Below are 90,771 nucleotides of genomic sequence, written 5' to 3'. Positions count from 1 at the left end.
TGCCGGGGGGGCGGGTCTTTGTTAAACCCCCACCCCCACCCACCCCGGCCAAAAATGGCGCCCCCACCTGCAGTGGTCTGACGACGCAGCCCACAAAAAAAAGCCAGGCTCTCACCCGGCTCTTTTCATTGAATCCGTATTGTAAAAATCGATACTGCCCCACGCTTACTTCTCCACTCCTCTTAACTCCACCGTCATCGCGAAGCAACCCGCCTCTCCTTACTCCTGGCTCCTTACTTCTATTTCTTCCTCACGTAAATATCACCATTGTAATTCTTCAACGTGAACTCTGGGCCGCCGCCATTCACGTCACCTTTTTTCCAGTCATCGATCACGATCTTGAAGGTGCCGGATTTGGTGTCTTTCTTCTGCACGGGGCCAGTGCTGGTGATGTTCATATCGAAGCCTGTGTAGATGTCGCCCTGCTCTGTCTTCATCTTAAAGCTGGCCTTGAGCGAAGCAGGGAAAGTGAGGTCGAGATTGCCGTTATACGTGCTGAACGACATCGGCATGTTCTCTGTCACTTTATCAAAGGTTACTTTGATATCGTCGTTGTAGCTTGTGGCCAGCACCGCTCCGGAGATATTGAGCGCCGTGATCTTTCCGTTATGATTTTTGAGCTCGAGCTCGCCCTGAATGTTGGTGATCATCAGGTCGCCGTCATTATGGGTGCTTACATCGAGGTCGAATCCCGAAGGTACCTCTATCTCAAGGTGTATGTTATTATTGCTTCCACCACCTGAGCCAACCCGTACACTGTTGTTGATCTCGGAAGCTTCGAGGTCCATACCACCGCCGCTGACGCGCTTCAGGCCATCGGAAGCCCTCTTATCATCACGATCGTCGTCATCTTCCTCATCTTCCGAACGATATTTTACCAGTACATCCTTGCGTGTTGTGCCTTTTATTGTGATCGAGCCTGTATGGAGCGAAGCTTTTAATTTCCCTCTTTTGGCTGGATCTGTCAACGGTATTGTAAATTCATTGCTCTGCGCATGGGTGACAGATGCGGTGATCAATATCATTCCAATCGTTATCAGCACTAATCCAACTATCAATATTTGCTTTTTCATTATTTTAAATTTTAAAGATCGAGTAATCATTTTGTGTTTATGCGCGCTGCTTATTTTCAAATCAATTTGTTTTCTCTTTCAGGTAAACATTGCCATTGAAGGTCTCGAAGTCGAGGAAAGCTCCTCCTCCATTCCCTACCTGGTACCGGTTGCCATGCACCTTGTAGCGGATGCCATCGCCTTTTTCTGACTTCTCAACTTTTGCTGGCAGCAGTGTCATCTTGTCGATGTTGGTGTAAAAGCTGCCGTTGAAACTTTCGAAGCTAAGGCTTGCCACCAGTCCCTTCTGGAACAAAGCGTTGATATCGCCATTGAGTGTATAGAAACGGCAGTCCTGTACCGGGTTGATGGTGTATTCGATGTCCACATCACCGTTGATGGTACTGGCTTCCGCTTCGCGCACGAGGTTGGCAAGCCTGATACTTCCGTTAATGTTGTTGGCGTCCACGGATCCTTTCATGTTCTCTACGCTGATATCGCCGTCGTTGATGGTGCTCACGATCACGTGAACATTGGCCGGCACTTTCAGCACGAAGTCCATTTTATGATCGTACTCCGGTCTGCAGTTCCTGTTGTTATTGTTGCAATCCCAGTTGTATCCCCAGCCGCCATTGTTCCATTTGTCTTTTTTGTTGTAGTCGAACTTTCTGCCGAAGGTGTTGCAACCAAATTCCGTATAGAAGATCAGGGTATCGGCGCGGTCGATCAGCCCCAGCTGAACTTCCTGCTTGCCTTTTTCCAGGCGTGCCTCGGTCTTTGCAAAGATCGTCCTGGTCACTTCCAGCATGATCTTGTCACCTTCATATCCGGCTACCTTCACGTTGCCGTTCATATTAGCTACCATTACGGTATTGTCTGCGGTCTTCTTTTCGAAGGTGTATTCCTTCGTGATCTTTTCGCTGAACTGCTGGGCACAGGCAAGGGATGTCATCAGAACTCCCAGCACAAATGCTGTACACTTTTTCATACGTTTCAGATTAAAATGTCAATACTTTGTTTGATCCGGGTCTTCACATCCGCCGGAGTCTGGTCTGACTGCACGATCTTCTCCAGCTCTTTCACTGACGATTTCACATGCAGCGCCGCCATCATTTCTGCGAGCGCAACCTGCACCAGGGGTGAATCCTGCCTGGCAATAGACCGGACAAGCTCTTCACGCACATGGTTATCGCGTACGTAAGGTTTCAGCGCTTCGATGGCTGCCAGCCGCACGTTCACGTTCTCGTCGTGGTTCAGGGTTTCGAGCAGGGCTCCGGTAACCTTGGTGCTTGCAGCGCTCATCTGTTCGGTAAGGCTCACGGCTTTTAATCTTTCGGCAGCCGATTCTTTTTCCAGTAACGACAGCATCACCATCTCTTTGAGCTCTGCGATCTGCTGATTCACACCCGGATCTGCGTTGGCCGGTGCCGAAGGTTTCATCAGGTAGCCGATGCCCACGCCGATGAGCAGTGTAACCGAGGCCAGCGCTAGCTTGGGGGCTAGTTCAGGCCATGAAAAGAATCCCCGCCAGGAAAATGAGCTTTTAACTTTCCGTTCAAGGGCCAGCATCTGGTAAAACCGGTCGTCGAGGTTACCGGTAGGAGAAGGAAACTCCATGCTGGCCACCTGGCCTTCCAGCGCGTGGATGTCTTTCAATTCGTCCAGGTCTATACTTCCGGCTTCGAGCAACGTTTCGATCTGTTTGATCTCCGCGGTAGTAGCCAGCTGTGAATTATACCTGTTGATCAGTTCCCGAATCTTTTCCTTTTCCATACTATAAATGCTTTTCAAGTTCTCTATATACTTCTTTAAGCTCCTGCAAGGCTCTGAACACTTTTACTTTTACAGCGCCTTCGGAGCACCCGATGATCTCTCCTATTTCCTTGTATTTTTTGTCCTGGAATTTGCTGAGCATCAGGATCTCTCTTTTGTCTTCCGGCAGTCTTTCCATGGCCATGGAAAGCAATTGCATCTCTTCGTCCTGCTGGAATTCGGTAGCCCTGTTCTCATCGGTGCCCAGGCGCTCTTCCCAGTTCTCCAATGATTCTTTGAGCTTCCATTTATTTTTCCGGAAGTGGTCGTGGTTCACATTACGCGCGATATGGAACATCCACGTTTTGAAATCGCCCTCTCCGCGAAAGAGGTAGCGGTATTTCAGGATCCGGAAGAAAACGTTCTGCACGAGGTCTTCACAGAGCTCGGCATCTTTGGTCATGCCATAAAAAAAGCCAAACAAGGGCCTTTTATAGCGCTCGAAGAGCAAGCCGAGCTTGTCGAGGTCACCCTCCTTCACCCTGAGCATCAAGGTATTATCCGCTAATGATTCCAACTCCTATGCATTAGTTTTCAAGATGGGAAACCTCCGGTTGCTGCGAAGGTTACAGACGAAATTAGAAAAAGTTGCCAGTTGCCGGTTGCCGGATAGCCGGTTTAGACCATCATTTATTTTGCTATTGTGCTTTGCATCGCTTTTGGATCGGAGCCCGAACAGGAAAAATTTCACCTCCCTCAACTGGCAACTGGTAACCGGCAACTGGCAACCAATTACCTTTCGTATCTTGGATACACTATGAATCTACTATCAACATTTTTTCTAGCAGTCATCCTGACGTTAACCGCCTGCCAGGACAACAAAAATCCCAAGCTTGTGTGGTCTGATGAGTTTGACAAGCCCGGTGCACCTGACCCGGCAAAGTGGAGCTATGACCTGGGCGACGGATGCCCCAATTCATGCGGATGGGGTAACAATGAGCTGGAATACTATACAAAAGATCAGAAGAATGTGCGGGTAGAAGAAGGTAAGCTCATCATCGAAGCACACCGCGATTCTTTGGGTGGGAAAGCCTATACTTCTACCCGGATCGTTTCGCGTAAGCAAGGCGATTGGACCTATGGACGTATTGAAGCAAAAGCGAAGCTGCCGCGGGGCAAAGGAACATGGCCTGCCATCTGGATGCTGTCTACCGACTGGAAGTATGGCGGATGGCCTGAAAGTGGCGAGATCGATATCATGGAGCATGTGGGCTATGACCCCGGCGTGATCCACGGCACCATCCACACCGAAGCATACAATCACCTGAAAGGAACCCAGAAGGAAGGCAAGATCACTATTGCCGATGCGCAGGATACCTTCCACGTTTATGCGATAGACTGGACGGAGAACAAGATCGACTTTTTTGTAGACGACCAGCTATACCACACCGTCACGCGCGACCCCAAAGATGATTTTAAAGGCTGGCCCTTCGATCAGCGCTTCCACCTCATCATGAACATTGCAGTAGGCGGCAACTGGGGCGGAGCCAAGGGGGTTGATGAAACCATTTGGCCACAGCGGATGGAGGTGGAGTATGTTAGGGTGTATCAATAAGGTTGGTTAATTGTTGCCGGTTTGCCAGTTGCCGGTTCAGCGTGTAAATGACACATTTGTGCGCTGGAATGGAAAACAGATTTGATGGATATTGTTCTCTCCAAATGGCAACTGGTCAACCGGCAACAATTCCAACTCCGGATCGAAGCCGGTTTTCAATATAAAACCCTAATTGAGAATCAAAGACTTCCCAACTCCTGCAGTTTATTGCGTTCGTTCTGGAGCTCGCGGGAGAGCTTGGTTTGCTTATCCATGGCCTTGCGCTTGTAGTCTTCATATTCGGCGCTGATGGTGTTGGCAAGGTCTTCTTTTTCGGTCAGGTTGCGGCGCAGCACCTTCATGCTGTAGATGACACCGGCAATGGCCAGACCAGCCAGCAGCAGGATCACGCCTACCATGCCGGCAAAGAAACCTTTATCGAAGGAGATCCCCAGAACAGTGATATGCGTGCTGGCATGCACAATATCTTTCATGGAGTCTTCCTTTGCTTTGAGGGCATCGATGTTCTTGGTGAGCTCGGCCTGAAGCTTAACGATCTCAGCCTTGGAGGCATTGATGGCGGCTTGCTTGGCAGCGGCTGAATCCAGCACGATCTTCCACATGCCATCGAGAACGTTCTCTTTGATCACCTTGTATTCCTGGTAATTCTGGGATTTGGTCTTCATGAGCAGGTAGCGCTCACGGAGTGTTTGATTATCACTTTTCAGTGCATCCGCAGCGGTTTGTGCAAAAACTCCCACTCCAGACAGCACACAGATCAACAACAAGGCAGCACGCTTCATACGGTTATTCAGATTTTTAATTGAACCCGCAAATAGCAATCGATTTTCCAGGTCTCCAATGGAAAATGTGCTAACGCGCGTATTCGTCGGTTAATGAGAGAAAATGGACTGCGAACCAACCTCATCCCTGGCCCTTCTCCTTCAAGGAGAAGGGAGTCCCTCTCCTCTTAGGAGAGGGTTAGGGAGAGGTTCTTCGAAAGATCAGATCCCCGTTCTCCACCTGGATGATGCGTGCGAACAGCTCTTTCAAGTAATGATATTCCGTTGACGAGAATAACGCCTTGCTGATGGTAAGCGCATTGTTCAGCGAGAGTTTATTTCCAGTGGTTTGCAGGTCGTAAATGTACCGGCCGCCGGAGTTTGGAAGCGACAGCCCGGTTTTTTCCGGCCGGTTCACGATCTCAAACTGTGACGGGTATTCGAGGTTGAACATGGTGATATACTCCATGGGCGTGGCGAAATCAACAGGGTATAACCGCTCGTTCGATTTAAAGGGATTCTCTTCCCACTTGCCCAGGATAAAAGGATTGAACATAAAGTTATCCGTGCCGGGATTCTCATACGCCCTGATCTCAATGTCGAGCTTCTGTACCAGCGGCTTGTCAAACTCGTCGGTATTGATCAGCTCCAGGTTCAGGATGTTGAGCTGGTTGTATTGATTGGAAAGGCTGGCCGCGTATTCTTTATGATTGCTGAACGAATGCACCTTTTTTCGCTGCCGCACCGCCTCGTAACCCATGTACGTGGTCTGCAATGTGCCGCGCATCATGCCATCTTCGCCGAGCTTAAGGCTTAGCATGGATACCTGCTTGGCCCGGTCGGCGGGCTTAAGCTCTATCCAGTATGACTGATCCTCGCCCAGTACCCTGCCCTTACCGTTGAGACAGCGCTCGGGCAACAGACCGAACGGATGAAAGTCATCGGTAGCATCGGCGAGAAATACTTTATCGCCAATGTTCACTTTCGCCACCACATAGTTAAAGTCACTGAGCACGGGATGGAGCTCCACCGGCACACCGTTCTCGCGCGTGGAGAGTATAACCGGTTCTACGTTTAAACCGGCATAACGTAGCGCCGCGATCAGCGACAGGTTAATATCTGCAACATTGCCGGTTTTTTGGTCGAATGCTTTTTTGATGCCCAGCTCGCTGAACATACTTTTGGTCTCATCCCAGCGATACCAGTCTTTGATGAAATCATAGATCTTTCGGGCTTTCATCAGTGGATCCCGTTCGCCAATGATCAGCTGCTTGATCTGCGCGTCAACAATATCCTCTCCGCGTCTCAGCTGCACACCAAACTCACGGTGGTTACGCAATTCAAGCTCCGCATCTTTCCACTCCTTGGTGATCTTATCAACACGGCCGCCGAAGTAACGGATCTCGGAAAGCTCGAAATTGATGGCCGACAAAAAATTGGAGCTCGCCGTCATGAAGTCCTCCTCCACAAATGCAGGAATGTCTTTCATGGCAAACTTGTACAGGGCGCAGTCAGCCTTTTGGCCACCGCCGGGCTGAAAGCAGTCCTCCACCAGCTCGCTCTCGTTCTTGATCAGCTTTTGCACGCCCCGAAGCGTCATGTTGTAGATGTAATTGCCGGGGATCCTGGCCCAGTACTCGCTGTACATTTTGGGGATGTCACTTTGAAAGGCCCACGTTCTGAAATTGAAGATGAACGGCGACTCGAGCTTATATTCAAATTCAATAACACTTCCCTCCCGCACGTTGGGGATCGCGAATTTTTTAATGTCGATATTTTTGCTCTTGTTCACGGTAAACACCGCCTTGTGGTCCAGGTCGGTCTGCTGCAGCACGCCATTCTCCATCGTATAAGAAACCGCTTTCACTGCGATGAGTGTTTCCATGCGCTGATCCTGTTTTCTGAGGGGGATCTCGATGTCGGCATATTTCAATCCCTCCTTCTTCAGGATCTTGATCCTGGTATGGTATCTGAAAACAAGGTTGTAGTCGCCTACTTCGCTCATATACGCCTCCCCAAACTCATTGAGGATCACGGCCGCGGCAGAGCTATCTTTATCATAGGTGGTCATGTTCAGATCCATGTATGAGAATTTTCCGAACGGGAACCCATTGCCCTGATCCTGCGCACCAACACCTGCACAAAAAAGAAACGATACAAAAAGAAGAAAATACCTGGCCATCCTTGAAGGAATTCAACTTCCAAGATAACCAAAAATCAGTTACCGGCATCCTGAGCAAGGGCGTGTGTGCAAGGACTGCGCGGAGCGAAGGACCCCCTTATAGTTTCTGGTTCACGCTTAGCACAGATGCACGACTAAGTGCGCAGTTACGATTAGGAGATCCTTCGTTCCCACAAAACCTGCAGCGCCAGCCGCCACTCAGGATACCGGTTTTGTAGCTATTTTTACCCCATGAAAATCGGTTTGCTTTCAGACACGCACAGCTATCTCGACACCAAGGTCTTCGATTACTTCAGCCAGTGCGATGAAGTATGGCATGCCGGCGATATCGGCGAGGCTGCTGTGGCGGATGCGTTGGAGAAATTCAAACCCCTGCGTGCTGTATTCGGCAACATCGATGGCAAAGATCTTCAGTTGAGGTTCCCGGAAGACCTGCGCTTCCAGTGCGAAGACCTGTCTGTATGGATCACCCACATCGGCGGCGTGCCTCCGAATTATAATCCACGGGTAAAAAAACTATTAAAAACACAGGCGCCTGATATCTTTATCTGTGGCCACTCCCACATCCTCCGTATCAAAAAAGATCCTGCCTTCAACAACATGCTTTACCTCAACCCTGGCGCTGCCGGCAATCACGGCTTTCACACCGTCAAAACACTCGTGCGTTTTGAGATCGTGGGCCGGGATGTTAAGAATATGGAGGTGATCGAGATTGGGAAGCGGGGAGCTTTGTAATGAGAAGTCCATAGACCATGGTCGATGGTCCATGGCCGTAACCGTGGACTTCATACTGCACTACCATGGACTATGGACTATGGACCATGGACCAGTCTCTCAGAACGAATAGCGCAGCGATAACCCACGCGCTCCCGCGTTCAGCGAAACACGCTGCTGCTCGAGATAACGGTTGTATTTCTTTTGACCTTTAGACCAGAAGATAATGCCAGGTACCATCGCGCCCACACCGGTTATGGTCATCAGCACGCCTAAGGCACCTTTGGGGTCGCCCTCTTCCACTGTGCCCTGCTGGGTCGACGTGGTGCTGTAATAGAGCTCGTCTGCATTGTTCATCAGAATGATACCGCCGAGGGCCAACGCACCACCGCCAATGGTAAGCGCACGGCCTGTGTTTCGCATGCGCAATCCACGGGGCGCAGCCACCATGCCCTGGACAGGTTGTGACTGCTTCAGAAACAACGGGCTGACATGTTCAGAAGTAACGCCTGTTAAAGTGAGCTCCTGCGCCAGGCAGGTGCCGGAAATAAGCACCATTGCTAACAGTATTATGAAACGCTGCATCATCAATGGTTAGGTCTGTGAGTGGTAATCGGTAGTCAGTAATCGGTGATCGGTAACCAGGAGCAGTGACACACCGTAAAACGTAAACGCTCAAAACTGATTACTGAATACGGCTTACTGAATACATTTTAAACATACTGGTTCAGCATCACCGGCATCACCAGCATGAGGATATCTTCGGCCGCATCCTTTTCTGCAGGATAGATCACGCCTGCCTTGTTGGGAGCAGACATGGTGAGCCTGATCTGGTCAGAATCCATGTTGGTAAGCATCTCCACCAGGAACTTCGCATTGAAGCCGATCTCGATGTCTTCGCCTTCGTGCTCGCACGATAAGCGCTCATTGGCTTCGTTGGAGAAATCGAGGTCTTCGGCGGAGATCTGCAGCTCGCTGCCGGTGATCTTCAGACGTACCTGGTGTGTGGTTTTATTGGCGTAAATGGAAATACGTTTCAGTGCGCCGAGGATGTCGGTTCTGCTGATCGTCATTTTAATGTTGTTCCCGGAAGGGATCACATTTTCATAATCAGGGAAACGTTCATCGATAAGGCGGCAGATCATACGGATGTTGCCGAATTTGAAGAACGCGTTAGACATGTTGAAGTTCAGGCTTACCTCTGTATTTTCAGTAGGCAAGGTAGCCTTCAGCAGGTTCAGCGCTTTGCGGGGGATGATGATGGCGTTACCGTTGTCTGATTTCACATCCGTTCTCCTGTAGCGCACCAGGCGGTGGCCATCGGTAGCAACGAAAGTGGTATTCTTTTCACCGAGGTTCACGTAAACACCGGTCATGGCAGGACGAAGCTCATCGTTGCTGGTGGCAAAGATGGTATTGTTCACAGCCCTTGACAGGACCTCGGATGCTATTTCCGCTGAGAAGTCGTTCGATACGGTAGGAACTTTCGGGAAGTCCGTAGCATTTTCACCCGAAAGCTTATAACGTCCGTTGTCGGAGATGATCTCTATGCTGTACGTTGACTCGTCGATGGAGAATGTTACAGGCTGCTCCGGAAGGTTCTTCAGGGTATCCAGCAGGATACGGGCCGGAACAGCGATGCTACCTTTTTCCTTGCTCTCAACCTGAAGCTCAGTGATCATGGACGTCTGCAGGTCTGAAGCTGTTACCGTAAGGCCACCTTTTTCGAGTTCAAACAGGAAGTTCTCGAGAATAGGAACCACAGGGTTTGTTGTGATCACACCGTTAATATTGGAGAGTTGCTTAAGCAAGTAAGCGGAGTTAACGATAAACTTCATTAGGAAAAAGTGATTTTGGTTATAGCGGGGTAAAGTTATAAAGAAAACCGAATTTTAAAACCCGGACTTCAGCTCAAAAAAAAATTAAAAATCAGCGCTCCCGGGCCTGAAAAAACGATTTAGGTCGCAGAATAGGCTGGATCTTGAGCCGATTGAAAACAGCACCCTGTTTTTTCTGCAGCAGCCCCGGCACCACGCCGGTCCCGTCCCTGAAAATCGACAGCGAATATTCCCTTTTTGCAATATCCTGAACGGTGATGGTCATCAGAGGCTTCACCTGGGTAAGGCTATCGGTATACTTTCCCGGTTCAAGATACTCATTCACAGTGAGTAAGGACACCTGATCCAGAAACGTGTTCAGCTTTGCGGTATCGGTACGGGCCAATCCTTCAATACCAAAGAGCTTTCCCTGCATCGCAACCTTGAAATTTTCAGCGGGTTTGTCCGGGAATTCGGCTTGCAGGCTTACAAAGTTGCGCCAGTTGAAGGCAAACGCATACTTATCGCGCCACTGGTTCTCCGTCAGCTCCAGGATGCCTGCAACATATACTCTATATCCCGGAATGGTCATCACATAAACCTGACCGGTTTGCTCATTTTTGAAATAGGCCTGTGTCTTCAGCTCGTTTCCGCCCGCCGTAAAACGTTTCAACGTTTGCCCTCCTGACCAAACTGAAACCTTTACGCCATTCTTGTCAAGCTGCGCGCTCAGCGAGTCCTGCACCGAGGCCGCAACGGGACGTTTGGGCTCCGCTTCGCGCAGGGTGGCCATCAGCACATCGATCATATCGCGGTCAGCATCATATCGGTCATTCACTTTCCAGCGCGTGCCATTAAAGGTGAGCGCCACTTTCCCGTTTGGCGACTCCAGCACAACCCGGTCTGCCGTTGTCAGGTCAGCCACCCGGAAAAGATCCTTGTCTATGTTTTCGGTTCTTTCAGCCGTGCTCAGCCAGTATACCGCCACCGTGATGCCGATCAGCACCAGCAAAGAGATCGCAAGCCTTTTGTTCTTCTGTTCCTGCATACTAAAAACTGGCATAACGTTTCTTTCTCACAAACGCGCGCGCAGTACCGAAGGCAACCAGCACCACCAGCGGAAGGGCGAGGTTGATCAGCTGCCACTTGAGCTTCTCTGATGCCACTTTCTGGCGGTCGAGCGGACGTATCTTGATCTCTTTATTGCGCGCCTTGATCAGGCCGTTCTCATCGGTGAGATACGCCAGCATGTTCATCAGCAGATCCTGATTGGCGTACGTGTAGTTGGTAAACACATCGAAGCCCAGGGGCTGCGGTTGCCGTGTTCTGGGATGTACCGCGTTGGCCGCAAGATCGCCATCCGCTACCACAATAATTTTCGCGGGTCCGCCCGCTGCCGTGAAGCTCGCCTTGTCCGCTCCTTCCGGCAGGAAGCGATTCCTGAAAAGTGATGTGAACTGTCCTTCCAGCAGATACCCTACCGGGATAAATTGTTTCGAATAATTTTCGGGTTTTATGTCACGCCGCAGCGCCGGAATGCTCACATTAACGGGCGCGGTAAGGGTACGGGAGTATTGTGATGTAAAGAGCAGCGGCGTCTTGCGGATCCCGTCAGCCTTCACCGTGTCGATGCTGCTGGCGAAGCGCATGACTACCGCGTCTAGATTGTGTGTAATGGAATGATCGGCATACCGGTTGATCAACGGAAAGAACGGCCACTCCATCAGCTGGATTTCAGGTTTGCTGCCAGACTGTCCCGTCACCACGGGAGTCAATCCGGAAGACCGGTCCTGCACGAGGTCCATATTGATCCTGACACCATACTTGAACAGCTGGTCGTCAAGGTTCAGGTTGTAAGGAAAAGCAAAGTAATCTTCACGTGAGGCGCTGTCCATCGAAGCCTCGAGCTTATCCAGCAGCAACAGCACATTGCCACGACGCATGATATACTGATCGAGCCTGTATTTTTCAATTTCTGAAAAAGTTGTCGTGGGTTTGGCAACAACGAGCGCATCGAAATCATCGAGGTTGCCGGCGCTTAACGATACGTCTACGACATCGTAGACTTCCTGCAGGGCACTTCTGAACGCCATGGCCTGCGCGCCGTCAAGCTCACCATGCCCCCGCACCAGGCCGATGCGCTTCGGTGTTTCAACCGTAAGTTTGTAAATGGCATGGGCCAACTCGAACTCGATACCTTCGATAGACCGGTTGAGCTTTTCTTCTGACGATGTACCTAGGTTAGAGGTCAGCAGGTTCACGCCGGTTTCAGCGCCGCCATAACTGATGAGCGCGCCGGGGAACACCAGCTTTTCAGTTCTTTGTCCGTCGCGGTTATCGAACACACGGGTGGGCTGAATGCCTTTGGACGCGAGCTCGGCCATAAACTCATTCCGGGCTTTCTGACCGGTAGCGATGGCCGGATCGATGAACGCGTATCTTATTTTGTTGCCGGAGTATACCCTGAACTCTTCCAGGGTCTCGCGGATGGCCGTCTGAAATCTTCGGAAGCCGGCATTGATATCACCCTCGAGGTATACTTCGATGTACACGTCGTCGTCGAGGTCTCGGAGCAGCGCCTTGGTTGGTTCCTTGATAGAGTAACGTTTTTCTTCCGTCAGGTCGGCCCTGAAAAAAAGTATGGATGAAACGATATTGATCAGCACCAGCAGCACCAGCCCGTTGGCCAGCATCAGCATATCGCTCAGCTTTTTGCTTTTCCAGTTTACCATGACCTTGCCCCCAGTGTAACGCGTGTGATGAGTAACATGAATGCAATAACGCTGAAGAAATAAACCAGGTCCCTTGAATCGATCAGCCCCTTGCCCAGCGCATCGTAGTGATACAACAGTCCCAGCTGTTTGATGAACAGAACATTGACCGACCAGACATTAACCAATGCAATGGATTCAAATCCTGAAAAGAAAAGGTAACAGAGAAACGCCGCCAGAATAAAGGAGACGATCTGATTGGGTGTGACCGATGAAGCAAAGATGCCTACCGCACAGAAGACCCCGCCCAGCAAAGCGAGCCCGATGTACGAACCGGTAACACCTGGCGTATCAATATTGCCCGCGGGATTGCCCAATGCAGCGATGGAAAAATAATAAATGATGGTAGGCACCAGCGCCAGCAGCACTAGCAGAAAACAAGCGAAGTATTTTCCAAGGATGATATCCCAGTCAGACAATGGTTTGGTCAGCAGCAGCTCCATGGTTCCGGCTTTTTTCTCTTCCGCAAAGCTGCGCATGGTAATGGCCGGGATGAGGAAAATAAAAATGTACGGCCCGAGCGAGAAGAGGGTGAACATATCGGCATAACCATACTCCAGCACCGAGGTTTCAGGGAACATCCACATGAGCAGGCCCATGCCTGTCAGGAACACACCGATCACGATGTAGGCGATCAGCGAATTGAGATAGCTGCTGAACTCTTTAGCTAAGACCTGGAGCATGGGTGGTAAGTTCACGGAAAATATTCTCTAACGATCCTTCCTCCTGCCGGAGACCGATGAGCGACAATTTTTGATCGGCGGCAAAACGGAAGATCTCCGCCCGCACATCCGCCCCGGCTACGGGTTGTACTTTATACTGGTGCACGCCCGCTGTGGTGGCGAGCCTGGTCACACTGACAACACCGGGCAATGCGCTCAGCGAATCAGTTGACACTTCATTTTCAAATTCAACGATGATACCCGGAGCGTCTGCTCTTCTGGCCATCAGGTTTTCAAGCCTGTCGTCTGCCACGATCTCGCCTTTGTTGATCACCACCACCCTATCGCACAGCGCCTGTACTTCCTGCATGATGTGTGTGGAGAAGATCACGGTCTTATTGGCACTGATGTCGCGGATAAGCTTTCTGATCTCCAGCAGCTGGTTGGGGTCGAGGCCTGACGTCGGCTCGTCGAGGATCAATACCTGCGGATCGTGGATGAGTGCCTGCGCCAGTCCCACCCGCTGCCGATAACCTTTCGAAAGCGCTTCGATCTTTTTGTTCTGCTCGCGGGTAAGGCCACAAAGCTCTACCATCTCCGCCACCCGCTGCTTCAGCAATTTCCCCTTGAACCCATACAGTTTTCCTGCAAAGCTCAGGTATTCATGCACGTACAGGTCGAGGTACAGGGGGTTATGCTCCGGCAGGTAGCCCGTGATGCGTTTCACTTCTATAGGCCTGGCAGTAACGGCCAGTCCGCCGACAAAGATCTCGCCCTCCGTAGGTGGTAGGTAGCCGGTAGCGATCTTCATGGTGGTTGACTTGCCCGCACCATTGGGTCCCAAAAAACCCACGATCTCCCCCTTGTTAACAGAAAAGGAGATGTTGTTCACAGCCTTCTGTGAGCCGTAGATCTTGGTAAGGTGCTGAACGGTCAGTGACATTTGAAGATGGCAAAAGTAATGAAAAATATTCCACGATTAGCCACGCGCTTTAGCTCGTGGAAATTGTTAATTTTTGTTAAAGACCAGCTCACAAAAACGCAATCACAGCTTATTCATTACAGCTGATTGTTTGGATCGGCTGAAAATCAGAAATTTGTATATCTAATCAGATAAAACGTTATGCGTATTTCCCTCTTTAGCCTGCTTTGTCTCTTAACTTCTGCCGTTTGTTTTGCCCAACCCGGCTACAAGCTTCAGTTCAAGGTCAACGGACTGAAAGACACCACCATCTACCTGGGATACTATTATGGTGAAAGTACCTTCGTTAAGGATACCGCCAAAGTGAACAGCAAGGGTGAGTTTTTCTTCGACGGCAAACAGGCGCTGCCGCAGGGGGTCTATTTCCTGGTGCTGAACAAGACGCGCATCTTCGAAATGGTGATGGGAAGCAACCAGCATTTTTCCATGGCTACCAGCACCGATGATTATGTAAAGAACATGGTGGTTACGGGCGACCTCGACAACAAGCTGTTCTTTGAGAACATGGTCTTTAACATGGAGCGGCACAAAGAAGCCGAACCTTTCATTAAAGTGCTGAAAGACAGCAGTTTAAGTGAAAACCAGAAAAAAGACGCGAAAGCCGGTTTTAACAAGATCAACGACAAGGTAACGGCTTACCAGGACGGCATCATCAATAAATATCCAGCCACGGTTACGGCCAGGATCTTCAAATCAAGCAAGCCGGTAAAGATCCCCGATGCCCCCAAGAAACCAAACGGATCGATCGACTCCACTTTCCAGCTGCGCTGGTACCGCGAGCATTTCTTCGATCACTTTGACCTGGCCGATGACGCGCTCATCCGTATGCCACGGTCTGTCTACCAGGAGAAGATCAATGAGTACCTCGACAAGCTGTTTGTGCCCCAGGCCGATTCAGTTACAAAGGCAATCGAGAAGCTGGTGGCCAAAGCCAAGAAGAATCAGGAGACCTACAAGTATGCCGTATGGGTATGTATTCTCAAATACCAGCAGCCCGAGATCATGGGACTTGACGAAGTGTTTGTAAACCTCTACGACAGGTATTTTGCAAAGGGCGATATGGACTTCTGGGCCAATGACAAGCTGAAGCAGACCCTGAAAGAAACAGCAGACCGTTTACGCAAGAGCCTGGTGGGAAGAACAGGGCCTAACCTGATCATGCAGGACAGCAACTTCAAACCGCGGTCGATGTACGATATCAAGAACAAGTACACCGTGCTGTTCATCTTTGATCCCGACTGTGGTCATTGCAAAGAGGAGACGCCCAAGCTGGTGAACTTTTACAACACCAAAAAATTCGATGTGGAAGTATATGCTGTGAGCGCAGACACGTCTATGGCGAAGATGCGCGATTACATCAAAGAGATGAAGATGAAGTGGATCACGGTGAACGGGCCACGGACGTATGTGGGTCATTACCAGGACCTGTACGATGCCATCACCACACCGTCACTTTATATTCTGGATCAGCGGAAGAAGATCATCGGCAAAAAGATCCCTGCCGATAAGGTTGAGGATTTCCTGATCCAGCATGAGCGGATGGAGAAGGCTAAGGGTACGCCGAAACTGTAGTACAAAACCGTACAGCTGTCCGTCCAGAAGTGTACACAACGGGGCTTTTAGAGGCTTTCGTTGGACCAGGAAACGGATCTGTATAACCCTAAATTTCAGCCGTTTGTAACATTTTGAACCTTTTTTTAGTCTTATATGCAACTATTCACCCTTTGTGGAGTATCATATAGGGAGTGAAGATGAACCTAAAACCCGATTTCGCATTATGGCCTTTTTAGAAAAACTACTAGGAAAGAAGAAACCAGCTTTGAAAGCTCGCTGCCCCATCACGAAGGAGCAGATCGAGAATGGCTTCGGATATTTGCTCACAACGGCCCAGGTAATTGCCTCGAAGAAGTATTGGGATATGATCATGACAGAGCCTGAAACGCTTTCTTATTCCGTATCGCACTTTAAGAATCAGGAAAGCGGCACGCGGATGCGCAGCCTGATCTTCGAAAAATACAGCAGTGTAGACAAGCCCTGGATGATCTCTGACTCTTGCATCAACCTTTTTGAGAACATCGATAAAAAATCGGCAAAAGACAACGCCAAGAAGTGGTGGCAAACGGAAGGTGCTTATGTACCTGACAACACCGGCCCGGCACTCACAGCGCTCGAACCGTCGCTTTACCAGACCTGGAAAGATTACGCGGTGCTAGAAGCCGGTAGAACCAGAATAGAATTACACTAGGTTTCTCATAGATTTAGGTTTAGGTTAAAACCGCTCTCTCACAGGGGCGGTTTTTTTTGTTGTCGGACACTTGCGCGCAGGTCAGTCGTCGGACCACTGCCTGAGCGCGGCCGGCGCGCAGTGGTCTGACGACTAATTCGTTCGATCAATCGTAAACTGCACAAGCTGCACAAGCGAGTTCTTGTACGCGGAATCAGGAAAGTCTTTGATAATGGTGAGCGCTTCCTGGTGATATTTGTTCATGGTCTGAACGGCGTATTCGATGCCTCCCGATTGTTTGACATACGCGATCACCTCTTTAACCTTCTTCGGTTTATCGCTTTCGTTTTTCACGATGCTGATGATCTTTCTTTTCTCCAGCCATCCCGACCTGGAGAGCGCATAGATCAGCGGCAGGGTCATTTTCTTTTCGCGGATGTCGATGCCCACGGGTTTGCCGATCTCCATCTCTCCGTAGTCGAAGAGGTCGTCCTTGATCTGGAAGGCCATGCCGATCTTTTCTCCGAACACACGCATCTTTTTCACAACATCTTCCGGCGCACCGGATGAGCTTGCACCGATGCCGCAGCACGAGGAGATCAATGACGCGGTCTTCTGGCGGATGATCTCATAGTATATATCTTCGGTGATATCGAGCCGGCGCGATTTTTCGATCTGCAGCAGCTCGCCCTCGCTCATCTCGCGCACAGCGTCGTTCACAATACTGAGCAGATCGTAGTCTTTATTTTCGAGCGCCAGCATCATTCCGCGGGAGAGTAAAAAATCGCCTACAAGAACGGCTACCTTGTTTTTCCACAGTGCATTGACTGAAAAAAATCCACGTCTGTAATTGGCTTCGTCCACCACGTCGTCATGCACCAGGGTGGCGGTGTGCAGGAGCTCGATCAACGAAGCGCCCCTGAAGGTAGACTCGGTGATCTTGCCACAGGTGCCGGCGCTGAGGAACACGAACATGGGCCGCATCTGCTTGCCTTTGCGCTTCACGATGTAGCTCATGATCTTATCCAGCAGCAGGACACGCGTTTTCATGGAAGCGCGGAACTTCTGCTCGAAATCTTCCATCTCCCGGGCGATAGGCGCCTTTATATCTTCTAAGCGTAGGGGCATTACCCGCAATAATACGCAAGGTTTTTTAAGTCATGAAGGATTTGGAACATATTAATATCTTTCGTTCGATACCCCGATTTTTCTCCTTCCCGGCCCGGTTGGGCAGTGTGTTATTTTGTTATTTTAGATGCATGAAGCTTATTGGGAATTCCTGGGATTACGTCCTGTTCTCCGTCATTGTGATGGTCGTGGCCATTGTTGTGGGCCGCGTGTTGCGCTTCGTGATGGGACGTTTCGTGAAGGGGGCTTCCCGCAAGCTGAAGGTGGACCCCACCAAGTATAATTTCCTGAAGAACGCGGTGGAGTTCATCATCTATATCATTGCCACCATCGTGATCTTCAATGCCATTCCACCTTTGCGGGATTACGGTACAGCCATTTTTGCGGGCGCCGGTGTACTGGCGGCTATTGTAGGTTTCGCATCGCAGTCTGCTTTTTCCAATATCGTGAGCGGCATCTTCATCGTTATCTTCAAACCGTTCAGTGTGGGCGACCGGGTGCGCGTGGGCCAGCAGTACCAGGGCGATGTGGAAGATATCACCCTGCGCCATACCATCATCAAAGATTTCGAAAACAGGCGCATCGTGATCCCGAACAGCGTGATGAACAATGAAACGATCATTAACTCAACGTTAACGGAGGAGAAAGTTTGCATGTTCATCGAGTTGGGAATTTCATTCAGCAGCGATGCAGACCGGGCTATGAACCTGATGCGTGATGAAGCGCTGCGCCATCCGTCCTGCGAAGATAACCGCACCGCCGAGGAGAAGAGCATCGACCATCCCCAGGTGGAAGTGCGCCTGATCGGCTTTACCGAGTCGGCACAACAGCTCAGGGCTTATGTCTGGGCAAAAGATCCGTCTACCGGCTTCAACATGAAATGCGATCTTAACAAATCCATCAAACAACGTTTTGACAGCGAAGGTATAGAAATAGCCTATCCGCAACGTGTCGTATATCTTAGAGAGAATTTTTCGCCCCAACTGCTAAACGCTCATGGAACATCATCACCTTCCTGAAAAACCTAACGAACAGGTCATCCTGGAACTGATCACGTACAACCGTGAGAAATACGACATGTTCACGTCCAGCGATGTTGATGTTCTGCTGAAGAACCTTTCGGAAGAACGCATCAACTGGATCAACCTGGACGGTCTCAACGTATCACCCATCATAGAAAAGATCCAGGCGCATTTTTGCCTTCACTCACTGATGGTGGAAGACATCCTGAACGATCAGCGCCCGAAGACCGAAGAGTTCGAAGACTATCTCTTCGTTACACTGAAAATGCTCTACCGCATTGAAGGCGCCGAGATCGACTACGAACAGATCAGCTTTGTGCTCGGCAGCAATTTCCTGCTGTCATTCCAGGAAAAGGAAGGCGACCTCTTCAACGCTTTCCGCGAACGCATCCGCCTCGACCAGGGCAGGGTAAGAAAAAAGAAGGCCGACTATCTCCTGTACCGGCTCATCGACATCATCGTGGACAACTACTATAACGTGCTCGACAACATCGGCGAGCAGATCGAAGAAACCGAAGAATGCATCCGCACCGATACATCGATGGAGACCTTCAAAAAGATCCAGCAAATGAAAAAAGAGCTGATCTACCTGCACAAGGCCCTGTATCCGCTGCGCGACGCTATTGGCAAGCTGGTGAAAGATGAAAGCAGCTTTATCCAGGAAGAGAACGTGCGGTATTTCTCAGACGTCTACGATCACACCATCCACCTCATCGACTCGCTGGAAACCTACCGCGACCTTACCTCGAGCCTGATGGATATCTACATCAACACACAGAACACCCGGCTGAACGAAGTGATCCGGCTGCTCACCATCATCTCCACCATCTTCATTCCCCTCACATTCATTGTAGGTGTGTATGGTATGAACTTCAAACACAATTTCCCGGAGATTGAATCAGAATATGGATATCCCATTGTCTGGATGGTGATGATCGCCATCGCCGGTTCGATGATCGCGTTCTTCAGGCACAAGAAGTGGATCTGAAAATGGCAGCCGGATAGTTTGCCCGGTATATTCTGACAATTGCGCGATTTGAACTGAAACGTGCTCGGGGAAGGTGATCAAAACACTTCCGCATTCCTTAAGGCATCTTCTTTCGCCCGAAATGATAACCGATCAACAGCTGATAACGGTACCCGAAGGACCATGAATCAGACGTGCCGTCATGCTCAACGGATTTATCCTGGATCAGATCGCTCAATAACGGGAAGCGGTCAATGAGGCGCTTGAGAATGCGGTTATTGTACTCCCATTCTTCACTGGCAGTGACACCTTCCAGGTTAAGGCTTACGTCGTAATGCGTAACCGACGGGCCAACAAAGACCAGGTCAATGGTCCAGCGGTTGTTGATCACAAATTGATATCCAAGCTGAAACCCGATGTTCACCACTGATATAACTGACGATTGGAGGGCATTGCGCGTCTGGCTTCCATCTGCCGAAGTGATCTCCACGTTGCGATCATTGCTGAAATAAAGATAGCTGGCAAAAGGCCCCAGATAAACGCCATGTGGCGCAGGATGCTTGTTCTCCGTGGCCAAATAAAAACGGTACTCTGCTCCGGCTTTAAAACCTGTTTGTTTGACATCCCCTACCGTTCTGATTCCCTGGCCCAGTGAAGTAATTTTCGGGAACTGCTGGTACCCGGCCGTGAAACAAAAGCTCTGCTGTGGTTTTGTGACCCGTTCGTACGAAAGAACAAAAGCTTTCCGGTAAAGAAGATGCGAGGTGATGTCCACTTTCATGGTGTTCGCCCGTGCGGGTGGCTGTGATTCCTGAGCCATGAGGAAGTTGACGACCGTGGTGAAGGCCAGCGTTAGCACCGCCAATCTGTACCAACGCGCTGTTGCCGCTCTCAACGCTCGTGGATACAAGTTCACTTCATAGTTTTTTACAGTAGTCTCTCCGGCCTTCATGGTAAACTCCCAAAAGCCCGTACACCCTTACGAACTTATCGGTGCTTCAAAAATACCTGTCTGCACACTCAGCCATAAGTACTTTACTGTAATTAACGACAAAACCACCGGCCATAAAACGAAAGGAAACTTCGGCAACAATGAGGGGCGCGGCGTATTCACAGACCGCCATTGAATGTACCGTCAATAACTGTTACAGGAGCGGAAGCTATCACTCTTCCTCAACAGGCTTTGCCTTATCCACGATGTCAACAAGGATAACCTGGTTCTTGATGCGTTTCAGCACGGTGAACACGTAGTCATCATAAGGAATGCTCTCCCCTACGTTGGGGATGCGGCCTACGATATCGATGAGCATCCCGGCAAGGGTAACATAGATGTCGTTCTCGGGCAGCGGCCTGGGAAGTCTCTCGTTCAGTGCTACCAGCGTAACGGAGCCCTGCACGCGGAATTTTTTATCGTCGAGCTTTTCGATCTGCGGTGTTTCTGAATCGTACTCATCCTGGATCTCGCCCACCAGCTCTTCGAGGATGTCTTCCATGGTGATCACACCTTCTGTGCCTCCGAACTCATCCACCACAATGGCAAACTGGATGTGCTGCTTCTGGAAGTCGCGCATGATATCGATCAGCTTCTTGTTGGAGGCGATGTAGTGCGCGGGGCGAATGATCTCGTCGATGGGAAATTCCTTTCCTGTTCTTAACCGCTGCAGTAGATCTTTTGTAAAAATGATACCTACAATATGATCGATGGTTCCTTCATACACAGGTACCCGTGAATAGCCGTTCTCCAGGATCTTGTCGATGATCTGCGCCACAGGGGCCGACTTGCTTACGCCGAACACATGCGTGCGGGGCACCATGGCCTGGCGGGCGGAGCGCTCCGCGAAGTCGAACGCATTGCGGATGATCTCATACTTGCGCGCTTCGATCACACCACTTTTCTTGCCCTGCTCCACCATCATCTTGAGCTCTTCAGGCGAGTGCACCTCCGCTTCCTTCAACGGTGTGATGCCGATGAGCTTCAATATAAAATTTGAAAAACCGTTCAGGATCCAGATGAAAGGTTTGAACACCCAGTAGAAAACATTTAACGGGGCCGCCAGCCATAAGGTAGTGCTGTCAGGGGGCTGAATGGCATACGACTTGGGCGCAAGCTCGCCGAAAACGATGTGAAGTACGGTGATCACGCTGAAGGCTACGGGCAGGGCTACGCGGTGCGCGGCTTCCGGGCCAAGATTCATGCCGGTGAACTCAAAGAATCTGAGCACCAGTTGGGCTACCACGTCTTCGCCGATCCAACCCAACCCGAGACTGGCGATGGTGATACCGAGCTGCGTAGCCGAGAGATAAGCATCGAGGTTGGCAATGATGTGCCGCGACAATGACGCCATGCGGTGTCCCTCCTTTGCCTTCAGGTCGATCTGTGAAGACCTTACCTTGACGATTGCAAATTCGGCAGCAACAAAAAAACCATTGAGGGCTACTAAAAAAAAGGTCAGAAAAATATCAAGGATCATATCTAAAAAGCAAAGGGCTGCCCAAAAGCAGCCCAAAAGTAATCAAAACTCTAAATATGCTCAGAGTCTCTTTTCAATCTCTGTAATCTTGGCCTCAGCCTCGTTTTTACCCAGCGACAGGGCCTTTCTGTACAGCTCTACCGCTTCTTTCAGGGTTTCTTTCTTTTTACGGGGTGCCAGGCGGGTGCGGTTGGCGGTTTCCTCTACGGCAACGGCCCTGGTATAATAAGCGTCAGCTTCACTCACCTTAGACTGGATCATCAGCTCCTGGATGCGGGCTTCAATGAAGGCCAGCTCCTGGTTCTTGGATTCGATCAGCACTTCCTTGTCGGCAAGCTCGGCGTCCTGCAGCTCGACAGTAGTTACCAGGTTCTGGTTCTCGTTGCGATATTTTTCAACCTGCTCCTGAAGCAGCGTTATCTCCTGTGTTTTTGATTCGAGGTCGGCCTTCAGCTTCTTGATGGTGCGTGAGAAGGCATTGGCATTGGCCTTGGAGTTCCTCACTGACTTTTCAAGGTCATCGATCTTCTTCTGGGTGTCTTTGATGTAGGCATTGAGGTCTTTCATGCGTGCGGCATAATCCGAATAGGTGGTTCCTTCCACCATGTTTACCCGCAGCAGCTGGCGGCTGGCGTCGATGGAATCCATGAGGGTTCCTACTTCCGTCAGGGCCTGAGACATCTGATGGCTGCGTTCGAGCTCGAGGCTCAATGAGTCAACCTGCTTTTGAAGGGTTTCTTTTTCTGCCTGGTTGCCACAGCCGGTCAATAATGCAGCAACAGGCAGTGCAAACAATACTTTACGGATCATAAGGTGCTTGAATTTAGGGGTTAGAATCACAAAAATAGACCGATTTAGTTACAGATGCCCCTGCGATTGGAGGAAATATTTATTTAACCGGGTTTAATGGTCAAAATCGGCGGCAACCAACATTCTCCGGTTTTCTTTCCGGGTTTGCGGAAACACATTAAATTTGGCACAATTTTAAAAAAAGGTTATCTCTAAAAAGCTCAATGCCCAAATTAATAACCACGCAAACGCGTATAGCAGACCTGGGCAAACCCCGCGTTATCATTATCGGTGGTGGTTTCGGAGGGTTGGAAGTAGCAAAGGGACTTGTGGGTACACAAACCCAGACGGTGCTTTTTGACAAGTATAACCATCATTGCTTTCAGCCCCTGCTTTATCAGGTTGCTACATCAGCATTGGAAACGAGTTCCATCGTATTCCCTTTTAGAAAACACTTCAGAAATACCCACGATTTTTATTTCCGTCTCGGCGAGGTCACGGCCATCAAACCCGAAACCAGGTGTATAGAAACTTCTATCGGCAGTGTGAAGTATGATTACCTGGTGATTGCCAGCGGCGCTGAGACCAACTTTTACGGACTCAAGGATGTGGAGCAGAATTCCCATCCGATGAAAACCATCATCGACGCCATCAAGCTTCGGAATATCATCATCAGAAATTTTGAAACGGCCTTGCTTACCGATGACAAGGAGCTCATGAACAGCCTCATGGATTTTGTCATCGTAGGCGGCGGACCTACCGGCGTTGAGCTGGCCGGTGCTATCTCCGAGCTCAAGCACGACATCTTTCCCAAAGACTATCCTGAGCTGGAAGTGAGCCAGATGGATATTCACATCGTGGAAGCAACGCCACGCCTGCTCAACGGCATGTCAGAAGAAGCCGGCACAAAGGCGCTTGAATATTTGAAAAAGATGGGCGTGCATGTACACCTGAACACCGCCGTAAAATCGTACGACGGCCATGAAGTACTGATGAGCACAGGTGAAAAACTGATCAGTCGCACACTGATCTGGGCCGCCGGCGTGAAGGGAAATCCTGTGGCAGGTTTAAAGGCCGAGGCGTTCGGGCGGTCTTCGCGTCTTCTTGTGGATGAGTTCAACCGGGTGAAAGGTTATGACAATATTTTTGCGATCGGCGATGTAGCCCTGATGGAAGGTGTCGATCCCAAATTCCCGAAAGGTCACCCCATGATGGCCCCTCCGGCACAGCAGCAGGGGGAGCTCGTGGCCAAAAACATCTGTCGCCTGATCAATAAAAAAGAGATGAAACCCTTCCGGTATTTCGACAAGGGCTCCATGGCAACAATAGGCCGTAACCGTGCCGTTGTAGACCTGAAGGCCTTCAAGTTCCAGGGCTTCTTTGCGTGGTTCGTGTGGATGTTCGTACACCTGATGTCGCTCATCGGCTTCAGGAATAAATTCTTTGTTCTTCTCAGTTGGTTGTGGAGTTATTTCTCATTCGATAAAAGCAACAGACTTATTATTGCCCGTCCAAAAGACGGGGTACAATAAAAATGGCTTATACACACGACAAACATCTTACCCCGCTATCAACCGCTGGTGTTCTTATTTCGCTTGGTATCATTTACGGAGATATCGGCACATCGCCCATCTATACCTTCCGGTTCATTGTAGATGAGCATCCCATTACAGAAGACATCATCTTCGGCGGTTTGTCATGCGTCTTCTGGACCCTAACGCTGATCACCACCATCAAATATGTGTACCTGGCGTTGAGCGCAGACAACAAAGGTGAAGGTGGGATCTTCGCGCTTTATGCACTGGTACGCCGGTACAAGGCGGGCTGGGTGATCTTCCCCGCGATCATCGGTTGTGCCACGCTGATCTCCGACGGTTTCATCACACCGGCCATCAGTGTGACCTCGGCCATCGAAGGTTTACGCACGCTCGATCCCAACATATCGTCGAGAACCATCATCACCATTGTGGTAGTGATCCTGGTAGGTCTTTTCATTTTCCAACAGTTCGGCAGTGGTGTTGTGGGCAGAACTTTCGGACCCATCATGCTGGTGTGGTTCTCATTTATCGCGGTGATCGGTTTCTCGCACCTCATGCACAAGCCGGAGATACTGCAGGCTATCAACCCTGTGTATGCATTCAACCTGCTGGTGAAATATCCCGGCGGTTTCTGGATCCTCGGCGCTGTCTTTCTCTGCACCACCGGAGCGGAGGCCATGTACTCTGATCTGGGGCACGTGGGCAAAGGCAACATCAGGGTGGGCTGGGGCTTTGTCAAGGTAGCTTTGTTATTAAGCTATTTCGGGCAGGGTGCCTACCTGCTGGAGCACAAAAACGAGTTCCTCGGAGACCGGATCCCGTTCTTCGAGATCATGCCCGACTACCTGAAGATCTTCGGCATCATACTCGCCACCATGGCCACCATCATTGCGAGCCAGGCGTTGATCTCGGGCACCTTCACGCTGGTGAACGAAGCAATGAAGCTCAAGCTGTGGCCCTCCACACGGGTAAGGTATCCCAGCACGGTAAAGGGACAGATCTATGTGCCGGCCATCAACTGGATCCTGATGCTGGGATGTATTCTGGTGGTGCTCATCTTTAAGGAATCGCAGCGTATGGAAGGCGCTTACGGCCTGGCCATCACGTTCGATATGCTCATGACCACTTCATTGCTGGTCTACTATTTTTCCGTCACACGTAAATCCACGTGGCGGTCACTCGCACTCGGAGTATTGTTCTTCTCCATCGAAGGCGCGTTCCTCATTTCGAACCTGAACAAGTTCGCTCACGGCGGATGGTTCAGCTTTACCATCGCCTCGTTGTTCTTCATCATGATGTACATTCTTCTGCGCGCGCGGAGACTTCGTGAGCGGCATACTGAGTTTGTCGATCTGAAACATTATGTGGGCATGATCCAGGACCTGCAGGCTGATACCACCGTACCCAAGGAGGCCACCAACCTGGTGTATCTCGCCATGGCCGACAGCAAGCGCTACATCGACTCGAACATCATCTACTCCATTTTCAAGAAGCGCCCCAAACGCGCCGATGTATATTGGTTTGTGCATGTGGATACGGTAGACAATCCTTTCACCAGCAAATATGTGGTGGATACCATCATTCCGAAGAAGTGTTTCTTCGTACGCATCAAGCTCGGGTTCAAGACTGACCATCGTGTGAACCTCATCTTCAACAAGATCATTCACGAAATGGCTGATGCCGGGGAGATCGATCTCACCAGCCCCTACCCTGCGCTGCACAAATACAGCATGATGGCTGATTTCAAATTTATCATCCTGCATTCATGGGCATCGTCTGACAGTGAGATCTCGAACTTCGAACGGCTTATCATCCAGGGCTACCGTCTTCTGAAGGCCAACAGCCTTTCCACCGAAGAACTCTACGGCATCGAAGCCGCCAACTTGGAGATTGAAAAAGTACCGATCCAGGTAGGGCCGCAGGCGAAGGTTAAAATTAAGCGGGAGAAGGAATGAGGTTGAGGTTTCAAGTTTGAAGTTTCAGGTTTGAAGTTTTCAAATTGAAGCTGCGTCCGTCTGGTGGAGGACTTCGTCACAATTTTGCTTCAGTGCCCGTTTCTGATAGTTGCCCCGTCTTCAACTTTAAACTTCAAATTTTAAACTTGAAACTAATCCCAGTTCACATCCGGACACCCATGTTCAATTCTGAAGATCACTGCCGGTCAAAAGCCCGTTTTTGAGCTGGATTTGAGGTTTTTCTGCGTGGCACCAATGTTGGAACGGGCATCCACAGATAAACGAACTGTGGCCATGATCAGAAATTACCTCACGATAGCCCTGCGGAGCATGATGCGAAACAAGGCTTACACCATCATCAACATCTTCGGGCTTTCTGCAGGTGTTGTCTGCTGCCTCCTGCTGATGGACTATATCGACGACGAAGCCAATTTTACTAAACGCCAAAGCAACATAAACAATACTCCCTACGCACCCGCTATCATGGCCGATGAGCATGAGCACTCACTTACCGCTCCTGCGCCCATTGCTCGGCGAATCAAGGATGAGGTGCCTGAGGCAGTACACACACCGCGTAACACAAGCGCTGCTGATGATCAGTTAGTGCGCTACGATGACAAGCCGCTCGTTGAAAGTGAAAGCCCCGTAGCCGACACTACACTCTTCGATATCATCACGTATCATTCACGCTCGCGCAATCCCAAAAAAGCGCTGGTGTAAATCGCTTCCGGTTATTCAACAACTTAAGGTGAAACGGCAACCCACGACGGTTTTCCTGCCTGGGCCAATTGCTTCTTCAACGCGATCACGTTGGACCAGTCTTGCGAACGAATTACCACCACACGGTAATAAGTGTTTTCATCAGATGTGTAAGGAATGATCTCGGGATGGAGCTCCGGTATATTTTCATTCAGCGCGAGCTGATAACTTCTGGCGTATACTTCTGAGCGGAAGCTTCCTGCGATCAATGCATATTTACCATTGCTCAGGAGTTCGGGTTGATGCTCATCTGTCACTGCCGTCAATGTATCGTGATGAGTCTGCAACGGCGCTGCTGCATCGGCCACGTGCTCCGTTGTATCATGATGTACCGCTTCGCTGTGCCGTTCGTAAAGGTGGGGAAAATACCGTTCCTTATTCAGGGTGAGTATTGTAACAGATGCACCGACGAAAACGGTGAGCACCACGAGGCCGTTCCAAAGAAAAGGGTTATCTGAAGATGTCATTCGTAGCGATATTGTCAGTGGGTAGAGAACAGAGAGAACAAAACTTCAAAAAATTCAAACGATGCAAAAAACAAACCAGTACCGAACGTAGCATTACGGGCGCTGATGTTATTCAGTGCATGGGGAAAGGCAGTGATCAGCACAACGCTGTAAGCCGCAGCGAGAAGCAGTGACGCCCCAATGCTCACCGCATAAATACCCGACACCAGGATGAGCAGCATCGCTACAAAGGTTGTGAGCAACGATACTACCAACGCCTTGTAGATACCGGTCTTCTGCACAATGCCGCTCAGCGGAAATGCTGCCACCGCTGCAATACCCAATACTAGCGAGATGTAGAGGTGGTCGTGAAAGATCGTTTCCTGCGCCCCGAATTTGCTTTGCAAGATACCTGGAAAGAAATGCAGGATGAGACTATTACACAACCCGGCGAGCAAACCATAAAGTGCAACGATGTGAAACCGGTCTGCTTCATGTGTTCCTTCACCGTGATCGAGCGAAAGCTTCCGGGTGCTTCTCGTAAACCAGATCCCGGTTACGATGAGGATCACGCCACCCGCCACAAAAGTAAAAGCGCCTCCCGCCTTCTCCAATGTTGAAAGCAATACAGGTTTCATTCCGTGAATGAGCACCGTCGAAATGGTGAGCACTGCCATCATCAGCGGCAACTGCGGACTTTTGGTAAAAGCTTCGAGAATAGCGTTGGCAGGACTGTGAAAAACATTCATGGAGATGAGCCAGAAAATGATCAACGCCGGCAACAGCCAGATAAGATTCACAAATGCCTGATCTGATATGGTGAAGGCCACCGCCATAAAGATCATCGAAGCCACACTGATACCCACGGCAAATACCGAAAAACCGCTGCCCTGCTTTCTGCGATAATAGTCTGTAAGCCATCCTGCGAGCAAGGGCACTGACAACATCACGATGCTTTGCGCGACGAGCACAAATTTTTCAAGGTGCTGAAAATGAAAGTGGACCAGCAGCTTCGGTTGAAAGTTATGATAGGCCGTCCAACTGATGATGATCCCGGCATCCAGCGCTGCCAGGGCGAAGATCATCTCCCAGTCGATCCTTCGGGTTGCGGTTGATTCCATGCAGGTAAATTGATTTGTTGTTACCGAACGTACGACAAAATGCAATTTACCGGATCTCGCGATCGAAGAGAAAGAAATAATCGGGGCCAACTGCCCGCCTGCGAACATATTTGGGCAAAAACGGTCAGTTTGAAAATATTCTATTCAACTTTTTGCCTCGTGCTCACATCATTAGTTAGTGGCATCACAATTGACGCCAGACAACCAATCACCACCAGAGCCATGTTCAAAAATTATTTCACCATCGGGCTTCGCAACCTGCTGAAGCATAAAGGGTATTCGTTCATCAAGATCGCCGGGTTGGCCTTAGGGCTGGCCGCCAGCATGATCATTTACCTGTATGTAAGAGAAGATCTCTCGTACGATACTTTTCATAAGCAGTACAGGAATATTGTCAGGGTGCTCACCATCGACAGTGCTGAAGGCGTGAGCAGCAAGCTGGTAGGCGTTACCCAGCCACAGCTTGGGCCCGTGGCCACAGAAGAGCTGCCCGAAGTTTTGAAAAGTGTTCGCTTCACGGGCGGTGGCCGTTACGACCTCAGCTACGGAGACAATGCGCTGAAGTGTGAGGCTGCTTTCAGGGTCGATCCCAGTGTGTTTGAAGTGTTCGACTTTAAAGTAGTGGATGGCGCCACCACGGAGATCCTCGATCAACCCGGTTCCATAGCCATTACACAATCGCTCGCCAAAAAGATCTTCGGAGATGAGAACGCTATCGGCAAAACAGTCAAGCTGAACCAGACCACTGACCTGCATGTCACTGCTGTGCTGGCAGACCCGCCGAAAAATTCGCACCTCCAGTTCGATCTGCTGCGCACCCTGGTGCCGGGACAAGGTGAAGACGGGCTGCGGCAATCGCTTGAAACGTGGCAGGGCATTTTCTGCTTCACTTACCTCCTGCTCGACAAGCCTGCAGACATCACTGACCTGAACAGAAAACTTCAGTCCATCAGTAAAAAGAACAACGCCTACGAGTTTTTCACACCCGTGGTACAAAAGCTCGAAGACGTTCACCTGGGCTCGAAAGAGATCCTGTTCGAGACCAACGCCAATAAATCAGACAGGCTTAATGTTTATGTACTTTCCATTATTGCAACCCTGATCCTTGTGCTGGCCGCGGTCAACTTCATGAACCTGGTCACCGCCCGGTCTGCAGGCCGCGCCAAGGAGGTGGGCATGCGCAAGGTGATCGGTGCCGTGCGTTACCAACTCATCGGGCAGCATCTCACGGAGTCCATTCTTGTTACCCTCATCGGCGCCGTGTTTGCATTTGCCGTGGTGTTTGCCCTGGTGCCGATCCTGAACAGCAACTATCAGCGTTTTGCCGATTTCAACATCCTGCTGGAGCCGCTGAGCCTGCTGATGGTCACCGCTATGGTGTTGATCGTGGGTACGCTTGCAGGCCTCTATCCTGCCTTTGTGCTTTCTGGCTTCAAACCTGTGCTGGTGCTGAAAGGCTCGTTCAAAAACTCAACGAGCGGCATCCGCCTGAGAAAAGCGCTGGTGGTGCTGCAGTTCACCATCTCCATTGCGCTGATGGTAGGAACCGGTATCGTATACCAGCAGATGAACTTCATTTATACCGCAGACCTCGGCTACAGTCGCGATCAGGTGATCAGTGTGCAACAGAGCGGCGCCGCTGTGGGCCGTGCCTCCACCTTACGCGACGAGCTTCTGCGCAACAAGGATATTGCCGCGGTGGGCACATCCTCTGCGCGCATCGGTCAGCAGCTGGGCCGGACGAACATTGTACCGGAAGGCGCTACCTCAGCAACCAACATCATCACCAGCATTATGTCGGCGGATGAATCGTTTATCCCGGCCATGAACATGGAGATGATCGCGGGCAGAAACTTCTCGCTCGACTTCGATGACTCGCTCTCCATGATCATCAATGAAGAAATGACACGGCTGCTGAAATGGAACGACCCCGTGGGCAAAAAGATCAGCCTGCAGAGTGGCCCTAACCCTACAGACCTCACTGCCTACACCGTGATCGGCGTGGTCAAAGATTTTCATTTTGCCACCATCAGGCATCGCCTCGAGCCTATGTTCATGTTGTACAATCAGAATAATCCTGCCATGTCGGTAAAGGTGAAAGCCGGCAATGTGAAGGAGACCATCGCTTACATTGAAGAAACGTGGAAGAAAGTAAACCCGGGAAGCACCTTCGAATATGCTTTTCTTGACGAGCAGTTTGCCAACCTCTACCGCAATGAGCAGGCGTTTGCCAGCATGTTCACACACTTTACCCTGCTGGCCATGGTCATTGCCGGGCTGGGACTGTTTGCACTCTCTGCCTTCACGGCGGAGCAACGGCGCAAGGAGATCGGCATCCGCAAGGTTCTGGGTGCCAGCAACGTCACAATCCTTTACAAGCTGTCGTCGGAGTTCATCAGGCTGATCTTTGTGGCCTTCCTGATGGCCAGTGTCGCCGCTTATTTTGTGATGTCTGCCTGGCTTGAAGACTTCCAGTACAGCATCAAGCTCGGCGCCGGCATCTTCATTGTTGCAGGGCTCGCAGCCTTCGCCATCGCAATGATCACTATCAGCTTCCAGGCACTGAAAGCAGCGATGGGGAACCCTGTCGAATCGCTGAGAAGTGAGTAACCAGGAGTTGACAATTGACAAAAGAGGCAGTTGACAAGAGTCCACAGTCGACGGTCCACAGTCCACTGCAATGCCGTGTTAAACGACATTGTGCATCTGCCAGTTCGTATAAAGGTATGGTCGGATGGACTTACTCACGCCTACCGTGGACTGTCGACTGTGGACCGTGGACAACTGACGTAATAAAAACCCACAAACTGCTTCTCACAATTCACTTCCGGTAGGTATCTTCGCCCATTCCCCATGGTAAAGAACTATCTGCTCATCGTCCTGCGCTTCATGTCAAAACAGCGGGGATTCTCCGTGATCAACATCGCGGGGCTTACCATCGGCATTGCGTGCAGCCTGCTCATTTTACTCTACATCCAGGATGAGCTTCTATATGACCGCCTCCACCCCGACGGGAGTCGCATTTACCGCGTAGGCTTCGATGGCAAAGTGCAGGGAAAGAAGATCCATTCCGCCAAAACCGGTTTCCTGCTGGCGCCGGCCCTGCGAGAGTCATTGCCCGAAGTGGAATCTTCCGTTCGCGTGGTGAGCTGGGCCACGTTTCCCGCGCGATACGAGAATAAAGCATTCACGGAAAAATACCTGCTGCTGGCTGACCGGAATTTTTTCAGCTTTTTCGCTTTCAACCTCATCGCCGGAAACCCTGACAGCGTGCTCACCGGCAAACGCAAAGTGGTGATCAGCGAATCTGCTGCCCGCCGTTATTTCGATTATCAGGGCCCGGGAGACACCTCACCCATCGGCAAAACACTGGTGCTGGCACAGGGCTATACCGTAAAGATCAGCGGCATCGCCGAAGATGCGCCCCTCAATACACATTTCCATTATACGCTCATTCTCTCCCTCGACTCCTGGGATGATGCGGCGCAGGACCTTGTAGCAAACCAGTCGCTGACCTACCTGAAGCTGAAACCGTCAGCCTCACCCCGGCAGGTTGAAGCGAAAATAAATGACCTGATCAAAGCTAAGGCCGACACCGCGCATACCCAACAAGCAGATACGGGCAACGGCTTCCGTCACTTTCTTCAGCCTCTTCATAACATTCACTTGAGGTCGCACCTCAGCGACGAGATCGAACCCAACGGCAACATCGATTACATTTACCTCTTCAGCGCCATCGCCATCTTTATCACCCTGCTTGCCTGCATCAATTTTATGAACCTCACCACGGCGCAATCCGCCAGTCGCGCCAAGGAGGTTGCCGTCCGGAAATCTGCCGGCGCCCAGAACAACGGGCTCGTCTTCCAGTTCCTGGTGGAATCTTATTTTTATGTGATCGTTGCTGTGATGGTGGCATTGGGCATCGTGCTCGTGGCCCTGGCTCCCTTCAACTATTTCACGGGCAAAGCACTGAGCTTCCTCACCCTGTTTCACTGGCAGTTCACCTTTGGCCTCATCGTCTTCGCTTTGCTCACAGGCCTCGTGGCTGGAAGTTACCCCGCTTTTTATCTCACCCGGTACAATCCTGTTGAAGTGCTGAAAGGCAACCTCAGGGCTAAGCTACGCTCCTATGGTATCCGCAATGTGCTGGTGGTATTCCAGTTCTTCATTTCCTCATGCCTCATTATTTCAACCATGGTGGTGTATCATCAGCTGGAGTTTGTACAGCGGGCCAACCTGGGGTTTGACAAGGAAAATATCATCAACCTGCTGCACACCCGGAACCTGGGAGGTTATGGCAAGTCTTTCAAAGAAGAGCTGCTGAAACATCCTGAGATCGTGGCGGCCAGCTACTGCAACAGGCTTCCTCCCAACGTTGAATGGCAGTCGGCATTCCGGCATGAAGGTGAAGAGAAAGATTTTCTGCTGGCGGTCTACGAAATGGACTACGATCACCTGAAGACCATGGGCTACACGCTGGCGGAGGGCCGGTTCTTCTCGCCCGAAACCAGGGCCGACAGCCTCAAGCTGCTCCTGAATGAAAAGGCCGCGGCCCAGCTGAAGCTTGAGAATTTCGCCGGTAAAACATTGTTCTCCGGTTACGACCAGCCCGGCGGAAGAATGCGCGAGGTGATCGGTATTGTGCGCGACTTCAACTTTCAGTCGTTGAAAGACCCGATCCAACCCATGGCCATTATCCTGGGGCGCGAACCCAATTGGGAGATGGCCATCCGTGTGAAAGCAGAAAGCCTGGAGCCGAGCATCGAGCTGATCCGCGGTCTCTGGCAAAAATATGCACCGGAAGCGCCGTTCGAATACACGCTCGTGGACAGGAACTTCGAAGGCAAGCTTCAGACGGAAAAACGCATTGGGTTACTGTTCATGGTGTTCACCGTGCTGGCCATCTTCATCGCCTGCCTGGGATTGTTCGGACTGGCTACGTTCACTGCAGACCAGCAACGAAAGGCTATCGGCATCCGCAAAGTGCTTGGCGCCAGCGTGGCCAACATCATCGGCATGCTCAACCGTGATTTTCTGAAACTGGTGGTCATCGCCAACCTGCTTGCCTGGCCTTTCACCTGGTGGATCATGGATCGCTGGCTCAAGCAATTTGCCTATCACAGCCCCATGCCCTGGTGGATCTTTCTGCTCGCCGGCTTCATTACCCTGTTTATCGCATTCTTTTCGGTTAGTTTTCAGGCACTTAAGGCTGCCTCCGGAAATCCTGTAAATTCTTTACGCAATGAATAGGGGTTGATGCAACCTTTGTTGTCATCCTTCAGTCTGATACTTAAAATACCACTTATGAACAGATTTTCACTGCTGATCCTCCTTTCGTGTGTGACACTGGCCGCCCAGGCCCAGGATGAGATCGTAAAAGACCTGAAACCCTTCACCAGCATCATTGCTTCTCCCCGGGTAAACCTGATCCTCACCAAAGGCGACCAGGAACATATCCGTCTCGTTTACCACGATGTGAGCAAAGGCAAGATCAACATCGAAGTTCACCAGAAGACCCTTCATATCTACCTCGACGATGCGCGCAAAGTAGAGAAGATGGCCTCCTACACAGACCGTTATAGCAGGCGCAGGAGCATGTACGCCGGCGTTTCCATTACGGCCTATGTAACCTATAAAGACATAGAATCGCTGGAGATCCGCGGCAATCAGGAGCTCACCTGCAATGACGCCCTCGAAGCAGACGAGTTCCGCTTAAAAGCATACGGTGAAAATACCATCAACCTGGCGTCGCTGAAGACAGATTTCTTCAAGGCATCGCTGTACGGCCAGAACATCCTCAACATCAGAAAGGGAAGGGTTGTAGAGCAGAAATACAAGCTCTACGGTGAGAACAGGATCGATACCCACGACATGAGAAGCGCCTTTGCATCGGCCAGCATCTTCGGAGAGGGAAATGTACGGATCAATACCTCGGAAGAGGTGCGTGTGGACGCGTTTGGCGAGCCCAGCATCTATGTGAATGGTGGTGCGCATGTGAATAAACGCCTTGTGTTTGGAAGGACGGCGATTCATCATGATTGAAACTCTCCTTCGTTAGGGAGGGGGAAAAGAAGTCAGAAGTCAGAAGTCAGGAGCCAGGAGTCAGAAGAGGGGAGTAAGAATTAAAGGAGTAAGGAGTAAGGAGTCTGGCTACTGCTAGTGAAGCAAAGATTCTAGTAAGTTGTTTATATCCACAAAAACGCTTTATCGAAAGGTGAAGCGTTTTTTTTATTGCACACACTGAGGCGGAAGTTTCTTTCGCCTTTTTTTTGAAAGCTATTTCGAAGTATAAACTCGGATACGGAAGTTTCTTCCGTCCACAGCACCGTGGAACGAAGGCCTCCTTACTCCTTAATTCTTACTCCTTACTCCTTTTCCAAAAGCGTTTATGGAATTCAGCACTCCCCCGCATCTTCCCTTCATAACAAAACAAACAAACACATGAAGACCTGGAAAGTATCGCTGGTCATTGTCATGATCTGCGCCGTGTTGTTGCTGGCGTTTTCGAACCGGAAGACGAGGCCGGTCAATAAAAAACCGTTTGTCCCTCCGAAGGGTTGTGTATTCAGGACCGTGATGGGAGAAGAGTCGTCAGACTCAGGATTCATTTACAAGACACCCGAGAAAGTGCAGCGGGCAGCTGACCGCGGACTCGACTGGATCGCCCGCGCACAAAGCAAGAACGGCGGCTGGGGTGCAGGCAGTCACGACCGGCAGGATGTACGCGATCCACACGCCGTACCCACCGATCCCGCCACCACGGCAATGGTAGCCATGGCCATGCTCCGGAGCGGGACCTCGCTGACGGAGGGCGTCTATGCGCCACAACTTCGCAGGGCGCTAACCCACCTGCTGGAGGCCACCGAAGAATCACCCGCCTCTTCATACAACATCACAAACCTCACCAGCACGCAGATCCAGGTGAAGCTGGGTGCCAACATAGACGTTATTCTCACCGCACAATTCCTGTCGAACATTCTCGATCACACCACCCACGACGAAGCCCTGAAGGCGCGGGTGCAGCGGTGCCTGAACCTGTGTGTGGCCAAGATCCAGCGCGCGCAAGACAAGAATGGAAGCATCGCAGGCTCAGGATGGGCCGGTGTGCTGCAGTCGTCGTTTGCTACCAATGCCCTCGAAGCAGCACAAGCCCAGGGTGCGAATGTGGATGACCAGGCCCTGGAACGCGCACGCGATTTTCAGAAAAAGAACTACGACACAAAAACCGGCGATGTGAACACAGACATGGGTGCCGGTATCATGTTGTATTCTGTTACAGGCTCCACCAGGGCCAGCGCCAAGGAAGCCCGCAAGGTGAAAGAAGAATTAGCGCGTGCCAAAGAAGACGGACGGCTTTCACAGAGCGCGCCGGCCACCGCTGAAAACCTGGAGAAGCTCGGCTACGCCAAAGACGAAGCACTGAAATATTCCACTGCCTACGAAGTATACGAGTCAGCCAAAGTGCAATCGCAGCGCGCCGATGTGATGGATGGCTTCGGCAACAACGGCGGCGAAGAGTTCCTGAGCTACCTGCAGACCGGTGAAAGCCTCATCATCGGCAACGACCACTCGTGGAAAAAATGGTACGACAACGTCAGCGGCCGCCTCCTGAACATCCAGAACAACGACGGAAGCTGGAACGGCCATCATTGCATCACCAGCCCTGTGTTCTGTACCGCGACCTGCCTGTTGATACTTTCAGTGAACAATGATGTGGAGAAGTTGATTGAGCAAGGGGCGGAGGGGAAAAGGAGTAAGAATTAAGGAGTAAGGAGTAAGAATAGGAGCCAGAAGTCAGGAGCCAGGAGCCAGGAGTCTGGCTACTACGACTGAGGCAGAGATCTTAGTGGGTTGGTTATATAGCGAAACGCTTTATCGAAAGGTGAAGCGTTTTTTTCATGCTCACCTTCTGCCTCATTCGAGCTAATTCTTGCAGGCAAACCCGCGCGCCGATCGAGGCCTACTTACTCCTTACTCCTTTTCCCATTTTCTTAACGCCTTTATGCAGCTTTGGTCGTGAGATCAACCAGTTGCTGGGCCAGCGCATCCGTTTTAATGTGATAGCGTGCGCCGATGTATTTAACAATCGCACCATTTTCGTCTTTAACGGGAACAATCGTTACGTCTACCCAATAGTGTGATCCGTCTTTGCACCGGTTTTTGATAATGCCATTAAATACGTTACCTGCTTTGATCGTAGCCCACATAGCTTTGAAAACTTCCTTGGGCGTATCGGGATGCCGTACAATATTTTGTGGTTTACCAATAAGCTCTTCACGCGCGAAACCGCTCACCTCGCAGAATTTGTCGTTTACATAGATAATGTTTCCGTATTTATCGGTTTCGGAAAGAATCGTGGTATAACCGAACACCTCCTCGCGTGTCGCCAACTCCTTACGTATTCGCTCCGAATTCCGTATTTGTTCCTGAATTGCTTCGCTTTGTGCGTCCATCTGCTCCAAATTCTGCCGCAATTCCTCCTCTTGTGTAACCAGTCGTTGTGTTTGTTCCTGCGACTCCACCAGCAAGCGCTCAGCATTGACCTTAGCGCGCTTCATCTCCTCTTCAGATGCCGCTAATTGTTCAAGGTTCCGTCGCATCGTAGCATCCTGCTCTTTGAGTAACGCAGCCTGGTGCTGCATTGCATCAACGAGATGTTGGAGCTTGTCAGCTGCCTGCCTGGCGACAAGCACCGACGCAATACTTTCTCCCGCTTTTTCGAGAAACGTCAGTTGATGACGGGTGAGCGATTGAAAGCTGGCTATCTCCAGCACACCAACAACGAAGCCATCGTTCATCAATGGGACAATGGCCAAATTACCTGGCAAGGCTTCACCAAGGCCTGAGGTAATCTTGATGTAATTGCGGGGAATGTCTTTAAGATATAATGTCTCTTTCTCCAACGCCGCCTGTCCAACAAGACCTTCTCCGGGGTTTACCCGATGCTGAATGTATCTCTTGCGTTCGTACGCATAACATGCTTTCATTTCCAAAAAAGTATCCGCTCCTTCTCCCTCGGACAAATACAACGCACCCTGGTTGACCTCAAGGTATTTGATAATAAACCGCATGATTTCGTCAGCCAGTTGAGTCGTGCTGCCACGCTGCCGAAGTACATTCATAAATTTAGCTAACCCTTCGTTTGCCCACGCCCGTTGGCCTTCCTCACTGGCAATCTTTTGTAATCGATCGCTCAGCCGATACAACGCTTGTATTAGTTTCCCGCTCTCCCCGGACGCTTGATCGCCCACCTGCCACTCGCCGTTCACCATTCGTTCAACAATGTTGGTTGCTGATGCGAGCTGAGCCTCACATTGCGACACTACATGCATCCAACCCTGGATGGTAGATCGCTTTACAATTAGCACTGGAAATCCCCTCATCATTTTTCATTTTCACGACGCAAATATCATCCACGCAAAAAGCCTCCGCCCATGACAAAAGTCATTTCCAGGAAAATTTTATCATTGACTGGATACTGACGTATTTTCACGCCTTTTTGGATGTACGGTGGTCATTCATGGTACCGGGTTGTTTATAAAAGCTGACAAATGTCATCACCTCATTTCGCTGGCGGGATTTCCGTTCAGGCGAAGGGCGGCTTGCGTTCCTTTCTTACTCCTTTTCAAAAAAATTGACTACATTCCTGAAATAACCTGAATCGCTATGAAGTCTACTAAAATTCTTCTCCTCCTTATCCTCCTCGCGGTGACAGAAACTTTCAGCCAGAAGCTTTCTCCCGGTCCGCAGGTGCTTACTTTCTTTTCTGATGCTGACGATACTGAGCAGCCTTATGGTTTGTATCTTCCGAAGAACTACGATCCGCAGAAAAAATATCCGCTGGTGATCATGCTGCATGGCGCTGGCTCCAATCACCGCCTGGCGCTGCGCAGGGTCTTCGGCAAGAGCAATGCCAACGGCGAAAACGATGTGGAGGCTACACGCTATTTCCCAGAATGGAAGGATGTTGACTACATCGTTGCTTCGCCCTACGCCCGCGGCACCGCAGGGTATCAGGGCATTCCTGAAAAAGATGTTTACGATGTGCTGGCCGATGTAAAGAAGCGCTTCAGCATCGATGAAGACCGCACCTATCTCACAGGTCTCTCCATGGGTGGTGGGGGCACACTGTGGATCGGCATGACCCGCCCCGATATCTGGGCAGCCATCGCCCCGGTTTGCCCGGCGCCCCCGAAAGGTACAGACGACCTTGCGGGCAATGCACTGAATGTACCCGCACACTTTTTTCATGGCGACCAGGACTCGGCCGTGCCGGTGGCCGTATCACGCGACTGGGTTAAAAAACTGAAAGAGCTGGGAAGCAAGGTTGAATACATCGAATATCCGGGCGTGAATCACAACAGCTGGGAAAATGCCTACAAGGATGAGTTCATCTTCGGCTGGTTCAGCCAGTTCAAGAGGAATCGTTTCCCCGACAGGGTGAGGTTCAGCTCAACACAATACAAATACAACAGCGCATACTGGGTAACGTTCGACAAATTAACTCCGGGCACACTGACCAGCATCGATGCTAAATTCACCGCCCCCAACCAGCTCGACATTACAACCACTGCGCTGGATGCATTCACGCTTCGCCTCAAGGGTCACCCGAAGTTCAAGGCAGGCCAGCCTTTACAAATAACGCTCAACGGCAACAAGGTGAAGGCCACAGGGGAGTCGCCTTCATTTGTGTTGCAAGATGGAAAATGGAACGCCTCCAAATACGAGCCGGCACCTGTGGCGAAGAGACCCGGCGCAGAAGGACCTATCCGTGAAGCGTTCGCCAGCCGCCATATCTATGTTTATGGAACCGCGGGCAGCCCTTCAGAAACGGAGCAAAAAGCCAGGGCCGAAGTAGCCACACAGGCTGCTAACTGGTCGTTCTATCGCAATGCATTCCTGGGCAGGATCATGTTCTTCCCCCGCATCGTTGCCGACAAAGATGTGAGGCCCAGCGATCTTGAAAGCTGCAACCTGATCCTCTTCGGAACAAAAGAAACAAACCTGGTGATCGATAAACTGAAGGACCGTCTTCCGCTGCATCTCAATACAGCCCAGGCCAGCGACCACGGACTGTTCTATGTCTTTCCCATCGATGGCCACTATGTTACGGTCAGCTCGGGCCTGCCCTGGTGGAACGGCCCCCAGGAACAAAACTATCGCTTCCCTCCTTCCTTCGCAGAGGTACCTGGATTAAAAGACTATGTGCTGTTCAAAGGAACGCTGAAGAACGTGGTGGCTGAGGGTTACTTCGATGAGAACTGGAAAATCGGTGATTCAGAAGCGAAGAAGATCAATGATACATCGGTTGTTGTGCTGAAGTAGAGCGGGTATGGTTCCCGCAGATCTCGCAGATTAACGCAGATCTTTAAAATACATTATCTGCGCCTTATCAGCGGACTCTGCGGGAAATGCATTTCAAACCTACTTTACAAATACAACCGGAGTCGTCTTCGAAACCCCGCTCTCATTAAACGCTTCGATGACGAAATAATAGCTCACGCCTTTTGAGAGCGCCCTGATCTCTTTGGTAGTAGGTGCATCGGCCCAGGTCTGGTAGGTTTGATAGAGCTTGTCCGGGGCGATTCCCCAGAGGATGTTGTAGCCGGTGGCGCCGGGTACTTTCTGCCAGTCTACGAAAGCATTGCGTGGATCTGTATCCCGCCTGACGGTAAATTTCGAGGGCGTTGCGGGCGCTTTTCCGGGCGCTGTTCCAAAAACACGAATGTCGCTGATGGCCAGGTTGGGTGAGGCAACGTAAACGTGCTCATATTTGATGTATCGCGTTGTCACCGGTTTCTTCAGTTCGAGGTATGCGTTGGGCCGGTCGCGTTTTTCGCCGGTGAGGTCTACGATCTTCTCCCATTGTTTTCCATCGCGCGAATGGTAGATCCTGAACTGGGTGTAGATCTTCGGATCGGTACCGTCGTAGATATCAGACTTGTAATCAGTGTAATTCACCTGCAGCGCATTCACCTGCGATTCTTTCTGAAGGTCGATCGTGATCCACTCCCCTTCCCTGTTCTCTTTTGCCACCCAGAACGTGCGCGGGTTCTCGTCAGTGATCCTGGCAACGTTGAAAGTATCGCGTTCAGATGATGCCGTGGCCGGCTTCCTGTACGATAGCAGCATCCATCCTGTGAATAGCTCGTCCTTGCTTTCCCATTTCCGGGTGGGCAGGTAGTGCGGCAGGTCGCCAAACCTTGTGTTGGCAAACATCTGTCCATCCCGGTCGAATCCTGCCGGGAACATGGCGATGCGTCGTTCGAAATTCCAGTTCACTGCAACCCAGGGGGTACCGGTATTCCAGTAGTTGCCATAGTTATCCTGAAAAGTATTGCCATGGCCAGCCCCGGTAACAAAACCTCCCGGCTTGTACGACACAGGATTGTACGGTGCGTAAGTGAACGGTCCGAGGGGATGGTCGCCCACATACGTGCCATTAGCATAAACGTTGTATTCTGTGCCAGGCGCACCATATTGCAGGTAGTATTTTCCGTTGTGCTTGGTCATCCACGCTCCTTCCGTAAAAGGTTTGATGCCTGACGTATGATCCGGCCCAAACCGTTCCCATCCATGTTCTTCCGGATGCAGGTAGATCAATCCCTTGTAATCGCCTTTATATTTCAGGCGTTTACTTTTATCGAGCTCGCTTCCGTAGAGTGGATAAACATTGGATGAGCCCCAGTACATGTACCACTTGTCCAGCTCCTCATCATAGAACAAGGCCGGATCCCAGGGCCCTACATCCTTCGGCAGCTGGGGAAGCCAGCGATTGTAAAAATGTAGTTTGCCATTTTCAGGCGTGGTGGTGTAAAAGATCGGTCGCTTGTCGAAAGTCGACTGGAACAGATACAAGGTATCGTGAACCGACATCGCCGCCGGGGCACACATGTCTTCCATGGGCCACTTGTCAGGCACCACGTAATTCCAGTTCACCAGGTCTTTGGAATGCCACCATCCTCCGGAGATAGTAACAAAAAGAAAATACTCACCCTTGTGGTTGACGATCACCGGATCTGCACCAGATCGATAAGAGATCTGCTCGTTCAGCTGCTCGAAATTGTAACGATAGCCGATATCCATCGGATTGCAATAGGTTCGCTGCCCGGCATACTGTGCCCTGACGGCGAATGGAAATAAAATGACGAACAGGAAAAGCAGGCGCATGCCTAAAGTTAGTGAGAAAATGGTCCACAGTCCACGGTCCACAGCATGCTCTATTCGGAAGACGGATGGTTTAGCAATGGAGCGAGGGATGGATCCTTTGGAAACTTACTGCGTACGCATGCCTTTGCTGATGCACGCTGTTTTCAGGGGGATTCTTCGCTCCCGCATACCCACACAATTGCTGCGCTCTGAATGACGGAACACTCCACGGCCTGACTTCTACTTCAGTAGAGCCTGTTTCTTTCTAAACAAAGAGCAAGATCGGAAAGACGCACACTCCCCTCCTGACTCCTTACTCCTGGCTCCTGGCTTCTTTTAACCTTTCCACCCCTCAATACGAGAGTTGCCCTTCAGCGTGTAGTTCAGCAGCACGGGTTTGCCGCCGTATTTTACGACAGCATCATTGTCGAGGCTGATCAGCTCGATCAGTTTGGTAGGCCCCAGTGTGACGATGGCGTTGCCCTTGACAGATTCGCACCATACCACCTGGCTGGAGAGGTTGCTGAGGTCAAGCGTGCAGTTGCCGCGAATACCCCGGATCATTAATTTTTTACAAACGCCCTTGAAAGCTACGGTGCCGTCACCTTCCACATTGAACTCCACGGTATTCTTGCCGCAATAGATCAGTCCTGAAAGATCAAAATTTCCTTTGGCAACGAACTGAACGTCGCCGTAGTTGCCGATGACAATAGAATCGTCTTTGTGGGCTCCGATAAATTCAATTTTCCTGGATGGTGTTGTTGCGGTGACTGCCGTTTTGATCATAAAAAGCCGTGGGCATTAAGGGTAAACAAAAAGTATAGTAGCCAACAGGTTGACGAACCCTAACAAAACAATAAAAGCGCTATGCCGAAGGCAATTTGTAAACGTAAAATATAAAAATATTCGTGCATGGAAACATGCAACATATTGATTGTGTGACTTTTACTTCACACCGTTGCGGCGAAAAATATAAAACCAATATCAGCTTTTGAGCAACGAAACGGTTTTGATCCCCATGATCTTTTGCTCAAACTGGTCATTGGGTACCACAGATTTACTTTTGACGCGGTTCTTATAAGCGTAGATGGTGTTCAGCGAATAACCGAGGATCCTCGCAATTTTCTCCGGATCGTGGATGCCCAGCCTGATCAGCGCAAAGATGCGAAGCTCGGTGTTCAGTAACTGGGTTTCTTTGGGAACAATCCGGTCTTCAGGTTTGAAATAGGAGTTAAAAATGCTCACGAAGTCGGGGAAAAGCTTCAGGAAGATCTTATCGAAATTAACATACAATTCTTCACGTTCGTGGGATGGATTGATGCCATTGACCAGGAACCTGATATCTTCAAATTTTTTGGACTGGATCTTCTGGTCGATATTTTTCTTGAACGATTCGATCTTGTTGATGTATTCGGAGTTGTTGCTGAAATAATATCCTATGTATTCTTCCTTGATCTTGTCGGCCTCCAGCAGTCTCTGGTTGATCTCCTGGAGGTTGGCGTTGGCTTTGATAATGACGGCTTCGGCTGCCTTCAGTTTCTTGAGCTGCTTGAAGATAATAACCGAGAAGATCACCACGAGCGCGGCCAGCACCGTAAGTCCTGCTGAATAAGTAAGCCAGATCCGCCGCTGTCCTTCCACACTGTTGAGACGTGCCGCGGCGATCAATGGCAGAATAGAACCGATCTCGACCTTACGTTGACGCGCGCCGTAGAATTCAGCGTCATCCAGCGCCTGGTTGATAAAAATGTAAGCATGTTCGATATCGCCTTTTTTGTACAGCAGCCTGGCGAGCGTATACATGGCTGCCGTCTCTTTGGTCGATGCCCGGATATCCGATAAGGATGAAAGCACGGTATACCGGATCGTCTTATCGGGTTCGTCCAGGGCAAGGTATGCAGCGCCCAGGTCATAATAGTTCATGGCCAGCTGCGGATGAGTCAGTGTGTGGCGTTGCATCAACTCTTCCACGGTATGGATAACTTCCCGGTGCTTTCCCTCGTGCAGGTTCTTCACGGCCAGCAGGTAATAGTGAAAATAAGATCCGGGCTTGCACCCTTGAAGCGCCGAGTCCATGTAGTTGCTGTCGAGCTGTTTGTAATGCTCCCGGTAAAAAGCATCCTTGTTATAAACCATCAGGTCTGAATACGCGCGTGCGAGAAGCCTGTAATAATCCACGCGAGAGCTGTCTGGCAGGTAGCGCACTTCCACCACCTTCAGGGAATCGAACGTCTCCTTGAACATACCGGACGAGATGAGGATAAACCCGAGCTTGATCCTGGCATAGCCGATCTTTGTCTTGTCGTTGAGCCTGTAAGATGTTTCAATTAATTTCTGCGAATATTTGAAAGCCGAATCGTAAATGAAAGTTTTATACGCATGATACAGGTCATTGTACAGCGCGAACTGTGCTGCGTCGCTCAGCTGGTTGATGTCGGTCAATGCGCGCGTCAGTTTTTCAATCATCTCCTGCTTCCGGTTCTCGTAAACCTCCTTGCGACCGATCTCTTTCACCAGCACGGCAATAAGGCTGTCGTTGCCTGCCTGGGAGATGCCTTCCGTGGCGATGAAAAAAAGAAGTTGGAACAGCAAAAGGCGTCTGATCATAGGTTTGGGGTAGCCGGTTTAATGGCAAGGTCAAAAATAAATAAATAGTTCGCTTCTGAACAATGTCACCTTTATAACCGGACATTCAGGGACGACAAGAGGGATGACATCCTTCAAAAAGGTGCCTTCTCCGGGTTTGGAAGCAACCTCCCGCAAAATGTACGGTCTTTGCGTGTAACCAATGCCAAAAAAGGGAGTCATGTCTAGACGCATATCTCCTGACCCATGTACCACGCAAAAAAAAATTACCACCCATGATCAGAAACTATTTTAAAGTTGCGCTTCGCTCCATACTGCGAAACAAGCTGAGCTCCTTCATCAACATTTCAGGACTCGCGCTGGCCATGTGCTGCAGCCTGATGATCTTTATGTACATCGCCGACGAGCTTGGCTATGACCGGTACAATACGAATGCGGACCGCATCTATCGTGTCACCCGCGATTTCCTTTCGCCTGATGGATCGGTGAACCTTCACCTGGGGCATGTAGCGCCACCTTTTGGCCCGCTGCTTAAAAATGACTTCACTGACTTCGAGGAGGTAGTGCGCACGCTGCCCGGGCGTTTTCTGCTGGCTTACCAGGAAAACGGGGAAGAAAAAAAATCCTTTAACGAAGACAACTCATTTTATGCGGAGCCCGAGATCTTCAACGTGTTCACCATACCGGTAATTGAAGGCAGTCCTGACAAGGCACTGAACGATCCCTTCCATATCATGTTGTCTGAAAAAACCGCACAAAAATATTTTGGCAGTGAAAGCGCGGTGGGAAAAACGCTGAAGCTGGGTAACCAGTACGATGTGGTGGTCAGCGGTGTCTTCAAAGATTTTCCTGCACAGTCGCACTGGCATCCGAACGTGCTATTGTCTTTCTCCACTTTAAATGACAGCACGATCTACGGACGGCAGGGTCTGGAGCGCAACTGGGGAAACAATTCGTTCGGAACGTATGTGCTGGTGAAGGAGACGTTCAACAAGCAGGAGACCGAGCGGCAGTTTCCCGCCTTCCTGGATAAGCATATGAGCGCCGTGGATGGTCCCGACGCACCGGCCCCGTCAACCTGGACGCACCTGTACTTACAGAAGCTCACCGACATTCACCTGCACTCGCATCTCGACTCCGAAATGGAGAGCAACGGCGACATCAAGAATGTATACATGATGGGTGTGATCGGGTTGTTCATCATCCTCATCGCCTGTTTCAACTTTATCAACCTCTCTACTGCCAGGGCCACCAAACGTGCCAAGGAAGTGGGCATGCGGAAAGTGGCCGGCGCTTTCAGAAATCAGCTGATCAGCCAGTACTTGAGCGAGTCAGTACTCATTGCGTTATTTGCGCTGGTACTCTCCGTTGGCCTCGCGTTTCTGGCGATCGGATGGCTCAACAGCTTCACGTCAAAATCGCTGACTCTGGACATCAGCGGTCACTGGGCACTCTTTGCGGGCCTGTTGATCTTTGCCCTTGTTGTGGGCGTGCTTGCCGGCATTTATCCGGCTTTTGTGATCTCAGGTTTCAAACCTGCGCTGATCCTGAAAGGACAACAGGGCTCGGCAAAAGGAAAGGCCGGGCTTCGGAAATTCCTGGTGGTGGCCCAGTTCTCCATTTCCATCGTGCTCATCATCGCCACCATGATCACACACCAGCAGCTGCAATATTTGAATAACCGCGACCTCGGCTACAACAAAGACCAGGTGGTGACCTTGCGCTTCTTCGGCGAGCTCGCATCTTCGTACGACGCTTTTTACAACGAACTGCTGAAACAGACCTCCATCCGGAACGTTAGCCGCTCCAGCAGAACACCTACGGGAAGGCTACTGGATTCCCAGGGAACTGCCCAAGTCCAAAAGGGAGATTCGCTGGCCAACACCGATGTGGTATTGAAGAATATTCGTGTTGACACCGACTTCTTCAATACGTATGAGGTGGATTTTGTAACAGGAAGGAATTTCTCAAAAACGATCAAAACCGACGATTCGCTTGCCTTTGTGCTCAATGAATCTGCTGTTAAAATGATTGGCATGACTCCCGAAGAGATCCTGACCAGGGATTTTCAGTACGGCGGTATTAAAGGCAGGGTGATCGGTGTTGTGAAGGATTTCCATTTCGAATCGTTGCATGAATCGATCGTTCCAATGGTATTCCAGCCCCTGCCCAAAAAAGCCGGCAGCAGACTCTCGATAAAGATCGCGGGTGATAAAATGCAGGGTGGGCTTCAGCACATCGAAAAAGTATGGAAAGAATTCATTCCACACAGACCGTTTGAATACAGTTTCCTGAGCATGCAATACCAGCAGTTGTATAATGCTGAGCAGAAGCAGGGACAACTTTTCACGGTCTTTTCAGGGCTGGCCATTTTTATTGCGTGCCTCGGGTTATTCGGCCTGGCCACGTTCAACACACTGCAGCGCATAAAAGAGATCGGCATCCGCAAAGTGCTTGGTGCATCGGTGCTGAATATCGTTCAGCTGTTGTCGCGCGAGATCATTGTGCTGGTAGTCATCGCCAACCTGATAGCCTGGCCGGTAGCATGGTATTTTATGGATCAGTGGCTGGACACTTTTGCGTATCGCATTGGCCTCAACGTATGGCTCTATGTGCTCGCGGCATTTACGGCCATCCTGATCGCTCTTGTCACCGTAAGTACACAAACCATCAGGGCGGCGATGAGCAACCCGTCGAATACCCTCCGGTACGAGTAGAGTCACGAGCTGTGAGCTATGAGCTGCGAGAAGCCTCCTGAACCAATGCCGGGAAAGATCATTCGTCAGACCTACGCAGGAACAACGAAGTAAGGAGCTACGCGTTGCGAGCGATGAGTTTCGAGAAGGTTCGGCCTCCCATCCAGGTCTCGAAACTTCTCGCGGCTCGTAACTTGTTACTCGCAGCTATTTTCCCTCGAGGTTGTCTTCGTTCCGGTCGCCACCGAGGCTGTATGAATTGTTCTCTTCGTCTTCAGAGCCAATGGCTTCGTTCCGGTCGTCGAGCTCGGCACCGGGAACGTCGAGATCTTCCCCCGCCATGTCTACGGGCCAGACCCTGTTCTTCAGTTCCTCATCGTCGCCCATGTCGAGGCTCAGGTCTTTCGGGCCGAGGGCTTCAAGATCTTCGCGGGTAACGTCAGACTCGTTACCGGTTGCAAGGTCCATATCATCTTCATCCAGGCCGAGGTCTCTCGGCACCGGTCTCTCCATTTCTCCTGCCGGTGACTGCTCGAGGTCATCGACATCTCCCAGGGTTGCCGGGGGATCGAAGATCTCATTGCGGCCGGTGACCACAGGCTCGTTTCTCTTGTTCATATTTTCAGGACCCAGTGCCCGGGAAAAGTTCTCCCCATCAAACCCGACACGCTCGGTATCCCTGCGGTTCATGATGTCTTCCTCAGGGGGATAATCGCCGGGAAGTTTTTTTTCCTTTTCGTGCTCAGCGCTGTTCAACTTATCGTTGCGTTTCCTGTCTTGGGTGGTGTCTGCCGGTTTATCTTTCTTTTTCATCGTAGTAATGTTTTAAAGTCTGGCTTTCGATCACCGTCAAGGCAGTCCGCCTGCTGATGATCCTGTAATTCTACCTTCATGATGTCAAAAAACTGTGCCCTATTCTCATTGGCCATTAGCCTACGCATAAAGAAACGCCCGGATTTAACCGGGATTAATTGAGTTTCAGGATTAATGATAAATCATGGATTCTGCGGAATGCGCCATGAACATGCGCGGCATTGATCATGATCGAACGTGGCGCATTTCTTCCCACATACCAAGCCTATAGACAGGATGCTCCTGCGGAGCAAGATGCGTTTCAGCTCCGGATGGAGCTCCCTGTTTATAGAATCGAAGTTGGTTCATGTTCGGGCCCCGTAGGAGCCTCCTGAAAGCACGTCATTGGGAGCCTGTACGCTTTAAACATTAACCACGAAGCGAGCGCTTGGCATGTCGGGCCAAAAAGGAAATCATCACATTTTGACACCGTGCGGTGACGAACAGTTTCGATCACAAACGCACAGGACCGGGTCAAAAAAATGCGCCATGGAAGGCAGAAAGGCAGTTTTTGTTTTGGACTGATAGTTGGCTGTGCACTCACCGTTACCACTCAAAACAAACCTATTCATGCTTCTCAGAAACATCAGGATCGCGTCAAGGTTCTTACTCAAGCACAGGCAATACACCGGCATCAACTTATTCGGATTCACCCTCAGTCTTGTCTGTGTGCTCTTCATCGGACTCTACGCGCATGACGAGCTGAGCTTCGACCGGTTCCACAGCAAGGCTTCCAGGATCTATCGCGTAACAGAAACCGAAACTTCTGCTGAGGGAGTTACAACACAAATGGCCAGTGTTCCCTTCGAGGTGGCAACACTGAAAGAGCAACTACCTGCTATCGAAAGCGCAGTGCGCCTGGCCTCGTTCGGCAGGCTTATTATTACAAACCCGGAGAATCAGAACAAGAGCCTTGAAGCATTCACGGCCGGCGATCAGTCTTTCTTCGATGTTTTCGATTTCAAAGTACTGCATGGCACAAGCGAAGGCGCGCTTCGTGAATCACATACCCTGGTGCTTACCCGTTCAACAGCGGAGCGACTGTTCGGAAGAACGGATGTAGCGGGCAGGCTTATCGACGTTGAAGAAGATAAGCAACCTTATAGGGTCACCGCGGTACTCGAAGACTTTCCCTCCAACTCACACCTTAACTTCAATGTGATATTCTCGTTCGCAAGCATTGTTGGCATGGACTGGTTCCGTGAGGATTATGCCGCCGACTGGACATCTAACTCTTTTGGTACATATATCCTGGTAAAGGAAGAAACCAATACCGAAGCGCTGGCGAAGTCCGTCACTGCAGGCGTTAACAAAAACCGCGACGCACAGACCAACAAAACAACATTCGGCCTGCAGTCGCTGAAGGACATTCATTTTAATTCTGCCGGAATTCGCGGTGGCTTCGACCCGGCCCCTGGAGAGATCTACTACGTGTACATTTTTTCCGCCGTCGGCCTTTTTATATTGCTCATCGCCTGTATCAACTACATCAACTTATCTACGTCGCTCTCCATCACCCGTGGTAAGGAAGTAGGTGTTAAAAAAGTGGCCGGTGCCGCCAGGCATAACCTGATCTGGCAGTTCATCTGCGAATCCAACCTGATCAGCTTTACCGCACTGATCCTGGCGCTCGGCGTCATCAACGTGCTGCTTCCCTCTTTCAACACATTTGTCGGGAAACAGATCTCCCCTGAGCTCTTGTGGGAGCCGCGCGTGCTCGTGGTACTCATCATATTCATTTTGCTCACCGGCGTGCTCTCAGGAAGCTATCCGGCATTTTATCTTTCGAAGTTCAAGCCGGCATTGGCGATCAAAGGTGCGTCTGTTGCGGGCAGCAAGAACAGTCCGCTCAGGCAGGGGCTTGTCGTGTTCCAATTCGCATTATCAATCGGGCTGATCTTCGCCACACTCATCGCACAGCGACAGTTGGCCTTTGTCAGGAACGCCGAGCTCGGCTTCAGGGAAACCCAGCTGGTGGTGCTTGATATCAATAGTGGCCTGCAAAGAAGAGGCTTTGAGACGATCAAAAATGAAATTGCCAATATTCCTCTTGTTAAAAATGTTTGTGTCACCTCCAGGGTACCCGGTGAATGGAAGAACCTTCCACAGGTGGGCCTTACTGCGCCGGAGTCACAAGCTATCCAGGATCTTTATTTTATCGGCGCCGATGAAGATTTCCTTCGTACATACGAGGTACCCCTTGTTGCCGGACGGAATTTTTCAAGCAATAATTCCGTAGACTCTTTGTCCTTCCTGATCAATGAAACCGCGGCAAAGCAGTTGGGGCTGGCCGATCCATTGAATGCACCTGTCTCTATTGAGCGAGTCAATTACTCCGTCAATTTCCGGCCCCTGGAACGGCCCTTCAAAGGCAAGATCATCGGCATAGTAAAAGACTTTCATTTTCAGTCGCTGCACCAGAAGATCGCCCCACTACTGATCGCCTACAGGAACAATCCCATTCACAGCATCGATTATTTCAGCGTACGACTGGAAGCCGGCGACTGGCAGGCTGCACTGAAAAGTATGGAAAGCGCGCTGCACCTTGTCGATCCAGACGAGCCCATGGAATATAATTTCCTCGACGAGAAGCTCGCGAATTTTTACAGGCAGGATACCAAACGCGGGCAGCTCTTCACCATTGCCACCGTGGTCTCTATCTGCCTGGCTTGTATGGGACTGTTCTCGCTGGTATCGTTTATGACGGAGCAGCGCCGGAAAGAGATCGGCATCCGTAAAGCCCTTGGCGCGAGTGTGAGCCAGATCGTGACCATGATCTCATCGAGCTACCTGCGCCTGGTATTGCTGGGCTTTCTGCTGGCTACGCCGCTCGCCATCCTTGCGCTGGATCAATGGCTTCAGACGTTCGCATACAGGGTCGATATCGGCTGGGTGACGATCGTTGTAGCCTGTGGGCTTTCGCTGCTCATCGCTTTTCTGACGGTTGGATACAAATCCTTCAAGGCAGCCTGGGAAAACCCGGTGAGATCATTGAGGAATGAATAATACACATCAACCCATGGCCTATGCTCAGAAGCTTTTTTATTTCTGCGGTACGGCACCTGATCAAGAACAGGTCATACGCCATTCTTAATATCCTTGGCCTGTCGATAGGGCTTGCCTGTTTTACGCTCATAGCACTGTGGGTGAAAGATGAGCTCGGCTACGACAGGTTCCATAAAAACGCGGGACGGATCTTCCGCGTGGGCGCCACGTTCACAGACGAGTCCGGGCAATTCGACCAGGCTGTGACCTGCGTTCCCCTCGCGCCGGCCATGAAAAACGATCTGCCCGAAGTGGAAGACGTGCTTCGCATCGATATCAACGATGCCATTGTAAGGGTGGGCGACAAACAGTTCGTGGAAGACGATATCCTGGGAGTGGATCCCTCCTTCTTCAACATCTTCAGCTTCAAACTGCTCAGGGGCGATGCAGCCACCGCCTTACGGGAACCTTACAGCGTCATCCTCACCGAAAGCATGGCCACCAAATATTTCGGCCAGAAAGATCCGCTCGGCGAATCACTGCTGATCTATCTGTTCGATCCGAATGGAAGCGGGGCCCCATACAAGGTCACCGGAATTGTTGAAGATGCGCCCCGCAATGCACACTTCAGTTATAATTTCCTGTTCTCCTTCAGCACCCTTTCAGCGGTTCGTCCGCAACTGTTTACCAACGAGGGATGGTTCGATAACAGCTATTACACTTACGTGCTCACCCGGCCTGGCGCTGATGCCCGGCAGCTCGAGGCGAAGTTCCCGGCCTTCCTGGAGAAGTATATGGGCTTACGAACGAAACAGTACAAGTTTCATTATGCCTATTTTCTGCAGGCGCTTACAGACATTCACCTGAGATCACGCCTGCGCTACGAGCTGAGTCCTACCGGCAGCATGAGTTATGTGCTGATCTTCGGAACAACAGGGCTTATCGTGTTGCTGCTGGCCTGCATCAATTATATCAACCTTTCCACCGCCTATGCCGCCGACCGGTTCAAGGAAGTGGGCGTACGCAAGGTAATGGGTGCCTTCAGGGCCCAGCTCATCGCCCAGCATCTCATCGAATCGTGGCTGCTGGCGGTAGCCTCATTGCTGGTAGCCATCGCGTGGATGGAGCTGGCGCGCCCCCTCTTCGAAGATTTGACGGGCAAGGTGATCACAACGCTCTACACAGCTTCCACCATGGGTGCATTGCTGGCCATTGCTTCTGGTGTAGGGTTGCTTTCAGGTCTCTATCCTTCGCTTGCGCTGTCATCTTTCCGGACGGTCAACATTTTAAAGGGTCAGTTCCGCACCGGCACAACGGGTGTCTGGCTGCGCAAGAGCCTGGTTGTGGTGCAGTATGCGATCACCATTGTACTGATCACCGGCATCCTGGTGGTGCAGCTTCAGCTCCATTTCATGCACGAAAAAGACCTGGGCTTCGACAAGGACAATTTGCTGGTGCTGAAAACGAATGGAGACATTCAGGTGGTGTCCGGGTTTGAGGCCTTTGCCGCGGGGCTGCAGGCGAGTCCACTGGTGACGGGCATGGCAAGGTCGAACTCCATGATCGCCGGCGGCCTCGGCAACGCTGTGGCTGTCTCAGAAGATGCCGCCGGTAAAAAGGTCAACGCCACTGTCTACAGCGTTCGCGTGGATCACCATTACCTCGATGTATATGGCATGAAGCTCGTGGCCGGACGCAATTTCATTGAAGGGAATGCTGCAGACTCGGCGATGGGTTTTATTGTGAACGAGGCCACCACCCGCACGTATGGCTACGACGATCCCAACCAGGCCATCGGAAAATACTTCAGCTACCGCGGCCGCGAGGGCAGGATCATCGGCGTGGTCAGGGATTTTCATTACAGCTCCCTCCAGCAAAAAATAGAACCTACGTGCCTGTACCTGCTCAACGGCAGCTTTTCACGGATCGCCGTACGCCTGAACGGGAGTATGGACACAAACCTGGCGCTGGTGATGCGGGCATGGAAAAAATATTTCCCCAACAGCGTGCCTGACTACGAATTTGCAGAAGACAGTCTTGAAGACCAGTACCGGGCAGAGCAACGGTTCTCCGCGATCTTCCTGGTATTTTCGGCCGTATCACTTTCCATCGCCTGCCTGGGATTGTTCGCCCTTGTTTCATATTCCGTAGAGAGCCGTACCAAAGAGATCGGCATCCGGAAAGTTCTCGGTGCTTCGGTGCCCAGCATCGTGAACATGCTTTCAAAAGAATTCCTTACCCTGATCATTGTAGCCTGTTTCATTGCCGTGCCGGTGGCCTATTACTTCATGCAGCAATGGCTCCAGGATTTCGCCTACCGCATCGATCTGGGGGCGGAGGTGTTCATGACCGCGGGGATCGTTGCCCTGCTCGTTGCCATGGCTACGGTCAGCATCAGGTCTATCACCTCTGCCATGGCCAATCCTGTTGACGCCTTACGAAACGAATAAAAAAAGAAACCTATGCTCAAGAACTATCTTCAGATCGTGCTCCGGAGTTTTGTGAAGAACAGAACTTCTTCATTCATCAACATCGCCGGACTGGCCCTGGGCTTATCGTGTTTTACGGTGATCGCCCTTTTTGTGGAAAGAGAGTTCAGCTATGACCGGTTCCACCATCATCCCGGAGAGGTGTATCGCATCGTCAAAGATTTCGTCAACAATGATGGTTCGGTGGTCCCGGATGCCACTACGCCTCCGGCACTCGCGCGTGCCATTCGCGAAACACTGCCGGAAGTGAAGGCAGTCACCCGGATCTTTCCGAACTGGAACAGGATAAACCTGTTTCAGTACAAGGACAAAAAATTCTACGAGCTGAACGTGCTGCGCCTGGACAGCAATTTTTTCAAAGTATTCGATTTTCCATTCGTAGCCGGAAGCAGTGAAAATCCTTTCAACGGGGTTCACTCCATATTGCTGACGGAAACCACTGCCAGAAAATATTTTGGTGAAGAGGATCCCATCGGCAAAGTCATCCGCATCAACATCAACAACGGTACCGACTACACGGTCTCCGGCGTGCTGAAAGATGTGCCTGACAATTCACACCTTACCTTCGATGTGCTGATACCTTTTCAGAGCGGCAGAAACCCCGACATAGACTGGAACCGGTACACGTTCTACACTTATGCGCGCCTGCATCCCGGAACCGATGCCAGCAACTTTGAACAGAATGTAAAAACGCTTTTTAAAAAACATCAGCCTGAAAGCAACAACCGGTACTACATTCAGCGCCTTACAGACATTCACCTGAAGTCGAATCTTCGGTGGGAGCCCTCCACCAACAGTGACATCACTTATGTAAACATCCTGATCGCTATCGCAGTATTTGTCGTTTTGATCGCGGGCATCAATTATGTGAACCTGGTCACAGCACACGCGGCGAAGCGGGCAAAAGAGGTGGGCGTCAGAAAAGTGACTGGTGCGCGCCGGTCGCTGCTGATTCGTCAGTTCCTGTTCGAATCCATGGTGATGGTGCTGGCAGCGCTCGGGCTTTCTGTGATCATCACTACGTTGCTGCTGCCCGTGGCGTCGGGAATCACTGGACACGATCTCGCTGCTTTCCCTGCGCAAAGCAAATACGTTACCATCATACTTCCGGCTACCGCGTTGCTCATCGGTGTATGCGCTGGATTGTACCCGGCATTTTATCTTTCCGCATTCGATCCTTTAAAAGTGCTGAGGGGACGATTCTTCGGCTCACAAAGCGGTATCAATCTGCGCCGGGCCCTCGTGGTATTCCAGTTCGTGGTCTCTACAACGCTTGTTATCGGTGTACTGATCATCACGGCACAGCTGGATTTTATGCGTCAGAAAAAACTGGGCTTTAACCAGGAAAATATCCTGATGCTGCCCAATGTGCGTGGAGGCACGGGCAGCCCCGAAGCCATGGTGGAAGACATGAGAAAAATAGGCGGCATCAGCAATATCGCCCGCGCTGACGGCATTTTCGGATCTCAAAATTCAACCGTCGGTGTGAGTCCCAAGACGGCAGGCAATCGGATCACGTTGAATTTTATGCGGATAGACTACGCATTCATCCCCACGCTGCAGATGGAGCTGAAAGAAGGCCGGAATTTTTCAAACCAGTTCCCTTCTGATTCCACTGCCATCATCATCAATGAAAAAGCGGCCCGGCAATTCGGCCTGGAAGAACCGTTCATCGGTCAGCGGCTTCTGTGGGATGACGAGAACGGCACAACACGCGATGTCACCATTGTGGGTGTTGTGAAAGATTTTCACTTCACATCTTTCCATGAAGAGATCAAACCCTTTGGATTTATTCTCGAAGTAAACAACGGCGCCACTTTTTTCCTGAAAGTTCAGGCACAAAATTTTGGAAAGACCCTCCGCGAGATCGAAAATATCTGGGCGAAGCATAATCCTGAAAAACCATTCGAGTACACCTTCCAGGATGAATACATGTCGAAGCTCCATGCCACGGAGGCGAGGTTCCAGAAACTGTTCTCCTGCTTCACCGTACTGGCTATTATCATCGCCTGCCTCGGATTGTTCGGGTTGGTAACCGCGCTCGCTGAATCCAGGACAAAAGAGATCGGCATCCGCAAGGTGCTGGGTGCCACCGCTACTGGTATCATCGGTTTGCTGTCGGGAGAATTTGTAAAACTGATCGTCATCGCCCTGATCGTGGCTTCTCCCCTGGCGTATATTTTTGCAAGCTTCTGGCTGGAAGGATTTGCCTATCATACCGCCATCGGCTGGCAGGTATTTGCGGTCGCCGGCTTGTGCACACTTGTGATCGCGCTGGCCACCGTCAGTCTTCAGGCAGTGAAAGCAGCGCTGGCCAATCCGGTGGACTCGTTGAGGAGTGAATAGAGAAAAAGGAGCCAGGAGTAAGGAGTCAGGGACGGAGAGGTCTTCGAACGAAGGGAAGCTTAATGAAGCATGATGGGCTTCCCAGCTGAGACCATTCAATTTACAAATTTTGTATTTTATTGTCGTAGCGCTATCTTCAGCGGGGAAATTTTTATCGATGATAAAAAGTATTTTTTCGTTAGCGGGCGCATGGCTGATGCTTGTGGTGATGGTATGCTCCTGTGACAAAGGCAAGTCCGGTCGACATGCTGCTGACAAACAAACCGGTACGGAAGGAATGGTGTGGATTCCGGGAGGAGAATTTATCATGGGAACAGACGATCCGGAGTCTTATGCGCATGAACGTCCTGCGCATTTGGTGAGGGTTGACGGGTTCTGGATGGATGCCACAGAAGTCACGAACGAGCAATACAAAAAATTTACAGAAGCAACCAGGTATGTCACAGTAGCGGAGCGCAAGCCCGACTGGAACGAGCTCAAAAAACAACTGCCTCCCGGCACGCCCAAACCTCCCGACAGCGTGATGGTGGCAGGCTCGCTGGTGTTTGTCGCGCCGCAAGAGCCTGTGATGCTGAACGACTATTCGCAATGGTGGAAGTGGCAACCTGGCGCCGACTGGAAACATCCTGAAGGGCCTGGCAGCGACCTGAACGGAAGGTGGGACCATCCGGTGGTGCACATCGCCTATGAAGACGCACTGGCCTATTGCGCGTGGAGCGGCAAACGTTTACCCACTGAAGCGGAATGGGAGTTTGCCTCACGCGGGGGCAGGGCGCAGGAACGTTACAGCTGGGGAAACGAACTGAACCCCGAAGGAAAATTTCTCGCCAACACATTCCAGGGCAGCTTTCCTTCGCGGAACCTCAATGAAGATGGCTTCGAAGGAACCTCACCCGCTAAAAAGTTTCCAGCCAACGACTACGGCCTCTTCGATATCACCGGCAATGTATGGGAATGGACCAGCGACTGGTACGATGTCAATTATTATAAAACGTTGTCAGCCGCAGCCATCAGCATCAATCCGCATGGCCCTGACAGACCTTACGATCCCGATGAGCCTTTTGCCTTGAAGCGTGTGAGCAAGGGCGGATCATTCCTCTGCGCCGGCAACTACTGCTCCAACTACAGGCCCAGCGCCCGCCAGGCCACCGCCTTCGACAGCGGAACCTCTAATATAGGATTCCGCTGCGTAAAACAAGAGTAGGTTAGTACGAGGTACGATTTACGAGGTACGAAATGGAGCTCTGATCGAAGGGGGTCTACGTACCTCGTATTTCGTACCTCGTACCTTGCATTTGCGACCTCGTACCTCGCGAGGCACGGTATTATTACTCCCATCCAAAAAAATAACGACATTATCCATGAAAAAACTTGCATCCATCCTTGCGGGGTTATTCATAACGGCGGCAGTATACGCGCAGTCACCCGCTCCTGAGCCCGACACGCTTCGTGACCCTGTAAAGCAAACCGATCCGGAAGGAAAGGTATTGCCACGCAGCTCCAACTATACGGAAGATCACCAGCGCATCACAGCGAAGCAGCTGCCACCTGGTGTACGGCAGACACTTGAATCGAGTACTGAGTATGATGGCTGGGAAAAGGCAACCATCTACAAAAATAAAAGCGGCAATTTATACATCATAGACATCACCAAAGCAGATACTACGAAAACGTATCGCTTTGACAAGCTCGGCAGGCCGGCAAAAGAATAGGCTTTGAACTGGCTCACCGTAGATAAGCCTCTACACTTGCCTGTTCTTTTTACGGCGCAGGGTTTGGTATGAAGATTTTTTAGAAAAAAGTGAAAGGAATGGCCCAGGCTGTTCCGCAGCTGTGGAGAAGCTGGGATTCTCCGGCATGTAGCAAATAAACAGTAAAACTATGTTACGCTGGTCTGTTATTTTCTTTGTGATCGCCATCATTGCCGCCATCTTCGGATTTGGTGGCATCGCTGAAGGCGCCGCCTCAATTGCAAAAGTTCTCTTCTTCATTTTCCTCGCGCTTTTTATAATCGCGATCCTGTTTGGCGCCAGCATCTTCAAACGATGATGGCGGTGGGAAAGAGCAAGAGATAAAAATGTACAAGTGATGATGCTGCCCCGAAAGTTGTTGAGTCAAGATACGGCTAATAGCTTTTGAGGCAGTGTCATCATTTTTCGCCACACTACTGAATAATCATCACTATGGCTAATGATCGGGTTCATTCGCTTCAGAAAACGCTGGGCTGGGCGGCCACTGGCGTTGGAGTTCTTTTGGTGGCCAATGCGCTTTACCGGGAGTTTACAAGGTTCAGGCTGGATGGAAAAGTGGTTTTGATCACCGGCGGCTCCCGTGGATTGGGCCTTGTGCTGGCCAGAGCGATCGCGGCCCGTGGTGCCAAGCTCGCCATCTGTGCCAGGTCCGCCGACAAAATTGAGCTTGCCAGACAACAGCTCGAGCGCTCCGGTGCAGAAGTGATGGCCCGGACTGCCGATGTCACCGACCAGGAACAGGTAAAAACGCTTGTCAACGATGTGGTGAATTACTACGGAAGAATTGACGTGCTCATCAACAACGCGGGAACAATCCAGGTAGGCCCGCAGGAAGCCATGCTCGTGGATGACTACGAACAAGCTATGAAAACAAATTTCTGGGCTCCGCTGTATGCCATCCACGCAGCCCTTCCACATTTCAGAAGACAACGCGAGGGAAGGATCGTCAACATCACCTCCATCGGCGGAAAGCTGGCCATGCCTCACCTCCTGCCCTACAGCGCGAGCAAGTTCGCTGCCGTGGGACTTTCAGAAGGCATGCACGCCGAGCTGAAAAAAGAAAATATCCATGTTACCACAGTAGTGCCCAACCTCATGCGTACGGGAAGCCCCCGCAACATCACTGTAAAGGGCAATCATGAAGCCGAGTATGCGTGGTTCAAAACCGCAGCTTCTTCACCCTTGCTTTCGCACGATGCTGAGATCGCCGCACAGAGCATCATCACGGCGCTGGAATACGGTCAACGTGAAGCCATCCTCTCCCTGTCAGGAAAACTGGCTACCGTAGTGAAAGGCATCGCCCCCGGCTGGGTAGGTGCCCTGCTGACCGTGGCCGACAAATTCCTGCCCGGGTACAACGGAAGCCTGGAAAAGAAAAAAGGCTACGAAGCAGAATCCCATCTTTCGCAGGGCGGCGTCACCGTACTCTCCGATCAGGCTGCGCTGAAGAATAATGAAATGTAGTTGGAAGTTAGAAGTTAGAAGTTTAAAATTTAAAGTTTAAAGTTTAGCTACGTTCACGTTTGAGCTTTTGATTCAAAGTTGCTTTTTTTAAACCAGTCAGTCAGGATCCCTTGGCGCACTCCACCTGGATTACATAACCCTAAACTTTAAAACTTTAAACCTTGAACCTTCAACTTTAAACCTTAAACTTTAATTGCGTCCTGCAAAATCTTTGATTAAATTATATGCTACCTAGCCCCACTCATTTAAGTGAAATTTCTGTTTGCTACAGTAAAAAGGCTCATGTCGTTGCTCCTGCTTTGTCTGACGGGGAGCATTATTGCCACCGCACAGGCACCATCGCCGGACGGGCTGCAATTATTTTTTAAAAGATTTTCCACAGAACACGGGTTACCGCAGCCCACCATCAACAGCATCATTCGCGATTCGCGTGGGTTTGTGTGGATCGCCACCGAAGACGGGTTGTGCCGGTTTGATGGCACGGAGTTCAGAACATTCCGCCACGCCCCCGATGACTCAACAACGCTTAGCCATAATGTTGTTCATTTCATAGAGGAAGAGCGTCCCTCGGGAAATCTATGGGTTGGCACCGTATCGGGCATCAGTTATTTTGACCGGTCGCTGGAACGTTTCAAAGTTTACAAAACCACCCATCCACCCGGTACCATCTATGCCAACGCAGCGCTCGATAAGAAACGGAATCGCTTATGGCTCGCCTGCACCGTGGGAGGCCTGCGCTACCTGGACCTGTCGTTGCAAAAAGTAATTGCCGTCAAAGAGCATGATCTCGACAAAGAAAATATATGGACAATCAAAGTGGACGGTGATAGCCTGATGCTCGGAACCACGGGTGGGCTGAAGGTCCTGGACCTCCGCACCCAACGTGTTACGATGATCGACAACAGGTCCGCCATCCGTTCACTGCTGATCGATGACCAGAATTTATGGTTCGGAACAGAAGGCCACGGGCTGGGCAGCCTGAACAGAGCTACAGGGCAGATCACCCATTATAACCGACAGAACGGTGGTACGAACAACGATGCCGTCTGGTCTCTCGCCAAAGATAAAGACGGCAATTTGTGGATCGGCACCGACGGAGGCGGATTAAACATTCTGACTCCAGGAGATAGAACCCACTATTATCTCCACTCCGAATTTGACGAGAGAAGCCTCAGCAGCAACACGATCCGCGCTATCTTCATCGAGCCGGGTGGAAACGGATGGCTGGGCACTTACAATGGCGGCGTAAATTACCACGAGATCCCCCCGGTGAGATTCCGGTTGTATAAAAGTGAATTCCTCAACAAAAATTCTCTAAGGCACAACGCCGTTTCGGCATTTGAAGAAGCTGATGATGGAACGATCTGGGTCGGCACAGATGGCGGCGGTCTTCATTACCTGAAGAACGGGATCATCTACCGGTATGAATTTCCCGCACAACTCAGGCATATCAACGTTATCACATCGTTGCTGGTGGAGGGTACTGCCTTGTGGGTTGGAACATTTCAGCACGGGCTTGTATACCTTGACGGACGTGGTGGATGGAAACAATATCTGTACGATAGCCGCGACAAGACCTCGATCGCCAGCAATACTGTATGGGCACTGAAGAAAGACTCCCTGGGTTATTTGTGGGCAGGCACTGATCGTGGCGTGAACAGGCTTACGCCGAAAACAGGTATCTTCAATCACCTCGATCATCCGCTGGAAGGGAACATCAACAGGCTTTTTACCGACATCCAGGCGCAAACCATCCTGGTCTCTTCAAACAACACCCTCTGGATTGGATCGAACGGTTTGCTGGCAGCATATATCCCTTCAAAAGATTCTGTGATCGAGATCAGCCGGGTGGATGAGCAGGGCCGCTCCATTCCCGACCTGCGGGTAAAAGCCTTGCTGGAAGACAACGAAGGGATCTGGATCGGCACGTATGGTGACGGGCTTTGTCAATATCGTACCACCTCCGGCCGTTTCCATATTATTGACGAGCGTGACGGTCTTCCCGACAACACCGTACTCGGCATCTGCCAGGAGACGTCAGGAAGCTTATGGCTGAGCACAAACGGCGGACTGACCCATTTTGAAGAATCCGATACAACCTTCACGGTTTTCAACGAGAGCTATGGCGTTCAGGGCATGATCTTCAACCGGAACGCTGCCCTGAAAACACGCGACGGACGTATGCTGTTCGGAGGCACCAATGGTTTTAACATTTTCACGCCCCGGGAGTTCGCGCATGACATGAACACGCTCGCCGTTGTTTTTACGGGCTTCCGCATCTTCAACGAACAGGTTAAACCCGGAAGCGATCTGCTGGCAAGAAGCATCACGGAGACAACGGAAATTGATCTGTCGCATGCCGACTCGAGATTGATCACCCTGCAATTTTCAGCCTTCAACTTTCTCTCACAAGACAACCTGATCTACCAATATAAGCTCGAAGGTTTTGAAAACGACTGGCAGGTTGCGGGAAAAGACCACAGTGTGACTTTTACCAATCTTGACCCATCAACGTACCGGTTACTGGTCAGGACATCGCTGAACGGCCAGACATGGGGTCCGCAAAAAATGCTGCGCATCACCATTCAGAATGTATGGTGGAAGACCTGGTATTTCAGGCTTATCGCATTTCTCCTTTTTTGTGCGATGGGATTCAGCTATTACCGCTACCGTGTTTACAAGCTTGGAAAAAGAAAAAAAGAGCTTGAACGTCTGGTCGCTCAGCAAAGCCGCGAGATAAAGAGGCAAAACGAAGACCTGGCCGCACAGAACGAAGAGCTGAAAGCGCAAAACGAGGAGATGAGCGCACAGCAGGAGACGATCACGAAGCAGAACCTGATGTTGCTGGAAGCGAGAGAAAGTCTTCAGACGATCAACGAATCGCTGGAACAAACCGTGCATCAGCGTACCGAAAAACTGAACGAGACCATTCACCAGCTTAATAAAACAATAAAGGAACTCGATGCCTTTGTCTACAGCGCCTCCCATGACCTGATCGCGCCGCTGAAATCGGTGATGGGACTCATCGACCTGATGCGCAGGCAAAACCAACAAGACGAGCTGAACGCCTACATCGACCGAACGGAGCTAAGCATCAAAAAACTGGAAGACGTGATCAAGAACATGATCCAGTATTCGCAGAACTCAAGCCTGGTTGTCACCTATGAAGAGATCGATCTGCACCAACTGGTTCACGAATGTTTATCGGATCTGAAATTTTTCCCCGGCATGGAAGCCATGGTATTCCAGGTAGAAATAGAGAAGGGATTCCTGGTGAACGGTGATCAAAAACGTATCAGGATCATTTTGAACAACCTCATCAACAACGCCGTCAAATACCGGGATGTAAACAAGGAGATCTGCCGTATCAAGATCACCGCTGAAAAGGGAAAGTCTGTCTGGAAGCTGAACGTGGAGGATAACGGCATCGGCATCCCCAAACAATACCTCAGTCGTATCTTCGAGATGTTCTACCGCGCCACCGAGCGATCGCAAGGCTCCGGCCTGGGGTTGTACATCGTTAAAGAAACCGTTGAGCGTCTCTATGGTGAAATATACGTCGACTCAGAATACGGCCAATGGACGCGGTTCACGGTGGCCATCCCGGATGAAAGGGTTTATATACGGAAGAAGTAGATGTGATGTGATGTGATGAGATGTGAGATTTGAGACATGAGACCCGGTACCGAAGCGTTGGTACAGGGTCTCATCCCGATAGCGATCGGGACTTAATCTCAAATCTAAACTACTTTTCCCACCATACTTTTGCGTTGATGTCGTCACTGCCACCCATGTTGGCAACGGCGGCAGCGTAGTTTACAGGGTTGTTGGTTTCCACTACTACGGGATACTCGAACCTCACCGGAACCATCTTGTTGTTGAGCATGGCATCGGTCTTGGGCAGTACAGGCAATCCCGTTCTGCGGTACTCGAACCATTGCTGATAATCGTTGAAGTACAACGCATAGTATTTCTGCAGCATGATACGCTCAAGGGTTCCGTTATATTCGGTAGCAGCTTTGGTAGTGGCATTGGTAAAGTAATCTGCCGGCATCACGGCGCCCCATTGTTCAATGGCAGCCTTTACGCCCTTCTGATAATATCCTTCTGCGTTGGCCGTTGGAAGTACGCCTTTCTGAGCCAGCTCGGCCTTGATGAACTCCACTTCGGCATAGGTCATGATCACGCACACCATAGGCGCCGTGGCCAATGCTACGTTAAGGCCGGAGGGTTGAAAAGCAAATTGCGAGTCGCTTCCTGTGTAGGCACTCGGAATACCTTTGTAGCCGATATTGGTTTTGCCATCTTTTGACTTGGCCTGTGTATTGAACACCGCCCTTCTCGGATCGTTGAAGGCGTTCAGGTTATCGATGAAGAATTCAGCGCCGGCCCTGAACGTTGTAAAGTCGATCGCACGGCCCCAGGGTGAAACATTGGCGCCAACGCCTGAAACTTTCAGGATGGCGGCTTCGCTGTTGCTCGTGAACACCGGATTTGCCGCAGGATTGTTGATGATCTCCGCCATGCGGGCATAAGAATTCATCTCCGGACGTTTGGATACGCGCAGCAGCAAACGCAGGCGCAGCGAGTTGCAGAACATTTTCCAACGCAGAATGTTCTTGCCGTCTTTCTGATCGTCAGCCGAATTGCTGTACAGGAGATCCGAACCATAGATCATAGGCTTTTTCGGATCGAACAGTGTATTGGCGTACTCCAGGTCTTCCAGTATTTTTGTGTAAACCTCCTGCTGTGTGTTGAACTTAGGCTGGAAAATTCTTTCCTCACCACGAAGCGCCTCATCCATGGGCACATCGCCGAAGCAATCGGTGAGCTGGGAGTAGATCCAGGCATTCAGTGTGAGCGCAACGGCTTCGTAGTTCGCATCCGGTGCAGCAATGGCAGCTTCCTTCAGCTCACGCACGTTGTTAAGCCAGCGATAGTAAGTGTTCCAGGTTGAGTTACCGGCACTTTCGCCGATATCGTACCGGTGCACACCACCTGAATTGCTGGGATAAGGTAGTGTCACCTGCATAATGTGGAAGGTGAAGTCGTCGGCACGCAGCGTGTTGAAAGTTGCCATCGAATACAGGATGGGATTGAGCAACGTTCCCGGGCTGATCTTTTCAGTTCTGTTCGGGTCGGTATTCAGTTCTTCGAAGCCCTCGGTGCAGGAAAAGTTGACCCCTGCAACCAACAGCAACATGATCGATATTTTCTTGATATTTTTTATCATAAATATTTTTCTGTTTATGAGAGCGTCATCAAACACAAGCGCTCTCAGCATGATCAATTTTAGGAAATTACAGTTTCAAAGTAACGTTCACACCATACGTTCGCGGCGTAGGCATCTGACCTATCTCAACGCCCGGCAGCAGCGTGCTTCCATTCAGCGCAGCAGTTTCGGGGTCGAACATGGGGAACTTGGTAATCATCGCCAGGTCACGACCGTACAATGCCACACTCACCGCATTCAGTGGTGTTCTGCTCAGCAGGCTCTTCGGAAGACTGTACTCAAAGCGAACTTCCCTTAACTTCACATAAGATGCGTCGAATGAGTTTGATTCCACATTCGCCCTGCGATAGTAGTCGGCATAATAATCCGGCACCTGCACCTGCGTGGTGTTGGGCGAATACGTTCCGTCGCCGTTAGCCACAACACCTTTTCCGATGATATACCCTTCTTCGCGGCCCATCAGCGTGCTCTTCAGCTTGCCCTGCTCCGACATTTTGTGGTGTGTTTGCGAATAGATGATGCCACCGTACTGGCCGTCGATCAGGAAGTTGAACCTGAAGTTTTTGTACGTGAATTCGTTGAGCACGCCACCTTTCCAGTCGGCATAAGCATTGCCGATATACTGGATGGTCTCCGGGCGGGCAGGAAGGCCACTTGAATTGTAAATGATCTGTCCATCAGGTGCGCGCAGGAAACCGAAGCCATAAACGTCGCCGGTAGTACCGCCCACGGTTGCCGCAATGGTAGCATTTCCGCCAGTGCCGAGGTCCATTCTTTCACCAAGCTCTGCAGGTAACGACAACACTTTATTGTAGTTCTTCGCCCAGGTGATGGTAGTATTCCAGCTGAAGCCAGGGGTGCGCACGGGGGTACCGTTCAACACAACCTCAACGCCCTGGTTGCGAACTTCACCTGCATTGATCACAGCCCTGCTGAATCCCGTGGTAGGATCGATCGGAATGGGAACGATATGGTTTGTTGTAAGATTCCTGTACACCGTGAGGTTCAATCCTACTCTTCTTTCGAACATCATGTACTCGAGACCTGCTTCATAGTTGGTATTGAGCTCGGGTTTGATCTTCGCATTATACAAGGTAGTGGGAGCAGATCCTGACCCGGGAAACTCGCTCACATCATAATACTTACTGGTCTGATAAGGGTCGCCATCAGAACCGACAGAGGCAACGGCCAGCCTGAGCTTGGCATAAGAGATGATGGAAGGCAACGTGAAGATCTCGCTCAAAATAAAGCTCGAGCTGATGGAAGGATAAAAGTATGAATTGTACTGGCTTGGCAATGTGCTTGACCAGTCGTTGCGGGCGGTCAGGTCAACGAAGATCTTATCGTCAAAAGACAAAGCCGCCAATCCATAAAAGCTGTTGATCATTTTATCGTTATCGATGGTAGACACCATGGGCGTGGTAACACCGTTCGACAATTTGTAAAGCGCGGGGATCACCAGGCCTTCAACATAGGCATTCATCTGATCGAGGTTCCTTTTCATGGTATTGCCCCCTGCCGAGATCCGGATATCAAAACGGTCCGATAACTTGTCTTTATAGGTAAGCAGGAAGTCGGAGTTCATCTCAGAATAACCTATGTTCTGCACTTTGTAATAGCCTTTCTGAAAATTGGCCGTGCTGTAGGGGCGGCGTTGCTCGCGCTCTTCCTGGTTCATGGTTAAGGAAGTACGCACCAACACTTCGAACTTTTTGGAGATCTCGTAGGTGGCCGATATGTTGCCGACAATACCATTGTTAACCACAGAATTGGTCATGTCATAAGCGATCACATACGGGTTGTCGATGAACGAGCTGAAAGGGTGGATCTGGTCTACCTGGTACTTATCCTTTTTCCAGCGGGGCTCATACCATTTCAGGTCAACGTTCGGATTCTGGAAGATCATAAAATAAGAGATCGACTGGTTATTGTATCCCGTTGCCGGAAGGTTGTCGCTTTTCTTATTGGTATAATTGATCTTGCTGGCGATCCTGATCTTGTCTGACACTTTATAGTTGGCGCTGAATGCGGCGTTGATGCGCTCATAGCCAGTGTTGGGCATGATCCACTCATTCTTCGTATGGGTGATAGAAGCCCTCGCAGAGCCTTTATCATTACCACCTTCGATAGAGATGCTGTTGGCCACGGTTGACCCGGTGCGCCAGAACCCTTTCACATTATCTTTATAAGGCTTCCAGGGAAGACGCTCGGCAGATGTTCCCTCGGTGGCAGGATCATACTGGTAGTACTCCTGGCCGTTGAACTTCGGGCCGAAAGCGCTGCTGGTACCACCTGTGCTGGCGCCGTCAGCCGTGGCACCATAAGAATAATACATCTCGCCATTTGTATTGAAGGCCTTGCCTGTGCCCTGGCCATATTCATACTGGTAATCCGGCCACTTCAACACATCATTGAAGCTGATGTTGGAGTTGATGGTAACACCCAGGCCTTTGTTCTTGCGCGCGCCTGATTTCGTGGTAATGATGATGGCACCATGACCACCACGGCTACCGTAAAGTGCTGCGGCGCTCGGCCCCTTCAATACCGTGATGCTTTCGATATCATCGGGATTGATATCGGCGATGCCGTTACCGAAGTCGATCGGCACATCGTTGCCAGAGCCTGCTCCGTAGGCACTGCTCACACCGGAGCTCGCCATGTTCGTATTCATCGGTACACCGTCAAGCACAATGAGGGCGGAATTGGTGTTGGTCACAAAAGAGTTGTCACCCCGCAGCTTGATGCGCGATGAGTTCAAAGGACCGGCACCTGAAGAGAGCAAACTAAGACCGGCCACTTTGCCCGAGAGCGCTGCCGACCAGTTATTCGAGCGGGCGTCGGTCATCTGGTTCTCATTCAGCGTTTGCGTGGAATAACCCAACGCTTTCTCTTCACGCTTGATACCCAGCGCCGTTACCACTACTTCGTTCAGCGTTGCGCCGTCTTCCTGCAAGCTCACGTTCAGCGTTGAGCCACCTTTATAGGTGATTTCCCGCGTTTTAAATCCGATGAAGCTGAAGACGAGAACGCTCTGGGATGATACAAGCTCGGGGCTCGTCAGCGTGTAGGCTCCATTGGCATCGGTAGTGGTTCCAATGGTAGTGCCCTTGATCAGTATACTTGTTCCCGGCAGCGGACTCTTAAGGCTGTCGGAAACCACTCCGCTGACTGTCTGTGACCATGCATTGCCGCCGCAACACAAGACCAGAAGAACAATACACGCGAAAATTTTTTGGGAGGTTGGTAGATTTTTTAGCATTCAAATTATGGTTAAGTGGTAGATGACAAACGTAGTGTGACTCTGTTACATGAAATCGGTAAACTCAATTACCAAATTGTTAATAAAATTAAATTTAAAGTGAGTCACTGAAAGTATAAAGAGGAGGAACCCGAAATCGAATGCAGGTATACTCAACATGCTGACTGTAAGTTGCGTGTATTTTTTGATGCTTGATACACGCAACGTACACACACCGGATGCACGCAGTTTATAATGATGAGGCGCGAAATTCAATTGAAAAAGGACAGCGATATCAGAATGTTAAATTGTTTAAACATTCAGTCTTCGCATTGAAATTTCATGTTTATGTAAACATCTTTTGTGTAGCATTGACGTTCAGTCCCTGCTCTTCTCCCTGACGATCTCCCCTTCATGGTAACTGCGCTTCAGCACCTGTTTTCCGTCTTCATCATAGAGGCGCCAGAGGCCGTCGCGTTGGTCGCGTTTGAAGTGGCCGCGCATTTTCACCTCACCGTTAGCATGGTACTCGGTGTATGATCCATCCTTGAAGCCATTCCTCAGCTCAACACGCAACTGCACGGTGCTGTCGGGAAAATAAGCAGTATAAGAAGTCTTATTGAGGTCCTGCGCATAGATGTACGGAAGCTCCATGGGGTCCGATGCTTCCGTGGTGACCATCGCCTGGAGTGGTGCGGGTTCCTCCTGTTCGGTAAGCGAGTCAGCGGCCGTATCTGCGGTAGCCACCAGCACTGGCGCAGGCTCCGGCGCTACGAACTGCTCGGCCAGTGTTGTTTTAAAATTACCGTTGTCGGGCACCAGCTGAAATCCCACCTGGCGGAAGCACACAATATACTCCTTGTTGCGGTCCATATCACTGCGCGTGGGGCTATCCACCAGCTTCTTCACAGTGTTGAAGAGCACGGGGGTATTGAGATAAATAAATACAGAGCCTTCGTCATCGAATTCTTTTCTGAAAGCCCTGAACTCGTCTGACTTAACAAGCGTGTTCTTGTCGAGATAGTCGTCAATGATGCTCTTCAGTGTTTGCGGGTGGTTGCTGAAGATGACAAAGTTGTTCACGATGGTATAATAAGGCTTATCGTAACGCGCGAAGAATTTTCCGAGCAGCGCTTTGAACAATCCTTTCATGCTCAGGTAGCTGATCTTGTAGCCACGGTGATCCACCGATTTAAATTTCACCGGTGTTTTCTTGCGCACCATTTTTTCGATATGCTCAAGGTCTTTCCGCGCCTTTTCAATATTGCCTGCCTTCAGCACCAGCGCGGTCTCGTTATCCACACCTTTTCCATGAGACTGCAGCTCGAGCAGGGCCACTTCATCGCCGATCCAGTTGATAAAATTTTCCTGCAGGTCTATATTGAGGTAATTCTCCACCTGCTTCAGGTTCTCGCGGTAGTTGCCGTATTCGGTCACATCTTCCTGAACATTCTTCTCGAAATTGGTAAAGAACTCACTGAAGCTGCTGAATCCCAGCCCAAGGCAGAAGGCGGTTCGTTGTGGTGCGATCTCTGTGAACTCCGTGGCGCCGCGTCCGGAGATCGCCAGCGTTTTCAGATAAGACTCCACCGAGTCGTTGACGTAGGTATTGCCCGTAGCCTTGATGAGCTCGTTCTCAACGGTCACACTCAGGCCCGAGGTCTGCAGGGCTTTGGAGAGCCGGTTCACATACTCATTGGTGCCGCTGGAATAGGCCGTCATGAACTGCGGAAGCATGGCGTAGTTCAGGTAGAATTTCAGCAGGCCATTGCCGGCAACCTGGTCTGCATTGTTCACCAGGGCATGCGCGGCAAGATTATCGGTACCCGCGTGCGCATCAAGGGCCGAGGTGATGATCTTACGATTGTAAGAGGCAAGCAGAAAACCTCCGGGCAAACTTAGGTACAGGTTGGTTTTGTCTGCGGGATGATGCAGGATCACGAGGTCTTCGGTGCCATGTTTCTCCTTGCGCACGGTAAAACCTTCCGTAGAGAATGTGGTCAGATAGTCATTGAGGAATTTTATGCCGGAAACTTCTTTCAGGTCTACGAGAAATAAAAAATCATATTCTTTCGGGCCGGTCATGTGGGCTGACGCCAGCAATGCCCGCGAGCCGATCAGGTCGAACAGCAGGTCATTGTCATGGATCATCGAATCAAGGCTGTTGGCAGACGCTGTGAGGGATGCGAAGTAAGTGTTCTTCTGCAGGTGCGCCCAGGCATCTGAGCGTGCGATCTCTTTCCAGGTGCCGATCGGATCGTCTGTTGTCACATAATAGATGGCATCGGAAGGCACAAAGCTCAGCGCGTCTGCCGAGACATCCGCTGTGTTCACATACCATTGATACGTTACCCAGGCAACCGCGCCCAGGAAGCCAAAGATCAGGATCCATTTCAGTGCCTTCATCGGATACAGGTTAGTAACACGAAAGTAGGCAGAAATTCAGGTTCCGGCAGGTTATCCAAAGACGAAAAAACAATTTAGAAGGTAGAAGAACATCTCGGTAGCTATCGGATACGAGGCGCAAGATACGATTACAATCTAGTTGTCCGTGTCATTGCTGCCTCCCCGGTAGTGTAGCATAAGCAGTAAAGCGTAGAAAACCCTTACTGCTTATAATTATAGGTATAGTGTTTTTCGATATCACCTTCATCATTCCTGATGCGGATCAATCTCCCAAGGTCATCATAGTCGAAATATTTCGACCTGTTGTTGGCATCGGTGGCGCTGGTCATGCCGGTCAGGGGGTCATAGGTGTACGTGGTCATCTGCGCTCCGGCAGGGTAAAACCGCACCTCATCCACAAGGTATCCGGTGCCTCCCACAACAATATCGTTCGAAGCTGCAACAATATTCACTGTGCTCTCGAACAGGGTCCAGGCACCTCCGGAAGTTGAAGGCTTCCGCCAATACGAAAGAATATAGGCTCCGTTTGTTACAGGTTTGGGTATGATGTAAGTACCGTTATAACTTCGGGTACCAGTTCTGGCTTCAGATGAAACATGCTCTATGCTCTCTTCGAAGCTCGTATAAAAGATATCCTGCATGTTTCTCGTATGTGTCACCGTGTAGCTCACTGTAAGAGTGATCTGAAGATCTCCGCCGCCTGGACCTTCTGCCCACGTAATGTTGCTTTTGTGATACAAAAAATGTCTTCCCACCGGTAATGCAAGGGGAAAATAGGGTGTTGTAGAAGGTCCATATTCAAAATTTCCATTTTCATCCTTGATCTGGAATTCAATAATGGCGTTTGGCGATGATCCGGCGATCACCTGGGTAGTACGGTCGAAGTATAATGTTTGTGCTTCGGTCACGTCAAAGTATCCCATCAGCTCAAAATCTGACATCTGCCCGTTGGTAACCGTACTTAAAGGAACTGGCGCAGGTGTAATGATCTCCGTAATCGTTTTTTGGACGGCATTTTTTACCTCTGCAACGGGCAGGGTATTGCCATATGCCCACAGATAGGTAACCGGTACATCGTTGAGCTTCTTCTGCGTGCTGATGTTGTTGTTGGCATCATAAGAAATATCAGCCCGCTGCTTGTAAAGGCCGGTGCCTGGAATAATGCTATTCGGATCCTGCACGATACCTGATACCGGTAGTGTTGTCTCAGCCATGTGGATCTGCGTAGGTTGTCCCAGTGCGTTGTAACGGGTAACTGATCCTCCCAGGGCATTGCCACTCGTTTCTCCGTCGATGATCCTCTCTTCGATCACCCTGCTCCTAAAGTTCCTGGAATTCAAAGTGCCGATAACGCCGCTCATGGTCCCGGCGTTGTAATCCGGCGGGTAATAGTACAGGGAGGTCTTGATCAATCCGTCGCTGTTGGTAGTTGATTTGGAGAGAAGCTGGTGATGTTTGGTTGTGGATGGGGTTGCATTGTGATACCCGTAGCGGGTGTTTGTCACGACGTCGGGCTGGCCGGGTGTAAAAAGACGTTCTTCCGTACTGGTCAAATGATTCCACGTTGTGGCTACGGGATAGGTCCACGCGCCAACGCTTGCTGAAGTAGTGCCTCCGGAGGAAGGCTGTATGTGCACAAAAATATTCCACAGGTATTTTGTCTTATTGGCCCACGATGCCGAAAAATCGACATAATTATTTTTGACGGATTTTATAGCGCGGAAGCCTGTTGACTGGGTTGCATCCTTCGCATATTCTGTTTGCCAAAGAAGGTTCCCATTCTGAGGGTCTGACAGGCCGGGTATGCCAGGCCAGTAAGCAAATCCATGCTTATCAACGGGCAGCACCTGATCCGGCTCATTGTGAAATTCATAGGCCGTTTTTCCGTTCTCCGCATTTTCACCGTTCCAGAGTTCAACACGATCGTAACCCACCGGACTTCCAGCCGCGGCGTTGCTCATGGGATAGATGGGAGAGCTGTACCGGTACAGGGCTGGAGACAGGGATGTATACCATCCCCCATTGGGACCGTCACACACGAGACCTCCGCAGCCTGTAGTGCTCGCCGAGCTGTACCCGCAATACTTGACCATGAAGTTCCGCACCGGCGTGATCTGTTTACCGTTCTGATAGCGATACGCCCTGGTGATCGTTTTGTTTGTGACAGGATCCGTATCCTGAACTTTCGCCACACGAAGCCCGCCGCCGCTTTTGAGGGTGTTATCTTCTGTAAACTGGTTCGCCTCGAAGAAGAATTCAGTCCACCCTCCTGTTGGATAGATCACTTTCTTCAGCAGCGCGGCCTGGGCTGAGACACCGTTTGCTGTACGCACGGCACCGCTGATATGTTGTCCCGCCACAATGAATGCCACAGGCGCGGGGTCGTTAGGCCTTTGAACATAGAAGGTATGCGATGGCCAGTAGACCTCTGGAACAAGGTTGGCGTTGTCTATCGCGTTGAAATGTCCCCAGTGGTCAACGCTGTGAGAAGTTTTCCTGGGAAGGTCTGTTGTTGTATACTCGAACTGATGAAGTTTCTTCAGCGTGCCGTTGGACTCTATCAGCCCTGTCAGCTTCAGCCGTTTTCCGTTAGCAGATGCGAAATCATTGATAAAACCCCCGAGCCCGTCACCTGCGCCTGGCAAAAGACCATTGTAGTTAGGTGACACATCGTTTGCAGAAGTGAAGTACGCATTGTTCTTGAACTGGAAAGTGCGGATGATCTTTTCTTCTCCGGTAACAGATGACCGCTGGAATACCTGGATGTCAGACAATCTTTCGGCACCGGAAAGATCCTGTCTTTTAACCGGGTCCCGATTCAATTTGATATACCCGTTTTTAAAATTGATCTGTCGCAGATAATGCGGTTGATGGACCGTGTACGATACGCTGACCCTGCCTTCCGTAGGTGAATAGCCTTGCTCATTACAGTAAGTGCCCTCGCCATGAATAAAGTACTGTGAGTAATCGGGTATGGGAGCAATAAAATCAAGCGAGCTCGCAGCTTTGTCATACTCGAAGGTTATTTCCTCTCCCATGGGAGAAACGATCTTTTTTACAAACCAGGAAGTGATGGGGCTGCCACCCAAATTCAGCATATTGACAGCCTGGGTAAATCCGTTCACGTTTTTGGCAACCGTATTCGTATTGCTGCATTGATAATATGGACTATAGGTATTATTCGCGGGTGAACAATCCGGTTCTCCGAAGAAATATTGTGTTCCATCTGCGGCCGTTATTTTCCATCCTCCAAATTCACCTGATCCCGCACAGTTGGCATTGGGATATTTTCTGTTGAACATCTCGATCTTTATATCCTGATGGTCCACGGGCACAAAGTCGCCGTTCCTGTCGATGACGAATTTGCCGTTCAGTTCGCCGCAGCTGAAGTAGTAAATGTCAGAGGCCCAGTCACGCGACGCATCGATGAGATCGCCATAGTAATTTCTGGTATCGCCCGGAAAGTACACTGTCAATGTCGGGGTATTCTGGTTGAAATAAAGGATCTGAAAAGGATCTTCATGGGGATTCTTTGCCGGAGCCGGGGGCATGTTGGATCGGTTTGACCAGTAGCAGAAGGCGCCACCGAAATCATCGCCACCGCGGATACTCCTGGTCACAGCACCTCCCGCATTCAGGGTCCATCCCAATCCCACCCAACTGGCTTCTTCCTTCACCTGCATACCGGAAGCATGGTAACTGATAGAAACAGGTAAGGTGATATCCCTGGACCTGATCTCATAGATGGGAATGGAAATATTGGGCACTCCGGTATAATGGCTTACCGGTATCTCACCATACTTCCCCAACGAAGCAGCCTCCGGTGCCGGAGGTGTTGTTTTTGGGATGAGGCGTTCAAGGTCCTGCGCTGCACAACGCGGGAAAGAAAAGTACATGATCAATGATGAGATCATGCTGATGCGTAAAAGGGTCTTCATAGGGTCGATGTTTATTTAATTCTTGTAGTGTACGCTGTGCCTGTTATCTGCCGGGTCCTACCCCAGGCAGATCTCTTACCTCCCTCTTAGGCACAACAACTCCTTGTTTTAGCAATTCCAATATCTTTTGAACCACCTGCTCCTTGGGCGAAGGGCCTAACTCAACCCGAACCATTGAACTGAGCAACGCCGCCACGGATGAATTTTCATTTTTGAACTTTGCCTGATCCTCGGCGCTTAAGGAATTAAAATCCTTTCCTAATTTTTGACTGGCAAAAGCTGCGAATTTCTGATCGAAAGCTTTATTGGCATCTTTCTCGTACGCCATTTCCAGGGCCTCCAATTTAGCAGCGCCAGGACCCACCAGGAAAAATTTATTTTCACGAGAGGAGGATCCTCCCTCATAAGTCTGAATAAGCTCATGCCGCTCGACCACAAAGTCATTATACCCTTTGAAATCACCGTATAGGTCCATCATGATCTTAACCCATTTTCCTGTCTTTGTTTGAGGGTTTTCCGCATTACCAACTTCAACTTTTCCTCCCGGCTGTTTCTGCCACCTGTTCTGATATTTATAAGATGTTCTTATCATCTGACTATGCACGACCGTGCGATAAGCCGGGGTAGCCTGGTATCGCATAGCAGCTGCAGGCCTGCCGGGCCTTCCTTTATCACCTTTAGGGTCATTGTACCGAACGGGGTTATTGTAACTATAATTATAAGGGGAGAGATCAATCAGATCATCCTCATCAGACAACGGATCAACCTGCCACCACCTTCCAAGCGCCGGATCGTACATCCTGAATTCTGTAGCGTCCACGTCTATAGCCAACTCATCTTGTCTCTCCGATCCATCGTTATACAAATATGAATTTTCGCTACTGTTTTCTCTTCGCGATGAGTTGTAAGGCAACCCATACGGATAATAATCGTCCACCTGCACCACGGGCGATTTAATATGCTCAACCCTGAAGTCATCAAAGTAGACCTCCACATTTGTTTCATTCTCGTTGCTGAGATAGATGTACATGTACCCTGGTTCTTTGATCAGGATCTGGTTGGGTCCGTCGAATGCCAAACGATCATGGCTGGCGTCCTGGCCGTATTCCCTGCTGTTGGTGGTGATGCGTTGGAAACCCAGGTCCAGCACCGTGTTCATAGCCCTGTCAAACAAAATGTAGTTAAGGTAAGCCTTGGGAGGCTCACCCGTCTCGCTGCTATGATCGATGCCGTCTATCGGGAAGGTTGCGTCCCCGATGCTGCCTGCGGCGCCGCCATCAACAAAAGTTCCCTGCGGTGCGGTGCCGTTGAGAATGGAGATGATGAAATTATTGAGTGCTGTGCTCCGATGACCGCTCACAGGGTCGAGGTATTTGGCGTACACTTCCAGGTTCACCTTATCGCCGGGCATCACGCTCAGCGTTTTGGTCAGCCCATATATTTCGTCTGTATTGCCTCCTGTTAAACGTGTGGCATAGCTGGTGCCTCCCAGGTTGGTGTGATCCCAGATCTGGTGATTTATCTTCACCGCCTCGTTGTAATACAGAAACTTGCCTTCCTCACCGCCAGCATTGACGGTCTCCAGGGTAGCCAGGCCAAGATCAGTTTCATCTTTTGTTGTGAATGTAAGGTGTACGTTGCCCAGGTGATCTTTCAGGTGATACTGATACTCCGGTGTCGTGCTCTCCAGCCTGGTGATCTCAAAGTCATTGAGGTAGAGGGTCTCTCCTACCGTTACACTGGTCCAGGTCACACCAGCCTGCAGGGTGGTTTGTCCCGCAGGTATGGTCACGATCTGCTCCACCCATGTTTCTGCCGTGGCGCTGGCCGGCAACGCCGCTCCGGTTGAATTCAGCAACACAGCCCCCGCCTTTACCTGTAGGTAGGCCACACTGGTTCCACGGTAGCCTTTCGCCCTGATACGATAACGTGCACCTGGCGTAACAGCGATCGTTCCGGCGAACGGAAAAATGCCTGTGCCTGCAGCGGTACCGGTGGCGGTTGCTGTAACGTATTTTTCTCCATTGGCTGTGCTCACAGACAACGTCGCATTAACAGCCGTCATCGCCGCATTCAGTGTATCACAACCGTTGATGTACAGGAGCTTACTCTTTGCCACCACTACCCTTCCCTCGTCGTGATTGATGAACTGAAGCACGTCGTTCTCATAAATAAACTCACCAGCATAGTCGGTCTGCTTTACCGAGGTGCCGGAGGTAACAACCTGGGCAAGCTTGCGCCCGACAGCATCATAGATGTAACGAATGGAGCTTCCATCTTTGGTGATCGTTTCAGGAAGGTTGAGGAAATTGTATTTGATCAGGTTGCTGGCATCGGTGAGGCTGGTGCCGACACCTTTGTTGAGGTCCCGGGTCAGGTTGCCGTTCAGGTCATAAGTATAATCAGTAGCCGTACCGGTGTTGCCATCTCTGAACCCCTGCGCTTTATGGGTGGCGTCCGTGGTGTTGTCCTGCACATAAAGCAATTTATTGCCGGTGGTGATCCCGGTGCCGTAATTGTAAGTGAGGTTATCGATCTGCACACCGCCATCGCCTTTGCGATCGAGGTGGGTGATATTTCCGTTCAGGTCATAGGTTAGTCCGCTTTCGTCATATTGCCCCGCCGTCCATGTACCGGGCGCAGTGAGCGCTTTGTGTGTGGCGGTGCTGAGCCGGTTCATAGCATCGTACGCATACACATACCCATGCTGCTTCACGTCACCCAGGCCGAGGTACTTGCTCCAGGTCATGCCGCTGATGTTGCCGTTGTAGCGTGCGGTATTACCCAGTGCAGGATCCGACACATTGTAGGCAAGGTTCATTCCGAAGTAATCTCCGGTGTCATCATTGGTTACATCGTCATCATCAGTCAGCGTTGCGTTGTTCACTGACGTGAGCCAGCCACGGATGTTGTACCGGTAATCAACACTTTGTTTTGCGTCACTGGCGTTGGCCAGCGTGCTGTGCAGTTTTTTATCCATCAATTGACCCAGCTCGTTATACTGGTTGTGAATGATCTTCACAGCGGTGGCGCCATCAATGGCATGCCAGACTTCTTTTAACCGGTTTGCATGATCATAAATATACGCGCGGGTAACGCTGTTGCTGGTGGCAGCAAACGATGCACGAACGCCAGCCAGCGATCCACCGGTTGTATAAATAGACGCATCTGCCATCAGAAGGGTGGTTGACGGCACCAGAGAAGTGTAAACGTTATTTTTCCATCGATAGGTAATGGTAGTGCCAGTGCGTTCGATGCGCACCACATCGCCCGGGCTTAATGTGCCTGTGAAAGTTGTTTTGGCAACACCATTTTCCCGAACGGACAGGGTACTGGCGTTGAGGTACAGCGCATAATCGATGGTGTTAAAATCAGTGTTGACGTTGGCATCCGAAAGTCCAATCATGCGGTTGGTGTTCGTCTCCGAGACAATCGCTTCCATCCATCCGTTCTGCCCCGCAGCGAGCTGCTGCACCGAAGCTGCGCCGCTTTGTCCCCACCCATTGGTACTATTTGTTCTCACCAGGCGGTTGCCGGTCTGGATCGCGCCATCGTGTTCTTTCCAGCATACATCGTACGTGGTGTGCACAACTTTTGTCTTGCGTATTTTGCCGGTAAAGTCCAGCACATTGGTAGTGCGGTCGATGCCTCCTTTGTAGTTGTCGGCAATGCTCTGAATAACACGGTACTCGTCGTCATAATAAAGCACGGAATTAAGCCACGTATAACCGCCTCCGTCGAGCACTCTTACCCTGGTTCCTGTAACCTGATTTTTGAGGCGCTCGTTGTAATTTGTCTTCTGTTCGCCAGGAAGGTCATCTGCTTTAAACTGGTAAGCAGCGCTATTGTATAAATTCTCCCGGTGCGCATAGTTATCATAGTAGCTTACCGAGTGATAACTATTGGGGTTGATGGTGGCGCCGGAAGTAACAACGGGGTAGCTAACATTCGTATATCCATGCAAGTCTGTTCCCGTGTATCTTTCGCCGAACCGCGCCCAGGTTTTCGTGGCGTAAAAATTATTAACCACACCCTGCATCTGAGCCTGGGTAAGCGTAGCCGCCGTATCTTTTATGCCGGTGGCGATGGGCTGGTTCAACTCGTCATATTTGGTGAACTCCCATTGCCTGGGAGATGCAAATCGTTGTACACTGTCCTGGGTCAGCACCAAACGGTCGCGGTCATCGTACACCATGAGCACCTGCCCCGCACCGGGTACTTGTTTCTGGATCATCCTCCGGCGCGCGTCATATTTATACCTAAAAGTCCAGCGCCTGAGAAAATTTTCTTTCGTGGCCGCGGTGGCGGTAGCATGGTGATAATCGGTTGCCAGTTTTGATACAGCCTGGGGAGGAATGACACAGACCAGGTTTCCGAAAATATCATAGATGTGATAAGTCTCTGCCCAGACTCCCGGGGCAGCTTCAACTTTTTTCAATATCACCTGCCCGTGCTTGTCTTTGTATTCGATCGTTTCATGATATTCTTCGTCACGGCTCCGGTTCAGGTAGAGATCTCCGGCAGCATAATAGATCGGCGATGCCGCTGTTCCAGCATTCACCCGCGCCAGCGAAGCGGAACCCGTAGGGTATGTGCAGCTCCATAACAGCACCTCATTGGCAGCGTTGGTCTCGTAACCCTGCTTGATGGTCCGGTCGGCAGAACCATACGAGTCCGCGCCATCGGGTTGCCAGGCGGATCCGGGCGCTCCCTGCTCGATCACCCGATTCAGCGGAGAAGGCTCAAATATCGTTACCGCGTATGGACTCGGGTCGTTAACTACCCCGTCCGTTGTTGCGTTGTTGTAGAACTTGCCGTGAGGTGAGCTTGAATAGTTTGAAGGAATTGAATTATTGTCAGGGGTTCCGACGGGGTTCACCTTATAGTAGCCATTTACGTCTGAAGAAACATAAGGAAGATATTTGACCTTTTCTCTGTTGAATGCATCGTAAACAACAGCCTGAACCACATCTTTGGCCAGCGGCGAGCCCTGCACATTCAACGACTGCATTTTTCTGCCAAGGCCGTCGAAATAATTCCAGGTCAGACTCTTTTGCCCTGTGGCTATTTGCAGGGCCGAGACATCCGCATCTGTTTTTTTACCTTCCACCTGCACCGTGGTTTCTTTGATCCAGTTATAGTTGTTGGGCGGGTAGGCCACGGTGATCGTTACCTGATCGGGCAAAGATGATTCTCCCGAATCGTCTTTCACTACCAATGCAAAAACATACGTTCCATAAACAAGATCCGATAACGTGATGGTAGCGGGAGGTGTCCCGCTCAAGACCGCGGGCGGGCCTGAGACTTTCGTCCACGTATAGGAAACAATGGTGCCGTCGCTATCCGTACCTGAGCCAATCAGGGTCACCGTGTTCTCAGGCAGCACGATTGTTTTATCGGGACCAGCATTCGCTACCGGGAGCACATTTTTGACGAGTACCAACGCCGGCGAAATTTTTGTGCAGCCATCAAGGGTAACTGCCGCGGTGTAACTTCCGGGCTGGTTCGCTGAATAAGTAGCTGACAGCGCTCCTGTAATATCAACACCATCTTTCTTCCATTGATAACTGGTGCCGCCTGAAGCTTGTATAGACCGCGAACAGGGACATTGCTGCGAACAGGTGGAACAGATCTTCAATGTACCGGTGGGTGAAATAGTTGCCGCCGGGTAAGGTTTAACGGTAACGGTTTTTACATCGGAATAAACAACACCGCAGGAAGGCACCGTAACTTTTACCCGAAAGGATGTGCTCGTTGTAAGGTTTGTAAATGACCCGCCTGACATTGTTGACCAGCCCGTGTCGGTGATCGAAGCGCACCCGCTGGTGCACGATTGCCATACCTGTGTACCGGATGGAGCGCCGGAAACGGTCAATGTTCCCGACTCACCCGCACAAACACTGGAAGGACCAGACACGGTGCCCCCACTGTAAAGTGTAAAGGATGCTGTTCTGGTCTGTGCCACTACTGTGCCATTTACGAGGATCGGGAAAGACACCTGCACCGTGCCGGAACTTCGCCACGAAACTGTTGTGGCGCTTCCCTGCACGGAGCTCATGCTGCCTGCGCCGGAGACAATGGACCAGCTCGGCGTGCTGACGATCCCTGATGTGCTCGATAACGAATAAGAGACCGTCGCATTTAAACAGCCCGCAGATGCGCTCGAAACGATGGACTGCGCATCAACACTGAATGAGAGAAGGATGCCGGCAATGAGTGCGCCGGAACTTCGCAAGGGGTCTTTCAATAGCATCATATTGCTTTTGGATAATGAATAAGAGATCCGATCAGTTTCGTCAGAAACAGAGACAACGGCCAACAGAGATCAAAAACGGATGATGGCATTTGAGGTCGCTCTGCCATGAAGCGTAACGTGCACGCGCTTGAACAACTCGGGAAATCTATTGCGCGCTCATCCTATATGAAAATAGATCAATTTTGCGGCATGCAAATCAAAGTCGCTTTTTTTTACACACGCGGTTAGGTGCCGAAAACAGTTTATTATGAGTTTCTGTACCGCAGAATAACCAGGGCGTTGTTTCAGCGTTACTACTTTTGGACATGAATTTGAGTTAAACGGGCTGTTGCCTTTCAGTCCTCGTTCGCCTGCTCAAGCTTGCAATAATTGTCCATGCCCAAATGCATCAGCGCATCGCCGGCATTGATCACGGGACTGTTGTTCATGCCGATCACGTAGGCCGTCTCATGGGCTTTCACCTGCTCCTTGAATTCACCGAAGGGATCGGTGATGGTGCCAACCCACTCGCCTTTGTGTACCAGCTGGCCACATTGCACATTGGGTTGAAAAAGTCCTGCGTGTTTAGCGCGTACCCACGAGGTTGTCCAGATCACACGGTTCTGTTCTTTCGGCTCAGGGGCCCAGTCGATCATGTTGAGGTGCTTCATGAGTCGCAGCGTGCCGGAGACACCTTCTTCGATGGCCTGTGTGTCGAAGCGTAGCGATTCCCCTCCTTCATAAACGATGATGTTCTTGCCTTTGCGCGAAGCTTCGCGGCGAAGGGAGTTGGGCCTGAACGGGGCATCGATGGTGAACGGTGCGCTGAAAGCATTGGCGAGGTCTACGTTCAGGGCATCGCGCAGCACGGCACGCACCTGGGGATAGTTGGCGCGCATGGCACCTCCCGTATGAAAATCAATTCCGTAGTCGATGAAGGGGATCACGTCATGCATCAGGTGATAGGCTACCCGGCTGGCAAGGGAGCCGCTCTTCGATCCCGGAAAGGAACGGTTCACATCTTTTCCATCCGGTACATCGCGTGAGTAGTTGAGAAAACCGTAGACGTTGATGATGGGCATGCATACCACAGCCCCGCGTTTTACCTGGTGCAGGCCACGGTCGAGGATCCTTCGCACCACTTCCATCCCGTTGATTTCGTCGCCATGCATACCGGCCATCAGGGCAAGCACGGGCCCGTCTTCCATAGCCCTGGAAACATAGATGGGTGTATCGATCTGCGTATGGGATGGCAGGCGGGCGATGTTAATATTGATTTCCCTGAATTCGCCAGGGCGAATCTCCTGACCCGCGATGTTAACTTCTTTCAAGATGAGTCTGGTATAGGTTTTAAAGGTTAAAGGTACAAAAAATTAAAAAGAAGCCAGGAGCCAGGAGTCAGGAGCCAGAAGGCCCTTCGTTGGAGGTTAGGTTTCGCTTTCACAGGCTGATCTCGAATGAATGCAGGAAATAAAAAACGCTTTACCTTTCAGTAAAGCGTTTGCCATACGATATAAACTCTAAAATCTCTGCTCCTCAACATTGTAGCCAGACTCCTGACTACTGGCTCCTGGCTTCTGACTCCTTGTTACCCGCCGTAGCCTTGGCGAAGGAGGGTTTCAGGCGTTCACCTTATCCTTCTGGATCTTGTTCTTTTTGGCGTTCTTCTCAATGAACTGGTAGATCTTACCGGCGATATCGATCTTGGTGGCGCCTTCGATGCCTTCGAGGCCGGGTGAGGAATTTACTTCCAGGATCAGCGGGCCCCGGGCAGACGGAAGCATGTCAACGCCGGCTACACCCAGTCCCATTTTTTTGGCCGCGATGATGGCGGCATGTTTTTCGTGACGGTCGAGCTTCACTACTTTGGCGCTTCCACCGCGGTGCAGGTTGGAGCGGAACTCGCCTTCTTTTGCCTGCCTGCGCATGGCACCCACTACTTCGCCGTTGACAACAAATGCACGGATGTCCGCACCTTTAGCCTCCTTGATAAATTCCTGTACAATGATGCGGGCATGAATGCCGTGAAAAGCTTCGATCACCGATTTAGCCACTTTCTTGCTCTCCGCCAGCACAACACCAAGGCCTTGCGTGCCTTCAAGCAGCTTGATGACCACGGGCGCTCCACCCACGGCTTCGATCACCCCTTCGGTATCGCGCGAATAATCCATGAAGATCGTCTTTGGCAAACCCAGCCCGGCACGCGACAGGATCTGCAGACTCCTGAGCTTATCACGTGAACGGATCAGTGCCTGCGATTCCACGGCTGTAAAGACCTTCATCATCTCGAACTGGCGCACTACGGCCGCACCATAGAAAGTGACAGAGGCACCAATGCGCGGAATGATGGCATCGAAATAGTCGAGACGTTTTCCATTGTACAATACCATGGGGTTCTTCTTCTCGATAAAGAGCACACATTTCATATGGTCGATGACCTCTACTTTGTGACCGCGATCTTCACCTGCCTGCTTCAGACGTTTGGTAGAATACAGTTTTGCGTCGCGTGAAAGTATAGCAATATTCATAAAAGGAGTCGAAAGTGGTTTAGAGCGTTTTGCGCTTCTGCATGCGCTTTAATCTGCGCTTCTCTTTGTAAGATAAATTTTTTTTCTTGACATCGATCAGGAACCTGTCCCTTAAAATCTTGCGCCCGATCAGTATCGGGAATTTAAGCGATCCCCTGTTGCTCAATGAAAATTCAGCGGTGATCTCTTCTTCGAAGATCTTGATGGTTGTTACAATGACAAACCTTTTTTCAACTTCGCCGAAAGAATTTTTGATGTCTTTTTTTTCGAAGTCCCTGAAAACGAACTTCATTCCGGTAAATTCAGGATGTTCTTCGTCCAGCAGGATAAATTCAAGCCTGCCATCTATAACTTCAGCCTTCTGGCAGTGCAGGCAGCAGGTATATGCACCGGTGTCTACCTTGGCGTGGATATTGTAAAGCCCGAGTTCCGGTAAGTCTACCCGGTCGTATCTCCCCAGGACGTGCATTGCCTTTTTTTTATTCCAATATGCTAAAAAAAAGCCCCTTGCATGATGACCTTCGTGTTAATTTTTTTTGACCGTTGGTTATTGCGCCTTTACCCGGAAAGCGACATAAAAATTTTCCCAGGTGAGGCTGACCCGGTCGGTCTCAGGTGTGATGGTAAAAGTTTCCACGAATTGTTTTGGCTTCTGCGACTTCACGGTAACACGCAGAACATCGTCGCTTTGTTTATAGTCGTATGCGCCCCAGGCATCTTTCCAGCCCTTGTTGAAAATAATGGTCCACGAGGTTTCTCCGGGAATGGTGAAGAGCGCGTACTTACCTTCTTCAAGCCGCTTCCCCTCTATCAGCACATCTTTATCAAATTCGATGGTAGTGGCTTCGTTGGCACCTGTTCTCCACACCTGACCATAGGGATCTTTTCCGCCCACCATCTTCCGCCCACGCGCTGAAGGCCGGCAGTACACCACTTCGGTGACAACACCGCCGACCACACCCTTCACGGTTTCTTTAGGGCTCAATGGTTTTTCCTGTGCGAATACAGGCAGAAACAAGATGCTGGCGGCAACCGTCGGCAGAAAAAAAGCCCTCAGAATTCTCATGGTGGACAGATTTAGAGGTTTTAATGTAAAAAGCCCCTCCCGGGAAATCCCGGGAAGGGCATTTTATGTATAAAAAAGAATTACCTGTAAACTATAGGTAAAACGCATAAATCAAAAGAAAGGTTTTACCGGACAGACGAAAATTGAACCGCACAACTAACGTCCAAACGGATTCAGGGCCGACAGCGCACGTTTGCCTCCACCCATTTTGTTCATGGTCTTCATCAGCTTGCGCATGTCATTGAATTGTTTGAGCAGGTTGTTCACCTCCTGTACCGATCTGCCACTTCCCTTCGAGATCCTGTTCTTGCGGCTTCCGTTGATAATGTCAGGGTTCTCGCGTTCGGCCATGGTCATCGACCGTATGATCGCCTCGATGGGTTTGAAAGAATTATCGTCGATGTCGACACCTTTCATGGCTTTGCCCATACCGGGGATCATGCTCAGCAGGTCTTTCATGTTACCCATTTTCTTCACCTGCTCCAGCTGCTGAAGGAAGTCGTTAAAATCGAACTGGTTCTTGCGGATCTTTTTGCTGAGTCGTTTGGCCTCTTCCTCGTCATAAGCCATCTGCGCTTTCTCCACCAGCGAGATCACGTCACCCATGCCGAGGATCCGGCTCGCCATACGATCAGGATAGAAGCGGTCAATGGCTTCCATCTTCTCACCTGTGCTGATGAACTTGATGGGCTTCTCCACTACCCTTCTGATAGACAACGCTGCTCCACCACGTGAATCACCGTCGAGCTTGGTGAGCACCACACCGTTGAAGTCGAGACGGTCGTTGAAGGCCTTCGCCGTGTTCACCGCATCCTGACCTGTCATGGAATCGACCACGAACAGTGTCTCCGAGGGTTTGAGGGCATCCTTCAGCCGCGCGATCTCATTCATCATTTCCTCATCTACAGCAAGACGTCCGGCTGTGTCGACGATCACTACGCGGTGATTGTTTTTCTTCGCGTGCTCGATGGCCGCCTTCGCGATCTTCACCGCGTCTTTGTTCTCGGGCTCTGCGTATACTTCAACACCGACCTGCTCGCCCAGCACTTTCAACTGGTCGATCGCCGCCGGGCGGTAGATATCACACGCTGTTAAAAGCACCTGGCGTCCCTGCTTCTTCAGGTAGTTGGCAAGCTTGCCCGAGAAGGTTGTTTTACCCGAACCCTGCAAACCGGCAATGAGGATAATGGCCGGACTGCCCTCGATGCGGATATCTTCGCTCTGCCCGCCCATGAGGGTGGTGAGCTCGTCGTTGGTGATCTTGATCAGCAACTGTCCCGGCGAGATGGCGGTGAGCACATCCTGTCCCAGGGCTTTTTCCTTTATTTCGTCAGTAACTTCCTTGGCAACCTTAAAGTTAACGTCGGCATCGATCAGCGCCTTGCGGATCTCCTTCACGGTTGATGCCACGTTGATCTCGGTGATGCTGCCCTGGCCCTTCAGTGTCTGAAAAGCTTTTTCGAGTTTTAAACTTAAATTATCAAACATGTTCTTTCTGAATTCTTGTATTAAGCCTTGCTTCGAATGTTCGCCACGAAGACACAAAGATCACTTATAAGACACGAAGGTGAAATTCCTTTGTGATTGCTTGGTGTTCTTAGTGCCTTTGTGGCCAAAGAATTGCAAATTTAATCTATTTTCTATGCCCGGAAAGGGATAAAAGGTAATGACTCTCCGGCCTTGAATTCCGACCGTTCCATTGGCAACTCCAGGAAGCCATCGATCTTCTTCAGGTTGGCAAAATCGCCCGATCCGCCCCCAGCATCAGGATACGCCATCAGCATGCCGCCGTCATTTTTAACACTTACCTGCAGAAAATAGGTTAGCTGGGGTTTAAACGTAAAATCTTCTGCCAGCACGGCGTATTCCTGCCGCGGCTCTATTCCGAGACTCGTCCATAACCAGGGAAGGATATACCGGTAGAAACACATGAACGTTGACACGGGGTTCCCCGGCAGGGCAAAAGCAGTTTTTCCTTCCGGCGATGCTCCGAACCAGAGCGGCTTCCCCGGCCGCTGGCTCACCTGGTGAAAGACCTTTTTCACCCCGAGCGACTCCAGCACACCTGGAATAAAATCGAACTTGCCCTGCGATACGCCGCCTGACAGGATCACGCTATCGTATTGCTTCAGGATCTTTTCCAATGACCGGCGAAGCGTGTCTTTGTCGTCAGGCAGATGAAACTGGTCGCCTTTCCAGCCCAGGGTCTTCATGGCTGCTTCGATGGCGTATGTGTTGGAGCGCCTGATCTGGTGCGGCAAGGGTGTCTGCCCCACCTCCACCAGCTCGTCGCCGCTGGCGATCACAGCCGTACGCGGATAGTTCTTTATTTTCACCACCGTTTTTCCCACGGATGCCAGCACGGCTATCTCGGCGGGGGAAAGGATCATGTTCGGCGATAATAATACCTCACCGCTGGCGGCGTCCTGGCCCTGGCGGTGCACGCTTTGTCCGCGGGTGATGTTATCAACGGTGATCGTGGCATTGGGTGACTCGATCGCAAGGTCTTCATACCGCACAACGGTATCTGTGCCTGCTGGCAGCATGGCGCCGGTCATTACTTCAAGGGCGTTCTCCGCACTCGTCAGTGTTTTCTTTGGCTCTCCCGCAGCCTGGGTACCCTCGATGAGGAATGTTCTTTTGCCCTTCTCCCAGGCATCGAAGGCGATGGCAATGCCATCCATGGTAACGCGGTGGAACGGAGGAAAATCGCGGTCAGCGGTAACGGGTTCAGCAAGCACCGAGCCTACCGCTTCCTGCAGGGGTACCCTTCTTGTATCGGGTTTGTATAAATGAGATAAAATGCTGGCGGAAGCCTCCTGAACACTGATCATTTTAAAATATTGTTAATTTTGGATTTTAGCCTGTTCCGGGCGATCCAGTGCCCCCCGGAGGGCCCAATTTAGGATGAAAAACAGGAAACTTACGCACATTGATACCACCGGTAATCCTGCCATGGTGGACGTATCGGAAAAGGCGATCACACGGCGTACAGCCCGGGCGCAGGCTATTGTGCACGTTGGCAGCGAGATCATGGCACAGATCGATCAGCAGGAGCTGCAAACCAAAAAAGGCCCCGTGTTCCAAACCGCGATCCTGGCGGGCATTATGGGGGCCAAGAAAACATCAGACCTGATCCCCCTCTGCCATCCGCTGGGGCTGGAAGATTGCAGCGTAGAGATCAAAGCTGAAGGCGAGAACATTGTGATCACCAGCACCGCCACCCTGTCGGCCAAAACGGGTGTGGAGATGGAGGCGCTCACGGCAGCTACGGTTGCCGCGCTCACGGTTTACGATATGTGCAAGGCGATGTCTCATCACATCGTGATCAGGGAAGTGAGGCTGTTGGAAAAGACCGGAGGAAAAAAAGATTTTAAATTTTAAACAACGAATAACCCCCTTACCTGAGCCACATGAGATTAAGAAAATGGGTTTTTAACCTGCTCGAACCGTCTGCTTCCGGAAGCCGTGCCTCCAAAGCCATCGAGCTTCTTCTGATCACGCTCATTTTTCTCAACATCGTAGCCATCATCCTCGAGTCAGTGAAGGAGATCAACGAGGTGTATGCCGATTTCTTTCACGAGATCGAATACTTCTCGGTGGTGATCTTCACCATAGAATACGCATTACGCATATGGACAGCCCCGGAGAATCCGAAGTTTGCAAAGTTCAGGCTGAAAAGGTTGCAGTACGGAATTTCCACTATGTCCATCATCGATCTTTTTTCGATCCTTCCCTACTACGTCAGCATTGCGCTCAACCTTGTACCCGTTGACCTCCGGTTCATCCGGGTGATCAGGCTGTTCAGGCTCATCAGGGTGCTGAAGATCGCCCGTTACCTGAAAGCGCTGAACCTGATCCAGGCGGTGCTGCGCGAGCGCAAGGAGCAGATCGTGTTAAGCGTGATGTTCATCGTGTTCCTGCTGGTGATGGTGTCCACGATCATGTATTATGTGGAGCACGACGCGCAACCCGAAAAATTCTCGAGCATCCCGGCCACCATGTGGTGGGGCATTGAAACGCTTACCACCGTAGGTTATGGCGACATGATCCCCAGCACCACCTTAGGAAGGATCCTCGGCGGCGCCATCGCCATACTCGGGATCGGCCTGTTTGCATTGCCTGCAGGTATCTTGTCGTCAGGACTCACCGACCACCTTCACGGCAACAAGAAGAAGTACAAACGCTGCCCTCACTGCGGGGGAGAACTACATGAATAGTAGGCAGTAGGCAATGATCAATAGGCAATGGGCGGGCGTTGAGGTACAAGACTGTGCTGCGTTTCCATACGAAGCTTACCGGAATTGGCTGTAACTCGTCCTTTGCCTACTGTCCCGATCGCCTGCGATCGGTCCCGATAGCTATCGGGATTGCCTACCGCCTACTGATTCCCATCTGCGGATAACCACTGCGTTATAATGGGACAGTTCGACATGTTGACCCGCTTTTATCTGAAATCATCACGCGTATTTCACCGGATTTATAGACAGCTGAACCCCGAAAAGGCTCGTGGCTTGAGAGCAGGTTGAAGGTTGGAAAGTAACTTCTTCTTTCATAAGCAGTTGAAGGATCTCTTCAAGGTGCAGCTTCAAGCAAATCGTTCTTTTTTCAGGCAAAACGATCGGGGCCTGATGATCGTGGCCACGGAAGTGACGTGTTTATAAAAATGAAAAAGGGAACGATTGTTGTTCCCCTTTGTTCTGATAGTGTCTAATCCCCTTGGCTTTATGAAAACCGTGAGCAAAAATTCAAATTCCGACATCTTATCGAATCCCATTAATAGAAATCTCATTCTCATTTTGGTCACAGCGCTGGTGGTATCCATCGTTGTGGTCACTACGAGCATCATTATCTATTATCAGCTCTGAGCTTCAACGGCGCGAACCGGTTGAGCTGAGATCCATTCTTCACCATCTTCGAATACTTCTTTTTTCCAGATGGGTGCCTTCTCCTTCAGGTTATCGATAATAAACTGACACGCCTCAAAAGAATCACGCCTGTGCGGTGTTGAAACCGCTACCACTACAGATACCTCTCCCGGCTTCAATGTTCCGATGCGGTGGCTAACGCCCGAACCCAGCAATGGCCATCGGTGAGACGCCTCGTCGACGATCTTTTTGATCTCCGCCACAGCCATGGATTCATATGCTTCATATTCCAGCCACAGCACATTCTTGGCATGCGCTGTATTGCGAACGGTACCTATAAAAACATTTACTGCCCCAGCTCCCAGGCTGCAGGCAGTATCGATGACCTTCTGTACATCAATTGCTTTTTCTGTGATTTTGATCATAAGCAGATAGGTTGATTTACATTAAACGGTGTTATGTCAATGTAGGCATATCACCACCAAATATCAAGGATTAACTTCATAAATGAGGAACGCTTGCCGGTTGCGCCAGGCGATCGCTCTACACATACGCTTTTTGAACCGGCCTTACCCCCCACTAACCGGGGGTATGAGGGCGATCTCATCGGCTTCGCTCAAACCCTGGGCATCTTCAGCATAGGTGTGATTCACCGCGATAAAAAGCGACCGCAGTCCCGTGAGCGACGGATACCTTGAGACAAGGTACCGCCTCAATTCACCTACTGTGCTCCCCTCCATCTCAACCACCGTTTCCTTCCCCCCAATGATGTCTTTCGTAATACCGAAAGCTCTTACCTTGTATCTTGACGTGACTTCCATAATTAAAACATTGCGTTCCAGGGCCAAATATAACCAGGATTAAAGGATTGACTAGATTAACAGGATTAAATGGATAATGGATTTTCAGGATTGCAGGATAACTAAATTAAACCTTTTATCTTTAGACAGGATTGAAGGGACTACGGATAGGCATTCATCCAGCAAATCCTGTTAATCCTGTTCGATGTATACGGAAGGAAATAACGCAGTGAATACGATCTACGACAATCACGGGAGGCCATTAAACTATTTGAGGCTGGCGGTTACGGACCGGTGTAACCTGCGGTGTTTCTATTGCATGCCTGCGGAGGGTATAAAATACCTTCCGAAAAAAGAGCTGCTCACCTTCGAAGAGATCGAACGACTGGTAACAACGATGGCGGCCATGGGTGTGTCAAAGGTCAGGTTAACAGGAGGAGAACCGTTTGTAAGAAATGACCTGATGCAGCTGATCAGGAGGATCGTAGAGATCCCCGGTATACGCGATCTCCACATCACCACCAACGGCATTCTTACCGCGCCCCATATTCCGGAACTAAAACGGCTCGGCGTCGCCTCGGTGAACCTGAGCCTCGATACGCTGAACCGGGAACGATTCAAACAGATCACCTTACGGGATGAATTTGATAACACCTTCAAAACACTGAACCTCCTGCTCGAGCAAAACATCCCCGTGAAGATCAACGCCGTGGTGATGGAAGGCAAGAACACCGAAGACATCCTGCCCATGCTGGAGCTGACAAAAGAACATCCTGTCTCTGTCAGGTTCATCGAAGAGATGCCCTTCAACGGCGAAGGCAGCCACTACCCGAAGCTCACCTGGACCTACAACAGAATCCTGGAGCACATCCGGTCACAACATCCCAACATCGAAAAGATCAGGGACGATGCGCACTCCACTTCTTACAATTATAAAATTCCCGGATACGCCGGCGATGTAGGCGTCATTGCAGCCTTCAGCCGTACTTTCTGCGGCACCTGCAACCGGGTCAGGGTAACGGCACAAGGCATCCTGAAAACGTGCCTGTACGATAACGGCGTGATGAACATCAGGGACCTGATGCGTTCAGGCGCCACAGATGAAGAAGTGAGATCAAAATTGATCGCCGCCTTCCATCAACGCGCGGCAAACGGATTCGAGGCTGAGCAGAGAAGAACGGACCATCAGCAGGTACACGAATCCATGTCTACCATCGGCGGATAATCAATGAACTCAGACCTTCTCATTCTCATCGTCAGCTTTTTTTCCATCGCACTCATTTACGCTTCCGTAGGTTTTGGCGGCGGCTCAAGCTACCTGGCCCTGCTGGCCGTGATGGGCGTACATTACGAAACGATCAGACCAACAGCCCTGCTCTGCAACATCATTGTGGTGAGTGGCGGCGTATACAT

63 protein-coding genes and 1 pseudogene are annotated in these 90,771 nt (G+C 50.7%); 28 read left to right on the top strand and 36 right to left on the bottom strand.

Annotated elements, in window-relative coordinates:
• Positions 1 to 239: 239 nt before the first annotated feature.
• The 4 genes from KK083_RS23105 to KK083_RS23090 form a co-directional block, all read right to left on the bottom strand.
• Positions 240 to 1,025, bottom strand: coding sequence for a DUF4097 family beta strand repeat-containing protein (locus KK083_RS23105; protein WP_254167971.1), 786 nt, complete (start codon positions 1,023 to 1,025; stop codon positions 240 to 242).
• Positions 1,026 to 1,134: 109 nt separating this feature from the next.
• Positions 1,135 to 2,040: a DUF4097 family beta strand repeat-containing protein gene (locus tag KK083_RS23100; protein ID WP_254167969.1), complete on the bottom strand. Its 906-nt coding sequence runs from the start codon at positions 2,038 to 2,040 to the stop codon at positions 1,135 to 1,137.
• A 5-nt stretch (positions 2,041 to 2,045) separates the two neighbouring features.
• Positions 2,046 to 2,825 (bottom strand): HEAT repeat domain-containing protein, encoded by a 780-nt coding sequence (locus KK083_RS23095; protein ID WP_254167967.1) that lies wholly within the window; start codon positions 2,823 to 2,825, stop codon positions 2,046 to 2,048.
• Between the two features lies 1 nt (position 2,826).
• Positions 2,827 to 3,381 carry an RNA polymerase sigma factor gene (locus KK083_RS23090; protein ID WP_254167966.1) on the bottom strand — a complete coding sequence of 185 codons (555 nt, stop codon included), beginning with the start codon at positions 3,379 to 3,381 and terminating at the stop codon, positions 2,827 to 2,829.
• Between the two features lie 240 nt (positions 3,382 to 3,621).
• On the opposite strand from KK083_RS23090, the gene KK083_RS23085 reads away from it, so the two are divergent.
• Positions 3,622 to 4,419 (top strand): glycoside hydrolase family 16 protein, encoded by a 798-nt coding sequence (locus KK083_RS23085; protein ID WP_254167965.1) that lies wholly within the window; start codon positions 3,622 to 3,624, stop codon positions 4,417 to 4,419.
• A 179-nt stretch (positions 4,420 to 4,598) separates the two neighbouring features.
• On the opposite strand, the gene KK083_RS23080 is transcribed toward KK083_RS23085, so the two are convergent.
• Positions 4,599 to 5,201, bottom strand: a complete 603-nt coding sequence (locus KK083_RS23080; protein WP_254167964.1) for a hypothetical protein — start codon at positions 5,199 to 5,201, stop codon at positions 4,599 to 4,601.
• Between the two features lie 178 nt (positions 5,202 to 5,379).
• Entirely contained in the window at positions 5,380 to 7,362 is a 1,983-nt protein-coding gene (locus KK083_RS23075; protein WP_254167963.1) for a DUF3858 domain-containing protein, read from the bottom strand.
• 231 nt (positions 7,363 to 7,593) lie between these two features.
• Here KK083_RS23075 and KK083_RS23070 point away from each other — a divergent pair, with 231 nt between their 5' ends.
• Positions 7,594 to 8,097: a metallophosphoesterase family protein gene (locus KK083_RS23070; RefSeq protein WP_254167962.1), complete on the top strand. Its 504-nt coding sequence runs from the start codon at positions 7,594 to 7,596 to the stop codon at positions 8,095 to 8,097.
• A 99-nt stretch (positions 8,098 to 8,196) separates the two neighbouring features.
• Here KK083_RS23070 and KK083_RS23065 read toward each other — a convergent pair whose 3' ends face one another.
• The 6 genes from KK083_RS23065 to gldA form a co-directional block, all read right to left on the bottom strand.
• On the bottom strand, positions 8,197 to 8,634 hold the full coding sequence (locus tag KK083_RS23065) for a hypothetical protein (RefSeq protein WP_254167961.1): 438 nt from the start codon (positions 8,632 to 8,634) through the stop codon (positions 8,197 to 8,199).
• A gap of 155 nt (positions 8,635 to 8,789) precedes the next feature.
• On the bottom strand, positions 8,790 to 9,914 hold the full coding sequence (gene dnaN, locus KK083_RS23060) for a DNA polymerase III subunit beta (RefSeq protein WP_254167959.1): 1,125 nt from the start codon (positions 9,912 to 9,914) through the stop codon (positions 8,790 to 8,792).
• A gap of 91 nt (positions 9,915 to 10,005) precedes the next feature.
• Positions 10,006 to 10,956, bottom strand: a complete 951-nt coding sequence (locus KK083_RS23055; RefSeq protein WP_254167957.1) for a DUF4340 domain-containing protein — start codon at positions 10,954 to 10,956, stop codon at positions 10,006 to 10,008.
• Positions 10,943 to 12,625 (bottom strand): gliding motility-associated ABC transporter substrate-binding protein GldG, encoded by a 1,683-nt coding sequence (gldG, locus tag KK083_RS23050; RefSeq protein ID WP_254167955.1) that lies wholly within the window; start codon positions 12,623 to 12,625, stop codon positions 10,943 to 10,945. The genes KK083_RS23055 and gldG overlap by 14 nt, the downstream gene beginning before the upstream one ends.
• Complete coding sequence (gene gldF, locus KK083_RS23045) at positions 12,619 to 13,347, bottom strand: gliding motility-associated ABC transporter permease subunit GldF (RefSeq protein WP_254167953.1); 729 nt, start codon at positions 13,345 to 13,347, stop codon at positions 12,619 to 12,621. The genes gldG and gldF overlap by 7 nt, the downstream gene beginning before the upstream one ends.
• Positions 13,328 to 14,269, bottom strand: a complete 942-nt coding sequence (gene gldA, locus KK083_RS23040; RefSeq protein WP_254167951.1) for a gliding motility-associated ABC transporter ATP-binding subunit GldA — start codon at positions 14,267 to 14,269, stop codon at positions 13,328 to 13,330. Before gldA ends, gldF begins: the two co-directional genes overlap by 20 nt.
• Positions 14,270 to 14,449: 180 nt before the next feature.
• Here gldA and KK083_RS23035 point away from each other — a divergent pair, with 180 nt between their 5' ends.
• Together KK083_RS23035 and KK083_RS23030 are read left to right on the top strand one after the other, a co-directional pair.
• Positions 14,450 to 15,880: a redoxin domain-containing protein gene (locus KK083_RS23035; protein WP_254167949.1), complete on the top strand. Its 1,431-nt coding sequence runs from the start codon at positions 14,450 to 14,452 to the stop codon at positions 15,878 to 15,880.
• Between the two features lie 205 nt (positions 15,881 to 16,085).
• Positions 16,086 to 16,553 (top strand): hypothetical protein, encoded by a 468-nt coding sequence (locus KK083_RS23030; RefSeq protein ID WP_254167947.1) that lies wholly within the window; start codon positions 16,086 to 16,088, stop codon positions 16,551 to 16,553.
• A 132-nt stretch (positions 16,554 to 16,685) separates the two neighbouring features.
• Here KK083_RS23030 and KK083_RS23025 read toward each other — a convergent pair whose 3' ends face one another.
• On the bottom strand, positions 16,686 to 17,660 hold the full coding sequence (locus tag KK083_RS23025) for a polyprenyl synthetase family protein (RefSeq protein ID WP_254167945.1): 975 nt from the start codon (positions 17,658 to 17,660) through the stop codon (positions 16,686 to 16,688).
• A gap of 131 nt (positions 17,661 to 17,791) precedes the next feature.
• Between KK083_RS23025 and KK083_RS23020 the strand changes: the two genes are divergently transcribed.
• Together KK083_RS23020 and corA are read left to right on the top strand one after the other, a co-directional pair.
• Entirely contained in the window at positions 17,792 to 18,679 is an 888-nt protein-coding gene (locus KK083_RS23020; protein ID WP_254167943.1) for a mechanosensitive ion channel family protein, read from the top strand.
• On the top strand, positions 18,657 to 19,670 hold the full coding sequence (gene corA / locus KK083_RS23015; RefSeq protein WP_254167941.1) for a magnesium/cobalt transporter CorA: 1,014 nt from the start codon (positions 18,657 to 18,659) through the stop codon (positions 19,668 to 19,670). The genes KK083_RS23020 and corA overlap by 23 nt, the downstream gene beginning before the upstream one ends.
• 97 nt (positions 19,671 to 19,767) lie before the next feature.
• Here the strand turns inward: corA and KK083_RS23010 are convergent, their stop codons facing one another.
• The 3 genes from KK083_RS23010 to KK083_RS23000 form a co-directional block, all read right to left on the bottom strand.
• On the bottom strand, positions 19,768 to 20,601 hold the full coding sequence (locus KK083_RS23010; protein WP_254167940.1) for a DUF3575 domain-containing protein: 834 nt from the start codon (positions 20,599 to 20,601) through the stop codon (positions 19,768 to 19,770).
• Positions 20,602 to 20,812: 211 nt separating this feature from the next.
• Positions 20,813 to 22,120, bottom strand: a complete 1,308-nt coding sequence (locus tag KK083_RS23005; RefSeq protein WP_254167939.1) for a hemolysin family protein — start codon at positions 22,118 to 22,120, stop codon at positions 20,813 to 20,815.
• Between the two features lie 60 nt (positions 22,121 to 22,180).
• Positions 22,181 to 22,930: a coiled-coil domain-containing protein gene (locus tag KK083_RS23000; protein WP_254167938.1), complete on the bottom strand. Its 750-nt coding sequence runs from the start codon at positions 22,928 to 22,930 to the stop codon at positions 22,181 to 22,183.
• A gap of 203 nt (positions 22,931 to 23,133) precedes the next feature.
• Between KK083_RS23000 and KK083_RS22995 the strand changes: the two genes are divergently transcribed.
• The 3 genes from KK083_RS22995 (at position 23,134) to KK083_RS22985 (ending at position 27,122) form a co-directional block, all read left to right on the top strand.
• Complete coding sequence (locus KK083_RS22995; protein WP_254167937.1) at positions 23,134 to 24,441, top strand: NAD(P)/FAD-dependent oxidoreductase; 1,308 nt, start codon at positions 23,134 to 23,136, stop codon at positions 24,439 to 24,441.
• 2 nt (positions 24,442 to 24,443) lie between these two features.
• Positions 24,444 to 26,402 (top strand): KUP/HAK/KT family potassium transporter, encoded by a 1,959-nt coding sequence (locus KK083_RS22990; RefSeq protein WP_254167936.1) that lies wholly within the window; start codon positions 24,444 to 24,446, stop codon positions 26,400 to 26,402.
• A 294-nt stretch (positions 26,403 to 26,696) separates the two neighbouring features.
• A complete protein-coding gene (locus KK083_RS22985; RefSeq protein ID WP_254167935.1) occupies positions 26,697 to 27,122 on the top strand; it encodes a hypothetical protein in 426 nt (141 codons plus the stop codon).
• 23 nt (positions 27,123 to 27,145) lie between these two features.
• Here KK083_RS22985 and KK083_RS22980 read toward each other — a convergent pair whose 3' ends face one another.
• Together KK083_RS22980 and KK083_RS22975 are read right to left on the bottom strand one after the other, a co-directional pair.
• Positions 27,146 to 27,628, bottom strand: coding sequence for an SPOR domain-containing protein (locus KK083_RS22980; RefSeq protein ID WP_254167933.1), 483 nt, complete (start codon positions 27,626 to 27,628; stop codon positions 27,146 to 27,148).
• A 14-nt stretch (positions 27,629 to 27,642) separates the two neighbouring features.
• A complete protein-coding gene (locus KK083_RS22975; RefSeq protein ID WP_254167931.1) occupies positions 27,643 to 28,728 on the bottom strand; it encodes an MFS transporter in 1,086 nt (361 codons plus the stop codon).
• Positions 28,729 to 28,950: 222 nt separating this feature from the next.
• Here KK083_RS22975 and KK083_RS22970 point away from each other — a divergent pair, with 222 nt between their 5' ends.
• The 4 genes from KK083_RS22970 (at position 28,951) to KK083_RS22955 (ending at position 36,492) form a co-directional block, all read left to right on the top strand.
• The gene (locus KK083_RS22970) at positions 28,951 to 31,338 is read left to right on the top strand and encodes an ABC transporter permease (RefSeq protein WP_254167930.1); all 2,388 of its coding nucleotides are present in this window, start codon (positions 28,951 to 28,953) and stop codon (positions 31,336 to 31,338) included.
• 243 nt (positions 31,339 to 31,581) lie between these two features.
• A complete protein-coding gene (locus tag KK083_RS22965; RefSeq protein WP_254167928.1) occupies positions 31,582 to 33,978 on the top strand; it encodes an ABC transporter permease in 2,397 nt (798 codons plus the stop codon).
• 54 nt (positions 33,979 to 34,032) lie between these two features.
• Positions 34,033 to 34,770 carry a GIN domain-containing protein gene (locus KK083_RS22960; protein WP_254167926.1) on the top strand — a complete coding sequence of 246 codons (738 nt, stop codon included), beginning with the start codon at positions 34,033 to 34,035 and terminating at the stop codon, positions 34,768 to 34,770.
• Between the two features lie 399 nt (positions 34,771 to 35,169).
• Entirely contained in the window at positions 35,170 to 36,492 is a 1,323-nt protein-coding gene (locus tag KK083_RS22955; protein ID WP_254167925.1) for a hypothetical protein, read from the top strand.
• A 236-nt stretch (positions 36,493 to 36,728) separates the two neighbouring features.
• On the opposite strand, the gene KK083_RS22950 is transcribed toward KK083_RS22955, so the two are convergent.
• Complete coding sequence (locus KK083_RS22950; RefSeq protein WP_254167924.1) at positions 36,729 to 38,114, bottom strand: PAS domain-containing protein; 1,386 nt, start codon at positions 38,112 to 38,114, stop codon at positions 36,729 to 36,731.
• 280 nt (positions 38,115 to 38,394) lie between these two features.
• Between KK083_RS22950 and KK083_RS22945 the strand changes: the two genes are divergently transcribed.
• Entirely contained in the window at positions 38,395 to 40,053 is a 1,659-nt protein-coding gene (locus KK083_RS22945) for a carboxylesterase family protein (RefSeq protein ID WP_254167923.1), read from the top strand.
• A gap of 99 nt (positions 40,054 to 40,152) precedes the next feature.
• Here the strand turns inward: KK083_RS22945 and KK083_RS22940 are convergent, their stop codons facing one another.
• The 3 genes from KK083_RS22940 to susR all read right to left on the bottom strand — a co-directional run bounded on the left by KK083_RS22940 (position 40,153) and on the right by susR (position 44,484).
• Positions 40,153 to 41,898 (bottom strand): family 43 glycosylhydrolase, encoded by a 1,746-nt coding sequence (locus KK083_RS22940; RefSeq protein WP_254167922.1) that lies wholly within the window; start codon positions 41,896 to 41,898, stop codon positions 40,153 to 40,155.
• 315 nt (positions 41,899 to 42,213) lie between these two features.
• Positions 42,214 to 42,663, bottom strand: coding sequence for a hypothetical protein (locus KK083_RS22935; protein ID WP_254167921.1), 450 nt, complete (start codon positions 42,661 to 42,663; stop codon positions 42,214 to 42,216).
• Positions 42,664 to 42,861: 198 nt separating this feature from the next.
• Positions 42,862 to 44,484: a SusR family glycan utilization regulator gene (gene susR, locus KK083_RS22930; RefSeq protein WP_254167920.1), complete on the bottom strand. Its 1,623-nt coding sequence runs from the start codon at positions 44,482 to 44,484 to the stop codon at positions 42,862 to 42,864.
• A 254-nt stretch (positions 44,485 to 44,738) separates the two neighbouring features.
• Here susR and KK083_RS22925 point away from each other — a divergent pair, with 254 nt between their 5' ends.
• Positions 44,739 to 47,180, top strand: coding sequence for an ABC transporter permease (locus KK083_RS22925; RefSeq protein ID WP_254167919.1), 2,442 nt, complete (start codon positions 44,739 to 44,741; stop codon positions 47,178 to 47,180).
• 186 nt (positions 47,181 to 47,366) lie between these two features.
• Here KK083_RS22925 and KK083_RS22920 read toward each other — a convergent pair whose 3' ends face one another.
• On the bottom strand, positions 47,367 to 47,972 hold the full coding sequence (locus KK083_RS22920; RefSeq protein ID WP_254167917.1) for a hypothetical protein: 606 nt from the start codon (positions 47,970 to 47,972) through the stop codon (positions 47,367 to 47,369).
• Positions 47,973 to 48,581: 609 nt separating this feature from the next.
• Here KK083_RS22920 and KK083_RS22915 point away from each other — a divergent pair.
• The 8 genes from KK083_RS22915 to KK083_RS22880 all read left to right on the top strand — a co-directional run bounded on the left by KK083_RS22915 (position 48,582) and on the right by KK083_RS22880 (position 62,682).
• Complete coding sequence (locus tag KK083_RS22915) at positions 48,582 to 51,017, top strand: ABC transporter permease (RefSeq protein WP_254167915.1); 2,436 nt, start codon at positions 48,582 to 48,584, stop codon at positions 51,015 to 51,017.
• Between the two features lie 20 nt (positions 51,018 to 51,037).
• Positions 51,038 to 53,446, top strand: a complete 2,409-nt coding sequence (locus tag KK083_RS22910) for an ABC transporter permease (protein ID WP_254167913.1) — start codon at positions 51,038 to 51,040, stop codon at positions 53,444 to 53,446.
• A gap of 12 nt (positions 53,447 to 53,458) precedes the next feature.
• Positions 53,459 to 55,831 (top strand): ABC transporter permease, encoded by a 2,373-nt coding sequence (locus KK083_RS22905; protein ID WP_254167911.1) that lies wholly within the window; start codon positions 53,459 to 53,461, stop codon positions 55,829 to 55,831.
• Positions 55,832 to 55,988: 157 nt separating this feature from the next.
• A complete protein-coding gene (locus KK083_RS22900; RefSeq protein ID WP_254167909.1) occupies positions 55,989 to 57,035 on the top strand; it encodes a formylglycine-generating enzyme family protein in 1,047 nt (348 codons plus the stop codon).
• Between the two features lie 157 nt (positions 57,036 to 57,192).
• The gene (locus KK083_RS22895) at positions 57,193 to 57,543 is read left to right on the top strand and encodes a hypothetical protein (protein WP_254167906.1); all 351 of its coding nucleotides are present in this window, start codon (positions 57,193 to 57,195) and stop codon (positions 57,541 to 57,543) included.
• Positions 57,544 to 57,712: 169 nt separating this feature from the next.
• Entirely contained in the window at positions 57,713 to 57,880 is a 168-nt protein-coding gene (locus KK083_RS22890; RefSeq protein WP_254167904.1) for a DUF1328 domain-containing protein, read from the top strand.
• 134 nt (positions 57,881 to 58,014) lie between these two features.
• Positions 58,015 to 59,046 (top strand): SDR family NAD(P)-dependent oxidoreductase, encoded by a 1,032-nt coding sequence (locus KK083_RS22885; RefSeq protein WP_254167902.1) that lies wholly within the window; start codon positions 58,015 to 58,017, stop codon positions 59,044 to 59,046.
• A 282-nt stretch (positions 59,047 to 59,328) separates the two neighbouring features.
• Positions 59,329 to 62,682, top strand: a complete 3,354-nt coding sequence (locus KK083_RS22880; protein WP_254167900.1) for a two-component regulator propeller domain-containing protein — start codon at positions 59,329 to 59,331, stop codon at positions 62,680 to 62,682.
• Positions 62,683 to 62,791: 109 nt separating this feature from the next.
• Here KK083_RS22880 and KK083_RS22875 read toward each other — a convergent pair whose 3' ends face one another.
• The 11 genes from KK083_RS22875 to KK083_RS22825 all read right to left on the bottom strand — a co-directional run bounded on the left by KK083_RS22875 (position 62,792) and on the right by KK083_RS22825 (position 86,524).
• Entirely contained in the window at positions 62,792 to 64,279 is a 1,488-nt protein-coding gene (locus KK083_RS22875; RefSeq protein WP_254167898.1) for a SusD/RagB family nutrient-binding outer membrane lipoprotein, read from the bottom strand.
• 67 nt (positions 64,280 to 64,346) lie between these two features.
• Positions 64,347 to 67,538: a SusC/RagA family TonB-linked outer membrane protein gene (locus KK083_RS22870; RefSeq protein WP_254167897.1), complete on the bottom strand. Its 3,192-nt coding sequence runs from the start codon at positions 67,536 to 67,538 to the stop codon at positions 64,347 to 64,349.
• Positions 67,539 to 67,895: 357 nt separating this feature from the next.
• Positions 67,896 to 69,923 (bottom strand): DUF3352 domain-containing protein, encoded by a 2,028-nt coding sequence (locus tag KK083_RS22865; protein ID WP_254167894.1) that lies wholly within the window; start codon positions 69,921 to 69,923, stop codon positions 67,896 to 67,898.
• Between the two features lie 200 nt (positions 69,924 to 70,123).
• The gene (locus tag KK083_RS22860; RefSeq protein WP_254167892.1) at positions 70,124 to 73,861 is read right to left on the bottom strand and encodes an RHS repeat domain-containing protein; all 3,738 of its coding nucleotides are present in this window, start codon (positions 73,859 to 73,861) and stop codon (positions 70,124 to 70,126) included.
• Positions 73,862 to 73,904: 43 nt separating this feature from the next.
• Positions 73,905 to 80,117, bottom strand: coding sequence for a DUF6443 domain-containing protein (locus KK083_RS22855; RefSeq protein WP_254167890.1), 6,213 nt, complete (start codon positions 80,115 to 80,117; stop codon positions 73,905 to 73,907).
• A 335-nt stretch (positions 80,118 to 80,452) separates the two neighbouring features.
• Positions 80,453 to 81,427 carry a succinylglutamate desuccinylase/aspartoacylase family protein gene (locus tag KK083_RS22850; protein ID WP_254167888.1) on the bottom strand — a complete coding sequence of 325 codons (975 nt, stop codon included), beginning with the start codon at positions 81,425 to 81,427 and terminating at the stop codon, positions 80,453 to 80,455.
• A gap of 288 nt (positions 81,428 to 81,715) precedes the next feature.
• Positions 81,716 to 82,624 (bottom strand): 30S ribosomal protein S6--L-glutamate ligase, encoded by a 909-nt coding sequence (gene rimK / locus KK083_RS22845; protein WP_254167886.1) that lies wholly within the window; start codon positions 82,622 to 82,624, stop codon positions 81,716 to 81,718.
• 19 nt (positions 82,625 to 82,643) lie between these two features.
• Positions 82,644 to 83,093, bottom strand: a complete 450-nt coding sequence (locus KK083_RS22840; RefSeq protein WP_254167885.1) for an ATP-dependent zinc protease family protein — start codon at positions 83,091 to 83,093, stop codon at positions 82,644 to 82,646.
• 78 nt (positions 83,094 to 83,171) lie between these two features.
• On the bottom strand, positions 83,172 to 83,690 hold the full coding sequence (locus tag KK083_RS22835) for a DUF2911 domain-containing protein (protein ID WP_254167884.1): 519 nt from the start codon (positions 83,688 to 83,690) through the stop codon (positions 83,172 to 83,174).
• Between the two features lie 156 nt (positions 83,691 to 83,846).
• A complete protein-coding gene (gene ffh, locus KK083_RS22830) occupies positions 83,847 to 85,178 on the bottom strand; it encodes a signal recognition particle protein (RefSeq protein WP_254167883.1) in 1,332 nt (443 codons plus the stop codon).
• 152 nt (positions 85,179 to 85,330) lie between these two features.
• The gene (locus tag KK083_RS22825; RefSeq protein WP_254167882.1) at positions 85,331 to 86,524 is read right to left on the bottom strand and encodes a molybdopterin molybdotransferase MoeA; all 1,194 of its coding nucleotides are present in this window, start codon (positions 86,522 to 86,524) and stop codon (positions 85,331 to 85,333) included.
• A gap of 73 nt (positions 86,525 to 86,597) precedes the next feature.
• Between KK083_RS22825 and moaC the strand changes: the two genes are divergently transcribed.
• From moaC to KK083_RS22810, 3 genes are all read left to right on the top strand, one after another.
• Positions 86,598 to 87,074 (top strand): cyclic pyranopterin monophosphate synthase MoaC, encoded by a 477-nt coding sequence (gene moaC / locus KK083_RS22820; protein WP_254167881.1) that lies wholly within the window; start codon positions 86,598 to 86,600, stop codon positions 87,072 to 87,074.
• 29 nt (positions 87,075 to 87,103) lie between these two features.
• Positions 87,104 to 87,910 (top strand): ion transporter, encoded by an 807-nt coding sequence (locus KK083_RS22815; RefSeq protein WP_254167880.1) that lies wholly within the window; start codon positions 87,104 to 87,106, stop codon positions 87,908 to 87,910.
• Positions 87,911 to 88,417: 507 nt separating this feature from the next.
• Positions 88,418 to 88,558 carry a hypothetical protein gene (locus KK083_RS22810; protein ID WP_254167879.1) on the top strand — a complete coding sequence of 47 codons (141 nt, stop codon included), beginning with the start codon at positions 88,418 to 88,420 and terminating at the stop codon, positions 88,556 to 88,558.
• Here KK083_RS22810 and KK083_RS22805 read toward each other — a convergent pair.
• Complete coding sequence (locus KK083_RS22805) at positions 88,549 to 88,983, bottom strand: molybdenum cofactor biosynthesis protein MoaE (RefSeq protein ID WP_254167878.1); 435 nt, start codon at positions 88,981 to 88,983, stop codon at positions 88,549 to 88,551. The genes KK083_RS22810 and KK083_RS22805 overlap by 10 nt on opposite strands.
• 144 nt (positions 88,984 to 89,127) lie before the next feature.
• A complete protein-coding gene (locus KK083_RS22800; protein ID WP_254167876.1) occupies positions 89,128 to 89,379 on the bottom strand; it encodes a MoaD/ThiS family protein in 252 nt (83 codons plus the stop codon).
• Between the two features lie 184 nt (positions 89,380 to 89,563).
• Between KK083_RS22800 and moaA the strand changes: the two genes are divergently transcribed.
• Both moaA and KK083_RS22790 read left to right on the top strand, forming a co-directional pair.
• Complete coding sequence (gene moaA / locus KK083_RS22795; protein ID WP_254167874.1) at positions 89,564 to 90,583, top strand: GTP 3',8-cyclase MoaA; 1,020 nt, start codon at positions 89,564 to 89,566, stop codon at positions 90,581 to 90,583.
• Positions 90,584 to 90,586: 3 nt separating this feature from the next.
• Positions 90,587 to 90,771: pseudogene (locus KK083_RS22790) on the top strand (sulfite exporter TauE/SafE family protein); the annotation flags it as partial.

This window comes from Chryseosolibacter histidinae (genome assembly GCF_018598225.1).
GTDB lineage: Bacteria > Bacteroidota > Bacteroidia > Cytophagales > Cyclobacteriaceae > Chryseosolibacter > Chryseosolibacter histidini.
The sequence above is the reverse complement of the archived record's forward strand: the minus strand, read 5'-3'. Positions and strand labels throughout refer to the sequence as shown.

Bases quoted from the DNA above. Each gene is read 5' to 3' on its own strand.
- KK083_RS23105 (WP_254167971.1), bottom strand. From the start codon at position 1,025: ATGATATTGATCACCGCATCTGTCACCCATGCGCAGAGCAATGAATTT.
- KK083_RS23100 (WP_254167969.1), bottom strand. From the start codon at position 2,040: ATGAAAAAGTGTACAGCATTTGTGCTGGGAGTTCTGATGACATCCCTT.
- KK083_RS23095 (WP_254167967.1), bottom strand. From the start codon at position 2,825: ATGGAAAAGGAAAAGATTCGGGAACTGATCAACAGGTATAATTCACAG.
- KK083_RS23085 (WP_254167965.1), top strand. From the start codon at position 3,622: ATGAATCTACTATCAACATTTTTTCTAGCAGTCATCCTGACGTTAACC.
- KK083_RS23080 (WP_254167964.1), bottom strand. From the start codon at position 5,201: ATGAAGCGTGCTGCCTTGTTGTTGATCTGTGTGCTGTCTGGAGTGGGA.
- KK083_RS23075 (WP_254167963.1), bottom strand. From the start codon at position 7,362: ATGGCCAGGTATTTTCTTCTTTTTGTATCGTTTCTTTTTTGTGCAGGT.
- KK083_RS23070 (WP_254167962.1), top strand. From the start codon at position 7,594: ATGAAAATCGGTTTGCTTTCAGACACGCACAGCTATCTCGACACCAAG.
- KK083_RS23065 (WP_254167961.1), bottom strand. From the start codon at position 8,634: ATGGTGCTTATTTCCGGCACCTGCCTGGCGCAGGAGCTCACTTTAACA.
- dnaN (WP_254167959.1), bottom strand. From the start codon at position 9,914: ATGAAGTTTATCGTTAACTCCGCTTACTTGCTTAAGCAACTCTCCAAT.
- KK083_RS23055 (WP_254167957.1), bottom strand. From the start codon at position 10,956: ATGCCAGTTTTTAGTATGCAGGAACAGAAGAACAAAAGGCTTGCGATC.
- gldG (WP_254167955.1), bottom strand. From the start codon at position 12,625: ATGGTAAACTGGAAAAGCAAAAAGCTGAGCGATATGCTGATGCTGGCC.
- gldF (WP_254167953.1), bottom strand. From the start codon at position 13,347: ATGCTCCAGGTCTTAGCTAAAGAGTTCAGCAGCTATCTCAATTCGCTG.
- gldA (WP_254167951.1), bottom strand. From the start codon at position 14,269: ATGTCACTGACCGTTCAGCACCTTACCAAGATCTACGGCTCACAGAAG.
- KK083_RS23035 (WP_254167949.1), top strand. From the start codon at position 14,450: ATGCGTATTTCCCTCTTTAGCCTGCTTTGTCTCTTAACTTCTGCCGTT.
- KK083_RS23030 (WP_254167947.1), top strand. From the start codon at position 16,086: ATGGCCTTTTTAGAAAAACTACTAGGAAAGAAGAAACCAGCTTTGAAA.
- KK083_RS23025 (WP_254167945.1), bottom strand. From the start codon at position 17,660: ATGCCCCTACGCTTAGAAGATATAAAGGCGCCTATCGCCCGGGAGATG.
- KK083_RS23020 (WP_254167943.1), top strand. From the start codon at position 17,792: ATGAAGCTTATTGGGAATTCCTGGGATTACGTCCTGTTCTCCGTCATT.
- corA (WP_254167941.1), top strand. From the start codon at position 18,657: ATGGAACATCATCACCTTCCTGAAAAACCTAACGAACAGGTCATCCTG.
- KK083_RS23010 (WP_254167940.1), bottom strand. From the start codon at position 20,601: ATGAAGGCCGGAGAGACTACTGTAAAAAACTATGAAGTGAACTTGTAT.
- KK083_RS23005 (WP_254167939.1), bottom strand. From the start codon at position 22,120: ATGATCCTTGATATTTTTCTGACCTTTTTTTTAGTAGCCCTCAATGGT.
- KK083_RS23000 (WP_254167938.1), bottom strand. From the start codon at position 22,930: ATGATCCGTAAAGTATTGTTTGCACTGCCTGTTGCTGCATTATTGACC.
- KK083_RS22995 (WP_254167937.1), top strand. From the start codon at position 23,134: ATGCCCAAATTAATAACCACGCAAACGCGTATAGCAGACCTGGGCAAA.
- KK083_RS22990 (WP_254167936.1), top strand. From the start codon at position 24,444: ATGGCTTATACACACGACAAACATCTTACCCCGCTATCAACCGCTGGT.
- KK083_RS22985 (WP_254167935.1), top strand. From the start codon at position 26,697: ATGATCAGAAATTACCTCACGATAGCCCTGCGGAGCATGATGCGAAAC.
- KK083_RS22980 (WP_254167933.1), bottom strand. From the start codon at position 27,628: ATGACATCTTCAGATAACCCTTTTCTTTGGAACGGCCTCGTGGTGCTC.
- KK083_RS22975 (WP_254167931.1), bottom strand. From the start codon at position 28,728: ATGGAATCAACCGCAACCCGAAGGATCGACTGGGAGATGATCTTCGCC.
- KK083_RS22970 (WP_254167930.1), top strand. From the start codon at position 28,951: ATGTTCAAAAATTATTTCACCATCGGGCTTCGCAACCTGCTGAAGCAT.
- KK083_RS22965 (WP_254167928.1), top strand. From the start codon at position 31,582: ATGGTAAAGAACTATCTGCTCATCGTCCTGCGCTTCATGTCAAAACAG.
- KK083_RS22960 (WP_254167926.1), top strand. From the start codon at position 34,033: ATGAACAGATTTTCACTGCTGATCCTCCTTTCGTGTGTGACACTGGCC.
- KK083_RS22955 (WP_254167925.1), top strand. From the start codon at position 35,170: ATGAAGACCTGGAAAGTATCGCTGGTCATTGTCATGATCTGCGCCGTG.
- KK083_RS22950 (WP_254167924.1), bottom strand. From the start codon at position 38,114: ATGATGAGGGGATTTCCAGTGCTAATTGTAAAGCGATCTACCATCCAG.
- KK083_RS22945 (WP_254167923.1), top strand. From the start codon at position 38,395: ATGAAGTCTACTAAAATTCTTCTCCTCCTTATCCTCCTCGCGGTGACA.
- KK083_RS22940 (WP_254167922.1), bottom strand. From the start codon at position 41,898: ATGCGCCTGCTTTTCCTGTTCGTCATTTTATTTCCATTCGCCGTCAGG.
- KK083_RS22935 (WP_254167921.1), bottom strand. From the start codon at position 42,663: ATGATCAAAACGGCAGTCACCGCAACAACACCATCCAGGAAAATTGAA.
- susR (WP_254167920.1), bottom strand. From the start codon at position 44,484: ATGATCAGACGCCTTTTGCTGTTCCAACTTCTTTTTTTCATCGCCACG.
- KK083_RS22925 (WP_254167919.1), top strand. From the start codon at position 44,739: ATGATCAGAAACTATTTTAAAGTTGCGCTTCGCTCCATACTGCGAAAC.
- KK083_RS22920 (WP_254167917.1), bottom strand. From the start codon at position 47,972: ATGAAAAAGAAAGATAAACCGGCAGACACCACCCAAGACAGGAAACGC.
- KK083_RS22915 (WP_254167915.1), top strand. From the start codon at position 48,582: ATGCTTCTCAGAAACATCAGGATCGCGTCAAGGTTCTTACTCAAGCAC.
- KK083_RS22910 (WP_254167913.1), top strand. From the start codon at position 51,038: ATGCTCAGAAGCTTTTTTATTTCTGCGGTACGGCACCTGATCAAGAAC.
- KK083_RS22905 (WP_254167911.1), top strand. From the start codon at position 53,459: ATGCTCAAGAACTATCTTCAGATCGTGCTCCGGAGTTTTGTGAAGAAC.
- KK083_RS22900 (WP_254167909.1), top strand. From the start codon at position 55,989: ATGATAAAAAGTATTTTTTCGTTAGCGGGCGCATGGCTGATGCTTGTG.
- KK083_RS22895 (WP_254167906.1), top strand. From the start codon at position 57,193: ATGAAAAAACTTGCATCCATCCTTGCGGGGTTATTCATAACGGCGGCA.
- KK083_RS22890 (WP_254167904.1), top strand. From the start codon at position 57,713: ATGTTACGCTGGTCTGTTATTTTCTTTGTGATCGCCATCATTGCCGCC.
- KK083_RS22885 (WP_254167902.1), top strand. From the start codon at position 58,015: ATGGCTAATGATCGGGTTCATTCGCTTCAGAAAACGCTGGGCTGGGCG.
- KK083_RS22880 (WP_254167900.1), top strand. From the start codon at position 59,329: ATGTCGTTGCTCCTGCTTTGTCTGACGGGGAGCATTATTGCCACCGCA.
- KK083_RS22875 (WP_254167898.1), bottom strand. From the start codon at position 64,279: ATGATAAAAAATATCAAGAAAATATCGATCATGTTGCTGTTGGTTGCA.
- KK083_RS22870 (WP_254167897.1), bottom strand. From the start codon at position 67,538: ATGCTAAAAAATCTACCAACCTCCCAAAAAATTTTCGCGTGTATTGTT.
- KK083_RS22865 (WP_254167894.1), bottom strand. From the start codon at position 69,923: ATGAAGGCACTGAAATGGATCCTGATCTTTGGCTTCCTGGGCGCGGTT.
- KK083_RS22860 (WP_254167892.1), bottom strand. From the start codon at position 73,861: ATGAAGACCCTTTTACGCATCAGCATGATCTCATCATTGATCATGTAC.
- KK083_RS22855 (WP_254167890.1), bottom strand. From the start codon at position 80,117: ATGATGCTATTGAAAGACCCCTTGCGAAGTTCCGGCGCACTCATTGCC.
- rimK (WP_254167886.1), bottom strand. From the start codon at position 82,624: ATGAATATTGCTATACTTTCACGCGACGCAAAACTGTATTCTACCAAA.
- KK083_RS22840 (WP_254167885.1), bottom strand. From the start codon at position 83,093: ATGCACGTCCTGGGGAGATACGACCGGGTAGACTTACCGGAACTCGGG.
- KK083_RS22835 (WP_254167884.1), bottom strand. From the start codon at position 83,690: ATGAGAATTCTGAGGGCTTTTTTTCTGCCGACGGTTGCCGCCAGCATC.
- ffh (WP_254167883.1), bottom strand. From the start codon at position 85,178: ATGTTTGATAATTTAAGTTTAAAACTCGAAAAAGCTTTTCAGACACTG.
- KK083_RS22825 (WP_254167882.1), bottom strand. From the start codon at position 86,524: ATGATCAGTGTTCAGGAGGCTTCCGCCAGCATTTTATCTCATTTATAC.
- moaC (WP_254167881.1), top strand. From the start codon at position 86,598: ATGAAAAACAGGAAACTTACGCACATTGATACCACCGGTAATCCTGCC.
- KK083_RS22815 (WP_254167880.1), top strand. From the start codon at position 87,104: ATGAGATTAAGAAAATGGGTTTTTAACCTGCTCGAACCGTCTGCTTCC.
- KK083_RS22810 (WP_254167879.1), top strand. From the start codon at position 88,418: ATGAAAACCGTGAGCAAAAATTCAAATTCCGACATCTTATCGAATCCC.
- KK083_RS22805 (WP_254167878.1), bottom strand. From the start codon at position 88,983: ATGATCAAAATCACAGAAAAAGCAATTGATGTACAGAAGGTCATCGAT.
- KK083_RS22800 (WP_254167876.1), bottom strand. From the start codon at position 89,379: ATGGAAGTCACGTCAAGATACAAGGTAAGAGCTTTCGGTATTACGAAA.
- moaA (WP_254167874.1), top strand. From the start codon at position 89,564: ATGTATACGGAAGGAAATAACGCAGTGAATACGATCTACGACAATCAC.